The sequence below is a fragment of the Streptomyces sp. NPDC001796 genome, assembly GCF_042892355.1.
In the GTDB taxonomy this organism is placed as follows: Bacteria; Actinomycetota; Actinomycetes; order Streptomycetales; family Streptomycetaceae; genus Streptomyces.
On the sequence record NZ_JBIAUC010000020.1, the window covers coordinates 1 to 110971 of the forward strand.

112 protein-coding genes, 1 pseudogene and 1 riboswitch (1 of these 114 cut by a window edge) are annotated in these 110971 nt (G+C 71.9%); of the genes and pseudogenes, 63 read left to right on the forward strand and 50 right to left on the reverse strand.

The genetic code is table 11. The features are described from left to right. Positions 1-219 precede the first annotated feature (219 nt). The 10 genes from ACFYZE_RS29440 (at position 220) to ACFYZE_RS29485 (ending at position 10380) form a co-directional block, all read left to right on the forward strand. Positions 220-837 (forward strand): CDP-alcohol phosphatidyltransferase family protein, encoded by a 618-nt coding sequence (locus ACFYZE_RS29440; RefSeq protein WP_389000459.1) that lies wholly within the window; start codon positions 220-222, stop codon positions 835-837. Positions 838-942: 105 nt separating this feature from the next. Further along, positions 943-3438: a sugar phosphate nucleotidyltransferase gene (locus tag ACFYZE_RS29445; RefSeq protein WP_389000462.1), complete on the forward strand. Its 2496-nt coding sequence runs from the start codon at positions 943-945 to the stop codon at positions 3436-3438. 168 nt (positions 3439-3606) lie between these two features. Next, on the forward strand, positions 3607-4443 hold the full coding sequence (locus tag ACFYZE_RS29450) for a DUF881 domain-containing protein (protein WP_389000465.1): 837 nt from the start codon (positions 3607-3609) through the stop codon (positions 4441-4443). Further along, the gene (locus ACFYZE_RS29455; protein WP_019708255.1) at positions 4440-4772 is read left to right on the forward strand and encodes a small basic family protein; all 333 of its coding nucleotides are present in this window, start codon (positions 4440-4442) and stop codon (positions 4770-4772) included. The genes ACFYZE_RS29450 and ACFYZE_RS29455 overlap by 4 nt, the downstream gene beginning before the upstream one ends. A 5-nt stretch (positions 4773-4777) precedes the next feature. Next, complete coding sequence (locus ACFYZE_RS29460; RefSeq protein WP_389000468.1) at positions 4778-5632, forward strand: DUF881 domain-containing protein; 855 nt, start codon at positions 4778-4780, stop codon at positions 5630-5632. 61 nt (positions 5633-5693) lie between these two features. Next, the gene (locus tag ACFYZE_RS29465) at positions 5694-6566 is read left to right on the forward strand and encodes an FHA domain-containing protein (protein ID WP_389000471.1); all 873 of its coding nucleotides are present in this window, start codon (positions 5694-5696) and stop codon (positions 6564-6566) included. A 19-nt stretch (positions 6567-6585) separates the two neighbouring features. Next, positions 6586-7341 (forward strand): MerR family transcriptional regulator, encoded by a 756-nt coding sequence (locus ACFYZE_RS29470; protein ID WP_389000474.1) that lies wholly within the window; start codon positions 6586-6588, stop codon positions 7339-7341. Positions 7342-7424: 83 nt separating this feature from the next. Further along, complete coding sequence (locus ACFYZE_RS29475; RefSeq protein ID WP_004002801.1) at positions 7425-7898, forward strand: bifunctional nuclease family protein; 474 nt, start codon at positions 7425-7427, stop codon at positions 7896-7898. Between the two features lie 406 nt (positions 7899-8304). Next, on the forward strand, positions 8305-8940 hold the full coding sequence (locus ACFYZE_RS29480) for a MerR family transcriptional regulator (RefSeq protein ID WP_389000477.1): 636 nt from the start codon (positions 8305-8307) through the stop codon (positions 8938-8940). 54 nt (positions 8941-8994) lie between these two features. Then, the gene (locus ACFYZE_RS29485) at positions 8995-10380 is read left to right on the forward strand and encodes a DNA polymerase IV (RefSeq protein WP_389000480.1); all 1386 of its coding nucleotides are present in this window, start codon (positions 8995-8997) and stop codon (positions 10378-10380) included. 37 nt (positions 10381-10417) lie between these two features. Here the strand turns inward: ACFYZE_RS29485 and ACFYZE_RS29490 are convergent, their stop codons facing one another. Then, positions 10418-10789 carry a PRC-barrel domain-containing protein gene (locus ACFYZE_RS29490; RefSeq protein WP_389000483.1) on the reverse strand — a complete coding sequence of 124 codons (372 nt, stop codon included), beginning with the start codon at positions 10787-10789 and terminating at the stop codon, positions 10418-10420. A gap of 126 nt (positions 10790-10915) precedes the next feature. After that, positions 10916-11011, forward strand: a riboswitch (glycine riboswitch). Positions 11012-11188: 177 nt separating this feature from the next. Between ACFYZE_RS29490 and gcvP the strand changes: the two genes are divergently transcribed. Continuing rightward, the gene (gene gcvP / locus ACFYZE_RS29495) at positions 11189-14074 is read left to right on the forward strand and encodes an aminomethyl-transferring glycine dehydrogenase (RefSeq protein ID WP_389000486.1); all 2886 of its coding nucleotides are present in this window, start codon (positions 11189-11191) and stop codon (positions 14072-14074) included. Positions 14075-14162: 88 nt separating this feature from the next. Here the strand turns inward: gcvP and ACFYZE_RS29500 are convergent, their stop codons facing one another. Both ACFYZE_RS29500 and ACFYZE_RS29505 read right to left on the reverse strand, forming a co-directional pair. Beyond that, the gene (locus ACFYZE_RS29500) at positions 14163-14369 is read right to left on the reverse strand and encodes a DUF5999 family protein (protein ID WP_200423537.1); all 207 of its coding nucleotides are present in this window, start codon (positions 14367-14369) and stop codon (positions 14163-14165) included. Positions 14370-14769: 400 nt separating this feature from the next. After that, the gene (locus ACFYZE_RS29505) at positions 14770-15357 is read right to left on the reverse strand and encodes a hypothetical protein (protein WP_389000489.1); all 588 of its coding nucleotides are present in this window, start codon (positions 15355-15357) and stop codon (positions 14770-14772) included. A gap of 532 nt (positions 15358-15889) precedes the next feature. On the opposite strand from ACFYZE_RS29505, the gene ACFYZE_RS29510 reads away from it, so the two are divergent. Both ACFYZE_RS29510 and ACFYZE_RS29515 read left to right on the forward strand, forming a co-directional pair. Further along, complete coding sequence (locus ACFYZE_RS29510) at positions 15890-17407, forward strand: glutamate-cysteine ligase family protein (protein ID WP_389000492.1); 1518 nt, start codon at positions 15890-15892, stop codon at positions 17405-17407. Positions 17408-17555: 148 nt separating this feature from the next. After that, positions 17556-18356, forward strand: coding sequence for a CPBP family intramembrane glutamic endopeptidase (locus ACFYZE_RS29515; RefSeq protein ID WP_389000495.1), 801 nt, complete (start codon positions 17556-17558; stop codon positions 18354-18356). Between the two features lie 48 nt (positions 18357-18404). On the opposite strand, the gene ACFYZE_RS29520 is transcribed toward ACFYZE_RS29515, so the two are convergent. Then, positions 18405-19214: a PhzF family phenazine biosynthesis protein gene (locus tag ACFYZE_RS29520; RefSeq protein ID WP_389000498.1), complete on the reverse strand. Its 810-nt coding sequence runs from the start codon at positions 19212-19214 to the stop codon at positions 18405-18407. Between the two features lie 556 nt (positions 19215-19770). Here ACFYZE_RS29520 and ACFYZE_RS29525 point away from each other — a divergent pair. Continuing rightward, entirely contained in the window at positions 19771-20418 is a 648-nt protein-coding gene (locus ACFYZE_RS29525; protein ID WP_389000501.1) for a PadR family transcriptional regulator, read from the forward strand. A 70-nt stretch (positions 20419-20488) separates the two neighbouring features. Here ACFYZE_RS29525 and ACFYZE_RS29530 read toward each other — a convergent pair whose 3' ends face one another. Beyond that, entirely contained in the window at positions 20489-20917 is a 429-nt protein-coding gene (locus ACFYZE_RS29530) for an SRPBCC family protein (RefSeq protein WP_389000504.1), read from the reverse strand. Positions 20918-21189: 272 nt separating this feature from the next. Between ACFYZE_RS29530 and ACFYZE_RS29535 the strand changes: the two genes are divergently transcribed. From ACFYZE_RS29535 to ACFYZE_RS29545, 3 genes are all read left to right on the forward strand, one after another. Then, entirely contained in the window at positions 21190-21732 is a 543-nt protein-coding gene (locus ACFYZE_RS29535; protein WP_389000507.1) for a Clp protease N-terminal domain-containing protein, read from the forward strand. A gap of 46 nt (positions 21733-21778) precedes the next feature. After that, positions 21779-22789 (forward strand): DMT family transporter, encoded by a 1011-nt coding sequence (locus ACFYZE_RS29540; RefSeq protein WP_389000510.1) that lies wholly within the window; start codon positions 21779-21781, stop codon positions 22787-22789. 180 nt (positions 22790-22969) lie between these two features. After that, positions 22970-23923: a DMT family transporter gene (locus ACFYZE_RS29545; RefSeq protein ID WP_389000512.1), complete on the forward strand. Its 954-nt coding sequence runs from the start codon at positions 22970-22972 to the stop codon at positions 23921-23923. Positions 23924-23977: 54 nt separating this feature from the next. Here the strand turns inward: ACFYZE_RS29545 and ACFYZE_RS29550 are convergent, their stop codons facing one another. Both ACFYZE_RS29550 and ACFYZE_RS29555 read right to left on the reverse strand, forming a co-directional pair. Then, complete coding sequence (locus ACFYZE_RS29550; RefSeq protein ID WP_389000515.1) at positions 23978-24625, reverse strand: FMN-binding negative transcriptional regulator; 648 nt, start codon at positions 24623-24625, stop codon at positions 23978-23980. Next, the gene (locus ACFYZE_RS29555; protein ID WP_389000518.1) at positions 24625-25305 is read right to left on the reverse strand and encodes a pyridoxamine 5'-phosphate oxidase family protein; all 681 of its coding nucleotides are present in this window, start codon (positions 25303-25305) and stop codon (positions 24625-24627) included. The genes ACFYZE_RS29550 and ACFYZE_RS29555 overlap by 1 nt, the downstream gene beginning before the upstream one ends. Before the next feature lie 51 nt (positions 25306-25356). Between ACFYZE_RS29555 and ACFYZE_RS29560 the strand changes: the two genes are divergently transcribed. After that, positions 25357-26688, forward strand: coding sequence for an aminotransferase class I/II-fold pyridoxal phosphate-dependent enzyme (locus ACFYZE_RS29560; protein ID WP_389000521.1), 1332 nt, complete (start codon positions 25357-25359; stop codon positions 26686-26688). On the opposite strand, the gene ACFYZE_RS29565 is transcribed toward ACFYZE_RS29560, so the two are convergent. Then, on the reverse strand, positions 26685-27623 hold the full coding sequence (locus tag ACFYZE_RS29565) for a DMT family transporter (RefSeq protein ID WP_389000524.1): 939 nt from the start codon (positions 27621-27623) through the stop codon (positions 26685-26687). The two genes, ACFYZE_RS29560 and ACFYZE_RS29565, sit on opposite strands and share 4 nt — an antisense overlap. Before the next feature lie 74 nt (positions 27624-27697). Here ACFYZE_RS29565 and ACFYZE_RS29570 point away from each other — a divergent pair, with 74 nt between their 5' ends. Beyond that, complete coding sequence (locus tag ACFYZE_RS29570) at positions 27698-28615, forward strand: LysR substrate-binding domain-containing protein (RefSeq protein ID WP_389000527.1); 918 nt, start codon at positions 27698-27700, stop codon at positions 28613-28615. A gap of 5 nt (positions 28616-28620) precedes the next feature. Here the strand turns inward: ACFYZE_RS29570 and ACFYZE_RS29575 are convergent, their stop codons facing one another. Then, positions 28621-29088 carry a pyridoxamine 5'-phosphate oxidase family protein gene (locus ACFYZE_RS29575; protein WP_200423521.1) on the reverse strand — a complete coding sequence of 156 codons (468 nt, stop codon included), beginning with the start codon at positions 29086-29088 and terminating at the stop codon, positions 28621-28623. A 135-nt stretch (positions 29089-29223) separates the two neighbouring features. Here ACFYZE_RS29575 and ACFYZE_RS29580 point away from each other — a divergent pair, with 135 nt between their 5' ends. Further along, complete coding sequence (locus ACFYZE_RS29580) at positions 29224-29874, forward strand: cysteine hydrolase (protein ID WP_389000530.1); 651 nt, start codon at positions 29224-29226, stop codon at positions 29872-29874. Between the two features lie 6 nt (positions 29875-29880). Here ACFYZE_RS29580 and ACFYZE_RS29585 read toward each other — a convergent pair whose 3' ends face one another. Further along, a complete protein-coding gene (locus tag ACFYZE_RS29585) occupies positions 29881-30381 on the reverse strand; it encodes a Rieske (2Fe-2S) protein (protein ID WP_389000533.1) in 501 nt (166 codons plus the stop codon). 351 nt (positions 30382-30732) lie between these two features. On the opposite strand from ACFYZE_RS29585, the gene ACFYZE_RS29590 reads away from it, so the two are divergent. The 7 genes from ACFYZE_RS29590 to ACFYZE_RS29620 all read left to right on the forward strand — a co-directional run bounded on the left by ACFYZE_RS29590 (position 30733) and on the right by ACFYZE_RS29620 (position 36925). Then, entirely contained in the window at positions 30733-31506 is a 774-nt protein-coding gene (locus ACFYZE_RS29590) for a HipA family kinase (protein WP_389000536.1), read from the forward strand. Beyond that, positions 31503-31886, forward strand: coding sequence for a DUF3037 domain-containing protein (locus tag ACFYZE_RS29595; RefSeq protein ID WP_389000539.1), 384 nt, complete (start codon positions 31503-31505; stop codon positions 31884-31886). The genes ACFYZE_RS29590 and ACFYZE_RS29595 overlap by 4 nt, the downstream gene beginning before the upstream one ends. 172 nt (positions 31887-32058) lie before the next feature. Further along, on the forward strand, positions 32059-32820 hold the full coding sequence (gene fabG / locus ACFYZE_RS29600; protein WP_389000542.1) for a 3-oxoacyl-ACP reductase FabG: 762 nt from the start codon (positions 32059-32061) through the stop codon (positions 32818-32820). Positions 32821-32839: 19 nt separating this feature from the next. After that, the gene (locus ACFYZE_RS29605) at positions 32840-33598 is read left to right on the forward strand and encodes an SDR family oxidoreductase (protein ID WP_389000545.1); all 759 of its coding nucleotides are present in this window, start codon (positions 32840-32842) and stop codon (positions 33596-33598) included. 201 nt (positions 33599-33799) lie between these two features. Further along, complete coding sequence (locus ACFYZE_RS29610; protein ID WP_389000548.1) at positions 33800-35383, forward strand: ABC transporter substrate-binding protein; 1584 nt, start codon at positions 33800-33802, stop codon at positions 35381-35383. A 92-nt stretch (positions 35384-35475) separates the two neighbouring features. Next, a complete protein-coding gene (gene ung / locus ACFYZE_RS29615) occupies positions 35476-36159 on the forward strand; it encodes a uracil-DNA glycosylase (protein ID WP_103840227.1) in 684 nt (227 codons plus the stop codon). Positions 36160-36361: 202 nt separating this feature from the next. Next, the gene (locus ACFYZE_RS29620; RefSeq protein WP_389000551.1) at positions 36362-36925 is read left to right on the forward strand and encodes a hypothetical protein; all 564 of its coding nucleotides are present in this window, start codon (positions 36362-36364) and stop codon (positions 36923-36925) included. 198 nt (positions 36926-37123) lie between these two features. Here the strand turns inward: ACFYZE_RS29620 and ACFYZE_RS29625 are convergent, their stop codons facing one another. The 3 genes from ACFYZE_RS29625 to ACFYZE_RS29635 form a co-directional block, all read right to left on the reverse strand. Continuing rightward, complete coding sequence (locus tag ACFYZE_RS29625; protein WP_389000554.1) at positions 37124-37564, reverse strand: hypothetical protein; 441 nt, start codon at positions 37562-37564, stop codon at positions 37124-37126. Positions 37565-37675: 111 nt separating this feature from the next. After that, positions 37676-38188 carry a DinB family protein gene (locus ACFYZE_RS29630; RefSeq protein WP_389000556.1) on the reverse strand — a complete coding sequence of 171 codons (513 nt, stop codon included), beginning with the start codon at positions 38186-38188 and terminating at the stop codon, positions 37676-37678. Between the two features lie 60 nt (positions 38189-38248). Beyond that, positions 38249-38839 carry a TetR/AcrR family transcriptional regulator gene (locus tag ACFYZE_RS29635; RefSeq protein WP_389000559.1) on the reverse strand — a complete coding sequence of 197 codons (591 nt, stop codon included), beginning with the start codon at positions 38837-38839 and terminating at the stop codon, positions 38249-38251. A 102-nt stretch (positions 38840-38941) separates the two neighbouring features. On the opposite strand from ACFYZE_RS29635, the gene ACFYZE_RS29640 reads away from it, so the two are divergent. Both ACFYZE_RS29640 and ACFYZE_RS29645 read left to right on the forward strand, forming a co-directional pair. Next, on the forward strand, positions 38942-40126 hold the full coding sequence (locus ACFYZE_RS29640) for an FAD-dependent monooxygenase (protein WP_389000562.1): 1185 nt from the start codon (positions 38942-38944) through the stop codon (positions 40124-40126). A gap of 9 nt (positions 40127-40135) precedes the next feature. After that, positions 40136-41047, forward strand: a complete 912-nt coding sequence (locus tag ACFYZE_RS29645; protein WP_389000565.1) for a Gfo/Idh/MocA family protein — start codon at positions 40136-40138, stop codon at positions 41045-41047. Here ACFYZE_RS29645 and lnt read toward each other — a convergent pair. The 3 genes from lnt to ACFYZE_RS29660 form a co-directional block, all read right to left on the reverse strand. Next, positions 40965-42563 carry an apolipoprotein N-acyltransferase gene (gene lnt, locus ACFYZE_RS29650; protein WP_389000568.1) on the reverse strand — a complete coding sequence of 533 codons (1599 nt, stop codon included), beginning with the start codon at positions 42561-42563 and terminating at the stop codon, positions 40965-40967. The two genes, ACFYZE_RS29645 and lnt, sit on opposite strands and share 83 nt — an antisense overlap. 103 nt (positions 42564-42666) lie before the next feature. Beyond that, complete coding sequence (locus ACFYZE_RS29655; RefSeq protein WP_389000571.1) at positions 42667-43143, reverse strand: nuclear transport factor 2 family protein; 477 nt, start codon at positions 43141-43143, stop codon at positions 42667-42669. Positions 43144-43237: 94 nt separating this feature from the next. Continuing rightward, positions 43238-43888, reverse strand: a complete 651-nt coding sequence (locus ACFYZE_RS29660; protein ID WP_389000574.1) for a hypothetical protein — start codon at positions 43886-43888, stop codon at positions 43238-43240. 283 nt (positions 43889-44171) lie between these two features. On the opposite strand from ACFYZE_RS29660, the gene ACFYZE_RS29665 reads away from it, so the two are divergent. After that, positions 44172-44912 carry an SDR family oxidoreductase gene (locus ACFYZE_RS29665; protein WP_389000577.1) on the forward strand — a complete coding sequence of 247 codons (741 nt, stop codon included), beginning with the start codon at positions 44172-44174 and terminating at the stop codon, positions 44910-44912. A 42-nt stretch (positions 44913-44954) separates the two neighbouring features. Here the strand turns inward: ACFYZE_RS29665 and ACFYZE_RS29670 are convergent, their stop codons facing one another. The 3 genes from ACFYZE_RS29670 to ACFYZE_RS29680 all read right to left on the reverse strand — a co-directional run bounded on the left by ACFYZE_RS29670 (position 44955) and on the right by ACFYZE_RS29680 (position 46952). After that, a complete protein-coding gene (locus tag ACFYZE_RS29670) occupies positions 44955-45134 on the reverse strand; it encodes a hypothetical protein (RefSeq protein ID WP_103840235.1) in 180 nt (59 codons plus the stop codon). Positions 45135-45276: 142 nt separating this feature from the next. Further along, positions 45277-45981 (reverse strand): hypothetical protein, encoded by a 705-nt coding sequence (locus tag ACFYZE_RS29675; protein ID WP_389000580.1) that lies wholly within the window; start codon positions 45979-45981, stop codon positions 45277-45279. A gap of 95 nt (positions 45982-46076) precedes the next feature. Then, entirely contained in the window at positions 46077-46952 is an 876-nt protein-coding gene (locus tag ACFYZE_RS29680) for an undecaprenyl-diphosphate phosphatase (RefSeq protein WP_389000583.1), read from the reverse strand. Positions 46953-47385: 433 nt separating this feature from the next. On the opposite strand from ACFYZE_RS29680, the gene ACFYZE_RS29685 reads away from it, so the two are divergent. The 3 genes from ACFYZE_RS29685 to ACFYZE_RS29695 are packed head-to-tail and all read left to right on the forward strand — an operon-like array spanning position 47386 to position 50215. After that, a complete protein-coding gene (locus ACFYZE_RS29685) occupies positions 47386-48573 on the forward strand; it encodes a Gfo/Idh/MocA family protein (RefSeq protein WP_389000586.1) in 1188 nt (395 codons plus the stop codon). Next, the gene (locus tag ACFYZE_RS29690; RefSeq protein WP_389000589.1) at positions 48570-49499 is read left to right on the forward strand and encodes a PmoA family protein; all 930 of its coding nucleotides are present in this window, start codon (positions 48570-48572) and stop codon (positions 49497-49499) included. The genes ACFYZE_RS29685 and ACFYZE_RS29690 overlap by 4 nt, the downstream gene beginning before the upstream one ends. Beyond that, a complete protein-coding gene (locus ACFYZE_RS29695; RefSeq protein WP_389000592.1) occupies positions 49493-50215 on the forward strand; it encodes a cupin domain-containing protein in 723 nt (240 codons plus the stop codon). Before ACFYZE_RS29690 ends, ACFYZE_RS29695 begins: the two co-directional genes overlap by 7 nt. A 6-nt stretch (positions 50216-50221) precedes the next feature. Here ACFYZE_RS29695 and ACFYZE_RS29700 read toward each other — a convergent pair whose 3' ends face one another. Next, positions 50222-50692 carry a winged helix-turn-helix transcriptional regulator gene (locus tag ACFYZE_RS29700; protein ID WP_389000595.1) on the reverse strand — a complete coding sequence of 157 codons (471 nt, stop codon included), beginning with the start codon at positions 50690-50692 and terminating at the stop codon, positions 50222-50224. Between the two features lie 115 nt (positions 50693-50807). Here ACFYZE_RS29700 and ACFYZE_RS29705 point away from each other — a divergent pair, with 115 nt between their 5' ends. After that, a complete protein-coding gene (locus tag ACFYZE_RS29705; RefSeq protein WP_389000598.1) occupies positions 50808-51977 on the forward strand; it encodes a thiolase family protein in 1170 nt (389 codons plus the stop codon). Here the strand turns inward: ACFYZE_RS29705 and ACFYZE_RS29710 are convergent. After that, a complete protein-coding gene (locus tag ACFYZE_RS29710; protein ID WP_389000601.1) occupies positions 51974-52777 on the reverse strand; it encodes a TVP38/TMEM64 family protein in 804 nt (267 codons plus the stop codon). The genes ACFYZE_RS29705 and ACFYZE_RS29710 overlap by 4 nt on opposite strands. Positions 52778-53143: 366 nt before the next feature. Between ACFYZE_RS29710 and tuf the strand changes: the two genes are divergently transcribed. The 3 genes from tuf (at position 53144) to ACFYZE_RS29725 (ending at position 55763) form a co-directional block, all read left to right on the forward strand. Next, positions 53144-54313, forward strand: coding sequence for an elongation factor Tu (gene tuf / locus ACFYZE_RS29715; protein WP_389000604.1), 1170 nt, complete (start codon positions 53144-53146; stop codon positions 54311-54313). A gap of 61 nt (positions 54314-54374) precedes the next feature. Beyond that, positions 54375-55220: a spermidine synthase gene (locus ACFYZE_RS29720; protein ID WP_389000607.1), complete on the forward strand. Its 846-nt coding sequence runs from the start codon at positions 54375-54377 to the stop codon at positions 55218-55220. Between the two features lie 105 nt (positions 55221-55325). After that, positions 55326-55763: a DUF4442 domain-containing protein gene (locus tag ACFYZE_RS29725; RefSeq protein WP_389000800.1), complete on the forward strand. Its 438-nt coding sequence runs from the start codon at positions 55326-55328 to the stop codon at positions 55761-55763. A gap of 101 nt (positions 55764-55864) precedes the next feature. Here ACFYZE_RS29725 and ACFYZE_RS29730 read toward each other — a convergent pair whose 3' ends face one another. After that, the gene (locus ACFYZE_RS29730) at positions 55865-57475 is read right to left on the reverse strand and encodes a cation acetate symporter (RefSeq protein WP_389000610.1); all 1611 of its coding nucleotides are present in this window, start codon (positions 57473-57475) and stop codon (positions 55865-55867) included. After that, positions 57469-57870, reverse strand: coding sequence for a DUF485 domain-containing protein (locus ACFYZE_RS29735; protein ID WP_389000613.1), 402 nt, complete (start codon positions 57868-57870; stop codon positions 57469-57471). The genes ACFYZE_RS29730 and ACFYZE_RS29735 overlap by 7 nt, the downstream gene beginning before the upstream one ends. Positions 57871-58450: 580 nt before the next feature. Between ACFYZE_RS29735 and ACFYZE_RS29740 the strand changes: the two genes are divergently transcribed. The 3 genes from ACFYZE_RS29740 (at position 58451) to ACFYZE_RS29750 (ending at position 63220) form a co-directional block, all read left to right on the forward strand. Then, positions 58451-60925, forward strand: coding sequence for a beta-glucosidase (locus ACFYZE_RS29740; RefSeq protein WP_389000616.1), 2475 nt, complete (start codon positions 58451-58453; stop codon positions 60923-60925). Next, complete coding sequence (locus ACFYZE_RS29745; protein WP_389000619.1) at positions 60922-62475, forward strand: carboxylesterase/lipase family protein; 1554 nt, start codon at positions 60922-60924, stop codon at positions 62473-62475. The genes ACFYZE_RS29740 and ACFYZE_RS29745 overlap by 4 nt, the downstream gene beginning before the upstream one ends. 85 nt (positions 62476-62560) lie before the next feature. Next, positions 62561-63220 carry a DedA family protein gene (locus ACFYZE_RS29750; protein ID WP_389000622.1) on the forward strand — a complete coding sequence of 220 codons (660 nt, stop codon included), beginning with the start codon at positions 62561-62563 and terminating at the stop codon, positions 63218-63220. Positions 63221-63223: 3 nt separating this feature from the next. Here ACFYZE_RS29750 and ACFYZE_RS29755 read toward each other — a convergent pair whose 3' ends face one another. After that, a complete protein-coding gene (locus ACFYZE_RS29755) occupies positions 63224-63757 on the reverse strand; it encodes a gamma carbonic anhydrase family protein (protein WP_389000625.1) in 534 nt (177 codons plus the stop codon). 106 nt (positions 63758-63863) lie between these two features. Here ACFYZE_RS29755 and ACFYZE_RS29760 point away from each other — a divergent pair, with 106 nt between their 5' ends. Beyond that, a complete protein-coding gene (locus ACFYZE_RS29760; RefSeq protein ID WP_389000628.1) occupies positions 63864-64628 on the forward strand; it encodes an acyltransferase in 765 nt (254 codons plus the stop codon). 2 nt (positions 64629-64630) lie between these two features. Here ACFYZE_RS29760 and ACFYZE_RS29765 read toward each other — a convergent pair whose 3' ends face one another. Next, positions 64631-65488 carry an EamA family transporter gene (locus tag ACFYZE_RS29765; RefSeq protein WP_389000631.1) on the reverse strand — a complete coding sequence of 286 codons (858 nt, stop codon included), beginning with the start codon at positions 65486-65488 and terminating at the stop codon, positions 64631-64633. A 93-nt stretch (positions 65489-65581) separates the two neighbouring features. On the opposite strand from ACFYZE_RS29765, the gene ACFYZE_RS29770 reads away from it, so the two are divergent. Continuing rightward, positions 65582-66154: a helix-turn-helix domain-containing protein gene (locus ACFYZE_RS29770; RefSeq protein WP_389000634.1), complete on the forward strand. Its 573-nt coding sequence runs from the start codon at positions 65582-65584 to the stop codon at positions 66152-66154. A gap of 43 nt (positions 66155-66197) precedes the next feature. After that, complete coding sequence (locus ACFYZE_RS29775) at positions 66198-66752, forward strand: YbaK/EbsC family protein (protein ID WP_389000637.1); 555 nt, start codon at positions 66198-66200, stop codon at positions 66750-66752. Positions 66753-66945: 193 nt separating this feature from the next. Here the strand turns inward: ACFYZE_RS29775 and ACFYZE_RS29780 are convergent, their stop codons facing one another. After that, the gene (locus ACFYZE_RS29780; RefSeq protein WP_389000640.1) at positions 66946-68121 is read right to left on the reverse strand and encodes a cation diffusion facilitator family transporter; all 1176 of its coding nucleotides are present in this window, start codon (positions 68119-68121) and stop codon (positions 66946-66948) included. 62 nt (positions 68122-68183) lie between these two features. Between ACFYZE_RS29780 and ACFYZE_RS29785 the strand changes: the two genes are divergently transcribed. Continuing rightward, the gene (locus tag ACFYZE_RS29785) at positions 68184-68573 is read left to right on the forward strand and encodes an ArsR/SmtB family transcription factor (RefSeq protein ID WP_389000643.1); all 390 of its coding nucleotides are present in this window, start codon (positions 68184-68186) and stop codon (positions 68571-68573) included. Between the two features lie 9 nt (positions 68574-68582). Here the strand turns inward: ACFYZE_RS29785 and ppk2 are convergent, their stop codons facing one another. From ppk2 to ACFYZE_RS29800, 3 genes and pseudogenes are all read right to left on the reverse strand, one after another. After that, the gene (gene ppk2 / locus ACFYZE_RS29790; protein WP_389000803.1) at positions 68583-69446 is read right to left on the reverse strand and encodes a polyphosphate kinase 2; all 864 of its coding nucleotides are present in this window, start codon (positions 69444-69446) and stop codon (positions 68583-68585) included. 4 nt (positions 69447-69450) lie between these two features. Further along, positions 69451-69711 (reverse strand): annotated as a pseudogene (locus tag ACFYZE_RS29795) (inorganic phosphate transporter); the annotation flags it as partial. A gap of 195 nt (positions 69712-69906) precedes the next feature. Next, positions 69907-70464: an NAD(P)H-dependent oxidoreductase gene (locus ACFYZE_RS29800; RefSeq protein WP_389000646.1), complete on the reverse strand. Its 558-nt coding sequence runs from the start codon at positions 70462-70464 to the stop codon at positions 69907-69909. 150 nt (positions 70465-70614) lie between these two features. Here ACFYZE_RS29800 and ACFYZE_RS29805 point away from each other — a divergent pair, with 150 nt between their 5' ends. The 6 genes from ACFYZE_RS29805 (at position 70615) to ACFYZE_RS29830 (ending at position 75248) form a co-directional block, all read left to right on the forward strand. Beyond that, a complete protein-coding gene (locus tag ACFYZE_RS29805) occupies positions 70615-71286 on the forward strand; it encodes a TetR/AcrR family transcriptional regulator (RefSeq protein ID WP_389000652.1) in 672 nt (223 codons plus the stop codon). 32 nt (positions 71287-71318) lie between these two features. Continuing rightward, positions 71319-71870, forward strand: coding sequence for a DinB family protein (locus ACFYZE_RS29810; protein ID WP_389000655.1), 552 nt, complete (start codon positions 71319-71321; stop codon positions 71868-71870). Between the two features lie 157 nt (positions 71871-72027). Then, positions 72028-73038 carry a cation diffusion facilitator family transporter gene (locus ACFYZE_RS29815; protein WP_389000658.1) on the forward strand — a complete coding sequence of 337 codons (1011 nt, stop codon included), beginning with the start codon at positions 72028-72030 and terminating at the stop codon, positions 73036-73038. An 83-nt stretch (positions 73039-73121) separates the two neighbouring features. Continuing rightward, positions 73122-73577: a MarR family winged helix-turn-helix transcriptional regulator gene (locus ACFYZE_RS29820; protein WP_389000660.1), complete on the forward strand. Its 456-nt coding sequence runs from the start codon at positions 73122-73124 to the stop codon at positions 73575-73577. After that, the gene (locus ACFYZE_RS29825) at positions 73574-74428 is read left to right on the forward strand and encodes an ABC transporter ATP-binding protein (RefSeq protein WP_389000662.1); all 855 of its coding nucleotides are present in this window, start codon (positions 73574-73576) and stop codon (positions 74426-74428) included. Before ACFYZE_RS29820 ends, ACFYZE_RS29825 begins: the two co-directional genes overlap by 4 nt. Further along, entirely contained in the window at positions 74388-75248 is an 861-nt protein-coding gene (locus tag ACFYZE_RS29830) for an ABC transporter permease (RefSeq protein WP_389000664.1), read from the forward strand. The genes ACFYZE_RS29825 and ACFYZE_RS29830 overlap by 41 nt, the downstream gene beginning before the upstream one ends. A gap of 17 nt (positions 75249-75265) precedes the next feature. On the opposite strand, the gene ACFYZE_RS29835 is transcribed toward ACFYZE_RS29830, so the two are convergent. Beyond that, positions 75266-75448 carry a hypothetical protein gene (locus ACFYZE_RS29835; protein ID WP_389000667.1) on the reverse strand — a complete coding sequence of 61 codons (183 nt, stop codon included), beginning with the start codon at positions 75446-75448 and terminating at the stop codon, positions 75266-75268. Positions 75449-75805: 357 nt separating this feature from the next. Further along, entirely contained in the window at positions 75806-76213 is a 408-nt protein-coding gene (locus ACFYZE_RS29840; RefSeq protein ID WP_389000669.1) for a CoA-binding protein, read from the reverse strand. A gap of 167 nt (positions 76214-76380) precedes the next feature. Here ACFYZE_RS29840 and ACFYZE_RS29845 point away from each other — a divergent pair, with 167 nt between their 5' ends. After that, positions 76381-77064: a hypothetical protein gene (locus ACFYZE_RS29845; RefSeq protein ID WP_389000672.1), complete on the forward strand. Its 684-nt coding sequence runs from the start codon at positions 76381-76383 to the stop codon at positions 77062-77064. Next, the gene (locus tag ACFYZE_RS29850; RefSeq protein WP_389000675.1) at positions 77061-77606 is read left to right on the forward strand and encodes a SixA phosphatase family protein; all 546 of its coding nucleotides are present in this window, start codon (positions 77061-77063) and stop codon (positions 77604-77606) included. The genes ACFYZE_RS29845 and ACFYZE_RS29850 overlap by 4 nt, the downstream gene beginning before the upstream one ends. Before the next feature lie 7 nt (positions 77607-77613). Here the strand turns inward: ACFYZE_RS29850 and ACFYZE_RS29855 are convergent, their stop codons facing one another. Beyond that, positions 77614-79605, reverse strand: a complete 1992-nt coding sequence (locus ACFYZE_RS29855; protein WP_389000678.1) for an amino acid transporter — start codon at positions 79603-79605, stop codon at positions 77614-77616. A 349-nt stretch (positions 79606-79954) separates the two neighbouring features. Here ACFYZE_RS29855 and ACFYZE_RS29860 point away from each other — a divergent pair, with 349 nt between their 5' ends. The 3 genes from ACFYZE_RS29860 (at position 79955) to ACFYZE_RS29870 (ending at position 84884) form a co-directional block, all read left to right on the forward strand. Then, on the forward strand, positions 79955-80581 hold the full coding sequence (locus ACFYZE_RS29860) for a YigZ family protein (RefSeq protein ID WP_389000681.1): 627 nt from the start codon (positions 79955-79957) through the stop codon (positions 80579-80581). A gap of 114 nt (positions 80582-80695) precedes the next feature. Continuing rightward, a complete protein-coding gene (locus ACFYZE_RS29865) occupies positions 80696-81859 on the forward strand; it encodes an exonuclease SbcCD subunit D (protein WP_389000684.1) in 1164 nt (387 codons plus the stop codon). Positions 81860-81890: 31 nt separating this feature from the next. After that, on the forward strand, positions 81891-84884 hold the full coding sequence (locus ACFYZE_RS29870; RefSeq protein WP_389000687.1) for an AAA family ATPase: 2994 nt from the start codon (positions 81891-81893) through the stop codon (positions 84882-84884). A gap of 7 nt (positions 84885-84891) precedes the next feature. On the opposite strand, the gene ACFYZE_RS29875 is transcribed toward ACFYZE_RS29870, so the two are convergent. After that, positions 84892-85338: an Lrp/AsnC family transcriptional regulator gene (locus ACFYZE_RS29875; protein WP_389000690.1), complete on the reverse strand. Its 447-nt coding sequence runs from the start codon at positions 85336-85338 to the stop codon at positions 84892-84894. 136 nt (positions 85339-85474) lie between these two features. Between ACFYZE_RS29875 and ACFYZE_RS29880 the strand changes: the two genes are divergently transcribed. Continuing rightward, the gene (locus tag ACFYZE_RS29880; protein WP_389000693.1) at positions 85475-85945 is read left to right on the forward strand and encodes a rhodanese-like domain-containing protein; all 471 of its coding nucleotides are present in this window, start codon (positions 85475-85477) and stop codon (positions 85943-85945) included. Positions 85946-86019: 74 nt separating this feature from the next. Beyond that, complete coding sequence (locus tag ACFYZE_RS29885) at positions 86020-86865, forward strand: SDR family oxidoreductase (RefSeq protein ID WP_389000696.1); 846 nt, start codon at positions 86020-86022, stop codon at positions 86863-86865. A gap of 38 nt (positions 86866-86903) precedes the next feature. Here ACFYZE_RS29885 and ACFYZE_RS29890 read toward each other — a convergent pair whose 3' ends face one another. Together ACFYZE_RS29890 and ACFYZE_RS29895 are read right to left on the reverse strand one after the other, a co-directional pair. Further along, positions 86904-88598, reverse strand: a complete 1695-nt coding sequence (locus ACFYZE_RS29890; protein ID WP_389000699.1) for a DUF885 domain-containing protein — start codon at positions 88596-88598, stop codon at positions 86904-86906. An 85-nt stretch (positions 88599-88683) separates the two neighbouring features. Then, positions 88684-89169, reverse strand: a complete 486-nt coding sequence (locus tag ACFYZE_RS29895; protein ID WP_103844475.1) for an Lrp/AsnC family transcriptional regulator — start codon at positions 89167-89169, stop codon at positions 88684-88686. Positions 89170-89229: 60 nt separating this feature from the next. Between ACFYZE_RS29895 and ACFYZE_RS29900 the strand changes: the two genes are divergently transcribed. Further along, positions 89230-90447: a trans-sulfuration enzyme family protein gene (locus ACFYZE_RS29900; protein ID WP_389000702.1), complete on the forward strand. Its 1218-nt coding sequence runs from the start codon at positions 89230-89232 to the stop codon at positions 90445-90447. Positions 90448-90525: 78 nt separating this feature from the next. Here the strand turns inward: ACFYZE_RS29900 and ACFYZE_RS29905 are convergent, their stop codons facing one another. From ACFYZE_RS29905 to ACFYZE_RS29915, 3 genes are all read right to left on the reverse strand, one after another. After that, positions 90526-91938 carry a GNAT family N-acetyltransferase gene (locus ACFYZE_RS29905; protein WP_389000705.1) on the reverse strand — a complete coding sequence of 471 codons (1413 nt, stop codon included), beginning with the start codon at positions 91936-91938 and terminating at the stop codon, positions 90526-90528. A 200-nt stretch (positions 91939-92138) separates the two neighbouring features. Continuing rightward, positions 92139-93725 (reverse strand): alkaline phosphatase D family protein, encoded by a 1587-nt coding sequence (locus tag ACFYZE_RS29910; protein ID WP_389000708.1) that lies wholly within the window; start codon positions 93723-93725, stop codon positions 92139-92141. 295 nt (positions 93726-94020) lie between these two features. After that, a complete protein-coding gene (locus ACFYZE_RS29915) occupies positions 94021-94851 on the reverse strand; it encodes an alpha/beta fold hydrolase (RefSeq protein WP_389000711.1) in 831 nt (276 codons plus the stop codon). A gap of 176 nt (positions 94852-95027) precedes the next feature. On the opposite strand from ACFYZE_RS29915, the gene ACFYZE_RS29920 reads away from it, so the two are divergent. Together ACFYZE_RS29920 and ACFYZE_RS29925 are read left to right on the forward strand one after the other, a co-directional pair. Next, entirely contained in the window at positions 95028-95927 is a 900-nt protein-coding gene (locus ACFYZE_RS29920; RefSeq protein WP_389000714.1) for an RNA polymerase sigma-70 factor, read from the forward strand. Between the two features lie 277 nt (positions 95928-96204). After that, the gene (locus ACFYZE_RS29925; protein WP_389000717.1) at positions 96205-96960 is read left to right on the forward strand and encodes a GntR family transcriptional regulator; all 756 of its coding nucleotides are present in this window, start codon (positions 96205-96207) and stop codon (positions 96958-96960) included. Between the two features lie 138 nt (positions 96961-97098). On the opposite strand, the gene ACFYZE_RS29930 is transcribed toward ACFYZE_RS29925, so the two are convergent. Beyond that, positions 97099-98253 (reverse strand): ROK family transcriptional regulator, encoded by a 1155-nt coding sequence (locus ACFYZE_RS29930; RefSeq protein WP_389000720.1) that lies wholly within the window; start codon positions 98251-98253, stop codon positions 97099-97101. Between the two features lie 294 nt (positions 98254-98547). Here ACFYZE_RS29930 and ACFYZE_RS29935 point away from each other — a divergent pair, with 294 nt between their 5' ends. Beyond that, on the forward strand, positions 98548-98991 hold the full coding sequence (locus ACFYZE_RS29935; RefSeq protein WP_389000723.1) for a hypothetical protein: 444 nt from the start codon (positions 98548-98550) through the stop codon (positions 98989-98991). Positions 98992-98996: 5 nt separating this feature from the next. On the opposite strand, the gene mug is transcribed toward ACFYZE_RS29935, so the two are convergent. From mug to ACFYZE_RS29985, 10 genes are all read right to left on the reverse strand, one after another. Continuing rightward, positions 98997-99542: a G/U mismatch-specific DNA glycosylase gene (gene mug / locus ACFYZE_RS29940; protein WP_389000806.1), complete on the reverse strand. Its 546-nt coding sequence runs from the start codon at positions 99540-99542 to the stop codon at positions 98997-98999. Then, positions 99539-100981, reverse strand: a complete 1443-nt coding sequence (gene purB, locus ACFYZE_RS29945; RefSeq protein ID WP_389000726.1) for an adenylosuccinate lyase — start codon at positions 100979-100981, stop codon at positions 99539-99541. Before purB ends, mug begins: the two co-directional genes overlap by 4 nt. 84 nt (positions 100982-101065) lie before the next feature. Beyond that, complete coding sequence (locus tag ACFYZE_RS29950) at positions 101066-101407, reverse strand: DUF4326 domain-containing protein (protein WP_389000728.1); 342 nt, start codon at positions 101405-101407, stop codon at positions 101066-101068. Positions 101408-101435: 28 nt separating this feature from the next. After that, on the reverse strand, positions 101436-102218 hold the full coding sequence (locus tag ACFYZE_RS29955) for an SGNH/GDSL hydrolase family protein (protein WP_389000731.1): 783 nt from the start codon (positions 102216-102218) through the stop codon (positions 101436-101438). 247 nt (positions 102219-102465) lie between these two features. Then, complete coding sequence (locus tag ACFYZE_RS29960; RefSeq protein ID WP_389000734.1) at positions 102466-103479, reverse strand: hemolysin family protein; 1014 nt, start codon at positions 103477-103479, stop codon at positions 102466-102468. Beyond that, positions 103476-104801 carry a hemolysin family protein gene (locus ACFYZE_RS29965; protein ID WP_389000737.1) on the reverse strand — a complete coding sequence of 442 codons (1326 nt, stop codon included), beginning with the start codon at positions 104799-104801 and terminating at the stop codon, positions 103476-103478. The genes ACFYZE_RS29960 and ACFYZE_RS29965 overlap by 4 nt, the downstream gene beginning before the upstream one ends. A 174-nt stretch (positions 104802-104975) precedes the next feature. Further along, positions 104976-105401: a GNAT family N-acetyltransferase gene (locus ACFYZE_RS29970; RefSeq protein ID WP_389000740.1), complete on the reverse strand. Its 426-nt coding sequence runs from the start codon at positions 105399-105401 to the stop codon at positions 104976-104978. A gap of 97 nt (positions 105402-105498) precedes the next feature. Continuing rightward, entirely contained in the window at positions 105499-106389 is an 891-nt protein-coding gene (locus ACFYZE_RS29975) for an LLM class F420-dependent oxidoreductase (RefSeq protein WP_389000743.1), read from the reverse strand. A 46-nt stretch (positions 106390-106435) separates the two neighbouring features. Continuing rightward, on the reverse strand, positions 106436-109009 hold the full coding sequence (locus ACFYZE_RS29980) for an ABC transporter permease (RefSeq protein ID WP_389000746.1): 2574 nt from the start codon (positions 109007-109009) through the stop codon (positions 106436-106438). A 21-nt stretch (positions 109010-109030) separates the two neighbouring features. Beyond that, entirely contained in the window at positions 109031-109840 is an 810-nt protein-coding gene (locus tag ACFYZE_RS29985; RefSeq protein ID WP_389000749.1) for an ABC transporter ATP-binding protein, read from the reverse strand. A 154-nt stretch (positions 109841-109994) separates the two neighbouring features. Here ACFYZE_RS29985 and ACFYZE_RS29990 point away from each other — a divergent pair, with 154 nt between their 5' ends. Both ACFYZE_RS29990 and ACFYZE_RS29995 read left to right on the forward strand, forming a co-directional pair. Beyond that, the gene (locus tag ACFYZE_RS29990; protein ID WP_389000752.1) at positions 109995-110246 is read left to right on the forward strand and encodes a toxin-antitoxin system HicB family antitoxin; all 252 of its coding nucleotides are present in this window, start codon (positions 109995-109997) and stop codon (positions 110244-110246) included. A 3-nt stretch (positions 110247-110249) separates the two neighbouring features. Further along, positions 110250-110624: a fic family toxin-antitoxin system, toxin component gene (locus tag ACFYZE_RS29995; protein ID WP_389000755.1), complete on the forward strand. Its 375-nt coding sequence runs from the start codon at positions 110250-110252 to the stop codon at positions 110622-110624. 3 nt (positions 110625-110627) lie between these two features. Here ACFYZE_RS29995 and ACFYZE_RS30000 read toward each other — a convergent pair whose 3' ends face one another. Continuing rightward, positions 110628-110971 carry the 3' portion of a class I SAM-dependent methyltransferase gene (locus tag ACFYZE_RS30000; RefSeq protein WP_389000758.1) on the reverse strand. The gene runs 343 nt beyond the window's last position, so the window shows 344 of its 687 coding nt (coding positions 344-687); the start codon falls outside the window, past its right edge; it ends in the stop codon at positions 110628-110630.

Below are 110971 nucleotides of genomic sequence, written 5' to 3' on the forward strand. Positions count from 1 at the left end.
TAAGCCTTACAGCGCCGATGGTACTGCAGGGGGGACCCTGTGGGAGAGTAGGACACCGCCGAACAATTTGTGAGAAAACCCCCGTGCTATTCAGCACGGGGGTTTCTGCGTTCCAGGCTCGGAGTCGGGGGGCGCAAGCGAACCCCTCCGTATCCCGGCGTGAAACCGCCGGGTAAGGTCAGGGAGCATCGTTGGTTCGTTCCCGCAGGAGGCCCCCGGGTGGAGGTCCAGGAGACCAGTGTCCAGACGGACCGCGTCCTCACCATCCCGAACATCCTCAGCATGGCGCGGCTGGTCGGCGTGCCCGTCTTCCTGTGGCTGATCCTCAGGCCCGAGTTCGGCGGGCCGAAGAGCGACGGCTGGGCGCTGCTGGTGCTGGTGCTGAGTGGTGTCAGCGACTATCTCGACGGCAAGCTCGCCCGCCGCTGGAACCAGATCAGCAGCCTCGGCCGGCTCCTCGACCCCGCCGCCGACCGGCTCTACATCGCCTCGACCCTGCTCGGTCTCACCTGGCGCGGCATTCTGCCTCTTTGGCTGACCGGGGTGCTGGTGGCGCGAGAGCTGGTTCTGCTGGTGATGGTGGGCATCCTCAGGCGTCACGGCTATCCGCCGCCTCAGGTGAACTTCCTCGGGAAGGCCGCCACCTTCAACCTGATGTACGCCTTCCCGCTGCTGCTCCTCAGTGACGGAACTGGTTGGATCGCGTCACTCGCTGCTATTTTCGGATGGGCGTTCGCCGGATGGGGTACAACGCTCTATTGGTGGGCAGGAGTCCTCTACGTGGTCCAAGTCCGCCGACTTGTCAGGGCGGACGCTGTGGCCGATTCAGCCCACTGATTGCCCGCCGCGCGCGGCTCGATGGCCCGCCCAGGGAAACTGCGGGACAATCTAGACGGGTGAAGTCGGCTGGACCGTCGTCTCTTGGAGGAGGACGCTTCCGACATGAAGGCCGTCGTGATGGCCGGAGGCGAGGGCACGCGCCTTCGCCCCATGACCTCGAGCATGCCCAAGCCGCTCCTGCCGGTGGCCAACCGGCCGATCATGGAGCACGTGCTGCGGCTGCTCAAAAGGCATGGGCTCAACGAGACCGTCGTAACCGTGCAGTTCCTGGCCTCACTCGTCAAGAACTACTTCGGTGACGGCGAAGAGCTCGGTATGGAGCTCACATATGCCAACGAGGAGAAGCCACTCGGTACCGCCGGGAGCGTCAAGAACGCCGAGGAAGCACTCAAGGACGACGCGTTCCTCGTGATCTCCGGCGATGCCCTGACCGACTTCGACCTCACCGATCTGATCAATTTCCACAAGGAAAAGGGCGCCCTGGTCACCGTCTGTCTGACGCGTGTGCCCAACCCGCTGGAATTCGGCATCACCATCGTCGACGACGAGGGAAAGGTCGAGCGCTTCCTGGAGAAGCCGACCTGGGGCCAGGTCTTCTCCGACACCGTGAACACGGGCATCTACGTGATGGAGCCCGAGGTCTTCGAGTACGTCGAACCCGACGTTCCGGTCGACTGGTCCGGCGATGTCTTCCCGCAGCTGATGAAGGAGGGCAAGCCGATCTACGGCTATGTCGCCGAGGGCTACTGGGAGGATGTCGGCACCCACGAGAGCTATGTGAAGGCCCAGGCCGACGTCCTGGAGGGCAAGGTCGACGTCGATATCGACGGCTTCGAGATCTCCCCGGGCGTCTGGGTCGCGGAGGGCGCGGAAGTACACCCCGACGCCGTGCTGCGGGGGCCGCTGTACATCGGTGACTACGCCAAGGTGGAGGCCGGCGCCGAAATACGGGAACACACCGTCGTCGGCTCGAACGTGGTCGTGAAGAGCGGGGCGTTTCTGCACAAGGCCGTCGTCCACGACAACGTGTACATCGGCCAGCACAGCAATCTGCGTGGGTGTGTGGTCGGCAAGAACACCGACATCATGCGCGCGGCCCGGATCGAGGACGGCGCGGTGATCGGCGATGAGTGCCTCATCGGCGAGGAATCCATCGTCCAGGGCAACGTACGGGTGTACCCGTTCAAGACCATCGAGGCCGGTGCCTTCGTCAACACCTCGGTCATCTGGGAGTCCCGCGGACAGGCACACCTCTTCGGTGCCCGTGGTGTGTCCGGCATTCTGAACGTGGAGATCACACCGGAGCTGGCCGTACGGCTGGCCGGCGCGTATGCCACCACCCTCAAGAAGGGCTCGACGGTCACCACGGCACGTGACCACTCCCGTGGTGCGCGTGCGCTGAAGCGAGCGGTCATCTCCGCGCTCCAGGCCAGCGCCATCGACGTACGGGACCTGGAGAACGTACCGCTGCCCGTGGCGCGGCAGCAGACCGCGCGAGGCAGCGCCGGCGGCATCATGATCCGGACATCGCCCGGTGTACCGGACTCCGTCGACATCATGTTCTTCGACGGGCAGGGCGCCGACCTGTCCCAGGCCGGTCAGCGCAAGCTGGACCGGGTGTTCGCGCGGCAGGAGTACCGGCGGGCCTTCCCGGGTGAGATCGGGGACCTGTACTTCCCGTCCAGCGTCTTCGACTCGTACACCGGTTCGCTGCTGCGGAGCGTCGACACCACGGGGATCGCCGAGTCGGGCCTCAAGGTCGTCGTGGATGCCTCGAACGGCAGTGCGGGACTGGTTCTCCCCAGTCTGCTCGGCAAGCTCGGCGTGGACTCCCTGACGATCAACCCCGGACTGGACGAGTCCCGGCCGACCGAGTCCGCGGAAGCACGGCGGGCGGGGCTGGTGCGGCTCGGCGAGATCGTCGCCTCGTCGGGGGCCGCGTTCGGCGTCAGGTTCGACCCCGTCGGTGAGCGGCTGTCGCTCGTCGACGAGAAGGGGCGCATCGTCGAGGACGACCGGGCGCTGCTGGTGATGCTCGATCTCGTGGCCGCCGAGCGGCGCAGCGGGCGGGTGGCGCTGCCGGTGACGACGACGAGGATCGCCGAGCAGGTGGCGGCGTACCACGGGACGCAGGTCGAGTGGACGACCACATCGCCCGACGACCTCACCCGCGTGGGCCGCGACGAGTCGACGATCTTCGGCGGCGACGGCCGTGGCGGGTTCATCGTGCCGGAGTTCAGCAGCGTCTTCGACGGTACGGCGGCGTTCGTACGGCTGATCGGGCTGGTGGCGCGGACCCAGCTCACCCTCAGCCAGATCGACGCGCGGATTCCGCGGGCGCACGTCCTCAAGCGCGATCTGGCGACTCCGTGGGCTGTCAAGGGACTCGTGATGCGCCGGGTCGTGGAGGCCGCAGGGGACCGGTTCGTGGACACGACCGACGGCGTAAGGGTCGTGGAGACCGACGGTCGCTGGGTACTGGTGCTGCCCGACCCGGCCGAGGCCGTCACCCACCTGTGGGCGGAAGGGCCGGACGACGCCTCCGCGCAGGCCCTGCTGGACGAGTGGTCGACCGTCGTGGACAGCGCCGGACGGTAGAACACGGGCCGCGCCCGCGTGCCGGAAACGCGTCCCCCAAAGGGGCCTGTCCGGCACGCGGGTGGGGCCATTCGGAGGTAGCGCGCGCGACGTGCGACGATGTGCGGCATGCCGCAGCCGCCCCCCGTTCGGAGCACACCGACGCGCCCCTCGCGCCCGGATGCCTCCATGTCGTTGCTCACCAACGTCATGGATCACAGCCTCGACGACGGATACGCCGAGGCCGCCGCCCGGAAGAGGTCCGAGGGCGCTGCGGGCATGCCCAGGACGGTGCGGGCCAAGCTCGGTCTCGCGGCAGGCCTCGTGCTCGCCGCTCTGGTGGTGACCGTGGGCGCCGCGCAGGCGCGGATCGCCGCGCCCACGGTCGCCAAGGAGCGTCAGGAACTCATCGACCGCATCCAGCGCGAGACCGCCGCCGCGGACAAGCTCGAGGGCACGGTCGACAAGCTGCGCGACGACGTGAGCGCACGGCAGCGCGCGGCGTTGCGGCAGGACGGGGGCGGCTCCCCGGCCGACCTGGTGGGGATCCTCTCGGGCGCCGTCGCGGTGCGCGGTCCTGGGGTGAAGCTCGTCGTCGACGACGCCAAGGAAGCCACCACGGGTGGCGGCGGCAACCCGCGTGAGACCTCGGGTTTCTCCGACACGGGGCGCGTACGCGACCGGGACATGCAGCGCGTCGTCAACGGGCTGTGGGAGTCGGGTGCCGAGGCGATCGCGATCAACGGGCAGCGGCTGACCGCCCTGTCGGCGATCAGGGCCGCGGGTGACGCGATACTGGTGGACAACAGGCCGCTGGTACCGCCGTACACGGTGCTTGCGGTGGGGGACGGGGGCAGGCTCAGCACGCGGTTCCAGAACAGCGCCGACGGGCTCTACCTGCACGCGCTCCAGGAGAACTACGGGATCCGGACGGGCATCTCCACCGAGGGTGACCTCCGGCTGCCCGCCGCACCCAGTGTGATCGTACGAACAGCACAACCGAGTACAGAGAAGGGCACATCGTGATCGCGGTACTGGGCCTCGTCGTCGGAGTGGTGGTCGGCCTGTTGGTCCGGCCCGAGGTCCCGGCGGTCGTCGAGCCTTACCTTCCGATCGCCGTCGTGGCGGCGCTCGACGCCGTGTTCGGTGGCCTGCGGGCCATGCTCGACGGCATCTTCGACGACAAGGTCTTCGTGGTGTCGTTCCTGTCCAATGTGGTGGTGGCGGCACTGATCGTGTTCCTGGGCGACAAGTTGGGTGTCGGCGCGCAGCTGTCCACCGGTGTGGTGGTCGTCCTCGGCATCCGCATCTTCTCCAATGCGGCGGCGATCCGCCGGCACGTGTTCCGGGCGTGAGGCCGATGAGCAACGAGGACGAGAAGACCGAGCAGCCGCAGACCTCCGAGCACCGGCTGCGCAGGGAGCTGCCCGAGGAGGTTCCGGCCGCGGCGCCCGAGACGTCGGGGACGACGGACGACGAGCAGGCCACCGGACTGACCGGCCGTCAGCGCCTGGTGCAGGGACTGTGGCCGCCGCGCGTCACCCGCGCCCAACTCATCGTGGCCGTCCTGCTGTTCGGCCTGGGCTTCGGGCTGGCCATCCAGGTCGCCTCCAACAGCGACGGCAGCAGTGCCCTGCGCGGCGCGCGTCAAGAGGATCTTGTGCGCATCCTCGATGAACTCGACGACCGTACGCAGCGTCTTCAGGACGAGAAGCAGGGTCTCGAGGATCAGCGGGCCGAGTTGGAGAACAGCTCGAACCGGGCCGAGGAGGCCCGCAAGCAGACCGCCGAGAAGGAGAAGCAACTCGGCATCCTTGCGGGCACGGTGGCCGCCGAAGGGCCCGGGATCACGATGACGGTCCAGGATTCGAAGGGGACGGTCCAGGCGGACATGCTGCTCGACGCGATCCAGGAGCTGCGCGCGGCCGGGGCGGAGGCGATAGAGGTCAACGGCGTACGGGTCGTCGCCGGCACCTATCTGTCGGACGCCGGGAAAGATGTCGGCGTCGACGGGAACAAGATCACCCAGCCCTACCGTTTCAAGGTCATCGGCAAACCGCAGGACCTCGAGCCGGCGCTCAACATCCCAGGAGGTGTGGTGCAGACTCTTGAGAAGGAGCAGGCCACGGTCACCGTGGAGCGTTCCACGAAGATCGTCGTGGACGCCTTGCGAGCGGTGAAGCGGCCTGACTACGCTCGGTCGTCCTCCCAGTGAACCGGGGGTGCATGACAGCAGTCCGGCAGGGGCATGAGGTTGCGGGGGGTCGGCGCACCGATTGGGTGGTGCGTGGTGGAAACTGTCTGGTGGAAACGGACGTTGTGAGGATGTCCGGGTCGGCCGGTGTATGCAGTCAGGGTTCGTCCTGCCCCACGGGCGGGTCTGTTTCGGTCAAGGGGAATCGCCCGTGAAGTTGTTTGCGAAGTTGTTCGGCAAGAGCGCGCGAGAGGGCAGCGACAACGCGACTGCCCGCCATCGTGCACAGCCGGGAGACGCGGAGGGCCAGCGGCCGCTGTTCCGCGATCAGGTCAGTGGTCCGGGCGGTCACATTTCCGGAGGTCAGGGCGCGCCGTCTGTTGACCCTGCCGCGTCCGGCGGCATAGGTTTCGGGGACATGTCGGCCCTGGTGTGCACGCGGTGCGGTCACCGCAACGCGGAGAACAGCCGCTTCTGCTCCAACTGCGGTGCGCCGCTGCGGGCCGGGGCGGTTCCGGAGCGTGCGTCGGAGACGACGTCCACGATCTCCATCTCGGGTTTGGAGGCCTACGACGCGGAGGCCACCGGTCAGACGCCCGTGCCGACGCTGTCTCCCGAGGCGCAGGCGGCCGTGGAGGCGCTGCCGTTCGGCTCGGCGCTCCTGGTGGTGCGCCGGGGCCCGAACTCGGGCAGTCGCTTCCTGCTGGACAGCGACCTGACCACGGCGGGGCGCCATCCGCAGAGCGACATCTTCCTGGACGACGTGACGGTCTCGCGCCGCCACGTCGAGTTCCGCCGGGGCCCCGACGGCATGTTCACGGTCGCCGACGTCGGCAGCCTCAACGGCACGTACGTCAACCGGGAGCGCATCGACCAGGTGGCGCTCCACAACGGCGACGAGGTGCAGATCGGCAAGTACAGGCTGGTCTTCTACGCGAGCCAGCGGGGCATCTGACCCGCACGGGGAAGGGTCCATGCTTCACACACCGAGCGGCGGTGCCGACAGCGGCACCGCCGCGGCGGACGGCCGGCTGATGAGCATCGGCACGGTGCTGAACGTGCTGCGCGAGGAGTTCCCCGAAGTCACCATTTCCAAGATCCGTTTCCTGGAGTCGGAGGGGCTCATCGAGCCGCAGCGGACCCCTTCGGGGTACCGCAAGTTCAGTGCGCGTGACGTCGAGCGGCTCGGCCAGGTGCTGAGGATGCAGCGGGACCACTATCTGCCGCTGAAGGTGATCCGCGAGCACCTGGACGCCCTGGAACGGGGCGAGGAGGTGCGCCTGCCGTCCCTGAGCCGACCCGGGGAGACCGGCGAGGGCGAGCTGCTGGGAGACCTCCTGGGCGAGCCGGAGAGCCCCACGCCCGCCCGGATCGGCCGCGAGGAGCTGCTGACGGCCGCCGGGATCCGTGCCGAGCAGCTTCAGGAGTGGGAGTCGTACGGGCTGCTCACACCGCTGCCGGACGGCACGTACGACGCCGAGGCGATCACCGTGGCCACTCTCGTGGTGGAACTGGGCCGGCACGGCATCGAGCCACGCCATCTGCGCGCGGTGAAGGCCGCCGCGGACCGCGAGGCCGGCTTGGTGGACCAGGTGGTGGCCCCGCTGCGCCGCCACCGCAATCCACAGACCAGGGCGCACGCCGAGGCCCGTACGAAGGAGCTCGCGGGGCTCGCGGTGAAACTGCACGCGGCGCTGGTGCAGTCCGCGCTGGGCGTGCGGCTGCCCTGATCCGGGCGTTCGCCGTGGGCGGATCGGCCAGGCGTTCTGTGCCCGACTACCCAAACATCCCGAGCACGGCCTAGGGTTGCTGTGTGAACGAGCTCGATGTCGTAGGTGTCCGGGTCGAGATGCCCTCCAACCAGCCGATCGTGCTCCTGCGTGAAGTGGGGGGCGACCGCTACCTCCCCATCTGGATCGGCCCCGGGGAGGCGACGGCCATCGCGTTCGCCCAGCAGGGCATGGCCCCCGCGCGACCTCTGACGCACGACCTGTTCAAGGACGTGCTGGAGGCCGTCGGGCAGGAGCTCACGGAAGTGCGCATCACGGATCTGCGTGAAGGCGTCTTCTACGCGGAGCTGGTATTCGCCAGCGGCGTCGAGGTGAGCGCCCGCCCGTCCGACGCCATAGCTCTCGCGCTGCGCACCGGCACGCCGATCTACGGCAGTGACGGGGTGCTGGACGACGCGGGGATCGCCATCCCGGACGAGCAGGAGGACGAGGTCGAGAAGTTCCGCGAGTTCCTCGACCAGATCTCACCGGAGGACTTCGGCACCAGCAGCCAGTGAGGGTCCCCGCGAGGGTTGGGCCGACGGGCGACGCGGCGCCCGCGGCTTGCCCGTCGTGTGTCTGCGGCGTCCCTTTACCGGGTATGGGCACGGGCCCGAGCGCGCCGGCCTCGGTGTGGGCTTGCGCACTGCGTTGAAGGGGATGGCCCGGAACGCGGGGCCGTGTCCCGGGGCCGGACAGCTCCCGCCGCCGTGGGCGGCCGTCGGGCGGTGTGGCAGAGGGGCAGGCGGCCGGGCCGCGGCCCTCGAGGGCCCGCGGGGAGCATTCGGCTAGCCTTTCCCCGCGGGAGGGCACGGGAAACCACTCCTAGGGTGATTATCACTCGGCGTGCCGAGTGTGGCGATCGTTGACGCACCCGTGGTGACTGCCTACCGTCGAGAAGGCAGGTCAAGGACGGAGGTCGGCGTGAGAAGCAGCGGCGGCGGTACGGCTGGGGGTGCCCCTGGACACAGTCTGGGGGAGAGCGGTCCGTACCGGCTTCACGGCAACGCGACCGGCTCCGCCCCTCAGCGGCCGACGCCCGTGCCGGGCGGCGGAGGGGCGGCTTCCGAGGACATCGGCTATCGCGGCCCCACGGCGTGCGCCGCCGCGGGCATCACCTACCGGCAGCTGGACTACTGGGCCAGGACCGGTCTGGTCGAACCCAGCGTGCGCCCCGCCTACGGGTCGGGGACACAGCGGCTGTACAGCTTCCGCGACGTCGTCGTCCTGAAGATCGTCAAGCGTTTCCTCGACACCGGAGTGTCCCTGCAGAACATCCGTACCGCGGTCCAGCACCTCAGGGAGCGAGGTTTTCGCGACCTGGAGCGGATGACGCTGATGAGCGACGGCGCGACGGTCTACGAGTGCACGTCCCCGGACGAGGTCCACGCCCTGCTCCAGGGCGGGCAGGGCATCTTCGGCATCGCCGTGGGGGTCGTGTGGCGGGACGTGGAGAACGCGCTGTCGCAGTTGCACGGCGAACGTGTCGACACGGGTGAGACCATCGTGGGCCACAACCCGGCGGACGAGCTGGCGCGGCGGCGCAACCGGGCCGTCTGAGAGGCAGGCCGCGGCAGAGCCGCATTGTCAGTGGCGTAGGGCAGCATCGGAGATGTGAGAACCGCGCCGACCATCCTGCACCTCGACATGGATGCCTTCTACGCCTCGGTGGAGCAGGCGGCCAAGCCGAGCCTGCGCGGGAAGGCCGTGATCGTGGGCGGGCTGGGGCCGCGCGGAGTGGTGGCCACGGCGTCCTACGAGGCGCGGGTCTTGGGGGTGCACTCGGCGATGCCCATGGCCCAGGCACGCCGGCTCGCGCCCAACGCCGCGTACCTGGTGCCGCGCTTCGGGATCTACCGCAGGATCAGCGAGCAGGTGATGTCCCTGCTGCGTGGCCTGTCTCCGCTGGTTGAGCCGTTGAGCCTGGACGAGGCGTTCGTGGACCTGGAGGCCGGGGAAGCGGCCTGGGACGAGGAGTCGGCGCGGCTGACAGGCGTGCAGCTGCGTGCGGACATCCGGGCCGTCACCGGGCTGACGGGTTCCGTGGGGCTCGCCGCCTCCAAGATGCTCGCCAAGATCGCCTCGGAGCAGGCCAAGCCGGACGGTCTGGTGCTGATACGGCCGGGTACCGAGCGCGCGCTGCTCGGCCCGATGCCGGTGCGCACCCTGCCGGGGGTCGGCCCGGCGACCGGTGACCACCTGCGGCGGGCCGGGATCACCACGATCGACGAGATCGCCGAGGCGGGCGAGGACGAGCTCGTACGGCTGCTCGGCAAGGCGCACGGGCAGGCTCTGTACGCGATGGCGCTGGCGCACGACGAGCGGCCGGTGGTCGCCGAGCGGGAGGCCAAGTCGGTGTCCGTCGAGGACACGTACGACGTCGACATCCACGACCGGCTGCGGATCGGCCTGGAGGTTCAGCGGCTGGCGGACCGGTGTGTGCGCAGGCTCCGGGACGCCGGATTGTCGGGGCGGACCATCGTGCTGAAGGTGCGGAGATACGACTTCTCCACCCTGACCCGGTCCGAGACCCTGAGGGGGCCCACGGACGATCCCGCGGTGGTGCGCGAGGCGGCGGCGCGGCTGCTGGAGCCCGTGGACACGACCGGCGGGGTACGGCTGCTGGGGGTGGGCGTCAGCGGACTTGCCGACTACACACAGGAGGACCTGTTCGCCCAGGCCCACCTGGCGGCGGGGGAGGCCACGACGGACGAGCGACCGGAGGCGGAGGAGCCCCTCGCCGAAGAGCCGGCGGCGTCACCGGAGCGGGTCTGGCTGGCGGGGCACGACGTCCGTCATGCCGAGTACGGGCCGGGATGGGTGCAGGGCAGCGGGCTGGGGAGGGTGACCGTACGGTTCGAGACACCGCAGTCGGAGCCGGGCCGGGTCCGCACGTTCAGCGTCGACGACCCTCAGTTGGAGCCTGCGGACCCGCTGCCCCTGGTGCCCGACGTCCCCGGGATCGCGGGGCGCCCGGCCCCCGCGGGCACGGGCACCTGACAGCGGTGAGCAGGCCCGGACGTCCGCCCTCGACCCGTCACGTCTCGTCCGACCCCGCCAAACGGCCGAAGTCACGGTCCGGTGGCGGCGGAGGTGCCGAGACGTCCAGGCCGTAGTGGTGGTAGAGCTGCAGTTCCTGTTCGGGTGACAGGTGGCGGCCGACGCCGAAGTCGGGGGCCTCCTTGATCAGGGCGCGCTCGAAGGGGACGTACAGCGCACCCTCGACCAGCTCGCTGGGCTCCAGGGGGACGAACGCGTCCCTGCCGAACAGGCCGGTCCGTATGGCCGCCCACTCCGGTACACCCGTGGCGTCGTCGAGGTACACCTCGTCGATCGTGCCGATCTTGTGGCCATTGCGGTCGAACGCCTTGCGGCCGATCAGATTCCGCGGATCGATGTCGGTCTGCACGGTCCCTCCAACTGGTCGCAACCCATCCGTAAGCACTACGAAAGAGCACATTCGGGAAGGCGGCCACTTGAAGATTCCCGCGCAGGCTGCCGACTCGTTCTCGCTGGTAGTCTGGCAAGCGGCCGTTGACCCCGTGCGGGAGAGTCCTCCGGAGCGATCCGGAGGCGCCGAAGGAGCAAATCCTCCCCGGAATCTCTCAGGCCCAGGTACCGCACGGACGAGGTCACTCTGGAAAGCAGGGCGGGTGTCGACGGCTTCCGCTCTCACCGACGGTGAAAGCCGGCGAGCCTGCGGGCGGACCGGTGAAGCTCTCAGGTCGAGATGACAGAGGGGGAGGCCGTCGGGGTACCCGCGCCGTGGTGCCCCTCGAAGGTCGCGTCAGACCAGGAGGCCTCCGCAATGACCGCCCAGCGCATCCCGCTCTCCGAGCTCGAACAGGGCACTCCGTTCGAGCACCGCCACATCGGGCCCGACCAGGAGGCGCGGGCCAAGATGCTCGCGCACGTCGGCTACGGCTCGCTCGACGAGCTCACCGCCGCCGCGGTACCCGATGTGATCAAGAACGCCGACGCGCTCGACCTGCCGGGCGCGCGCACCGAGGCCGAGGTGCTGGCCGAGCTGCGCTCCCTCGCCGACCGCAACCAGGTGCTGGACTCCATGATCGGGCTCGGCTACTACGGGACCTTCACGCCCCCGGTGATCCTGCGGAACGTGATGGAGAACCCCGCCTGGTACACCGCGTACACGCCCTACCAGCCGGAGATCTCCCAGGGTCGGCTGGAGGCCCTGCTGAACTTCCAGACCATGGTCGCCGACCTCACCGGCCTGCCGACCTCCGGCGCCTCCCTGCTCGACGAGGGCACCGCCGCCGCCGAGGCCATGGCGCTGTCCCGGCGCATGGGCAAGAACAAGAAGGGCCTGTTCCTGGTCGACGCGGACGCGCTGCCGCAGACCATCGCCGTGATCCAGACCCGCGCCGAGCCCACCGGCGTCGAGGTCGTCGTCGCAGACCTCAGCGCCGGCATCCCGGCCGAGGTCGCCGAGCGGGAGATCAACGGCGTACTGGTCCAGTACCCGGGCGCCTCCGGCGCCGTACGCGACATCAAGCCCCTCATCGACCAGGCCCACCAGCTGGGCGCCCTGGTCACCGTCGCCGCCGACCTGCTCGCGCTGACCCTGCTGAAGTCGCCCGGCGAGCTCGGCGCCGACATCGCCGTCGGGACCACCCAGCGCTTCGGCGTCCCGATGGGCTTCGGCGGGCCGCACGCGGGCTACATGGCGGTGCAGGAGAAGTTCGCCCGCAGCCTGCCCGGCCGGCTCGTGGGAGTCTCCGTGGACGCCGACGGCCACAAGGCCTACCGGCTCGCCCTGCAGACGCGCGAACAGCACATCCGCCGCGAGAAGGCGACCAGCAACATCTGCACCGCCCAGGTGCTGCTCGCCGTGATGGCCGGGATGTACGCCGTCTACCACGGGCCCGAGGGGCTGCGGAACATCGCGCGGCGCACCCACCGGTACGCCGCGGTCCTCGCCGCGGGCCTGACGGCCGGCGGGGTCGAGGTCGTCCACGGCACCTACTTCGACACGGTCACCGCCCGGGTCCCGGGGCGGGCCGCCGACGTCGTCGCCGCAGCCCGGGAGAGCGGCGTCAACCTGCGCCTCGTCGACGCCGACCACGTCTCGGCCGCCTGCGACGAGACCACCGGCCGGGCCCAGCTGCGCGCGGTGTGGACCGCGTTCGGCGTCGGGGGCGACATCGACGCGTTGGACGCCACCATCGAGGACGCGCTCCCGCAGGCCCTGCTGCGCGGCGACGACTACCTCGCCCACCCGGTCTTCCATCAGCACCGCTCCGAGACCGCGATGCTGCGCTACCTGCGCAGGCTGGCCGATCGTGACTACGCGCTCGACCGCGGCATGATCCCGCTGGGCTCCTGCACCATGAAGCTCAACGCGACCACCGAGATGGAGCCGGTCACCTGGCCCGAGTTCGGTCAGCTGCACCCGTTCGCGCCCGCCGAGCAGGCCCAGGGCTACCTCGCCCTCATCCACGAGCTGGAGGAGCGTCTCGCCGAGGTCACCGGCTACGACAAGGTCTCCCTCCAGCCCAACGCCGGCTCCCAGGGCGAGCTGGCGGGTCTGCTGGCCGTGCGCGGCTACCACCGCGCCAACGGCGACGAGCAGCGCACCGTCTGCCTCATCCCGTCCTCCGCGCACGGCACCAACGCCGCCAGCGCCGTGATGGCCGGGATGAAGGTCGTCGTGGTGAAGACCGCCGAGGACGGCGAGATCGACGTCGAGGACCTGCGGGCCAAGATCGAGCAGTACCGCGACGAGCTGTCGGTGCTGATGATCACGTACCCGTCCACGCACGGCGTGTTCGAGGAGCACGTCGCCGACATCTGCGCGGCGGTGCACGAGGCGGGCGGGCAGGTCTACGTCGACGGCGCCAACCTCAACGCGCTGGTCGGCCTCGCCAAGCCGGGCCACTTCGGCGGCGACGTCTCGCACCTGAACCTGCACAAGACGTTCTGCATCCCGCACGGCGGAGGTGGTCCGGGTGTCGGCCCGGTGGCGGTCCGCGAGCACCTGGCGCCGTATCTGCCGAACCACCCGATGCAGCCCGAGGCCGGTCCGCAGACGGGCGTGGGCCCGATCTCGGCCGCCCCCTGGGGCTCCGCGGGCATTCTGCCGATCTCCTGGGCGTACGTCCGGCTCATGGGCGGCGAGGGCCTCAAGCGCGCCACGCAGGTGGCCGTGCTGTCCGCCAACTACATCGCCAGGCGTCTGGAGCCGCACTACCCGGTCCTCTACACCGGCCCCGGCGGCCTGGTCGCGCACGAGTGCATCATCGACCTGCGGCCGCTGACCAAGGCGACCGGAGTGACCGTGGACGACGTGGCCAAGCGGCTCATCGACTACGGCTTCCACGCGCCGACGATGTCGTTCCCGGTGGCCGGCACGCTGATGATCGAGCCCACGGAGTCGGAGGACCTCGCCGAGCTGGACCGGTTCTGCGACGCGATGATCGCCATCCGCGCGGAGATCGAGAAGGTCGGCTCGGGCGAGTGGCCGGCGGAGGACAACCCGCTGAGCAACGCGCCCCACACGGCGGCGGCGCTGGGCGGGGAGTGGAAGCACGCCTACACGCGTGAGGAGGCCGTCTTCCCGGCCGGTGTCTCGGCAGCGGACAAGTACTGGCCGCCGGTGCGCCGCATCGACCAGGCCTTCGGCGACCGGAACCTGGTCTGCTCCTGCCCGCCGCTGGACGCCTACGAGGAGTGATCACCCTCGGACATGCGTCGGGGCCGGTGCGGAGCGTGTCTCCGGCCGGCCCCTGGTGTGTCAGGGCAGCGGATGCCCTGGTGCGCGCTCAGGCGGCTGTCATCACCTGGTCGATGCCCAGCGGGCGGTGCGGGGCGATGATCTGGCCGTCCGGCAGAAGCTCACCGGTGTCCTCGAACAGGAGCACGCCGTTGCACAGCAGGCTCCATCCCTGCTCCGGGTGGTGCGCCACGAGGCGGGCGGACTCCCGGTCGGCGGATTCGGCGGTCGGGCACGGTGGCTGGTGCTGGCACATGGTGGTGGGGATCTTTCGCTCTGTCGGTATGTGTGAGATGGCTGTCGTGTCTGTCCTGCGGCTCGTCGTGTCGCTCATCGCCGCCCCCCGTCGGATACGTCGGTCAGGAACCCAGTGTTGCCCCACGGGCGTCGATCCGCAGGGATTTCGCAGCACCGCTCCTCACAGGTTCATGACGCGTCCCCCGCCCGGACGGTTCAGCCCTACCGCACGGTCACTTCGGATGGTTCGCGGTGGCCGGGAGGGGCTAGTCCATATGGACTGACCCGCACGTCACCCCTCGTACGAGCGTGATGGGACACGAATGAGCGAAGGCGTCCGGAGGCGTTCGATGGCCCGGACATGGGCGTGCCCCGCGGCCGTCTCCGGCGGCGGGGCACGGTGAGAGGAGACCCGCAGGCTAAGCGGGCTGGCCGAGCAGCGGGGTGCGGGTGACCCGGTGGGTCAGGACCGGCAGGAGGTCGGCGACGCGGTGCGGGCGGTGCGCCGCGATGCCGGGCGGCGCAGGGGCGAGCGGCACCAGGAGGTCGTTCGCCGCCGGGTGGCCCGTCGCGCCGTCGGCGGTGCAGTCGCCGTGCAGCCACAGTGTGAGCATGTACAGCTCCGGCACGGACAGCAGCCGGGCCTGGTAGGGCTCGGTCAGCGTGGTTTCCGCCTGGAGCACGGCGCGCTCGGTCGCGGCGACGTACGGGCCCTCGAAGAAGTGCGAGAAGGCCCAGCCGTCGGGCGTCAGCATGGTCTCGGCGGCGGCCACGGCGCGGCCCCCGGAACGGATGAGGAATCGCCATCCGGCGAGCCGGGTGGCCGACGCGCCGGCCGGGGTGATCCGGTCCAGGACATGGACGGGCAGCGGAAGTTCCGGGGTCACGGGTCCCTGGGCCGTACGCAGGGAGGGAGTGGGAGCCTCCCGGACCGCGGTCGGGGAACCGAGTGCCGTGAGGACGGAGCGGAGAGCGGGCGCGGGAGCCGGAGGGACATGCAGCTGCATGGTGGGTCGCCTCTCATTCGACAGGCAAGGGGGCGCGAGGGCGTGGTAGGGCGGGCGGACGGCGCTGTCAGCTCTCGGGGTCAGAGGGAGGGAAGGGGGTAACCGAGCCCGGACGAACGGCGGCGCTTTGACGACAGGGCCCGAACCGTGAGCGCCAACTCTCTGCCCCGTGCGCAAAGTTTATACGACGCGTGTTCATACGCTGTTTCGTCGGAACGACGCGCTTATGTCGGCAAGGTGATATCCGGTCGGCGATAAGCGAGGTTCGTCCCGGTCCTGCGTAGGCGTCAGGGCGGTGACCTCGGAATACTTGTCCGTAGCGGTCGGCCGATTCTCGTCGGCGTTTTTCACGACACGGTTGCATCGTGAAACTGCGTCCTGCTCCATGCCTCGTGAATGTGCCCGGCGACAGCGTAGCGGGTGACGGTCGCCACCGGGACGTTATCGATCGCGTTGCCTGGGCATTATCCCCCGTGACCCGGGACAGCAGCGGCCGTAACGTCGGCCTGCCCATCTCAGGAGGGACGCTTCGATGGGAGAGAAGGTCGTGGCAGGGCCGTTCGACCTGTCCGATCGCCAGCACTACCGCGACAAGCTCAGGCAGTGCCTGACGGGACTGGCGCGACTGCTGGAGGAGAAGCGGTTCGATCGCCCCAAGAACCTGATGGGCCTGGAGATCGAGTTGAATCTCGTCGGGCAGGACGGGACGCCGAGAATGATGAACGCACAGGTTCTGGAAAGGATTGCGAGCCGGGATTTCCAAACAGAACTCGCCATGTTCAACCTCGAGGTCAACATAGCTCCACACAGGCTGGACGGCCGGGTTTTCGACCGGCTCGCCGAGGAGTTGCGGATCTCGCTCGCCTATGCCGACCGGAAAGCGAACGAGCTGGATGCCTCGATCCTGATGATCGGCATCCTTCCGACGCTCGACCGCGACGACCTGGTCTCCTCCAACCTCTCCGCGGTCGACCGTTACACCCTGCTGAACGACCAGATCGTGGCCGCGCGGGGCGAGGATTTCCGGCTCGACATCGAGGGTGTCGAACGGCTCGAGTGCAGCGCGCGGTCCATCACGCCCGAGGCCGCCTGCACCTCGGTCCAGCTGCACCTCCAGGTCACCCCGAACCGCTTCGCGGACCTCTGGAACGCGGCTCAGGCGGTCGCGGCGGTGCAGGTCGCACTCGGCGCCAACTCTCCGTTCCTGTTCGGACGTGAGCTGTGGCGCGAGTCCCGGCCGCCGCTGTTCCAGCAGTCCACCGACACCCGGCCGCCGGAACTCCAGGCGCAGGGTGTGCGGCCGCGCACCTGGTTCGGGGAGCGCTGGATCACCTCGGCACAGGACCTCTTCGAGGAGAACCTTCGCTATTTCCCGGCACTGCTGCCGATCTGCGACGAAGAGGAACCCCTGCGCGTCCTGGACGAGGGAGGCGTCCCGAAGCTCTCCGAACTGGTCCTGCACAACGGCACCATCTACCGCTGGAACCGGCCCGTCTACGGCATCGCGGACGGCGTCCCGCATCTGCGGGTGGAGAACCGGGTGCTGCCCGCGGGACCCACCGTCACCGATGTGATCGCCAACGCGGCCTTCTACTACGGCGTGGTCCGCGCCCTCGCCGAGGAAACGCGGCCGGTGTGGACCAGGCTGCCGTTCGAGGCCGCCGCCGCCAACTTCGACGCGGCCTGCCGGTACGGCATCGAGGCCCGTCTGCAGTGGCCGAAACGCGGCCGGTACGGCGGGACCACCGAGATCGCGGCCGTGGACCTGGTGCGCGACGAACTGCTGCCGCTCGCCGAGGCGGGGCTGCACGCATGGGGAGTGGAACCCGCCGACCGGGACTTCTACCTCGGAGTGATCGAGGAGCGGTGCCGGCGGCGGGTCAACGGCGCGAGCTGGCAGGCCGCCACGTTCCACCGGGCCCTGGAGCGGGGCCTCGACCGGGACGCCGCGCTGGCCGCGACGACCGTGCGGTACCGCGAGCTGATGCACGCCGGAGACCCGGTCCACACCTGGCCGGTCGGGTTACCGGAACCGGCGGGCGTGAGGTGAGTGATCCCGTGCGGCCGGGCTGACCGGCCGCACGGTCACCTCGGTCCGTCTCCGCCGACGAGCACCCCCTCCCTGTTGAGCCCCGTGCCCGTACACAGCCGTATGGCAGAAGATGGGGACGAGGCGGGATCGCTCAACTGGAGGCGGAGTGCGGGTGGAGGCAGGGTCGGTGGCCGATTCCTTTACGGCGGAAGGACCGACACGGCGGATTTTCCGTGCCGAGACGCTGCTGGTGCTGGGGCTCTCGCTCGGGGCGAGCGGGGTCTCCGCGCTGATCAGCTTTGTCGGGTCGGTCACCAAACCCGGCGGGCTCAAGGACCAGGCGGCCACCATGAACGCCTCGGCAGCGCCCGGCCGCCCCTGGCTCGATCTCGCCTGGCAGCTCTTCGGGATCGCCACCGCGCTGATCCCGGTCGCGCTGGTCGCGCACTTCCTGCTGCGTGAGGGCGCGTCGCTGCGCACGCTCGGCTTCGACCGGAGGAGGCCCTGGCCGGACCTCGGGCGCGGGGCGGCGATCGCAGCGGTGATCGGCTCCACGGGCATCGCCTTCTACCTGGTCGCCCGAGGGCTGGGCGCCAATCTGACGGTGGTGCCCGAGGCGCTGCCGAACGTGTGGTGGAAGTTCCCCGTACTGATCCTGTCGGCGATGCAGAACGCCGTCCTCGAAGAGGTCATCGTCGTCGGTTATCTGCTGCGCCGGCTTGGCCAGTTGGGCTGGACCCCCGGTACCGCCCTGGTGGCCAGCTCGGTGCTGCGCGGCTCCTACCACCTCTACCAGGGCATCGGCGGCTTCTTCGGCAACATGGTCATGGGTGTGGTCTTCGTCTACCTGTACCGGCGCTGGGGGCGGGTCGGCCCCCTGGTGGTGGCCCACTCACTGCTCGACATCGGGGCGTTCGTGGGGTACGCGCTGCTGGCGGGGAAGGTGGGCTGGCTGCCGACCGCGTGAACGGGCCGGCAAGGGCGCACGAGGGCGTCGTGCGCGCCTGGTGTGCCGTTAGGCGAGCAGTTCGCCCTCGATGACGGTGACCGCGTGGCCGGTGAGCAGGGTGCGGTCGCCGCGGAGCTCGGTGCGGACGCGGCCGGAGCGCGGGGAGGCCTGCAGCCCGGTGAGGTCGGGGCGGCCGAGGCGCTCGGACCAGTAGGGGGCGAGGGCGGTGTGGGCGCTGCCGGTGACCGGGTCCTCGTCGATGCCCACGTTCGGGAAGAAGCAGCGCGAGACGAAGTCGTACCCGCGGGAGGGATCCTCGGCGCGGGCGGTGGCGATGATGCCGCGCTCTGAGTGGCGGGCGAGCGCCCGTAGATCCGGGGCAAGGCCGAGGACCGTCTTCTGGTCGGCGAGCTCGAGGACCAGGTCACCGACGCCCGGCCCGGTGTCGACCGCGGTGCGGGGCTGGGCACCGAGGGCCTCGGCCACGCCGTCGGGGATTTCGACTGGGGTGAGCGGCGCGGTGGGGAAGTCCAGTGTGATCGAGCCGTCGTCGCGCGGCGCGGCGCTGAGGACACCGCTGCGGGTGGCGAACCGGACGGGGCCCTCGTGGGCGCCCGTGGTGTGCAGGACGTGGGCGGTGGCCAGGGTCGCGTGGCCGCACAGGGCGACCTCGGTGGTCGGGGTGAACCAGCGCAGCGCCCAGTCGGCCTCGCTTCCGTTGTGCAGAGGGTGTGCGAAGGCGGTCTCGGCGTGGTTGACCTCGCGGGCCACGTTCTGGAGCCAGTCGTCGTCCGGGAACGAGTCGAGGAGCAGGACACCGGCCGGGTTGCCGGCGAAGGGGCGGTCGGTGAAGGCGTCGACGATACGAATCCGCATGGGCCGACGCTAGAGGCCCTCGGTCGGGGCGGGCCAAGGCCAATTCGGGGCGGCTGGACTGGTGTCGACGGCCGGCGGCCGGCGGTCGGCCGCCGGGGGCCGGGTTTCCGTACGTGTCCTGTCTCACCGTCTCACCGTCTCAACGAACCAAGTCCAAGCCATTTTTTCGGCCACCCAGGTGTCTCAACCGTTCTGGTCGCGCGAGGTCACAGCCGCGGCTTCGGACCAGATCAACTGGGGCGGGAGGGAAGTCCCGTGCGCCTCCAGCGGTTGGCGAGCGGGTCGAACAGATCCGGCGGGATGACATCAGCGAACTCGGTGTCCGACTCGTCGTCACGTTCGGGCTCGGTGACCGGCGGAGCGGGGACAGGATGGTCGGTCGAGGTGGCCCGTGTACGAGCGGCGACGCGGCGGTCGCGCCGCGAACGCTTGGCCGGAGGGTTTTCTCGATCGGCCCTTGTCGCTCGGCGAGCTTCGGCAGGGCCTTGTCACGCGAACAGTCCCGATATATCGTTGAAGCATCGCGACAGATCAACGATGGAATGGAGGGGTTGGGATGCGTTCCCATGGACAGGACTTCGGATACGAGCGACACGGCCACCACGGCGGCCCCGGGCACCACATGAGGGGCGGCTTCGACGGCCGACGCGGAGCCTTCGGGCCCTTCGGGCCGGGTGGACCCGGTGGCCCCGGCTTCGGCGGGCCGGGCTTCTTCGGTCCGGGCGGCCCCTGGGGCGGGCGCGGCCGGGGCGGACCGAGGGGCAGGGCGCGGCGCGGCGACGTACGCGCGTCGATCCTGGCGCTTCTCAAGGACCGGCCCATGCACGGCTACGAGATGATCCAGGAGATCGCCGAGCGCAGCGGCGGGGCGTGGAAGCCCAGCCCGGGTTCGGTCTACCCGACCCTCCAACTGCTGGAGGACGAGGGTCTGATCACCAGTGAGAGCGAGGGGGGCAAGAAGCTCTTCTCGCTCACCGAGCCGGGTCGCGCCGCGGCCGACGAGGGCCCCGAGGCCCCGTGGGAGGAGGCCTCGCGCGGTGTCGACTGGGAGGCGCTGCACGAGATCCGGCAGGCCGGCGTCGGTCTGATGGAGGCGTTCGGCCAGGTCTGGAAGACCGGCGACAAGGACCAGCGCGACAAGGCCCTCGCGGTCATCAACGAGGCCCGCAAGAAGCTGTACCTGATCCTCGCCGACGAGCACTGACGGCGCGGTGAGGTGAGGGCGCCCCGCGGCACCGCGTCCGCGGGGCGCCTCGGCGTCGGCGCACGTGTCGTCAGGACACCAGTGCGCCCAGCCTGCGCAGCGACTCGTTCAGCGCGGCCGTCGCCGAATCCTTCAGCTTGCCCGCCATGAGGGACACCGCCGCGCCGGTGAACTCCCCGTCGATCCGCACCGAGGTGGCCTCGCCGTCGGGCGTCAGCGTGTAACGGGTGGCGAGGTCCACGGCCATCGGGCCCTTGCCGCGGATGGACAGCACGCGCCCCGGGCGCAGTTCGTCGATGGTCCAGGTGACCTCGGCCGGGAAGCCCATCAGCTTCATGTTCTCCTCGAAGGTCCCGCCCAGCGCGAGGGTTTCGGGACCGCCCTTCGGAAAGCCGGTGTGGGTCGCGTTCCACTCGCCGTACGCCGACCAGTCCGTGAGCGCGGCCCACACCTTCTCGGCGGGGGCCTCGATGCGAGCTTCCGCGCTGACTTCGGCCATGCGACCACCCCTTCGCGTCGGCTGCTGCGCCGGGCGCAGCTGTGCTGTCGCGGAACGTAGCCGCAGGGTCTGCAACATTCAATACTGATGAACAGTCAGGAACGATGGGGCGCCCGTCCCGCACCGGCCGAGGCACGGAGAACGCGCGGTTCCCGAGCGGAAAGGGCGCGATGTCATCCGTAAGGAGGAGAGCCGGGTCAGCCATGCCCAACCTGTGTCGGACGCGCAAATGCTGCCCGCCGAGGATGACTCGGACCGCTGCGGCTGATGGGGTGGAGGACGTGCCACCCCGTCATGTCCAGCGGCCGGCCGCCGAACGCGGCACGCACCATTCCCACCTCGATGCCAGGGTCACCTCGGAGCTGGCCGCGGTGCTTTCCGGCGCCCGCAGGAGGGCGCTGCGTGACGGGGACCGGGGGATCGACACCGCACACCTGCTGCACACGCTGCTGGAGTCCGACCCCGAGGTGCGCGCCGTCTTCGACGGGCCGCAGGTCGCGCGGCTGCTCGGCTACCTCGTCCAGCGCGCCATCGGCTACGGCCTGCGCTGGCAGACCACCGTCGAGGACTCGGGCGCGGTGCCGGTGCTGAAGGAACCGGACGGCTGGTCGCCCGCCGCGGCCACCGCCCTGGGAGCGGCGTACGGGCGCGCTGCCGGTCGCGGCGACGCATCCGCACGCGGGCTGGACCTGCTCGCGGCGATGGTCGCGGACCCCGAGTCGCGCGCCGTCGAGGTCCTCGGCCGCGCGGGCGTCGACGTGCGGGGGCTGGCGGACCGGATCGAGGCGGCGGGCTCGGTTCCGTCCAGTCGCTGAGACAGGAGCTATTGATGGTGACGCTCATGTCGTCTCCTGCCATCATGTGCCGGTGCATACGTCTCAGGGCAGTCAGAGCAACCGTGGCAGAGGCGTCGGGCTGGGGCTCGCGCTCGCGTCGGCGGTCGCCTTCGGTGGATCGGGTGTCGCGGCCAAGCCGCTGATCCAGGCGGGGCTCGACCCTCTGCACGTGGTCTGGCTGCGGGTCACGGGCGCGGCGCTCGTGATGCTGCCGCTCGCCGTACGCCACCGCGCCCTGCTGCGCCGCCGCCCCGCCCTGCTTGCCGGGTTCGGACTGCTCGCCGTCGCCGGCGTCCAGGCCTGTTACTTCGCCGCGCTGTCGCGGATACCCGTCGGTGTCGCCCTGCTCATCGAGTACCTGGCGCCCGCGCTCGTCCTCGGCTGGGTGCGCTTGGTGCAGCGGCGGCCGGTGGCGCGTGCCGCGGCGGTCGGTGTGGTCATCGCGGTCGGCGGGCTCGCCTGCGTCGTCGAGGTGTGGTCCGGGCTGGGCTTCGACCCGCTCGGGATACTGCTCGCGCTCGGCGCCGCCTGCTGCCAGGTCGGCTACTTCGTCCTGTCCGACCAGGGCAGCGAGGCGGGCGACCAGGCCCCCGACCCGCTCGGCGTCATCGCGTACGGACTGCTCGTCGGGGCCGCCGTGCTCACCGTCGTCGCCCGTCCCTGGACCATGGACTGGCCGGTGCTCACCGGAACCGCGGACATGAACGGCACGCGTGTACCGGCCGTCCTCCTCCTGGCCTGGATCGTGCTGATCGCCACGGTCCTCGCCTACGTCACCGGCGTGCTGTCCGTGCGCCGGCTCTCGCCCCAGGTGGCGGGCGTGGTGGCCTGCCTCGAAGCGGTCATCGCCACCGTGCTGGCCTGGGTGCTGCTCGGCGAGCACCTCTCGGCGCCGCAGATCATCGGCGGTGCGGTGGTCCTGGTGGGCGCGTTCATCGCCCAGTCCTCGGCGCCCGTGCAGGGCTCCGTGGAGCCCGTCGCGAGCGCCGGCCCGGAAGAGGAAAGTGAGTTGTCGGCCCGCGAAGCCGCCGCCTAGGGTACGGATCATGCATTCGGACGCACTCGTTCTTCCGCCTCCGGCCGCCTGAGGCGGGCCCTCCGGAAACCGCGCCCGGCCCACCGCCGGGCGCAGTGGTGTGCTGCCCGCAGAAGAAGTCCACGGACCCGCGCATGACGGGTCCCCCGCCGAACTTCTGCACCTTTGCGGAGACAACTCGTGTCGAATGCTGCCTCCGGCCTGCCCGTCGGGCGAGGCCTTCTCTACCTGATCGTCGCCGGTACCGCCTGGGGTACCGCGGGCGCGGCCGCGTCCCTGGTCTACCGTGCCAGTGACATGGGCCCTGTCGCCCTGTCCTTCTGGCGCTGCGCGGCCGGGCTCGTGCTGCTGGTCGCCGTCCGCCTGCTGCGCCCGGGTGCGGCCCGGACCGCCGCACCCGGGCCGCTCGGCCGCCGGGCGTTGCGGGCCTGTGCCACCGGGCTGGGGCTCGCCGTCTTCCAGACCGCCTACTTCGCGGCCGTCTCCGCCACCGGGCTCGCGGTGGCGACCGTCGTCACCCTCGGCGCCGGGCCCGTCCTGATCGCCCTCGGCGCCCGCCTCACCCTGGGGGAGCGGCTCGGAGGCGGCGGGGTGGCCGCCGTCGCCGGGGCGCTCGCCGGGCTCGGGGTGCTCGTGCTCGGCGGTGGCGGCGCGACCGTGCGTCCGTGGGGTGTGCTGCTCGCGGTCGTGTCGGCGGCCGGCTACAGCGTCATGACACTGCTCACCCGATGGTGGGGGCGCGGCGGCGCGGCCGACGGGTCCGCCACGACCGTGTCGGCGTTCGCGGTCACCAGTCTGTGCCTGCTGCCGTTCGCACTGGACGAGGGGCTGCTCCCGCACGCCGCCCACCCCGCCGTGCTGGTGGGGCTGTTGGCGTACATCGCCGCGGTGCCCACGGCCCTGGCCTACGCCCTCTACTTCGCGGGCGCGGCTGTCGTACGGTCCGCCACCGTGTCCGTGATCATGCTGCTCGAGCCGGTCGGCGCGGCGGTCCTGGCCATCGCCCTGCTCGGTGAGCGGCTCACGACGGCGACGCTCGCCGGCACGGCACTGATGCTCGGCTCGGTCGCGGGGCTGGCGCTCGCGGAGACGCGGCAGGCGCGGGCGGCGGAGGAGGAAGCAGTCCCGGTGTGACGGGACCGAGGGGCGCGGGCTCCACAAAGCCGTGCAGGAGCCCGCACCGGCGCCTCACCGGTCCGGGGACCACACTCCCCGCCTGCGCAACTGGTGCTCCCGGGCCACCCCGTCCCGCACGCCGCCCCGCGCCCCGAGGCCCGCCACGATCCGGTCCTGCACCTCTTCCGCCTTGTGGCTCGCGTACTTGAACTTCGCCCGGACGTCGGTCACTTCGAGACGCAGACCGCGGATCCCGGACAGCATGCGCCCGTACGGCGCCTCGCCCGCCGCCGCCCGTGCGGAGCCGCCCTCCGGCTGGAAGTGGCCCATCTGGCGGTTCAGCAGCTCCGCCTTGCCGGCCGCGTCGTCCACCACATGGGCGATGCACCGGAGCTGGACGGCCGCGTAGAAACTCGTCGGCACGCCGTGCTCGGACGGGGTGCCGACCGGGGCCTGCCAAGGGCCGGGCACATAGACATAGTCGTCGACCACGCTGAGCAGTACCCGGGGGTTCGCCTCCAGAGAGGTCCAGAGCGGGTTGGGGCGGGCGAGGTGGGTGACGGCCTCGCCGCGCCCGGCGTCGTACGCGAAGTGCAGCGGCTGCACGTACGGCGGCTCGCCCGGCGGTCCGTTCACGGCGAGCTGCCCGAAGTCATGGGCGGCCAGCCAGCCTTGCCACTCCGTGTCGTCGCGGGGCGCGTCCCAGGGATGGATCAGCATCACAGGGCCGCCAGGTAGTCCGGCACGCCGGTGCCGGGTGCCAGGCCGGCGTCCGGGAGCGGGGTGCCGTACTCCCTGCGGACCGGGACCACGCCGGCCCAGTGGGGGAGTGAGAGGTCCTCGGGCTCGTCGTTCACGCCACCGGTGCGGAGCTTGGCGGAGACCTCCTCCAGGTCGAGGCGGATCACGGCGGTGGCGGCCAGCTCCTTCTTGTTGGCGGGCCGGGAGTCGTGTGAGCGGCCCGCCACCACATGGTCGATCATCGCGTCCAGGGCCGTCCGCTTCTCCTCCGGGTCCGTGACCTGGTGGGCGATGCCGTGCACCACCACGGAGCGGTAGTTGATCGAGTGGTGGAAGGCCGAGCGGGCCAGGACCAGGCCGTCGACGTGCGTCACCGTCAGGCAGACCGGAAGCCCCGGGTCGGCCTCGCCGGTCATCCGCAGCGGGCGCGAGCCGGTCGAACCGTGGACGTACAGCCGCTCGCCGACCCGGCCGTACAGCGTGGGAAGCACGACCGGCGCGCCGTCGCGGACGTAGCCGAGATGGCAGACGTAGCCCTCGTCGAGTATCGCGTGCACCAGTTCCCTGTCGTACGAGGCACGGTCCGCGGAGCGCGTGGGGACGGTGCGGTCGGTCGAGGTGTAGGCGGGCCGCGGTGTCGGCTGTCGGTTTCCCTGCATGTGCGCCCCTTGCATGTGCGCCCTCCATTGCACTAGTGCATAATTTGTTTTGTGCTAGGAGAATATAGGTTCACAGGGCGGCGTGCGACGGAGATTGCGGCCGACGTCGAGCGGGCGGTGAGTGCCGGGGAGCTGGAGCCGGGTCAACTTCTGCCACCCCAGAGGGAGTTGGCCCTCGAGTTGGGTGTCAATCCGAACACCGTGGCGGCCGCGTACCGCATCCTGCGTGAGCGCGGAGTCATCGAGACCGCCGGACGCCGCGGGAGCCGGGTACGGCCCGCGCCGGCCACGACGGGCCGGGACCACATCCGTGTGGACGTGCCCGAGGGCGTACGCGACGTGTCGAGCGGCAACCCGGATCCGGCGCTGCTGCCCCCGCTGGCGGAGGCGTTCGCGTCGGCCGCCGCCGAGGGCGACCGCGCACCGGTGCTGTACGGCGACGTCGCCGTGGAACCGGAGCTTGCGCGGCTCGCGCGGGCCGCCCTGGACTCCGACGGGGTGCCGGACGGCCCGCTCGCCGTCGTCTCCGGATCCCTCGACGCCGTCGAGCGGGTGCTCGCCGCCCATCTGAAGACCGGGGACGCCGTCGCCGTCGAGGACCCCGGCTGGGGCAGGACCCTGGACCTCGTGCCGGCACTCGGGCTGCGCACGGTTCCGGTCGGCGTCGACGACGAGGGGCCGCTGCCCGGCGCCGTACGCGTGGCCCTGGAGGCCGGCGCGCGCGCCCTCATCGTCACGGACCGGGCGCAGAACCCGACCGGCGCCGCGGTGAGCGCCTCCCGCGCGCGTGCCCTGTGTTCCGTGCTGCGGGACCATCCGGGAACCCTGCTCATCGAGGACGACCACGGGCACGGGATCGTCGACGTGCCCCTCCACCCCCTCGCCGGAGCCACCCGGCACTGGTCCCTCGTCCGCTCGGTCGCCAAGGCGTACGGCCCCGATCTGCGGCTCGCGGTGCTCACCGGGGACACCGTCACCATGGACCGGGTGCGCGGGAGGCAGCGGCTCGGGCCCGGCTGGGTGAGCCTGCTCGTGCAGCGGGCGGTGGTCCGTCTGTGGACGGAGGACGCGGTGGACGCGCGAGCGGTCGCCGCGGAGTACGGGCGGCGCCGCGGCGCGCTGATCGACGCGCTGGCCGAGCGCGGTGTCGCGGCCCACGGCGTCACAGGCATGAACGTGTGGGTGCCGGTGCCCGACGAGACCGGAGCGGTCGCCCGGCTGCTGCACGCCGGCTGGGCCGTCGCGCCGGGCGCCCGCTTCCGGTTGAGCGCGCCGCCCGGCATCCGGATCACCGTCTCGACCCTGACCGCGGACGACACCGGGCCCCTGGCGGACGCGATCGCCTCCGCCGTGGGCCCGGCCCCTGCCCGTGGTTACGTCTAGCGCTCGGCCTTGGGACGGGACTGGGTCAGCGCCGCGCCCGCCAGGACGATCAGCGCACCGACCGGCGTCGACCAGGTCAGCGGCTCGTCCAGGACCGCCACGCCCGCCGCGATGGCGACGACCGGGACGAAGTAGGTGACCATCTGCGCCGTCGTGGGGCCGACCTCGGCGACCAGGCCGTACTGGACCAGCATCGCCACACCCGTGCCGAGCGCGCCCAGCGCGGCGATGGCCAGCAGGGGCAGGACCGCGACGTGCGCGGGCAGGGTGGTGAAGACCGGCGTGACGACGGCCAGTTGCAGCATGGCCAGCAGCAACTGACCGCCCGTCAGCGAAAGATGGGAGTGGGTGGAACCGGCCAGGGTGCGGCGGACGTAGATCCAGCCCACCGGGTAGCTCAGCGAGGCGAGCAGGGCCAGCGCCGTGCCCGTCAGGTCCAGGCCGTGGAAGCCCTGCCAGGCGCCGAGCACCGTCAGCACGCCGAGGAAGCCGATGCCGAGCCCTGCCACCCGGCGCCGCGTCGGCCGGTCCTCCGAGAGCGCCACCAGGGACAGGGCCATGCCCCACAGCGGCGAGGTCGCGTTGCAGATCCCGGCGAGCGTCGACGGGATCGTCAGCTCGGCGTAGGCGAAGAGAGAGAACGGCAGCGCGTTGAGGAGGAACCCCGCGACCGCCAGATGTCCCCAGGTGCGGGCGGAGCGCGGCAGGCGCTCGCGCTTGACCGCCATGGCGACGGCGAGCACCGCCGTGCCGAAGACCAGGCGACCGAGCGTGACCTGGAAGGGTGCGTACGCCTCGGTGCCGACCTTGATGAACAGGAAGCTGAAACCCCAGATCAGCGAGAGGACACCGAAGCGGATCCGCCAGTCGAGGGCGGCCCGGCGGCGCGGGGTGGTGGGGGCGGTGACGGTTCGCGGAGTGGAGACGGTGCTCATGGCCCCCACGATGACCCAGCCGATCTCGTAGCACAATCGAGATTTCGCACCCGGTATCTCGTAGTATCACTTATATGTTGAACCTCGAGCGTCTGCGCACCCTCGACGCCCTCGCCCGGCACGGCTCGGTCAGCGGCGCCGCCGAGGGGCTGCACGTGACCACCTCGGCCGTCTCCCAGCAGATGGCCAAGCTGGAGCGCGAGGTGGGGCAGCAGCTGCTGGCCAGGAACGGGCGCGGGGTGCGGCTCACGGACGCGGGCCGGCTGCTCGCCGAGCACGCGGCGCGGATCCTGTCGCAGGTCGAACTCGCCCAGGCCGACCTGGAGGCACAGCGCGGGCAGGTGGCCGGCGAACTGCGCCTGTCGGCCTTCCCCACCGCCGCCCGCGGACTGTTCCCCACCGCGCTGGCCGCGCTGCGCGCCGACCATCCCGCGCTGCGGCTGCGTTCGAGCGAGCTGGAACCCGAGGAGGCGGTGGCCGGCGTGGTGCGCGGCGACCTGGACCTCGCGGTCGTCCTCGACTGGTACAACAAGCCGATGCCGCTGCCGGACGGCCTGGTGAAGGCGGCGATCCTGGACGATCCGGCGGACGTGGCGATGCCGGCCCGGCACCGGCTCGCCGACCGGGCGGAGGTCGGCCTGGAGGAGTTCGCCGAGGACGAGTGGATCACGTGGGGCGACGGCGAGTTCTGCCATGAGTGGCTCATGTTCACCCTGCGCTCCAAGGGCATCGAGCCGTGCGTCGGGCACCGCGCCGGGGAGACGCACACCCAGCTGGGCCTGGTCGCCGCCGGGCTCGGGGTGTGCATCGCACCGCGCCTCGGACGCGACCCGGTGCCGGCGGGGGTGGTGACCGTGCCCGTGCGGCAGCAGATGCGACGGCACGTCTACGTGGTGTGGCGGGCCGACGCCGACCGCCGCCCCTCGATCAGGGCGGCGGTGGAGGCGTTGCGCGCGGCAGGCGAGGCCGTCACGGCCCGGGTGAGCGGATAGGGGGCCTACCCGCCCAGCTTGCGGAAGTCCCAGGAGACGATCTTCGTCGGGGTCAGCCGGATCCAGGCGTGTCGGCCGTCGTGCGGCATCTCCTCCAGGCCGAAGTTCTTGCGGGCGAACAGCATCTCCGGCACGTCGAGTTCCGCGCACAGCTCCCCGGTGCGCGGTGTCTCGCCGACGAACTCCGCCGTGCCGGACAGCTCGGCGCCCCGCAGCTGGTCGTACTCCTCACCCGTGTCCACCACGACGGCGATCCGCCGATCGCGGCGCAGATCCGCCCACCGCTTGCTGCGCACGACCGAGTAGAGCCACAGCGAGGTCCCGTCCCAGACGTACCACAGGGCGCTGACGTGCGGAGCGCCGTCGGCGGACACGGTCGCCACGCGGCAGGTGCGCTGGCCGGCGAGGAACTCGTCCAGCTCACCCGGTGTCATCATGATCTTCCGGCCCCGGCGCTGCGTGGTGACGGTCATGCGGCCCCCTCTTCTTCTCCCACGTCGTGTCAGAGAGATCCTCTGACATCACGTCAGAAAAGAATGGGTCCTCTTCCGTCCGTCCGCAATGGTCGTTAGCCTCGCCGCCTCGGAACGTCGACGACAGGGGGAGCCATGCCGTCGCGCGAACGCCTCAGGGACCTCCTGGACCTTCCGGCCACGGTGCTGCTCACCGTCGAGTGCCAGCAGGGTGTCCTGGGCCCGGACGGCGCGCTGCCCGAACTGGCCCGCGAGGCCCGCTCCTCGGGGGCGCTCGCCAACGTCGCCCGGCTGGTCGCCGCCGCCCACGAGGGCGGGGTGCAGGTGATCCACGCGATCGCCGAACGCCGCCCGGACGGGCGCGGCGCCAGCCGCAACGCCCGTCTCTTCCGCGCGGCCGAACGGCTGCCGGTCCAGCAGCTGACCGGGACCAGGGCGGTGCGGGTCGCGGCGCCCATCGAGGTGCGGGAAGAGGACCTCGTCGTCCGCCGTCTGCACGGACTGTCGCCCCTCGCGGGCACCGAGGTCGACGCGCTGCTGCGCAACCTGGGCTGTCGCACCCTGATAGTGACCGGTGTCTCGGCCAACGTCGCGATCCCCAACACGGTGTTCGACGCCGTCAACCGCGGCTACACCGCGGTGGTGGCCGCGGACGCCATCGCGGGGCTGCCCACCGACTACACCCCCGCGATGATCCGCCACACCCTCGCCCTGGTCGCCACCATCACGACCACCGACGAGCTGCTGACCTGCCTGGCACCACCGCGTCGAGCGGCCGGCCACTAGCGGACGTCAGGCCAGCTTGATCTCGTCGCCGGAGACGGAGATCTTCGCGGCGGACAGGGGCTGGGTCGCCGGGCCCTTCTTCACGCTGCCGTCGGTCGCCGAGAACTGGCTGCCGTGACACGGGCAGCTGATCACGCCGTTCGAGATGTCCTTCACCGCGCAGCCCGCGTGGGTGCACTTGGAGGAGAAGGCCTTGAACGTGCCCGCCGACGGCTGGGTCACCACCACGCCCTGGTCGGCGAAGACCTTGCCGCCGCCCTCGGGGATGTCCGAGGTCTTGGCCAGGGCGGTGCCGCCGGAACCGGCCGCGGCGCCGTCACCCCCGCCCGTGGTGGCGGTGCTCGCGCTGCTGTTGCCGTTGCCCTGTGAACCGGCCGGACTCGACGACGACTTGTCGTCCGAGCCTCCGCACGCGGTCAGCGCGACGGCGAGCCCCGTCACGCCGGCCGCCGCCACGACGGTGCGGCGGGCAGGCGCCGAGACGGGCTGAAGCGATTCGCTGGTCATGCTGACGTTCCCTTCCACGGACGTTCCTAAATCTGTACGGAGGTACGGTCTGCGGGCACCGACCGTTCAGACCCCGTCGAGATCCTGACCTGTCCGGGATGAGCTAGGCGTAAAACACGCCTGTCGTTCCGCTGTCAGATGGACACACGACCCCCTCGGGCCGCTCCGGCCGGCGCCGGTGCGGCCTCTTGGGGGGGCGGGGTCGAGCGGGTTGTTTCGTTCGTGCGTCAGCACTGCGGGCACGCCTGGGAGGGCGAGTACGAGATCCGGCACGTCCGGGACGCCGATGGACGCCCGTGCGCCCGGCACCACGTCACAAGCGGTCCGGGGGTATCCCGATAGCCTGGGAAAATGCTTACCGAACTGACAGTGACCCGCTACGTCACGCCCCTGCGTGAGGGCGGTTCGCTGCCGGGGCTCGTCGAGGCCGATGATCTCGGAACCTACGTCATGAAGTTCACCGGCGCCGGACAGGGCCGCAAGACGCTCGTCGCCGAGGTCGTCTGTGGCGAACTCGCCCGCCGGCTCGGCCTGCGCGTACCCGGTCTGGTGACCCTCGGCCTCGACCCGGTGCTGGGGCTCGGCGAACCCGACCAGGAGGTGCAGGAGCTGCTCAAGGCGAGCGGCGGACTGAATCTCGGCATGGGCTTCCTGAGCGGCGCGATCGGCTTCGACCCGCTCGCGTTCGGGGTCGAGCCGAAGGAGGCCGGGAGGATCGTGTGGTTCGACGCGCTGGTGGGCAACGTGGACCGCTCCTGGCGCAACCCCAACCTGCTGATGTGGCAGGGCGACCTGTGGCTCATCGACCACGGCGCGACCATGATCTGGCACCACAACTGGCCCGGCGCCGAGGCCTCCGCCGCGCGCCCCTACGACGCCTCCGACCACGCCCTCGCCCCGTTCGCGCCGGACGTCGAGGCTGCCGCCGCCGACCTCGCGCCCCTCGTCACCGAGGAACTGCTGGCCGAGGTGACGGCTCACGTCCCGGACGAGTGGCTGACCGGCGAGCCCGGCTTCGACACCCCGGAGGAACTGCGCCGGGCCTACGCACGGCCGCTGCTCGCCCGTGCCGCCGTCATCCACGAACGCATCCAGGGCCTTCGGACCCGTCAGGGGGACAAGTGAGCGAGCGGGACGTCTTCGAGTACGCGCTGCTGCGGGTCGTACCGCGGATCGAGCGCGGCGAGTGCATCAACGCGGGGGTACTGGTGTACTGCCGCGCCAAGTCGTTCGTCGCCGCCCGCACGCACCTCGACGAGCGGAAACTGCTGGCCCTGGACCCGGACGCGGACGTCGCGGGCGTGCGGGCCGCGCTCAGTGCCGTCGAGGGCGTGTGCACGGGCGGCGCCGCGGCCGGGCAGGCGGCGCGCGACGACGCCGGGCGGCGTTTCCGCTGGCTGATCGCGCCGCGTTCCACGGTCGTGCAGCCCGGGCCCGTGCACACCGGGTTGACCGCCGACCCGGCGGCCGAGGCCGAGCGGTTGCTGGGCCTCCTGGTGAGGTAATGGATCACACGCGCCGGGTGTGCCGTTGACACCGGGTGCCAGGGCTTCTAGCGTCACGTCTACTGAAGGTACTAAGCGGTCGCTCACCGAGGGCGCACCGTCAGCCGCAGACGCTTTTCAGCAGACGTTCCGAAGGTGTTCCAGGCTTTCCAAGGGCGAGGAGAACCAAGCAATGTCCACCACCGATCAGCGGGTCGCCGTCGTCACCGGCGCCGCACGCGGCATCGGCGCCGCCACCGCCGTACGACTGGCCGCCGAGGGCCGTGCCGTCGCGGTGATCGACCTCGACGAGGCCGCGTGCAAGGACACCGTCGAGAAGATCACCGCCGCCGGCGGCAAGGCCATCGCCGTCGGCTGCGACGTCTCGGACGAGTCCCAGGTCGAGGCGGCCGTCGCGCGGATCGCCGAGGAGCTGGGTGCGCCGACGATCCTCGTCAACAACGCGGGGGTGCTGCGCGACAACCTGCTGTTCAAGATGAGCGTCTCCGACTGGGACACCGTCATGAACGTCCACCTGCGCGGCGCCTTCCTGATGTCCCGGACCTGCCAGAAGCACATGGTCGACGCCGGTTTCGGCCGGATCGTCAACCTCTCCTCCTCCTCCGCGCTCGGCAACCGCGGCCAGGTGAACTACTCCGCCGCCAAGGCCGGTCTGCAGGGCTTCACCAAGACCCTGGCCAAGGAGCTCGGAAAGTTCGGCATCACCGCCAACGCCGTCGCTCCGGGCTTCATCGCCACCGAGATGACGAAGGCCACCGCCGAGCGCGTCGGGATGGGCTTCGAGGACTTCAAGGCGGCGGCCGCCACCCAGATCCCCGTGGCGCGGGTGGGTGAGCCCGAGGACATCGCGAACGCGATCGCCTTCTTCACGGGCGAGGCGGCCGGGTTCGTCTCCGGCCAGGTGCTGTACATCGCCGGCGGACCGCTCGACTAGGGCCGGGGGAGACGCGCACATGACTGAACTGCCCGCACTCTCCGGCAGGGTCGCCCTCATCACGGGCGGCAGCCGCGGCATCGGCTACGGCATCGCCGAGGCGTTCGTCGCCCGCGGCGACCGCGTCTGCATAACGGGACGCACCGAGGAGGCCCTGAAGGAGGCCGCCGAGAAGCTCGGCGCCGACCGCGTCATCGCAGTCGCCGGAAAGGCGCACGACGAGGACCACCAGGCCATCGCCGTGGAACGCACCATGGAGGCCTTCGGCCGGGTCGACTTCCTGGTCAACAACGCCGGGACCAACCCCGTGTTCGGCCCCATCGCCGACCTCGACCTGAACGTGGCCCGCAAGGTGTTCGAGACCAACGTCGTCTCGGCGCTCGGCTTCGCCCAGAGGACCTGGCACGCCTGGCAGAAGGACAACGGTGGCGCCATCGTCAACATCGCGTCCGTGGCGGGCCTGAACGCCTCGCCGTTCATCGGCGCGTACGGCATCAGCAAGGCCGCGATGATCAACCTGACCCTGCAGCTCGCGCACGAGTTCGCACCGAAGGTGCGGGTCAACGCCATCGCGCCGGCCGTGGTGAAGACCAAGTTCGCGCAGGCCCTGTACGAGGGCCGCGAGGAGGAGGCCGCCGCGTCCTATCCGCTGGGCCGGCTCGGCGTGCCCTCCGACATCGGCGGCGCCGCCGCGTTCCTGACCTCGGACCAGTCCGACTGGATCACCGGTCAGACGCTCGTCCTCGACGGCGGTCACTACCTGAACGCCGCGGTCTGACGGCCGGGCCCGTGACACGGGCCCGGCGGCACGGGCGCCCGTTGACACAACGGGTGCCCGTGCCGCTGTTCACGAGACATCCGGACAGATGACAACGTCGTCATGGAACGCGCTGGTCACAGCCCTTGCCCGACCCGGTCCGGTCGGCCGGGTGCTGCGGTAGGGTCTGCCGCCGACCCCTGGTACGGCAGATCGAGGAGTGTGCGCGTGTTCAACGGGAACCGTCTGCGTCGGCTGGCGGCGATCACGTCCCTGTCCCTGGTGGCCGGCTGCGGTGCGCTCTCCTCGGCGTCCTCCGACGACAAGGGGCCGATCGTCGTGGGCACCACCAGCGCGCCGAGCACCCTTGATCCCGCCGCGTCCTGGGACAGCTCCTGGGAGCTGTTCCGGAACGTCTACCAGACCCTGCTGAACTACCCCGACGGCGCGGTTCTGCCGGGGCCCGACGCCGCCGAGAGCTGCGGATTCACCGACCGGACGAACCTTGTCTACCGCTGTGTCCTGCGCAAGGGGCTGACGTTCTCCAACGGGGACAAGCTCGACGCCCGGTCCGTGAAGTACTCGATCGACCGGATCAAGCGGATCAATGTGTCCGGCGGCCCGGCGGGCCTGCTCGGCAGCCTCCAGCGGGTGGAGGTGAGAGGCGACCGGGAGGTCGTCTTCCACCTGAACGAACCGGACGCCACCTTCCCGTTCGTCCTCGCCACCCCGGCCATGTCGATCGTCGACCCGGCCGACTACCCCGCCACGCGGGTGCGCGACGACGGCGGGATCACCGGGTCGGGGCCGTACACGCTGCGGTCCTACGAGGACGGCAAGGAGGCCCGGCTCGTCCGGAACAGCCGCTACGAGGGTTACGCCGACCGCAAGAACGACGCCGTGACCATCCGGTACTTCCAGGACTCCGCCGGCATGGTCGACGCCCTGAAGAACCACAAGATCGACATCACCTACCGCGGTCTCGCCTCCTCCGACATCGTGGCCCTCCAGCGCCACGAGTCCTCGGGCGGCATCCAGCTCGTCGAGAACCCCGGCATCGAGATCAGCTACCTGGTGTTCAACCCGAAGGACCCGTGGGTCGGCAAGCTCGCCGTCCGCAAGGCCGTCGCCCAGGTGGTGGACCGGGCCGCGATCGCCCACAACGTCTACAAGGACACCGTCGAACCCCTCTACTCCATGGTCCCGGCGGGCCTGACCGGGCACACCACGCCCTTCTTCGACGACTACGGCGACCCCAGCGCCTCGAAGGCCCGCAAGATCCTCTCCGCGGCGGGCATCACCCAGCGGGTCCCGCTGACCCTGTGGTACACCACCGACCGGTACGGCTCCGAGACGGGCCCGGAGTTCCAGGCACTCAAGCAGCAACTCGAGAATTCCGGCCTCTTCCAGGTCATCCTCGAGAGCCGACCCTGGAAGACGTACGTGGACGGCTACCAGAAGGGCGAGTACCCGGTGTTCGGCCGGGGGTGGTTCCCCGACTTCCCGGACCCCGACAACTACATCGCGCCGTTCGTCGGCGAGCAGAACGCGCTGGGCACGCCCTATCCGTCGCCGGAGATCAGCAAGGTGCTGCTGCCTCAGTCGCGGCGCGAGAGCGACCGTGCCAACGTGGTCAAGGAGTTCCAGCAGGCCCAGCAGATCCTGGTCGACGACGCCCGGCTGCTGCCGCTGTGGCAGGGCAAGCAGTTCCTGGCCGCGAGCGAGGACATCTCCGGCGGGGAGCGGGCGCTGGACCCGTCGACGATCATGATGATGTGGGAGCTGTCCCGGAAGACCAGCTGGTAGCTGGACCCCAGGAGCGGGGGCCGCAAGCCGGTTGTCAGTGGTCGCCTGTAGGTTCCGTACCTGGAAGTGACCGCACATCGGAGGAAGTTGACGTGACCGACATCGCCATGCTGCCGGAGTCCTGGCGGGGCGTTCTGGGCGACGAACTGCAGCAGCCCTACTTCAAGGAGCTCGTGGAGTTCGTCGAGGACGAGCGTGCCAAGGGTCCCGTCTACCCTCCGCGCGAGGAGGTCTTCGCCGCGCTCGACGCCACGCCGTACGAGAAGGTGAAGGTGCTCGTCCTCGGCCAGGACCCGTACCACGGCGAGGGCCAGGGTCACGGCCTGTGCTTCTCCGTCCGCCCCGGGGTGAAGATCCCGCCCTCGCTGCGCAACATCTACAAGGAGATGCACGAGGAGCTGGGCACGCCGATCCCGGACAACGGCTACCTGATGCCGTGGGCCGAGCAGGGCGTGCTGCTGCTGAACGCGGTGCTGACCGTGCGCGGCGGCGAGGCGAACTCGCACAAGGGCAGGGGCTGGGAGAAGTTCACCGACGCGGTGATCCGTGCCGTGGCCGGACGGCCGGACCCGGCGGTGTTCGTGCTGTGGGGCAACTACGCGCAGAAGAAGCTGCCGCTGATCGACGAGACGCGGCATGCGGTGGTCAAGGGCGCGCACCCCTCGCCGCTGTCGGCGAAGAAGTTCTTCGGCTCCCGTCCGTTCACGCAGATCAACGAGGCGGTGGCCCGGCAGGGACACGAGCCGATCGACTGGACGATCCCGAACCTGGGCTGACGCCCGGGCAGACGAGGAGGCGAGGCCGGACGGCCGCGCGTAGGCGGAGGGCACGGCGGGGGTCCTCCGCGTGCGGCCGGTGGCCTTCGCCGGCCGGACCTGTCGTCACCGGCTTGGCCCAGTCCCGTACGGAGCTGCCTGAGCCTCATTGGCCGTGGCGACGGTTAGCGTCGTGATGACGGTGACGAGCATGGAGGGCGCGGTGGCGAAGCGACAGGAGCAGGCGGTGCCGGACGCCGTCATGACCCGCATCGGGCAGGTCGTCATGCTGCACCACGCCGGCGACCGCGAGGAGGCCCGGGACCGCTTCCTGGGGCTGTGGGCGGAGATCGGCGAGGACGGCGACCCGTTGCACCGCTGCACTCTGGCGCACTACATGGCGGACACCCAGGACGACCCGGCCGACGAACTCGCCTGGGATCTCAGAGCGCTGTCCGCCGCCGAGGAGCTCACCGGCGAGCGCCTCGCCGACCACGAGGGCGCTCTCGCGGCACACGCGTTGTACCCCTCGCTCCAGCTGAACCTGGCCGCCGACTATGTCAAGCTCGGCCGCCGTGAGGCGGCCCGCGCCCATCTGCGCCTGGCCCGGGCCGCGGTCGGCGCGCTCGGCGACGACGGCTACGGCGAGGGCATCAGAGCGGCGATCGGGCGTCTCGAGTGGCGGCTCGCGGCGCAGGAGGCGGAGGAACCGCCGTCCGGCAGACCCGGACCCGGTCCCGGGGACGGCCCGGGAGACGGGACTCCGGGGCCGCCGAGACGGCCGTAGGCGCTGTCGTCACATTCCCGTCGTCCGTTCGGAGGGCGGGCCGCGCGGCGGCGACGGGGTGCCCTCGGGAGCACGTCCGAGCGTGGGGGAGTCGGCGACCGACGACAGCGCGGCCGGGGCCCCCACGCCCTTGGGACAGCGGGGGAGCGCGTACCGGGCCCACACGGCGGGCGGGAATCCGGCGGCAGGGCTTGGGGCTCAGCGCCCGTATGTGTCCCGGCAGATGGTCGCCTCTGGGCTGTCCGGCTTCCATCCCCCGTACCTGCGGCCGAGCGCGCACACGCCCGTGTCCTTGGGGAACGCGTCGGAGATGGCCGGCGGTACCTCGACTTGGGGAGCCGGGCGGGTCTGCTTCGGCGGCGGGGCCGCCGCGGTGCGGTGCGGCTCGGGCCGCACCGCGCGGTCCGGGGTGGCCGGGGGCGGCGACGGGCGGGGGGAGGGGCCGACCATCTCCAGCGCCTCCCGCGCCGGCGCCTGGACGACGCGTGGTTCACCGCTGCCGTCGGGGCGCGGCGATGAGGGACGCGAGGACGCAGGCGGCGGGCCGGGATTCGGCGGTCGCTGGACGGTCACACAGCCGGCGAGGGCCGAGACGGCCACGGAGACCAGGAGCGTTGCGGTCGTCGTCGTTCGGTGCACGCGCGCAACTCTGCTGCGTCCGCGCCGCTTTGGGGAGCAGACGGGCGCAGGATGCCCCGCACGGGTGATCCGTGGCCCCGTACGGAGTGCCCGCGCCCGCCTGGGGTGACGTCAGTCGCCGGTGGCGCCGTCGATCCGCTCGCGGATCAGGTCGGCGTGGCCGTTGTGGCGGGCGTACTCCTCGATCATGTGCGTGTAGATCCAGCGCAGGCTGAAGCGTTCCTCGGTGAACCTGCTGGTGCCCCGCGAGAGGTCGTCCAGGCCGAAGCCGGCCGCGTTGCTCCGGGCGATCCCGACCTCGGTCTGCCAGGTGGTGTACGCCTCCTGCCAGGTGTCGGCCTCGGTGAGGTGGAACTCGCCGTCCTTGTCCTCGTCGCTGAAGTAGATCGGCCCCGGATCGTCACCCACCAGGACCTTGCGGAACCAGCCCCGCTCCACCTCCGCCATGTGCCGCACGAGCCCCATCAAAGAGAGCTCGGACGGTTCCACCGAGGCGGTCCTGAGCTGGGCGTCGGTCAGGCCTTCGCACTTCCATGCGAGCGTGTGGCGGTGGTAGTCGAGCCAGCCTTCCAGCATGGTGCGTTCGTCGGCGTTCAGGGCGGGTTCACGGCGTTCGGCAGTCATGGCCCATCCTCACCCGGCCCGAGCGCTCCCCACCATCGCATTTCCGCAGGACGGGCCGGGTCAGCGGCCGAGCATGCCGTCGAGCAGTTCCCGCAGCCCGGCGCGGACCTCGTCCAGGGTGGGCACCTCGGCGGTGAAGGTACCGGCCACGCACGAGAACATCAGCCCGTCCAGCCAGGCCACCAGCGACAGCATGTGCCGGGCCGGGTCGGCCGAGCCCAGAGCCGTCAGCAGTGCGGCGAGCTGGTCGCGGAAGCGGGCCCCGGCCGCGTCGAAGTACCGCCGCAACTCGGGCCGCCGGGTGGCCTCCAGGGCCAGTTCGTACCGGGCGAGCGTGAGATCCCGGTTGCGGGTCAGGGAACGGTGGGCCGCCAGGGCCAGGCCGGTCACCAGCGCACCGAGCTCGTCCTCGGGGTCGGGCATCTCCTCCGGGGCGAGCACCCGGGCCTCCCGCTCCGCCAGGCGGCGCACCGTGAGCTCCAGAAGCGCCAGACGGGTCCGGGCGAGGTTCGAGGTCGACCCCTGGGGCAGCTCCGCCGCCTCGTCGACGGCGCGGTGGGTCAGTCCCCGCATCCCGCGCTCGGCGAGCAGGGCGAGCGCGGTGTCGGCGACGAGGTCGGCGCGGGAGGCGCCCGTGGTGCGTGCGGACATGAAGGTCAACCTACCGGTCGCACTACTCCTGTAGTACGCTCGACACGCCGAGGACTACGTCTGTAGTGCCGAGACGGGGCATCGTGGACTTGAGGAGCAGCCATGGCACAGCAGTCGCGTGCGATCGTGATCGGCGGCGGCATCGGTGGCCTCACCGCGGCCGCAGCCCTGCACCTGCGCGGGCTCCGGGTCACCGTGCTGGAGCGTGCTGCCTCCCTCGAGCCGGTCGGCGCCGCCATCTCGCTCGCCCCGAACGCCCTGCGCGCCCTCGACGTCATCGGCATCGGCGACGAGCTCCGCGGCCTCGCCGCCTGGCAGGGGGACGGCGGGCTGCGCACCCCCGGCGGACGCTGGCTCACCCGGACCAGCGCCGCTGCCGCGGCCGAGCGCTTCGGCGGACCGCTCGTCCTGCTGCCCCGCGCCACCCTCATCGACAGCCTGGCCGCCCTGCTGCCGCCGGACGCCGTCCGCACGGCCGCCGCCGCTCGCCTCGCCGACCCCGGCGACACCGACCGCCCGGCCCGGGTCACCACCTCCGAAGCAGACCTGGAGGCAGAACTGGTCGTGGCCGCCGACGGCATCCACTCCGACGTACGCCGGACGCTGTTCCCGCACCACCCGGGGCCCGTCTACTCCGGATTCACCACCTGGCGCGTCATGATCGCGGTGCCCGGACCCGCGTTCGCCTCCCACGAGACCTGGGGCCGAGGCCGCATCTGGGGCACCCATCCGCTCAAGGACGGCCGGGTCTACGCCTACGCCGCGGCCGTCGTGCCCGCCGGGCAGCGCGCGTGCGACGACGAGAAGGCCGAACTCCTGCGGCGGTTCGGCGACTGGCACGACCCGATCCCCGCCGTGCTCGCTGCCGCCCGCCCCGAGGACGTGCTGCGCCACGACGTCCACCACCTCGCCGAGCCGCTGCCCGCCCATCACCGCGGCAGGGTCGCCCTCCTCGGCGACGCCGCGCACGCCATGCCACCGACGCTGGGGCAGGGCGGCAACCAGGCCATCGAGGACGCGATCGTGCTCGCCCACCACTGCGACGACCTCGCCGCGTACACGGCCGCCCGGCTGCCCCGGACGACCGCCCTCACCCGCCAAGCCGTCCGGGCCGCCCGCCTGAACATGATGAGCGGTCGCGCCGGGATCGCCGTACGCGACGCCGCGATCGCCGCGCTGTCGAAGGCATCGCCCTCGCTGCTCCTGCGCGGTTTCGAAGGCATCGCCGACTGGCGGCCACCGCAGCCGCCGTATGCTTCGGACCAGGCATCCGTCGGCAATTCCTAGGAGCACCCCGTGAAGGTCGGCTGCATCGGACTCGGCGACATCGCGCAGAAGGCCTACCTGCCTGTACTCGCCCTGCAGCCCGGGGTCGACCTCCACCTCCAGACACGCACCCCCGCCACCCTCCACCGCGTCGGCGAGAGCCTCCACCTTCCGCACGGGCAGAGGCATGCCGATCTGGACGCGCTGCTCGCACAGGAGCTCGACGCCGCGTTCGTGCACGCACCCACCACCGCCCACCCCGAGATCGTCACCCGGCTCCTTCAGGCGGGGATACCGACGTACGTCGACAAGCCGCTCGCCTACGAACTCGCCGACTCCGAGCGGCTGGTACGCCTCGCGGAGGAGCGCAACGTCAGCCTCGCGGTCGGCTTCAACCGGCGCCACGCGCCCGGATACGTGCAGTGCGCCGACCACCCGCGTGACCTCATCCTGATGCAGAAGAACCGCGTCGGACTGCCCGAGGAACCGCGCACGATGATCCTCGACGACTTCATCCACGTCGTCGACACGCTGCGGTTCCTGGTCCCCGGCACGGTCGACGACGTGACCGTGCGGGGCCGCCTCGAGGGCGGGCTGCTGCACCACGTGGTGCTCCAGCTGTCCGGTGACGGATTCACCGCGCTCGGCGTGATGAACCGGCTGAGCGGTTCCGCCGAGGAGATCCTGGAGGTCTCCGGGCAGGACTCCAAGCGGCAGGTGCTCAACCTCGCCGAGATCGTCGACCACAAGGGCCAGCCGACCGTGCGCCGGCGCGGCGACTGGGTGCCGGTGGCCCGGCAGCGCGGCATCGAGCAGGCCGCGCTGGCCTTCCTCGACGCCGTCCGCGCCGGCAAGGTGCTCAGCGCCAGGGACGCACTGTCGACACACGAACTGTGCGAGCGGGTCGTGACCGCGGTGCGGGAGCGCGCCGTCGCGCTCTGAGCGCCCGGAGCCCCTCGGCCGCACCCAGCCCGGCGATCACCAGCAGGGCGCCGTGCACCGGCCAGTCGCCGAAGCGGACGTACGGGGTGACACCGTGGGCGGTCGGCACCTCGTAGACCGCCGACGTGCTCCGGTCGGTGCCGAGCCAGGAGCCGATCCGCTCGCCGCTCGGACCGTAGACGGCGGAAACCCCGGTCAGCGTGGCGTGCACCATCGGACGACCGGTCTCCGCGGCGCGCAGCGCGGCCAGCGAGGCGTGCTGCTCCGGCGCCCAGCTGTGCTGGAACGTCGACGTCGACGACTGGGCGAGCAGCACATCGGCGCCGTCCTCGGCGAGATGGCGGCTCATGTCCGGGAAAGCGGACTCGAAGCACACCATCGGGCCGACACGCAGGCCGTTCCCCACGTTCATCACCACCTGCTCGGTGCCGCGCCTGCGGTCCTCACCGGCCGCCTTGCCGACCGAGGTGGCCCAGCCGAGAACCGACCGCGCCGGTATGTACTCGCCGAACGGGACGAGCCGCATCTTGTCGTAGCGGTCGCCGGTCGGGCCGTCCGGGCCGATGAGCACGGAACTCTTGTAGATGCCGGGGTGGTCGGAGCGGCGGGCGTCGACGTTGACGAGGACGTCGGCCTTCACCTGCCGGGACAGCGCCGCGACCCGGCGGGCCAGATCGGGCCGCTGCCCGAGGTCGTAGCCGACGCTGCTCTCCCCCCAGACGACCAGGTCCACATCCTGCCCGGCGAGTTCGCGGGTCAGCCGCTCCTCCAGGTCGAAGCGCTTCATGCCGCTCTCGGTTCCGTCCACGATCCCGGGTTGCACGACCGCGATCCGCACCCGTCCGTCGACCTCGGGCCGCGGCGACCAGGCCCAGGCCGCCGAGGTCACGGCGGCCGTCGCGACGAGCCCGGCCAGGGCCGGCACGCGCGACGCGCGCACGGATATCAGCAGCGCCAGGGCGACGTTGACGGCCACGACCAGGAAGCTCAGCAGCCACACCCCACCGACCGAGGCGAGCCGCAGCGCGGGCTCCACCTGCCACTGGCTCGACCCGAGCAGCCCCCAGGGGCCGCCGAGCCCCTGCCAGGAGCGGACGAGTTCCACCATGAGCCAGCCCGACGGCAGGACGACAAGGGCGGCGCAGACCCGCCCCGGCGAGGGCACCCCGGCCAGGAACCGCCGCACCAGCCGGCCCCAGGGCGCCCACAGGGCTCCCAGCAGCGCCGCGATGACGAACGTGAACACGTTCAGGCTCGGCAGCAGCCAGTGGTGCACGGCCGTCATGAAGCCGAAGCCGCCGAGCCAGCCGTCGTACGCGGCCCGCTTGCCGGTCGGCGCCGTACGCAGGAGCAGGATCCACGGGACCAGGCAGACATATGCGAACCACCACAAGGACGGCGCCGGAAAGGCGAGCATCGGCAGCGCACCGGCGAGCACGGCCGCGGCACCGCGCCACCACCGGGAGGCGAGCCGGTCGTCGAGCCTCCGGATGTGGCGCTTCCCTCCCCAGATCATGTCTCCAGTGTGCGCGCGCTGAAGGAATCTTCGACAGGGGGCCTCGGTGTGCGGCGGGTGGGGTCTGCCCGCGGGCGTGCGCGGTACTCCTCAGCGGTACGGCTCAGGTGGACGGACGCGGGGCGCGGCGCCACTTCTCCTGGACGACCACCGCGCGCAGCCGCCAGCCGTCGTCCGTGCGCAGGAACGTGAACGCGTACCGTCCGCCGCAGACGAAGTCCGGTTCGGGCGTCCCGCCGGCGCCGTCCTCGCCCGCCAACCGCATCGGATTGACATAGTCGGCCCACACCCCGGCCGTGTCGCCGATGTCCCGCTCCAACACGTCGAACCGGATGCGCCGGTTGACGATCAGGTGCTGGCGCACGGGGAACAGCCGCATGGTCTCCTCGAGCCACCCGGCGACCTGCCGGGCATCACCCTCGATCCCGCCGGCCGAGCGGTAGTCGGCGCGTCCGTCGCCGGTGAACAACCCCCGGTACGCCTCCCAGTCCCCGTCGTCCACGGCCGCCGCGTACTCGGTGACGAGTCCGTCGACGGCCAGCCGGTCCATCACGGTCGCGAGCTCCACGCGCTGGGTCATCGGCTCAGTTTTGGGGACGGGGGAGGCGTAGCCAAGGGGTGTGCAGGGGCGGGTTCGGGCGTGGGCCCGGAAACGGGTATTCCGTGGCGCGCTGTCACCACTCGTCGTCGTCGTGGCCGATCACCCGGAAGCTGCCCGCGACACCGTCGTCCGGGAACAGGCCCCCGAAGCCTCCAAAGCCCCCGTAGCCGTCGGAGCCCTCGTGGTCCCCCTGGTCCCCGTACCCCTCGTGAACGGTGCGGGGCACCACCCCGAAGGTGTCGCCGTGGGGGCCGACGACGGCGACCGGGGCTCCGTTGTCACACGTGAACCCGCGGAAGACCTCGACGGTCTTGTCGCTGTCGTTGAAGATGCTGAAGCTGCTGGAGCCCAACCCGCTCGCGGCGACGATGCAGCCGTCCTCGACGGCGGGGTACGTCCGCTCGTTGAACTGGATCCTGCCCTCGTGCCGGCGTTCGTGGCCGTGGCCCTCCCCGCGGCCGTGGTCCTCTCCGCGCCCGTGTCCGCCGCCGCGGCCCTCGTCACGCTTCTCGCCCGTCTTGCGCTGAGGGGCCGGAGCGGCGGGGGCGGGACGCTGGGCGGGCGGCGCCGCCCTGTGGACGTGCGCGACGGCCGGTTTGGCGGCCGGCTTGGCGGCCGGGGCGGGCTGGTCGGGTCCGGCGGCCGATGCATAGGTGATGCCGGTGGTGGCGAGGGCGGTCGCGCCTACTAGGGCGGCGGCCACGGCGAAGGTACGCGTGGGCATGTCATTTCCTTCTGTCGCAGAGACGCCGGCCGGGCAGCCGAACTGCGACGAACGTATAGACACCGCACATAACTGTCATATCGGACAAGCGCAAGGTGTGATCCGACGGGGCCGGTCGGGTGTAAACGCGGCACCACGCGCATAACGATGGCCCCTCAGCCTGTCTCTCCGTCAAAGGCGAGGCGACTGCGCAGAACTGACCGCCAGACAGGCGAGGCTGGGGCGCACGGGTGCGGGCGTAGGATGATCCACTCCGTTACGGCTCGGGAGGGGGAGGCTGCAGATGACGCGTCCGGTGACGGTGGTCACGGGCGGCAGCCGCGGGATCGGTGCCGCCACCTGTGTGCGGCTCGCGGCGGACGGGCACGACGTGGCGCTCGGCTACCTGCGCGACGCCGAGGCCGCGGAGCGGACCGCCGAGGCCGTACGGGCGGCGGCGGCGCGGTGTGTCACCGTGCGCGTGGACACGTCCGACGAGGCCGCTGTCGACCGGCTCTTCGACACGGCCGCCGACGCCCTGGGACCGGTGACGGGTCTGGTGAACAACGCCGGGGTGACAGGGCCGCTGGGCCGGCTCGCGGACACGGACACCGACGTTCTGCGCCGGGTGGTGGAGGTCAACGTCCTCGGCACGCTGCTGTGTTCGCGCCGCGCCGCGCGGGAGATGGCGCCACGCGGGAGCGGTGTCATCGTCAACGTGTCATCGGGGGCGGCGACGCTGGGAAGCCCCGGTGAGTACGTCCACTACGCGGCGTCCAAGGCCGCGGTGGACACCCTGACGCTGGGCCTCTCCAAGGAACTGGGACCGGACGGCATCCGCGTCAACGCCGTGGCACCGGGGCTGGTCGACACCGCGATCCACGCGGCGATGGGCGACCCGGACCGGCCCCGGCGCATGGCGGCGACGATCCCGCTGGGCCGGGCCGGCCACGCCGAGGAGATCGCCGCGGCGATCGCCTGGCTGATGTCCCCGCAGTCCTCGTACACGACGGGCGCCGTGCTGAGAGTGGCCGGCGGGCGGTGACGTGCCGACCGCCGTTCCCTCTCCGTGTGGCGGTGGCTCGCCTCAGGCCGCCTCTATGACCTCGCCGCGTATCGCCGCCGCCCACTCGACGACCAACAGCTCGTACTCCGCGCGCTCCTCGGCCGACAGGGAACCGCCCGCACGCATCCACAGCGCGCGGATCCGCTCGTTCAAGTCCTCGGCAGAGCGCGTGGAACCAGGGCTCATGGATTCGGGGGACATGCGGACAAGCCTAGGGGCAGGGACTGACAGCGCGCTACCGCACGGCTACGCGCGCGGTATGTGGTTGGTCACGGTCCTTTCCGTGCTGGGGAATTGGGGGATTCTGTCGCCTTGGGCCGGCGTCGGTGGCCGTTGGGCCGGCTCAGTGGGCGAAGGGCGGCTCGAAGCATCCGGTCTCCAGGTAGGGGCCGTTGGTGCTCACCTGGTAGTTGGTCTTCTGCACGAAGGCCGTGACGCAGGCGTCTTCATGGACGCGAAGGCCGACCAGCGCCCCTTCGGGCGTGACGTAGTGGCCGTCCCTGTAGCGCGAGTCCATCGCCCGGACGGTCAGCGTCCCGCCGAGGCGCTCCCCCTTCGGTCCCGTCCGTTCCTCCTTGTAGCCGAGCCGGAGGAGTGCCGCGCGCACCGTCGCGGGGTCCCACTTCTTCTCCTCCCACAGCCGCTTGAGCACCGGCTCGATGCGATCGGCCTCCCGCTGCGCGTCCTTCGCGTCCGCGGGAGACATGGCGCGCGGCCGGCGGTAGCCGTTGTTCTCGTTGTAGTGCGGAGCGCCGTCGCCGGCCCCCGGCTCCACGTACGCCGGGGCTCCCCCCGTGGCGGAGACGGCAGTTGGCGGGAGGGTCGTGGCGTCCGGTGCGGAACTCCCCGGCGTACTCGTGGCGTCCGGCGGGGAACTCCGAGGCGTGCTCACGGCGCCTGGTGCGGAAATACGGGACGTGCTCGGGGCGGCTCCGGCCGTCGAGCTCGTGGCTCGCTGCTGACCGCAGGCCTCGAGGGACGGGGCGGCGAGCAGGAGCAGTGCCGTGACGGCCACCATGCCGCGTCGGCCGGACATCGAGGAGAACATGGCATGACTCTGCCATGCCGGGCCACCGGGGATCACCCACGAACGAACAGTGGCGTGAACTGCTCCGTGCACCGCCAGGCTGTGCACGGGCCTCTTTAGCCCGCGGACTCCGCAGCATGCGGGCTCAGGACCCCCGCGGCCACCAGCGCGATGATCGCGATGCCCAGCGCGATGCGGTACCAGACGAACGGCATGAACGACTTCGACGAGATGAACTTCATGAACCACGCGATGACCGCGTACCCCGACACGAAGGCGATCACCGTCGCGAACAGCGTCGGCCCCCAGCTCGCATGCCCGGCCTCCGCCGCGTCCTTGAGCTCGAACGCCCCCGAGGCCAGCACGGCCGGAACGGCGAGCAGGAAGGAGTAGCGGGCGGCGGCCTCGCGCCGGTAACCGAGGAAGAGGCCGCCGCTGATCGTGGCGCCGGAGCGGGAGACGCCGGGGATCAGGGCCATCGCCTGGCAGACGCCGTACGTCAGGCCGTCCCTGATGCTGAGGTCCTGGAGCGTCTTGCGCTGCTTCGGCGCCCGGTGCCGGCCGCCGGTCTCGTCGCGTGCCGCCAGGCGGTCCGCGATGCCGAGGATGACGCCCATGACGATCAGCATCGTCGCCGTCACGCGAAGATCGCGGAACGGGCCCTCGATCTGGTCCTTGAGGGTCACGCCCAGCACACCGATGGGTATGGAACCCACGATCACCAGCCAGCCCATCCGTGCGTCCGGGTGCTGCCGCATCTCCTTGTCGAACAGGGACCGGAACCAGGCGGAGAGGATGTTCGCGATGTCCTTGCGGAAGTAGATCAGCACCGCGGACTCCGTGCCGATCTGCGTGATGGCGGTGAAGGCGGCCCCCGGGTCCTCCCAGCCCGCGAAGGCCGCGGTCAGCCGCAGATGCGCGCTGGAGGAGACGGGAAGGAACTCGGTCAGCCCCTGGACGAGTCCGAGGATGAGTGATTCGAGCCAAGACATGACGTGATGTGGTCCAAGAGCTGATCGTGGGGGTGGTGACGGGCACACCGGGCCGGGGCGTCCCCAGGCCCTGGGCGCAGCCGGTGATCGAGTGTGGTGGGTGGCAGCGTAGCGTCCCGGCATGACGGTGCCTTCACCGGGGCTTTGCCTGCGCTTGGGACAGTCCGGCGGGCCGCCTGCGCCCGGACCTCGTCCCCTGGCCCAACGTCACACGTCCGTGGTGTTGACCGGCCACTTGGGCGCCGCTTACGTTCAACCGGAGGGAAAGCGCTTGCTGCCCCCCGTGTCCTCGGGAGTCAACACGCGTTGGCCAACGTCAGACGTCACGTCCGATGGAGCGCTGATCACGTTCATGCCCACAGACCACAACGCGTCCGCAGCCGACGATGCCACAAGTCCTCGAAGCACGTCCGATCCGGAGCCTCACCGAGCGGTGATCCCGAAGCCGCGCACGGACCGCCCGGCGCCGCCGTACGCAGGCCGCCGCATCAAGGCCGCGATCGTGGGCGCGGGCGGCATCGCGCGTTCCCATGTCTCCGCGCTGGCCCAGCTCGCCGAGGAGGGCGAGACCGAGATCGTCGCAGCCGTCGACATCGACGCCGACGCGGCCGAGCGCTTCTGTGCCGAGGGCGGTGTCCCGCACGCGTACACCGACCTCCACCGCATGCTGGAGGAACAGCGTCCCGACCTGGTCAGCATCTGCACGCCGCCCACCCTGCACCGGGAGCAGACCGTCGCCGCGCTGCGGGCCGGCGCCTGGGTGTGGTGCGAGAAGCCGCCGGTGCCCACGCTGGCCGACTTCGACGCCGTCGAGGCGGAGGAGGGTACGGACGGCGGCCCGTACGCGGCGATCGTCTTCCAGCACCGCTTCGGCTCCGGCTCCCGGCACGTCCGGCGGCTGCTCGCCGAGCAGGCCCTGGGCCGCCCGCTGGTCGCGCACTGCCAGACCACCTGGTACCGCAACGCCGCCTACTACGCCGTGCCGTGGCGCGGCCGCTGGCACACCGAGGGCGGCGGACCCGCGATGGGCCACGGCATCCACCAGATGGACCTTCTGCTCGACCTGCTCGGACCGTGGAGCGAGGTGCGGGCCATGGCCGGGCGGCTGGTGCACGACGTGGAGACGGAGGACGTCTCGACGGCGCTCGTACGGTTCGAGAACGGCGCCCTCGCCACCATCGTGAACAGCGTGCTCAGCCCGGACGAGGTCAGCCGCATCCGCATCGACTGCGAGCGCGCCACCGTGGAACTCAAGCACCTGTACGGACACAGCAACGACAACTGGCGCATCACGCCGGCCCCCGACGTGCCCGAGGAGGAGGCCGCGGCCTGGCGCGACTTCGGTGAGGACGTGCCGAGCTCGCACCTGGGGCAGCTGCGCGAGCTGGTCGCGAGCATGCGCGCGGGCGAGCGGCCGCGCAGCAGCGGCGCCGACGGGCGGACCAGCCTGGAGCTGATCACCGCGCTGTACAAGTCCGCGTTCACCGACACGACCGTCCGCGCCGGGGAGATCGGCCCCGGCGACCCGTACTACACGGCCCTGCACGGAGGTGCGCCCGGCTGGGCGCCCGTGGTGGCTCAGGCGTTCTCGGCGACGCCGAGCGAGGAGGTGTCCGCATGACCGCGACCCTGCGCATCCTGCACGCGCACGGCGACCGCATCACCCTCACGGAACCGACCACCGGCGTCGAACTCTTCTCCTATGTGTACGGCCCCGAGGCGGCCTGGGAGGCGCCCAAGCCGTATCTGCACCCCATCCGGACACTGGCGGGCGACGTCGTCACCGACTACCGGCCCAACGACCACCGCTGGCACAAGGGCCTGCAACTGACCGCCTCGCATCTGTCCGGGCAGAACCTGTGGGGCGGCAACACCTACGTGCACGGCGAGGGCTACCTGGAGCTGCCGGAACGCGTCGGCTCCATGGCGCACGTCGGCTTCGACGAGGTGGGCGCGGACGGCGACCGCGCGGTCATCGCCGAGCGGCTCACCTGGCACCCGTACACCGGCGAGCTGTGGGCCGAGGAGGAGCGCCGCATCGAGGTGCACGACGTCGACGTCGTCTCCCGGAGCTGGGCGCTGACCTGGACGTCCGCGATCACCAACCGCCGCGAGGAGCCGCTGCTGTTCGGCAGCCCGACGACCGCCGGCCGGGAGATGGCCGGCTACACGGGCCTCTTCTGGCGTGGTCCGCGTGCCTTCCGCGACGGACGGGTCATCGCGCCCGACGCGGAAGGCCCCGGTCTGATGGGGCAGCAGGCCCCCTGGCTGGCGTACTCGGGTGAGCACGACGGCACCGACGGGCACGCCACCCTCGTCTTCGCGCACGCCCCCGAGAACGACCACCTGGGTGAGCGGGGGGCCCATCCCGCCCACTGGTTCGTCCGCAACGACCCCTTCGCCGCCGTCGCTCCCTCCTGGGCGTTCCACGACGAGCTGGAGCTGGCCCCGGGCGACACCCTGCGCCGCCGCTACCGGGTCGTGGTCGTGGACGGCGCGTGGGAGCGTGAAGAGGTGACCAAGTACCTCGAGGAGCATCCGTGGTGAGCACAGCGCAGTTCACGGGGCTGCCGGGCGCCGTCGCCGTCTCCCACCTGTCCGTCTACGACTGGCCGGCGACCGACGGCGTGTGCGGCGGCACCCCGCACATGCATCTGACCTGCTCGGAGGCGTATGTCGTCACCGGCGGGCGCGGCGCGGTGCAGACGCTGACGACGTCCGGGTACGAGGTCGCACCGCTCCAGCCCGGCACGGTCGCCTGGTTCACGCCCGGCACCATCCACCGACTGGTCAACGAGGACGACCTGCGCATCACCGTCCTCATGCAGAACGACGGGCTGCCCGAGGCGGGCGACGCCGTCCTGACCCTGCCCCCGCAGTACCTGACCGACCCGGAGACGTACGCCGCCGCCACCGCGATCCCGGCCGACGCCCCCGAGGAGGAGCAGGAGAGGATCGCCCGAGCGCGCCGCGACCTGGCCCTGGAGGGCTACCGGGCGCTGCGCGACGCGGACGGCCCCGAGCCGCTCGCCGCCTTCCACCGGGCCGCCGCCGTGCTGGTGCGGCCGCGACTGACCGAGTGGCGTGAGCGGTGGGAGCGCGGCGCCCGGGCCGCCGCGGCGGCGACCGGCGACCAGCTCGACCGCCTGGAGAGCGGCGACGCCTCCCACCTCGCCGACGCGGTCGTACGGGCCGAGCAGCCGTCCGCGTACGGGAAGTTCGGGATGTGCGGACGGCTCGACGTCTACAAGGGGACCGTGTAGGCGGGCCTACGCGGCGGCCGGTCCGGACACCGTCCAGCCCGGCGCCTGCGGGTGCGCCGTCAGGTCCTCGTGGCGGATCTCCTCGCCGCAGGCGGAGCAGGTGACGACCGGGACGAGTTCGTTGCCGCAGATGTGTTCGATCACCATGGGGCGATCGCCGTCTTTCCTGAGATGGCGGTCGCCCCATTCCTTGAGGGTCATCAGGACCGGCTCCAGTTCCAGACCCGCCGGTGTGGCCCGGTACTCGTAGCGCTGCGGGCGCTCGCTGTAGAGCCTCTTCGTCAGGATCCCCGCCTCCACCAGGCGCTTGAGCCGTGCGGCCAGGATGTCGCGCGGGGCGCCGATGTTGCGCACGAGCTGGTCGAACCGCCCGTTGCCGAGGCACACCTCGCGCAGGACGAGCAGGGAGTACTTCTCGCCGACCAGGGCCAGGGCGTCGGCGATGGAGCAGGGGCGCGGGTCTTTGGTGGCGGCCATGAGCCCAGTCTAGGCGAGGGTTTGCTTTTCCAACCCTACGCGTTATGGTGGGTCCAGATTTCCTACTCACCGGTAACCGCCGCACCGGCACCCGCCGGGCAAGGAGGCCCGCACCATGCGTGACGCCGTCATCGTCGAAGCCGTACGCACCCCGGTGGGCAAGGGAAAGCCCAACGGCGCCCTCGCCCACGTCCACCCCGTGGAACTCCTCGCGCACACCCTGCGCACCCTCGTCGAGCGCTCCGGCATCGACCCGGTGCTCATCGACGACGTCATCGGCGGCACCGTCGACCAGGTCGGCGAGCAGGCCATGAACACCACCCGTTACGCCGTCCTGTCCGCGGGCTTCCCGGAGACGGTGCCCGCGACCACCGTCGACCGCCAGTGCGGCTCCTCCCAGCAGGCCGTGCACTTCGCGGCGCAGGGCGTGATGTCGGGCGCGTACGACATCGTCGTGGCCTGCGGTGTGGAGTCCATGAGCCGCGTACCGATGTGGTCCAACGTGCCCGCCGGCAAGGATCCCTTCGGGCCCGGTGTCGCCGAGCGCTACCCGGAAGGCCTGGTTCCGCAGGGCATCAGCGCCGAGCTGATCGCCGCCAAGTGGTCGATCGACCGTGAGCAGATGGACGCCTTCGCCGTCTCCTCGCACCGGAAGGCGGCAGCGGCCTGGGACGCAGGCCTGTTCGACGCGGAGACGGCTCCCCTGGAGGGCCTCGCGCGCGACGAGTGCATACGCCCCGGCAGCACGTCCGAGATCCTCGCCGGCCTCAAGCCCGCCTACTACGACCCCACGTTCGCCGAGCGGTTCCCGCAGATCGAGTGGAACGTCACCGCAGGCAACGCGAGCCCCGTCAACGACGGCGCCTCCGCCGTGCTGATCACCTCCAGCGAGACCGCGGCCCGCCTCGGCCTGCGCCCGCTCGCCCGGCTGCACAGCTTCGCGGTCACCGGTTCCGACCCGCTCCTGATGCTCACCGGGGTCATCCCGGCCACCGAGAAGGTGCTGCGCAGGGCGGGGCTGACGGTCGACGACATCGACCTGTTCGAGGTGAACGAGGCATTCTCCTCCGTCGTCCTGGCCTGGCAGCAGGAGACGGGCGCCGACCTCGCCAAGGTCAATGTGCACGGCGGGGCCATCGCGATCGGCCACCCGCTGGGCGCGAGCGGCACCCGCCTGACGACGACGCTCGTGCACGCACTCCGCACGCGCGGAGCGCGCTTCGGCCTGCAGACGATGTGCGAGGCGGGCGGTCTCGCGAACGCGATGATCCTCGAGGCGGTCTAGCGGCCCCGCAGGTGGTGGCGCTTGCGCCAGGCCACCACCGCTCCGGCGAGCGCGGGAACCGCGATGAACGCCAGCGCGATGAGGAAGGCCGGCGAGGTCGGCTTCGCGGCGCGGGCGCCGGCGACCACGTACGCGGCGGTGTTCGGGACCGAGCCGAGTGCCGTCGCGACAAGGAACGGCGCCCAGCGCATCCGGGAGACGGCGGCGCAGTAGTTGGCCGCCCAGAACGGCACCCCGGGGAACAGCCGCGCCGCCATCATCGAGCGGAAGCCGTGCCGGCTGAGCTGCCCGTCCGCCGCCTTCAGCCAGCGCCCGCGCAGCAGCGGACGTAGCGCATCCTGCCCGAGCACCCGGCCGAGCCCGAACGCGATCCCGGCCCCGAGCACCGTGCCCGCGAGGGCCGCGCCCGTGCCGAGTTGCGAGCCGAACAGGGCACCCGCCGCGAGGTTCAGCAGCGGGCGCGGCACGAACGCGACCGTGCACAACCCGTACGCCACCGCGAAGACGGCGGCCGCCGCGGCACCCCCGAGCTGCGGGGGCCAGCCGTGCGCCAGCAGTCTCTGCGGCTCGAACGCCAGCACACAGGACGCCGCCGCCGCGAGCAGCGCGACGAGCAGGGCGAGACGCGACCAGGGCGACAGCAGCGCTCTGGTGCAACGGGCGGCGAAACCGGGCGACAGGGCGACGGCGGCGACCGGTGCCGCTGTGAGCTCCGTCGCGGCGGCCCGGGGAGAGGCCGTGGTGACGGCCCGGGGAGAGGCCGTGGCGGTGCCGCCAGAGCGGGTGGTGGCATCGAGCATTCGGTGACACTAACCGACGGGTGTGTGTGATCGCCGTATGGTCCGCCTCATGGGCATGAGAGGCATCTCTCGCCGAACTCGCCCGGCGCGAAAAACCATTCGACGCCGACGGACGAGTCGGCGATGCTCTACGGCATGTTCCGGTACGCCTTCGTCCTCGCAGCATCCGCCGCCGCGGATGCCCCGAAGGCTGCCGTCCCGCTCCTCGTGGCCGCAGTCGACGGCGCCCGAAGCTGACCCTTCCCGGATCGTCCGGCGGACCCCGCAGGGGGAGGGTCGGCAAGACCTTGGGGTCCCCGTCCCGGCCGCAATTCCAGACGCCGGGGCCGTCACTCAGCACCACCCAAGAGGCTACGAGGTACAGCCATGCCCAAGACGGCATACGTGCGCACCAAACCGCACCTGAACATCGGCACGATGGGCCACGTCGACCACGGCAAGACCACCCTGACCGCCGCCATCACCAAGGTCCTCGCCGAGCGCGGCACCGGCACCTTCGTGCCGTTCGACCGGATCGACCGGGCCCCGGAGGAGGCGGCGCGCGGCATCACCATCAACATCGCGCACGTCGAGTACGAGACGGACACCCGGCACTACGCGCACGTGGACATGCCGGGCCATGCCGACTACGTCAAGAACATGGTCACCGGGGCCGCGCAGCTCGACGGGGCGATCCTCGTCGTCTCCGCGCTCGACGGAATCATGCCGCAGACCGCCGAACACGTGTTGCTCGCCCGACAGGTGGGCGTCGACCACATCGTCGTCGCGCTCAACAAGGCCGACGCGGGCGACGAGGAACTGACCGACCTGGTCGAGTTGGAAGTCCGCGACCTGCTCACCGCTCAGGGCTATCCGGGGGACTCCGTACCGGTCGTACGCGTCTCCGGGCTCAAGGCCCTGGAGGGGGACCCGCGTTGGACCGCGGCGATCGACGCGCTGCTCGACGCGGTGGACACGTATGTGCCCATGCCCGAGCGGTACGTGGACGCGCCGTTCCTCCTGCCGGTGGAGAACGTGCTCACCATCACCGGCCGCGGCACGGTCGTCACAGGCGCGGTCGAGCGCGGCAGAATCCGGGTGGGCGACCGGGTCGAGGTGCTCGGCGCGGAAGTGGAGACGGTGGTCACCGGTCTGGAGACCTTCGGCAAGCCGATGGAGGAGGCGCAGGCGGGGGACAACGTGGCACTGCTGCTGCGCGGGGTGCCGCGTGACGCGGTCCGCCGCGGGCACGTCGTCGCGGCGCCCGGCAGCGTGGCGCCGAGCAGGCGCTTCACGGCGCGGGTGTACGTGCTGTCGGCCCGTGAGGGCGGGCGTACGACGCCGGTGTCGACCGGTTACCGGCCGCAGTTCTACATCCGTACGGCGGATGTCGTCGGGGACGTCGACCTCGGGGAGACGGCGGCCGCCCGCCCCGGCGAGACGGTCACGATGGCGGTGGAACTGGGCCGTGAGGTCCCGCTGGAGCCGGGGCTGGGGTTCGCGATCCGTGAGGGCGGCCGTACGGTCGGCGCCGGCACGGTGACGTCCGTCGCCTGAGGGTGCCGTTGCGAGCGGGTGCGGGGAGGCCGCGGTCTTCCCGCCCCCGCACAATGGAGCCGTGAGCGAGCCCATACCCGTCACCCGTACCACCGACTACGGCACCGCCAAGCTGATGCCCGATGTCGACCGTGAGCGGGCCTGGCTCCTCACGGTCGACGGGGCGCCGCAGTCGTACGTCGATCTGGACGCCCCGACGCATCTGGAGTTCGAGTACGCGCGACGGCTCGGCCATGTGTTGGACACGGCCGCGGAGCCGGGACGGGCGCTGGACGTGGTGCACCTCGGCGGGGGCGCGCTCTCCCTGCCGCGCTATGTCGCCGCGACCAGACCCGGCTCACGGCAGGACGTGGTCGAAGCCGACCGGGGCCTGCTGGACCTCGTCGTGGAGCACCTGCCGCTGCCTGTCGGCTCCGGCATCACCCTGCACGCGGCCGACGCCCGCGCCTGGCTGGAGACCGCCCCGCCGTCCTCGGCCGACATCGTGATCGCGGACGTCTTCGGCGGTTCCCGTGTCCCCGCCCACCTGACGACGGTGGCCTACGCGCGTGCCGCCGAGCGGGTGCTGCGTCCGGGCGGCGTCTATCTGGCGAACCTCGCCGACGCCGCGCCCTTCGCCTTCCTGCGCTCCCAACTCGCCACATTTGCCGCGGTGTTCGAGGAGCTTGTGCTGATCGCCGAGCCGGCCGTGCTGCGCGGCCGCCGCTTCGGCAACGCCGTGCTCATCGCCGCGCACCGCCCCCTGGACACGGCACCGCTCGCCCGCCGATCCGCCGCGGACGCGTTCCCGGCCCGCGTCGAACACGGCGCGGCGCTACAGGACCTCATCGGTGGCGCCGAGCCGGTGCACGACGAGAACGCCGTCCCGTCGCCGGAACCTCCCGACGGCGCCTTCAGCATCGGCTGACCGGGTGCCGGGCCTGGCGGTTCGGCGTCTGGCAAATGCACGGAGCAGCCCCCCTTCCAGCCATAGCTACTGACGGGTAACGTGTGGCTCATGAGCGCAGACCAGATGTCGATCGGCGAGATGCTCGCCGCCACGGTGCCGATGGCCAGGACCCTCAACCTGGAGTTCCTCGAGACCACGCCGGAGAAGGCCGTGGTGGCCCTGCCGGACCAGGGCGACTTCCACAACCACGTCGGCGGTCCGCACGCCGGAGCGATGTTCACGCTCGGCGAGTCGGCGAGTGGCGCGATCGTACTGGCCGCGTTCGGGGAGCAGCTGTCGCGGGCCGTACCGCTCGCCGTCAGCGCCGAGATCGCCTACAAGAAGCTGGCGATGGGCCCGGTCACCGCGACCGCCACGCTCGGGCGCCCCGCCGTCGAGGTCGTCGCCGAGCTGGACGCCGGCCGGCGCCCCGAGTTCCCCGTCTCCATCGCCATCCAGCGCGAAGACGGCGCCGTCACCGGCGAGATGACGGTCGTCTGGACCCTGCGCCCCAACGGCTGACGCCACCACGGGCCGCCGTACGGCGAAGGGCCCCGACCGGGCGCGTCTGCCCCGGCCGGGGCCCTTTCGCGGCGGGCGGCGCCGGGACGATGGGGGAGCGATCAGTCCCGGGCCGCGCGAGCCGCCGTGCCCACCAGCGTGCGGATCTGGAACTCCTCGTACTCCGACGGCTCCCGCTGCGGTCGCAGCACGCTCCCCAGCCACCCCAGCAGGAAGCCCGCCGGGATCGAGACGAGGCCCGGGTTCTGCAGCGGGAACCAGGCGAAGTCGATATGTGGATACACCGATGTGGGAGAGCCGGAGAGCACCGGGGAGAACACCACCAGGAGCACCGAGCAGGCCAGCCCGCCGTACAGGCTGAGCAGCGCCCCGTGCGCGGAGAAGCGGCGCCAGAACAGGCTGTAGACCAGGGCCGGCAGGATCGCCGACGCCGCGATGGCGAAGGCGAGGAAGGCCAGACTGGCCGTGCTGATCTCCCACGGCAGCAGGGCCAGCAGCATGCCGAGGACGCCGATGACGGCCGCCGCCATCCGCGCCACGCCCAGCTCCTCGGTCTGGGTCGCCCGCCCCTTGCGGATGACCTCGCCGTAGAGGTCGTGGGCGAGCGAGGACGCGGCGGCCAGAGTGAGTCCGGCCGCGACCGCGAGCAGGGTCACGAAGGCCAGGCAGGAGATCAGTGCGGTGAGCAGGCCGCCGCCGAGGGACTGGGCGAGCAGCAGGACGGTCGCATCCCCCCTGGGGTCGATCTTCGCGATGTTGTCCCGTCCCAGGATCGCGGTCGCGCCCAGGCCGAGGATGCCGGCGGCGAGGCAGACGAAGCCGACGAGCCCCATGGCCCAGACGACCGAGGTGCGCAGCACACGGTTGGTGCGGGGAGCGAGCAGGCGCATCACCACATGGGGGAGCGCGGCAAGACCCAGCACGATGGCCAGCTCAAGACTGAAGAAGTCGAGCTTGCTGATGGTCCCGGCGCCGTAGCGCAGCCCGGACTCCAGGAAGCGCTGCCCGAGGCCGCTGCCCCGGGCGGCGGCCGACAGCAGCGCGTCGACGTTCCAGTGGAAGCGGGTCAGCACCAGGACCGCCATGATCGCCACGCCGGACACCAGCATCACGGCCTTGACGACCTGGATGAAGGTCGCACCGGGCATGCCGCCGAGAGCGGCGTAGACGATGACGATGGTGCCGATGGCGATCACGCACAGGGTGCGCACGGCCTGGCTCGGCGCGCCCACGAACTGGGTCAGCAGGGCCACGCTGCCGACGAGTTGGGCGACCAGGTAGAGGGTGGTGATGACCAGCGTGCAGATGGCGAGGGCCAGGCGCACGGGCCGCTGGAGACGGGGCAGGCGCAGCGCCAGGGTGTCGCCCAGGGTGAACCTGCCGGAGTTGTGCAGGGGTTCGGCGATGACCAGAAGCACCGCCATCCAGGCGACCGTGGTCCCGCCCAGGTACAGCAGTCCGTCGTAACCGGTGAGCGCGACCAGGCCCGTACTGCCGAGGAGGGTCGCCGCCGACAGGTAGTCGCCGCACATCGCCAGGCCGTTGCGCAGCGGCGACATGTTCCGGTTGCCGAGGTAGAACTCGCTGATCTCGTCGCGCTGAGGAGCCGTCAGCAGCGCCGTGAAAAGGGTCACCACGACGACGGACAGGAAGAGGACGAACGTCAGTTGCAGGCTGAACCGGTTCACGACGCTCGCGGAGACCGTCACCACGCGCCGAACCCCCTGGGCTGCGGGGCGCTCGCCCGACGGGCTTCGGCGCGCTCCAGCTCGGTGCGCAACCGGCGCACCGCCGGGTCTACGCGCCGGCGCATGTGCACGGTGTGGCGCCACACCGCGAGGGCCATCACGGCGAACTGGGCGAGGCCCAGCGCCAGCCCCACCGTGAGATGGCCGGCCAGAGGCTGGTTCATCACGCGCGGTGCGAAACTCGACAACAACACGTAGAGCAGAAAACCGCCCACGACAAGCGTCACGGTGACGGCTGGGAAGGTGCGGAACGCGCCGCGTATCGACTGGAAATCGGGATGCTCGTACAGGGACGGAACTCTCGTGGAATCCGCTGCCGGAGGAGACCAGTCGGCGGGTGGCGGTGGATATCCGTTCATGACGCACCTTCTTCGCTGCGTGTGCCGCGCTGCCGTCTTCGGAGCAGGCCAGAGGGGTAACCAGGGATGGGTCGGCCCCGGAGGAATGGCCCATCGAGAACTCTGGGGGTATCGAAGTCGGACTTGTGTGCGGACTTTGTGGGGGGTTTGTGGCGCCCTCGGTCCTCGGATTCACGGCAAGGTCGGGGCGGCCCTGTCCGGGGTGGTGACGGGCCGGATGCGGAGTATCGCAGCGGGGCCATTGACCTATCAACTGCCTGCGCGACGTGGATATTTGAACAGACTCGATTCCGCATTCCCGGCGGATCGAACGCGTCACGCGGGACGCTCGGCGACCTACCCGATGACCACCCTCGCCGGGGCGCGTGGCTTCGGTTCTTGTCGGCGGACGCGGGAGTTCTTGTTCACTTCATTGACACGAGTCACCGCCGGACATAGTTTTCCACGCCGTACCCGTGGCTGCTGACGGCGGCTCAAGACCCTTGTCCTGCTGGAGCGTTCAAGCGGCGAACGCGCCGCCGTTGACACGTGTACATGCGGTCCACAACGACGTGCCCGTGCACAAAAGGAGTGACGGCCCATGTCCCACGCCCCCACCCGGCGGTCCGCCCTGCGCCTGCTCGGCGGATCCATCGCAGTCGCCGCGGCGGCCACCACGACCGGTTCCTTCGCCCCCGCGCCCGCCCTGGCCGAGGAGAGATCCGCTCCCGGTGCCGGCCCGCGCGTCGAGGCGCTCGTCGCCCGGCTGACCCTCGACGAGAAGATTTTCCTCCTGCACGGCACCACCGACCCGAAGTCGCTCGGCCAGGCCGGATACGTCCCCGGCGTACCGCGCCTGAACATCCCGCCTCTCCGCCTCACCGACGGACCCGCAGGCGTCCGCGTCACCCGGCACGCCACCGCCCTGCCCGCGCCCGTCCTGCTCGCCTCCGCCTTCGATCCGGACCTCGCCCGACGCTACGGCCAGGTCGTCGGCCGCGAGGGCCGCGCCCTCGGCCAGGACGTGCTGCTGTCCCCGATGGTCAACACCATCCGCACCCCCTACGCGGGACGCAACTTCGAGACGCTCAGCGAGGACCCGCTGCTCGCCTCGGACCTGGTCGCCGCCGAGATCAAGGGCATCCAGGACGAGGGCCTGATAGCGACGGTCAAGCACTTCGCGATGAACAACCAGGAGCAGGACCGCATGTCCATCGACGTACGGGTCGACGAACAGACCCTGCGCGAGGTGGAACTGCGCGGTTTCGAGGCGGCGATCGCGGCGGGCGCCGGCGCGGTCATGGGCGCCTACAACAAGGTCAACGGCACGTTCGCCTGCGAGAACAAGACCCTGCTCACCGACATCCTGCGCGACGAGTGGAACTTCGACGGCTGGGTGATGACCGACTGGTTCGCCGCCCACAGCACGGTCGCCGCGATCACCGCGGGCCTCGACATGGAGATGCCGGACGACACCTACTTCGGCGCGGCCCTGAAGACCGCCGTCCGAGACGGCAGCGTGCCCGAGCGCTGCGTGGACCGCTCCGTGCGCCGCATCCTCTCCGTGATGGACCGCTTCGGGCTGCTCGACGGCAGCATCCCACCCCGCCCCGACCGCGACGCCGGGGCGGGAGCCGAGGTCGCCCTGGAGGTCGCCAAGGCAGGCGCGACCCTGCTCCGCAACGAACGCCGCACCCTTCCCCTCACCGGCGGAAGCATCGCCGTCATCGGCCCCACCGGCTCCCTCCCCTTCGTCAGCGGCGGCGGCAGCGCCCACGTCGTCCCCGACCACGCCGACAGTCCCCTGGACGCCATCAGGGCACGCGCGGGCCGCGGTACGCGGGTGACGTACGCGCTCGGCGAGGACCTCTACGGCAAGGCCATCCCGGCGAGCTCGCTCACGCCGGGCTTCGACCCCGAGGGGCAGCGGGTCACCGCCGGGCGGACCTGGACGTACAGCGGCACCCTCACCGTCGAGGACCCCGACGAGTGGACCTTCGTCATCCACTACTCGGGCGCCACCCGCCCCACCGTCCGCCTCGACGGGGTGGAGCTGTTCCCGGTGCTGCCCGGCTTCGGCGAGTACTTCTCGGGCGGTCTGGTGTCCACCGCGCCCGACGGCCTCGCCGTCCGCCGCAAGACGCTCGACCTCGCCGAGGGCGCCCACAAGCTGGAGATCACCGCCAAGGGCGGCGACGCGGGTCAGCTCTTCCGGCTGCGCCGCATCACGGGCGCGACCCGCGCGCAGGACGTCGCCGAGGCGGTCCGTGCGGCGCGCACGGCGCACACCGCGGTGCTGTTCGCCTACGAGGACGCCACCGAGGGCATGGACCGCTCGACCCTCGCCCTGCCGGGCCACCAGGCCGCACTGATCCAGGCGGTCGCGGCGGTGAACCCGCGCACGGTCGTCGTCCTCAACACCTCGTCGTCGACGTCGATGCCGTGGCTCCGGCACACCGCCGCCGTCCTGCAGATGTACTACCCGGGCCAGGAGGGCGCCACCGCCACCGCAGCGGTCCTCTTCGGCGACGTCGACCCCGGCGGCCGGCTCACCCAGACCTTCCCGGTCGACGACCACCACCACCCGGTCGCCGACGACCCGCGCCGCTACCCCGGAGTGAACGGCACCGAGGAGTACACGGAGGGCATCCACGTCGGCTACCGCTGGTACGACGCAACGGGCGTACGCCCGCTGTTCCCTTTCGGGTACGGACTGTCGTACACCACGTTCTCCTACGGCGACCTGAGGGTCCGCAGAACCCCCGGCGGCCTGGACGTGAGCTTCACGGTCCGCAACACCGGGCGGCGCGACGGGATCGAGGTCGCGCAGGTCTACGTCGGGGCCTCGCCGGACCTCCGGCTCGACCAGGCGGTCCGCGTGCTCGGCGGCTACCGGCGCCTCGCGCTGCGGGCGGGGGAGCGCCGACGGGTCACCGTCCGGGTGGCCGACCGCACGCTGTCCTCCTGGGACGCCGCACACCACCGCTGGGCGCTGGGCACCGGCCGACGCACCGTCTGGGCGGGCGCCTCCTCACGGGACCTGCGGCTGCGCACGACGGTGGAGGTGGCGCGGTGATACGACGTCTGGTCATCGGCCTGGCCGCCCTCGCCGCGGCGTTCGCCGTACCCCTTCCCGCCCGGGCCGCCCCGCACGACGACCCCGTCGTCCGCACGACCGCGGGCTGGGTGCGCGGCCAGACCACCGCCGAGGGACGGCAGTTCCTCGGCATCCCCTACGCCCAGCCGCCCGTCGGCGACCTCCGCTGGAAGGCTCCGCGGCCGGTCGAACCCTGGCACGGAGTGCGCACCGCTCGGGACTTCGGCGACAGGTGTGCGCAGGGCTCCAGCTGGGATCCCGGGTACGACGAACCGACCTACACCGAGGACTGCCTCGACCTCAACGTGTACGTCCCCGAGGGGTCCGGGCGCCGCCCGGTCATGGTCTGGTTCCACGGCGGCGGACTGACCGCGGGCGCGGGCCAGGACATCGTGCCCGACGCCTTCGCCCGGCAGACCGGCACGGTCGTCGTCACGATCAACTACCGGCTCGGCGCGATGGGCTTCCTCGCCACGGCGGGGCTCGACAAGGAGGCCCGCGACGGCGTCTCCGGCAACTTCGGCATGCTCGACCAGCAGGCCGCGCTGCGCTGGGTGCGCGCCGACATCGGCCGCTTCGGCGGCGATCCGGCCCGTGTCACGATCGCGGGCGAGTCGGCCGGCGGACGTTCGGTCTGCACGCAGTTGGCCTCGCCGACGGCGAAGGGACTGTTCCGGGCGGGCATCATCGAGAGCGGCGCCTACGGCGACTGCGCGGCCCGTACGCACGACACGGCCGTGGCACAGGGGGCCGCCTTCGCCGAGAAGCTCGGATGCGGCACCCTGGCGTGCCTGCGCGGCAAGTCCGCCGCGGAGATCCTCGCCGCCCAGGCAGGCTTCGACTGGGGTCCGGTGGCCGGTGGCGCCTTCCTGCCCGTGCAGCCCGCCACGGCCTTCGCTCAGGGAGCCGCCGCCCGGGTGCCGGTCCTCAACGGGGCGAACACGGACGAGGGGCGGCTCTTCGCCTTCTCCTCGTTCGACCTGACCGGCAATCCGCTCACCGCCGAGCAGTACCCGCAGGTCATGCGCTCAGCCTTCGGTGACCGCGCCCTGCGGCGCTACCCGCTGCCGGCCTACGCCTCCCCGACGATCGCATACGCCACCGCCCTCGGTGACACGCTCTTCGCCTGCCCTGCGCTGCGGCTGGACGGCGTGCTCGCCGGGCGCGGACCCGTCTACTCGTATGAGTTCGCCGACCGCACCTCACCGCCGTTCGCCTCGTTGCGCGACCTGCACACCGACTTCGACTTCGGCGCGACCCATGTGAACGAGGTGCAGTACCTCTTCAAGCACTTCGGCCTGGAGTCACCGCTGAACGCGGAGCAGAGGGCGTTGGCGCGGCAGATGGTCCAGTACTGGGGCTCGTTCGTCCGGGACGGGGTGCCGCGCGCCGCGGGGCAGCCCGCCATGCCCGGCCGGCCGGGGCTCGTCCTCTCCCTGAAGACGGGCTCCGAGGGCGGGAACACCCTGAGCGCCGCCGTCGGGCGCGACCACCAGTGCGATCTCTGGGACGGCGGTGGGTCCGGCTGAGCCGGTAGGCTTCATGGCGTGCGTGGTGCCGGCCGGGCCCGCGCACGCCATGAAGGCAGGGCCGCGAATCGGGGAGGAACCGGCGGTGCACGTCCAGGAGTGGCTCGACACGGTCCCAGCGGCCGCCGTCTACGCCGTGGTGGCGCTGGTCATCGGTCTGGAGAGCCTGGGCATCCCGCTGCCGGGCGAGATCGTCCTGGTGTCGGCGGCCCTGCTGTCCTCCCAGCACAGCGACATCAACCCGGTGGTCCTCGGGGCCTGCGCGAGCGCCGGCGCCGTCGTCGGCGACTCGATCGGCTACGCGATCGGCCGCAAGGGCGGGCGGCCACTGCTGGCCTGGCTCGGGAAGAAGTTCCCCAAGCACTTCGGCGAGGGCCATGTCGCGACCGCCGAGCGGTCCTTCGAGAAGTGGGGCATGTGGGCGGTCTTCTTCGGCCGTTTCGTCGCCCTGCTGCGGATCTTCGCCGGGCCGCTCGCCGGGGTGCTCAGGATGCCGTACTGGAAGTTCCTGATCGCGAACTTCCTGGGGGGCGTCGTCTGGGCGGGCGGCACCACCGCGGTCATCTACTACGTGGGTGTCGTCGCAGAGTCCTGGCTGAAGAAGTTCTCCTACCTCGGGCTGGTGGCGGCGGCCCTGATCGGCCTCGCCTCGATGCTGATCGTGAAGCGCAAGGCCGGCAAGGCGAGCAGGGCGGCGGCCGGTGAGCAGGAGCCGGAACCGGAGACCGTACCGGCCTCCGAGTGAGCCTCACTTCTCCTCGTGCACCTCGCGGTGCGCCCGCGCCAGGTCCGCGTACATCGTGCCGTTCAGCGTGATGACCTCCCGCTCCTCGGCCGTCAGCTCCCGCTTGACCTTCGCGGGGACGCCGGCCACCAGTGAGCCCGGGGGCACCCGCATGCCCTGCGGGACCAGGGCCTGGGCGGCGACCAGGGAGCCCGCGCCGATCACCGCGCCGTTGAGGACGGTGGCGCCCATGCCGATCAGGCAGTCGTCCTCCACGGTCGCGCCGTGGACGACCGCGTTGTGCCCGACGGAGACCCTTTCGCCGATGGTGACCGGGAAGCCCGGGTCGGCGTGCAGCGTGCAGTTGTCCTGGACGTTGCTGCTCGCGCCGACGCTGATCCGCTCGACGTCGCCGCGCAGTACCGCGCCGTACCAGACGCTCGCCCCCGCGTGCAGCGTCACGTCCCCGATCACCACCGACGTGGGGGACACGAACGCCTCCTGATCCACCTTGGGATCCCTTCCGCCGATCCCCGTTATCAGCGCCCTCTGCGTCATGGCCGTCTCCTCGTGGTCGGTACACCGGCACCGTACGCCATCGGTGGGGCGAAGATCACAGGCGCCCGGACGCCCGGGCCCAGGCCCGGCCGATTACGGTAAGCGGGTGCTCAGGAGCAGGAACACGTTCTCATCATGGCGCCGTGGCCTCGCGCAGCGCGCCGTCCACGCGGGCTGGGCCTGGGTGCAGCGCAGGGGGTCGGTGACCGCGGAGCACCCCGGGCGCTTCCGCTTCGGCGCCATGGGAACAGGTACCAGACTCGCCTTCCCGCTGGGGACGGTCTTCGGCGAGCCCTGGATCCACCTCGGCGCCCACTGCATCATCGGCGAGCAGGTCACGCTGACCGCGGGGCTGATGCCCGACCTCGACCTCGGCCCGGACCCGATCCTGCGCATCGGAGACGGTGTGGTCCTCGGCCGGGGCAGCCATGTCATCGCCGACACCTCGGTCACGATCGGCAGCGACTGCTACTTCGGGCCGTACGTCTACGTGACCTCCACCAACCACTCCTACGACGACCCCCATGAACCGATCGGCAAGCAGTGGCCCCGGATGGACCCGGTGGAGATCGGGCCGGGCTGCTGGATCGGCACCGGCGCGGTGATCCTGCCGGGGGCGCGGATCGGGCGGAACGTGGTGGTGGCGGCGGGAGCGGTGGTACGGGGTGCCGTACCGGACCACGCGGTGGTGGCGGGGGCCCCGGCACGGGTCGTAAGGCGCTGGACGCCCGAGGCCGGCTGGCAGCCGCCGCTGAGGACCCCGGCCCCGGTCCCGATCCCGGACGGCGTCACGCCGGACCAGCTGCTGGCGCTGGCCGAACTGGACGAGGAGGACGTCGCCCGGCTCGCCGAGCTGGAGGCGGAATCCTGAAGTCAGCCGGTGGCGAGCAGCACCGTGCCCACCAGGGCCAGGCCCGCGCCCGCCGCCTGCACGGCGCGCAGCCGTTCGCTGAGGAAGCCGCGCGCGGCGAGCGCCGTGACCACCGGGTAGAGGGAGGCGAGCACCGCCGCCACGGTGACCGGGCCGTGCTGGGCGGCGATCGCGTAGGTGCCGTTGGCCGCCACGTCGGCCAGACCGACGAAGGCGAGCGTGGGCAGGGAACGCCAGGGGAGGCCCTCGGCAGGAAGCGCCGGGGCGCCCCTGCGCAGGGCGACGTACAGGGCGGCTCCGCCTCCGGCGACGTTCGCGGCGCGCTGCACGAAGAGCGCCAGGAACAGTCCGGTGACCGTGGTCGACGCCTCCGCGATCAGCGCGAACACCGTGCCGAAGCCGAGCGCGGCCACGAGTGTCAGCAGGATCGCCTTGCGCTGCACCGGGGCGCCCCTGAGCTGGGGGCCGCCCGCGAGCGCGACGCCGGCGACGGCGACCAGGATGCCCGCCACCTGCACCAGCCCGGGCCGTTCGCCCAGGAACAGCCCGACGCCGACGGGGACCGCCACGCTCAGGGTGGCCAGCGGGGAGACCACGCCCATCGGGCCGAGGGCGAGCGCCTGGTAGAAGGAGAGCAGCGCTACCGGGCCGATCAGGCCCGCCGCGAGCGCGAACCACAGCCGTGGCCCCGCCTCGCTCCAGCCTCCCGTGGCCACCACGATCGCGCCCAGCACGGCCGCGGCGATCGTCTGGGAGACGACGACCACGCTCAGCGCCGGCATGCGCCGGGTCAGCAGTCCGCCGCCGAAGTCGGCCAGGCCCCACAGAAGGCTGGTGGCCAGGGCGAAGAATGCTGTCATGGACCGCCTCGCAGTACAGTTCAGTGAACGATCGGGTGCACCCCACCCTAGTTCAATCGAGTCAACTCTGTCATACACAATATTGGACGGAATGTGTCGGACCTCGACCTGCTGACCCAGTCCCTGGCGCGCAACGTCAAGCGGTGGCGCACCGAGCGGGGTTTCACCCTGGATGCGCTGGCCGCCCGCGCCGGAGTCAGCCGCGGCATGCTCATCCAGATCGAGCAGGCCCGCACCAACCCGAGCATCGGCACGGTCGTCAAGATCGGCGACGCCCTCGGCGTCAGCGTCACCACGCTGCTCGACTACGAGCAGGGCCCCAAGGTCCGCATCGTCCCCGCCGAGCAGGCCGTGCGCCTGTGGCACACCGACGCCGGCAGCTACAACCGCCTCCTCGCCGGCACCGAGGCGCCCGGCCCGCTGGAGATGTGGGACTGGCGGCTGATGCCCGGGGACCGCAGTCCCTCGGACCCGCACCCCGTCGGCACGGTCGAACTCGTCCACGTCACCGCCGGCGAGCTGACCCTCACCGTCGACGGCGTCGAGCACCGCGTTCCCACCGGCGCCAGCGCCTCCTTCGAGGCCAGCACCCCGCACACGTACGCCAACGACGGTGGCGTCCCGATGGAGATGGTGATGGCGGTCTCGGTGCCGCCCGTGCGCTGAGACGCCGGCGGGCCGGGGGGAGCGCGGCTGTTAGCGTGCCGTCATGCGCGCACCCATCGGAGACTTCGACCACGCCGTCCCGGCCCCCGACTGCCTCGAGGAACTCACCGCCCCCGTCGCCGGCGCCCTGCGCCAATGGAGCGGCAGCGTGCCCGCCGAGCAGATCGTGTACGTCGACACCGAGCCCGACTGGGCCGACACGGCGACCTTCCTGGAGCACTACGGCAAGGAACTGCTCGATCGGTCCGCCAACTGCGTCGTGGTCGCGGGCAAGCGCGGCGGCGACACGACGCTGGCCGCCTGTGTGGTCCTGTCGGCCACCCGGGTCGACGTCAACGGTGCGGTCCGGCGCCAGCTCGGCGCCCGGAAGGCCTCGTTCGCGCCCATGGAGGTGGCGACGGGGGAGACCGGCATGGAGTACGGCGGCGTCACCCCGATCGGACTGCCGGACGGCTGGCCGGTGTTGGTCGACTCCAGGGTCGTCGACCTGCCGTACGTCCTGGTGGGCAGCGGCCGGCGCCGCGGCAAGCTGCTGGTGCCGGGCAAGGCGTTCGCGGAACTGCCGAACGCGGTGGTGCTGGAGGGCCTGGGCGTCTGAGGGTCTCGGCGTCCTAGGGGTCCTCGCACTGTGAGCGCCCGATGAGGTCGCGTGGTCTGGTGCCGTGCGTCGCGAGGCGGAGGGGCGCCCGCGTACTGGGCGTACGCGGGTGACGCGACAACGCGGCGAGGTGCGGTGCCGGGCCGAGCCACCCGGGCGGGCCCAGTGCAAGGACCCCTCAGAGGCGCTGCGGTCAACTCCGGGCGTGGTGGGCCAGGGCCAGGTGCGGGTCCGCCTCGCCCGGGGCGGGCGCCGGGTCCGCATGCACCAGGGCGGCCGTGAGCCTCGGTACCGCGTGCAGCAGGGCGTGTTCGGCCTCGACCGCGATGGCGTGCGCCCGCCGTACGCTCACCTCGCCGTCGACCACGACCGCCACCTCGGCGCGCAGCCGGTGCCCGATCCAGCGCAGCCGCAGCTCGCCCACCGCACGCACGCCCGGCACCTGAGCGACCGCCCGCTCCGCCCGGTCCACCAGGGCCGGGTCGACGGCGTCCAGCACCCGACGGAAGACCTCGCGCGCCGCGTCCCGCAGCACCAGCGCGATCGCGGCCGTGATCGCCAGCCCCACCACCGGGTCGGCGAGCTGCCACCCGAGCGCCGCCCCGCCCGCGCCCACCAGAACCGCCAGCGAGGTGAAGCCGTCCGTACGCGCGTGGAGTCCGTCCGCGACCAGCGCGGCCGAGCCGATGGCGCGGCCCACCCGGATGCGGTGACGGGCGACCCACTCGTTGCCCGCGAAACCGATGACGGCCGCGACGGCGACGACCGGGACGTGCTGCACGGGCCGCGGGTCCAGCAGTCGCTCCACCGCCGTCCAGGCGGCGAAGGCGGCGGAGGCGGCGATCGTCAGCACGACCACGATCCCGGCGAGATCCTCCGCGCGGCCGTACCCGTAGGTGAAGCGGCGCGTGGCCGCACGCCGGCCGAGGACGAACGCGATGCCGAGCGGTACGGCGGTCAGCGCGTCGGCCGCGTTGTGCACGGTGTCGCCGAGCAGGGCCACGGAACCGGACAGCACGACCACCACCGCCTGCGCCAGCGCCGTGGCCCCGAGCACGGCCAGCGAGGCCCACAGCGCCCGCAGGCCGCGCGTTGAGGACTCCAGCGCCGCATCGAGCTTGTCGGCGGTCTCGTGGGAGTGGGGGGTGAGGAGGTGACGCAGGCGGGAGAGCGGGCCGTGCGCGGGCTTCTGGCGGTGCCCGTGGGAGTGCGGATGCGGGTGGTCGTGGGGATGGGTGTGGCGGCTGTGCGTATGCACCCGGCCGTGCTCATGTCGGACGTGTCCGTCTGCGCCGTGCTGGTGCGCCGTGTGCCGGTCCCCGGTGTGCTCGTGCCCCGCCTGTTCGCGCCCCGCGTGCTCGTCTCTCATCCCAGGCCCCTTCCGCCGTGCGGCAGTGGACGGGTACCCGTCCAGGGAGCCATTATGTGCGTATGAGCGCACGCATGCACCTATCATCTGCGCAGAATGCGCAGCCGCGCATGGACGGCACGGACGGCGGCCATACCCGCACGCCGGGGGAGGAGCAGTTCGCGCTGGCGGCCGAACTGCTGGCGCTGCTGGGCGACCGCACCCGCCTCGCCCTGCTGCACGCCCTGAGCGGCGGCGAGGCCGACGTCTCGACGCTCACGGAGGCGTGCGGCGCGGCCCGGCCCGCCGTCAGCCAGCACCTGGCGCGGCTTCGCCTGGCCGGCCTGGTCGACACCCGCAAGGAAGGCCGCCGCGTGATCTACTCACTGCGCGACGGCCATCTGCGCCGGGTCGTGGACGAGGCGCTCAGCCTGGCCGACCACCGGCTCACCGACAGCCCGGCGCACGACTGAGCCGCCGGATCAGCGGCCGGTGTCGTCCTCGCCGGCCTCCAGCAGGTTGGCCGCCGCGCCCACGATGCGGGGATCGGGGATGCCGACGACCTCCCGGTCCTTGTCGGTGTAGTCGAAGCGGGCGAGCACGCTGCGCATCGCCTCGACTCGGGCCCGCTTCTTGTCGTTGCTCTTCACCACGGTCCACGGCGCGTGGTCGGTGTCCGTCTCGCGGAACATGGCGACCTTGGCCGCGGTGTACTCGTCCCAGCGGTCCAGTGAGGCCAGGTCCATCGGGCTCAGCTTCCACTGCCGCACCGGGTCGACCTGACGGATCGTGAAGCGGGTCCGCTGCTCGCTCTGGGAGACCGAGAACCAGAACTTCACCAGGTCCACGCCGTCGTCCACGAGCATCCGCTCGAACAGCGGGGCCTGCCGCATGAAGCGGCGGTACTCGTCGTCCGTGCAGAAGCCCATCACGCGCTCCACCCCCGCCCGGTTGTACCAGGACCGGTCGAACAGCACGATCTCGCCCGCGGTGGGCAGGTGCTGGACGTACCGCTGGAAGTACCACTGCCCGCGCTCGCGCTCGGTCGGCTTCTCCAGGGCCACCACCCGGGCGCCGCGCGGGTTCAGGTGCTCGGTGAAGCGCTTGATCGTGCCGCCCTTGCCGGCCGCGTCACGTCCCTCGAAGACGATGACGAGTCGACGCCCGGTCTCCTTGATCCAGCTCTGCAGCTTCAGCAGTTCGATCTGCTGGAGCCGCTTGTGCCACTCGTACTCCTTGCGCTCCATCCGGTGGTCGTACGGGTAGTTCTCCCGCCAGGTCTCCACCGGGCTGCCGTCCGGCCGGATCAGCACGGGGTCGTCGTGGTCGGTGTAGTCGACCCGCAGGCCGCACCAGCCCGGCGAAGATCATGCCCGGGCTCACGAGGGTGTCGTCCACGATGCCGCCGGAGATCGTCTTGGCGACCTCGGTGGACAGGAAGGCGCCGACGACGTTCAGGACGCCGCTGATCAGGACCGCTGTTCGTGGTTTGAGGGCGCCTGTGGCGATGGAGGTGGCCATCGCGTTGGCGGTGTCATGGAATCCGTTCGTGAAGTCGAAGGCCAATGCCGTGACGATGACGACGGCCACAAGGAACGTGATGTGGTCCATTCCTCGATGCAAGCAACCGAAGGCGTACGCCCGGCGACGTCCAGGCAAAGCAGGAGCATGCGTCTGATGGGCGAACCAACAGATCCGCACAGCTCGCAACAGGCCCCTGCACAACTGTGGGCCAGGACCTACTCGGTCCTGGCCCACGGCCGTGTCACCGTGCGCGGGCCGGTGTGCGGCCCGGAGCGCGGGAGATCAGGCGGCGACCGGCTGCGCCTGGGAGAGCTGCTCGACGACCTTGGTCAGGCCCTCGACGACCTCGGCGTCGTCCGCCGGGTGGGTCTCGGCGAAGCGGGTCACGGAGCCGGGGATGGACAGCTTGGCGTCCTCGACGACGTGGGCGCCGGCGATGCCCACGGCCTTGCGGGTCTCGTCCTGCGCCCACACGCCGCCGTACTGGCCGAAGGCGGTGCCCACGACGGCGACCGGCTTGCCGGTCAGGGCGCCGGCACCGTACGGACGGGACAGCCAGTCGATCGCGTTCTTCAGGACGGCGGGGATGGTGCCGTTGTACTCGGGCGAGAAGAGCAGCAGCGCGTCGGCCTGGGCGGCGGCGCTGCGCAGCGCGGTCGCGGCCTCGGGGACGGTGCCCTCGACGTCGATGTCCTCGTTGTAGAAGGGCACCTGGCCCAGGCCCTCGTGCAGCACCACCTCGACGCCCTCGGGGGCGTGCTTCGCGGCGGCCTCGGCGAGCTGACGGTTGTGGGATCCGGCACGAAGGCTGCCGACCAGAGCGAGGATACGTACAGACATGGCAAAACTCCCGGAGAGGTGCGATCAGTAGAAGCGGACCGGGGAAGTCCGTTGAATGTTGTACCACTTCAACCGGACCGCGGTCCACTTCTCATCCACCATAAGCGGACCGGGGTCCGATTGTCTTCCCTCGGCGCTAGTCTGGGTCTCATGACCGAGCCGCTCCCGCCCCTTCTGCCGTCGCCGGCCGACGTCGACACGCCGACCGACCTCGCCCTCATGCCCACCGGCGAGACGGCCCGGCTGCGCGCCGACGCCGCGCGCAACCGCACGCGTCTGCTGGAGGTCGCGGCCCGCCTGGCCGCGGAGCGCGGCATCGCGAACGTGACCATGGAGGACATCGCCTGTGGCGCGGGTGTCGGCAAGGGCACCGTCTTCCGGCGGTTCGGCGATCGCATGGGCCTGATGGTGGAGCTGCTCAGCCACCACGAGGAGAAGCTCCAGGCCGCCTTCCTCTCAGGACCGCCGCCGCTCGGCCCGGGCGCCCCCGCCCGGGAGAGGCTGCGTGCGTTCGGTGCGGCCGTCATTCGCCACGAGCACGCCAACCGTGACCTGTATCTCGCCGCCCATATGGACCCGACCCGCCGGCGCGCGACTCCCCCGTACCAGCTCCGGCTGGTCCACGTGTGCATGCTGCTGCGCGAGGCACGGGCGGACGGCGACACCGAGCTCGTCGCGCACACGTTGCTCGGCTATCTGGAGACGACGCTCGTCGACCACCTGCTGACCCGCCGCGGGATGTCCCCGGAGCGGGTCGAGGCCGGCTGGTGCGACCTGGTGGACCGGTACACGGGCCGATGTACCGGCCGATGTACGGGCTGACCCGCGCCGTGCAACGTCCCATCATGGTGGCCATGACGACCATGAGCAGAAGAGCCGAGATGTTCGTCCCCGCCGACCGCGATCCCCGGGTGCTCGGCCCCGCCACCGGCGACGAACGCACCCTCCTCGTCGATTTCCTCGCCGGCCAGCGCGCCACACTGGAGCTCAAGTGCTCCGGTCTGGACAGCGAGTTGTCGCAGCGCTCGGTCGCGCCGTCCGCTCTCTCGCTGCTCGGCCTGGTGCGACACCTGGCCGACGTCGAACGCCGCTGGTTCCGTCGGGTCCTGGCCGGTCAGGACGCCCCGCCCCTGTTCTCCTCGCCCTCCGAACCCGACGGTGACTTCACCGGCGCCGTCCCGGACCCGAAGGTCGTGACCCTGGCCTGGGAGGCCTGGCGTGCGGAGACCGCCTTCGCCGACGCCTTCGTCGCCGCCGCGCCCCACCTGGACATCGAGGGGCACGACTCCTGGCGCGGCACCGTGTCGCTGCGCTGGGTACTCCTCCACATGGTCGAGGAGTACGCCCGCCACAACGGCCACGCGGACCTCCTCCGCGAGCGCATCGACGGGGCGATCGGGATGTGACACCACTTGGCCCGTCCCTTGGCGCCGTAACGTTTGCGCAGGTCAGCGGCTTATTATCGGACATGACAACGGTCACCGGTGCAGCCTTTGCCCCGGGGCGGTGCCATGGGTTTCACTGCGGTCGGGACACCCGATTGCGAGGGGGAAGGCGGACCACATGAGCGGTCACGGTCATGAGCACGGCGCGGGGGACCATTCCGGGCACTCCCACGGTGTGTCGGCGGACGCCGACCGCCGCTGGCTGGGCCTCGCGCTCGGCCTGATCGCCGTGTTCATGGCGGCCGAGGTGGCCGTCGGCATCGTCGCAGCGTCCCTGGCGCTGATCTCCGACGCGGCCCACATGCTCACCGACGCCGCGTCCATCGTGCTCGCCCTCGTCGCGATGCGGCTGGCCGCCCGCCCGGCCCGCGGCGGCTTCACCTACGGCCTCAAACGCGCGGAGATCCTCTCCGCCCAGGCGAACGGCCTGACCCTGCTCCTGCTGGGCGCCTGGCTGGCGTACGAGGCCGTACGGCGCCTGATCTCCCCGCCCCAGGTGGAAGGCGGCCTCATGCTGGCCACCGCGCTCACCGGGATCGTCGTGAACGTCGCCGCGACCTTCTGCATCTCGAAGGCCAACCGCACCTCACTGAACGTCGAGGGCGCCTATCAGCATGTGCTGAACGACCTGTTCGCCTTCATCGGCACCGCGATCGCCGCGCTCGTCGTCGTCCTGACCGGCTTCGAACGTGCCGACCCGATCGCCACGCTGGTGGTCGTCGCACTGATGGTGAAGGCCGCGTACGGGCTGCTGCGCGACTCCGGCCGCATCTTCCTGGAGGCCGCGCCCGTCGACGTCGACCCGGACGCGCTGGGCGACCGGCTCGTCGCCAGGCCGGACGTCGTCGAGGTGCACGACCTGCACGTCTGGCAGATCACCTCGGGCCAGGCCGCGCTGTCCGCGCACGTCCTGGTCGAACCGGGCGGTGACTGCCACGCCGTGCGCCGTGACCTGGAGGAGGTGCTGCGCCACGACTACCGCATCACCCACACCACCCTCCAGGTCGACCACGCCCCCGAACAGGTCCTGCAGGTGGCCCTGCCCGGCGACCGGAGCACCGCGGACGAGGCCGCGCACTGTGACGCCCCGCACGGTCCTGTGCACCGCGAGGAACCTCACCGCCACTGACGGCGACCGCGTTCGACCGTTCTTGACGCTCCTTGACCGTCTCTTTCCCCGAATACCTCTGAAGCAGAGCTAATATCATCAGTGTGGAACCGGACAGGCTCGCCGACGACCTGGTGGCCGCGCTGATCGGAGTGCAGCGGCTGATCCGCCGCCGCGTGCGCGGCGGGATGGCCGCGCCGCCGCTGCGCGGAGCCGAGGTGGAACTGCTGCGCCTGGTGGTGGAACGGCCGGGCGTCGGGGTGTCGGACGCAGCCAAGGAGCTCTACCTGGCGGGCAACTCGGTCTCCACGCTCGTCAAGCACCTGGTCCGCGACGGCTACCTGATCCGTGAGACGGACCCGGCCGACCGGCGGGCCGCGCGCCTGCTGCCCACCGGCGCGGCCAGGGCACGGCTGCACGACTGGCGCGAGCGCCGCGCGGCACTCGTACGCGGCCAGGTGGCCCGCCTCGACGAGGAGGACCGCAAGGCGCTCGAGGCGGCCCTTCCGGCCCTGCGCAAGCTGGCGGAGAACCTGCACGAGGAGGCCGAGGAGACATGACGCTGAACGCGACGGACGGCAACGCTCCGGCAGTCGACGCCGTCACCTGTGCCGGACTGCGTTACTCCTTCGGAGAGACCAACGCGGTCGACGGACTCGACCTCTCCGTCCGTGACGGCGAGGTCTTCGGACTGCTCGGTCCCAACGGAGCGGGCAAGACCACCGCCATCCGCTGCATGACCACGCTCCTCCCCGTCCCGGCGGGCATGGTGCGCGTCTTCGGCCGCGACGCGACGCGCGAGCGCATGGCCGTGCGGCGCCTGCTGGGCTACGTACCGCAGCAGCTCTCCGCCGACGCCGGGCTCACCGGCCGGGAGAACGTGGCCCTGTTCGCCCGTGTCTTCGACGTCTCCCGCAGCGAGCGGGCCCGCCGCGTGGACCAGGCCCTCGCCGCCGTCGACCTGACCGCCGCGGCCGACCGGCTCGCGAAGACGTACTCCGGCGGCATGGTCCGCCGGCTGGAACTCGCCCAGGCGCTGGTCAGCGCGCCGCGGTTGCTGATCCTCGACGAGCCCACCATCGGCCTCGACCCCATCGCCCGGACCAACGTGTGGGAGCACATCAACGCCGTACGCGCCGCCACCGGCATGACCGTCCTCGTCACCACCCACTACATGGACGAGGCCGACCAGTACTGCGACCGCGTCGCCCTGATGCACCGCGGCCGTGTTCGCGCGCTCGGCACCCCCGTGGAGCTGCGGAGCGGCCTCGCGCAGCGGCTCGGCACCGAAGGCCCGCTGCCGACGCTGGAGGACGTCTTCCGCGACGTCGCCGGCAGCGGACTCGACGACCAGTCAGGAGACTTCCGCGATGTCCGAAGCACCCGCCGCACCGCGTCCCGCGTCGGCTGACCGCGCCCACCCGGCGGACCTCGACCTGCTGGTGGCCCCGCCACGGGCCCGTACCGGCTGGAAGGTACTGCCCGCCCGGGTCGTCGCCATGTGCGCCGTCGAGCTGCAGAAGCTGCGCCACGACCGCACCGAGCTGTACACCCGGGCGGTCCAGCCGGCGCTGTGGCTGCTGATCTTCGGGGAGACGTTCACCCGGATCAGGGCGATCCCCACCGGGGGCATCCCCTACCTCGACTACCTCGCGCCCGGGATCATCGCCCAGTCCGCGATGTTCATCGCGATCTTCTACGGCATCATGATCATCTGGGAGCGGGACTCCGGGATCCTCACCAAGCTGCTGGTCACTCCGACCCCACGGGCCGCGCTGATCGCCGGAAAGGCCTTCGCCGCCGGGGTGAAGGCGCTGGTCCAGGCGGTCGTGGTGGTCCTGATCGCGGCGCTGCTCGGGGTCGCGCTGACCTGGAACCCGCTGCGGCTGCTGGGTGTCGCGGCGGCCGTCGTCCTCGGCTCGGCCTTCTTCTCCTGCCTGTCCATGACGATCGCGGGCATCGTCCTGACCCGGGACCGCCTCATGGGCATCGGCCAGGCGATCACGATGCCGCTGTTCTTCGGCTCCAACGCCCTCTACCCGGTGCACGTCATGCCCGGCTGGCTCCAGGCCATCAGCAAGGTGAACCCCCTGAGCTACCAGGTCGACGCCTTGCGCGGCCTGCTCCTCGGAACGCCCTCCCACCTGCTCACCGACTTCCTGGTGCTGCTGGTGGCGGCGGCCGTGGGCATCACGTCGGCGTCGTCGCTGCTGGGACGTCTGGCCCGCTGACGCGGGGGAGGGGCGGCTCACCTCTTCTTCCAGAACGCCATCAGATCCGCGAGCGCCCTGATGATCTCCGGGCGCTGCGACGCCTCGGCCTGCCGCAGACTGATGGCGAGCGCCAGAAGGATCATGGCGACGAAGAGGCCGACGGCGTAGACGAAGAGCTGAGGGGCGGCCACGGCCACCTGCTCCAGTACGGACCACATAGCGCCTCCCGGACATTTCCAGCCGCTGCGTCCGAGAGACTCCGGCAGGGCGCGAAGCCCCTCGACGAAGGCAGGTCGATCGATCTCCGTGGTGCTTTGTGTAGGGTCGGCGGCGCCGGCTGCTGCAGCCCGTGCGTCGGTCCCGGTCGAAGGTGAGGGGCCCGTACGTCGAGCGGCTCGGCACCCTGAGCGGTTCGGTCTCGTCGACGTCGGCGGAGGCGGGGCGGAACTCCTCGCCGCCGCCCGACCAGTTACTTCGTCGTATCAAGGTATCGGAGAGGGCGGCCCGAACGCGGGTGACGCGCGCGCCGGTTCACTCTCGCGGCCCCCTCGGCCCGCCGGCCGGCTGTCGCGACCTCAGCGCAGGGAGGGGATCTCGATGGCCGGGCAGCGGTCCATGACCATCTCCAGGCCGGCCCCGCGGGTCCGCTCGTACGCCTGCTCGTCGACGACGCCCAGCTGGAACCAGACCGCCCTGGCGCCGATCGCGACCGCTTCGTCGGCGACCGGACCCGCCAGGTCGGAGTTGACGAAGACGTCGACGACGTCGACCGGGAAGGGGATCGCGTCCAGCGACGGGTAGCCCTTCTCCCCGTGGACCGTCTCGGCCTTGGGGTGGACCGGCACGATGCGCTTGCCGAAGCGCTGCAGGACGGCGGCGACCCCGTAGGCCGGCCGGCGCTGGTTGGTGGACAGCCCCACGACCGCCCAGGTGTCGCCCAGCTCGGTGAGGATCTTGCGGATCGTTGCTGAGTCGCCGTACACGCCCGGTTCCCTTCGACGTCCCGCGGCCCGGCAGTCCCGCGCCGCCTGCTGTGGGCGGCAACAGCCGGTGCTGGGCGCTGATTCCCGAGGAGCGGCCGGGACGCCGGTCCGTCCGGAACGCAGTCCGCTCGGCTGCGCCGGGGGCCTCGCCCGCCTACGCTCGCCTCGTGCTCCGAATCACCGACGCCCGCAGCGGCGAGCCCACCGACGTCCGTCCGGGCCTGGTCCGGGTCCACGCGCACCCGGCCGGGGCCGACGACTCCGCGCTGCGGGTGCTGCTGCTGGCCGACGTGCTGGCCAGGGCCCTGGAACTCGGCGGAACACCCGTCGTCACGGTGGGCGCACCACCCGCCGCGCTCCGGGCACGCGCCGACGACCTCGGCATCCGCCCCGCGGAACCGGACACACCGGGCATCGGACAGGTACTGCACGTGGTCGGAGTGCCGGGCGCAGCGCCCGACGGGGTATGCGTCGAGGTGGCCCCTGTGACCGGTCCCGCCGACCCCGCCGCCCCGCCGTCGGCGCTACGCCTCGCCCTGCTCGCCCGACCGCGGCGGCAGCCCGCCGACCTCGACACGGCCACCCTCACCGAGGCGCGGGACACCCTGCTCCGCTGGCGCAAGGCCGTCGCCGCCTGGGCGACCCGCCCCTCCAAGCCGATCCCCGAGCAGGTGCGGCAGGAGCTGCGCACCGCCTGGGAGGACGATCTCGATGTCCCCGCCGTCCTGGACGTCCTGCGGTGCGTGGAGAGCGCCGACGACGTGCCGGACGGGGCGCGCTTCGAGACGTACGCCTACGCCGACCGGCTGCTCGGGCTCGACCTCACCCGCGAGATCGGTAGCTGGACATGAGCACCCCGGCCGGGCAGGGTCCGCTGCGCAGGCTCGTCGTGCTGCGGCACGCCAAGTCCGCCTGGCCCGAGGGCGTCCCCGACCACGAACGGCCGCTCGCGGCGCGCGGCCGCCGGGACGCCCCGGCCGCCGGGCGCGCGCTCGCCGAGGCCGACTTGCTGCCCGACCTGGCCCTGTGCTCGACCGCGGTCCGCGCCCGCCAGACCTGGGAGCTGGCCTCGGCCCAGTGGGGCACACCGCCGCCGGTACGGCTCCAGCGACGTCTGTACGCCGCCGACGTACCCGATCTGCTGGGCGCCGTGCACGAAGTGCCCGCCCCCGTGCGGACGTTGCTGCTGATCGGGCACAACCCCGGGCTCGCCGAGCTGGTGCTGGAACTCGCCGGGGACGGCCTGAACGACACGCTCGACCGGGTCCGCACCAAGTTCCCCACCGCGGCCGTCGCCGTCCTCGCCTGGCACGGCCCCGCCTGGGAGGCGCTGGCACCCGGCGCGGCGCTGCTCACGGACGTGGTCGTGGCGCGCGGGAGGAAGCCGAAGTAGGGCCGGCTCAGCCGACGTGGATCCGGGGGCGCCGCTCCGGGTCCTGCTCCGCACGGCGCAGCACCTCCCGCGTGACCGGGGCCACCTCGCCGTCCCCGAACACCAGGAAACGCAGCAGGTGGCTGAACGGGGCGCCCTCGGTCCAGTTGAAGTAGGCGTGCGGCACCTGGCCGGTGCGGTCGCGCAGCTCCATCAGGACCGCCGCGATGGTGTTGGGCACGGTCGCGCCCTGGACGCGCAGCCGGCGCACCCCGTGCTTCTCGTCGCCGTGGACGGTCAGATCGGCGGTGAAGTCCGAGGAGTCGGTGACGAAGACCTCCAGGAAGAGCACCGGTCGCCCGTCCGGGATGTGCGTCTGCTCCCGCTGGCTCGACTCCTTGGCGCGGTACTCCCCGGTGGTGTGCTCCTGCGGCTCGTTGGCGATGAGCAACAGCGGCCCGCTCGCCGCGGCCTCGTCGATCAGCCGGGCGGCCGCCTCGTCGAAGGTGACCGTCGCCGCCCGCAGTTCGAAGGCGCGGTGCACACGCGAGGCGAACGAGGTGACGAGGATCGCCACGATGAAGATCAGCGCGATCTTGATGCCGTCGGGGCGCTCGATCACGTTGGTGACCAGGGTGTACGCGAGGACGGCGGTGATCGTACCGAAGCCGAGTGCGGCGGCCCGGTGGCCGTGCCGGTGCACGGCGACCGTCGAGGCGAACGCCGCGGAGAGCATCAGGACGAGCACCCCCGTGGCATACGCGCCGCTCTGGGCGTCGACGTCCGCGTGGAACCACAGCGTGATGAGGACCGCGGCCGCCATGAAGACCAGCACCAGGGGCCTGACGGCGCGGGTCCACTCCGGGGCCATGCCGTAGCGCGGCAGATAGCGCGGCACCAGGTTGAGCAGGCCGGCCATCGCGGACGCTCCCGCGAACCACAGGATCGCGATGGTCGAGATGTCGTAGACCGTGCCGAAGGCCCCGCCCAGGTGCTCGTGCGCGAGATACGCGAGCGCGCGGCCGTTGGCCGGGCCGCCGCTCTTGAAGGCGTCCTGCGGGATCAGGATCGTCGTCGCCAGGCTGGACAGCAGCAGCAGGCAGCTCATGATCACGGCGGCCGTGGTGAGCAGTTTGCGCGTGTCCCGTACCCGGCCGGCCGGATCCGCGTAGGTGTCCGTCGGGTCGCCCTTGACCTGCGGCATCACCGCCACGCCCGTCTCGAAGCCGGACATGCCGAGCGCCAGCTTCGGGAAGACGAGCAGCGCCACCGCGATCATCGCGAGCGGCGAGGAGTGCTCGGCGGTCATCGCGTGCGTCCAGTCGCCGATCCGCACCGGGTGACTGAGCACCTCCCAGGCCGAGACCGCGATGACGACGACGTTGAGCGCGAGATACGTGGCCACGAGCGTGACCGCGATACCGATGGCCTCCTTGAAGCCCTTGAGGAACACGGCGCCGAGCGCGGCGACCAGGAGCAGGGTGATCCAGGTGTTGCCGCCGTCCATCCAGTGCGGAGCGAAGGGGTTCTCCACGACGTGGGCGGCGGCGTCCGCGGCCGACAGCGTCATCGTGATCAGGAAGTCGGTGGCCGCGAAGCCGAGGAGCACGAGGACGAGGAGCTTCCCCGCCCACCACGGCAGCAGCCGCTCCAGCATGGCGATCGAGCCCTCGCCGTGCGGGCTCTCGTGGGCCACCCGGCGGTACACCGGGAGCGCGCCGAACAGGGTCAGCGCGATGAGCACGAGCGTGGCGAGCGGCGACAGGAGCCCGGCCGCGAGCGCGGCGATCCCGGGCTGGTAGCCGAGGGTGGAGAAGTAGTCCACGCCGGTCAGGCACATCACCCGCCACCAGGGGTGGCCCTCGTGACCGTCGTCCCGGGTGGCGTGCGGGCCCGGGTGGCGGGCCGCGCGCTCGCTCAGGCCGTCCAGGAGCCAGGCCCGGCAGCGGGCCGCGGCGGTGGAGGGCCGGGAACGGCCGGGCTCGGCGGCGTCCGGGCTCTCCACCTGGGTGCCGGTCATGCGGTGCTCTCCCTGTGATCGTCGGGCGGTCGGACAACGACGAGCGAGTATCCACTACGGGGTGGTGTGCCCGGATGCCGGGGGCGAACGCCTGGGAGCCGCCCGGGCGGGTGACCGGGAGGCGGCCACGCGGGGTGGGGCGTTCGCCGGTGACGAGCGCCACGCGCGCGGGGCTTTCTGACGGCCGTGACGAGCGCCACGCGCGCGGGGCTTTCTGACGGCCGTGACGAGCGCCACGCGCGCGCGGGTTTCCTCTGCCGCTGACCGGCGCCACGCGCGCGTTGCGCCGGTCGGCGGCAGGCACAGGCCCGCCTGCGGAACTCGGACGGGTGCCGCATACGCTGGCGTGATGCAGGACGAGTACCGCACAGTCGCCCGCGTGGGCGTGCACGAGACCGAGGTCAACCGATCCCGTTTCCTGTGCGCGCTCGCCCCCGCCGCCACCGAGGAGGAGGCGCAGGACTTCATCGCGGGCGTCCGCAAGGAGCACGCCGACGCCACCCACAACTGCTACGCGTACGTCATCGGCGCCGACGCCGCGATCCAGAAGGCGAGCGACGACGGTGAACCGGGCGGCACCGCGGGCGTCCCCATGCTCCAGATGCTGCTGCGCCGCGACATGCGGTACGTCGTCGCCGTCGTCACCCGCTACTACGGCGGCGTGAAGCTGGGGGCGGGCGGGCTCATCAGGGCGTACGGAGGAGCGGTCGGCGAGGCGCTGGACGCGCTCGGCACCCTCACCCGCCGCCGCTTCCGGCTCGCCACGGTGACGGTCGACCACCAGCGCGCGGGCAAGGTGCAGAACGACCTGCGCGCGACCGGCCGTGAGGTACGGGACGTGCGCTACGGCGAGAACGTCACCATCGAGGTCGGGCTGCCGGACGCCGATGTCGAGGCGTTCCGCGCGTGGCTCGCCGATGTGACGGCGGGCACGGCCCGGTTGGAGCTGGGCGGAGAGGCGTACGGGGACGCTTGACGGACGCACCGGACGTCTGACGGGCCGTCGGGCCGTCGGGCCGCTTCCGTCCCGGGCGGCCGGTACGGGAGTAACCGCCCGTGATGTCGGACCCGGCCGTTAGTCTCGGGGATCATGAGGCTGTTGCACACTTCCGACTGGCATCTGGGCCGGGCGTTCCACCGCGTGAACATGCTCGACGCCCAGGCCGCGTTCATCGCCCACCTCGTCACCACCGTGCGCGAGCGCGGTGTGGACGCGGTCGTGGTGTCGGGAGACGTGTACGACCGGGCGGTACCGCCGCTCGCCGCGGTCGAGCTGTTCGACGACGCCCTGCACCGCCTCGCCGACCTCGGCGTGCCCACGGTGATGATCTCCGGGAACCACGACTCGGCGCGCCGCCTGGGCGTCGGCGCCGGCCTCATCGGCCGCGCGGGCATCCACCTGCGGACCGAGCCCGCGGCCTGCGGAACCCCGGTCGTGCTGAGCGACGCGCACGGGGACGTGGCGTTCTACGGCCTGCCGTATCTCGAACCGGCCCTGGTCAAGGACGAGTTCGGAGTCGAGAAGGCGGGCCACGAGACGGTGCTCGCGGCCGCCATGGACCGGGTCCGCGCCGACCTGGCCGCGCGCGCCCCGGGCACCCGCTCCGTCGTCCTCGCCCACGCCTTCGTCACCGGGGGCGAACCCAGCGACAGCGAGCGGGACATCACGGTCGGCGGGGTCGCCGCTGTGCCGGCCGGCGTCTTCGACGGCGTGGACTACGTGGCACTGGGCCATCTGCACGGCAGCCAGACCATCACCGAGCGCGTGCGCTACTCGGGCTCCCCGCTGCCGTACTCCTTCTCGGAGGCCGGCCACCGCAAGAGCATGTGGCTCGTCGACCTCGGCGCCGACGGCTCGGTCGCGGCGGAGCGCGTCGACTGCCCGGTGCCGCGGCCCCTCGCCAGGCTCCGCGGGCATCTGGAGGACCTGCTCGCCGACCCGGAGCTGGCGCGACACGCGGAGGCGTGGGTGGAGGCCACGCTCACCGACCCGGTGCGGCCCACCGAGCCCATGGCCCGGCTCACCGAGCGCTTCCCGCACACCCTCAGCCTCGTCTTCGACCCCGAGCGCGCCCCCGAGGATCCCGGCGTGTCCTACGCGCGCAGGCTGGCGGGCCGCTCCGACCAGCAGATCGCGGAGGACTTCGTGGCCCATGTGCGCGGGACGGGACCCGACGAGCGCGAACGGGCCGTGCTGCGGGAGGCGTTCGACGCGGTGCGCGCCGACCAGGCGGTCCGGGAGGGCGCCCGGTGACCTCACGCACACGTGGAACGGAGGGGGACCGGTGAGGCTGCACCGACTCGACATCACCGCCTTCGGCCCGTTCGGCGGCACCCAGAAGGTCGACTTCGACGCCCTGTCGGCGGCCGGACTCTTCCTGCTGCACGGGCCGACCGGCGCCGGCAAGACATCCGTCCTGGACGCCGTGTGCTACGCGCTCTACGGTGCCGTGCCCGGCGCCCGGCAGAGCGGCCAGGGCATGACCCTGCGCAGCGACCACGCCCAGCCGGGGACGCGCACCGAGATCCGACTCGAACTCACCGTCGCCGGCCGGCGGCTGGAGATCACCCGGCAGCCGCCCTGGGAGCGTCCGAAGAAGCGCGGCAGCGGCACGACGACCGACAAGGCCCAGACCTGGCTGCGCGAGTACGACAGCGCTGCCCGCGCCTGGAAGGACCTCAGCCGCTCCCACCAGGAGATCGGCGAGGAGATCACCCAGCTTCTCGGCATGAGCCGCGAGCAGTTCTGCCAGGTCGTCCTGCTGCCCCAGGGCGACTTCGCCCGCTTCCTCCGCGCCGACGCCGAGGCCCGCGGCAAGCTGCTCGGCCGACTCTTCGACACCCATCGCTTCGCCGAGGCCGAAAAGCGCCTCGCGGAGCGTCGCCGGACCACGGAGGCCGAAGTACGCGACGGGGACGCCGCGTTGCTCGCCGACGCCCACCGCATGCAGCAGGCGGCCGGTGACCCCGTGCCCCTGCCGGACCTGGCCCCCGGTGACCCGGGGCTCGCCGACACCGTCCTGAGCTGGGCCGCCGTCGCCCGCAGCACGGCCCGTGAGCGCCTGGCCATCGCCCAGTGCGCGCGTACGGCCGCCGAGTCGGCGCGGGCCGCCGCCGAGCACGCCCTTGACGACGCACGCGAACGGGCCCGGTTGCAGCGCAGGTTCGCCGAGGCCCGGGAGCGTGCGGCCATCCTGGAGCAGCGCGCCGACGCCCACCGGGAGGCGCAGCAGCGCATGGAACGCGCCCGCAAGGCCGAGGCCGTGGCGCCCGCCCTGGATCTGCGGGACTCCGCGGAGGCCGAGCACCGGCGCGCCGCCGACGCCGAGGCACGCGCGCGTGCCCGGCTCCCGGAGACCGACGCGGCCGCCGGGGCCGCAGGCCTCGCGGCCGCCGCGCGCCGGGCGGCGGAGGAGCTGGGCGCTCTGGAATCGGCCCGCCGCGCCGAGCGGCGACTGGGTGAACTCGCCGCCGAGCGGACGGAGATGGACCGCCAGGAGCGTGCCGACGAAGAGGTCCTGCAGGATGCCGAGGGCTGGCTGGCCGAGTGGGAGCGGACCCGAGCCGCCCTGCAGGAACGGATCGACTCCGCCCAGGAGGCCGCCACTCGGGCCGAGCAGCTCGCCGTGCAGCGTGAACCGGCCCGGAACCGGCTGCGGGCGGCCCGTGAGCGCGACCGGCTCGCCCAGGAGACCGATGCGGCCCGGGCCCGTGCCCTCGCCTCCCGGGAGCGCGCTCTCGCGGCCCACGAACACTGGCTCGACCTCAAGGAGCAGCGGCTGAAGGGCATCGCCGCGGAACTGGCCGCCGGGCTCGTCGACGGCGAACCCTGCGCCGTCTGCGGCGCCACCGACCACCCCGCGCCCGCTCGCAAGGTGGCCGGACACGTCGACCGGGAAGCGGAGGAGCGGGCGCTCGCCGCCCATCGGCACGCCGAGGAGGAACACGCCGAGGACGAACGGCGACTCGCCGCCGTGCGGGAGGCGCTGGCCGCCGCGACCGCCGAGGCGGGAGACACGCCGACCGGCGAACTCGCCGCGCAGGCGGACGAACTGGAGCGGCTCCACGGCGCCGCACGCGCGGGCGCCTCGCAGCTGCACCCCGCGCAGGAGGAGCTGCGGCGGGCCGAGCAGGAGCGCGAGCGGCGCAGTGCCGCCCGGCAGGAAGCCGCCCTGCGGGTGGCGGCGCGCGTCTCCCGCCGGGACGCGCTGGAGCGTGAAGGGGCCGCGCTCGTGGAGGAGCTGGGCCGGGCCCGGGGCGACGCCGTGAGCGTGGCCGCGCGCGCGGCGCAGCTGGAGCGCCGGGCCGCCCTCCTCACCGAGGCCGCCGACGCCGCCCGCGCCGCCGAGGACTGCGCGCAGCGCCTCAAGGAGGCCGACGCACGCCTGGCCGACGCGGCCTTCCGCGCCGGCTTCGACACCCCGCAGGCCGCGGCCGCCGCCCTTCTCGACGACACCGCCCATCGCGAACTGCAACGACGCCTGGACGCCTGGCAACAGGAGGAGGCCGCCGTCCGCGCGATGCTCGCCGAGGCCGACACCGCGGCGGCGGCCCAGCAGCCGCCGGCCGACCTCCCCACCGCCGAACAGGCCGCCGAGGCCGCGGCCCGCCGGCTGCAGGCCGCCGTCTCCGCCCAGGACGAGGCGGCCCGCCGCTGCGCCGAACTCGACCGGCTGTCCGCGCGCGCGACCGCGTCCGTACGGCGCCTCGCGCCGCTGCGCGACGAGTACGACCGGGTGGCCCGGCTGGCGTCCCTCGCCGCCGGCACCTCCGCCGAGAACGAACGCAGGATGCGCCTGGAGTCGTACGTGCTGGCCGCCCGCCTCGAACAGGTGGCGGCCGCCGCGACCGTACGGCTGCAGCGCATGTCCTCGGGCCGTTACACCCTCGTCCACTCCGACGACCGGTCCGGGCGTGGCCGCAGCGGCCTCGGGCTGCATGTCGTCGACGCCTGGACCGGGCGGGAGCGCGACACCGCGACCCTGTCCGGCGGGGAGACGTTCTTCGCCTCCCTGGCCCTCGCCCTCGGCCTCGCGGACGTCGTCACCGACGAGGCGGGCGGCGTGCGTCTGGACACCCTCTTCATCGACGAGGGGTTCGGCAGCCTGGACGACCAGACCCTCGACGAGGTCCTCGACGTGCTCGACTCGCTGCGGGAGCGGGACCGCAGCGTGGGCATCGTCAGCCATGTCGCCGACCTGCGACGCCGTATCCACGCGCAGCTGGAGGTCGTGAAGGGCCGGACGGGTTCCGTCGTACGTCAGCGGGGAGTCGGCTGAGCGGCGGTCAACGGCCGAGAGAACGGCGGGGGAGCGGCGAGGAGTACACGACGCTCGTCGTCACCGAGCCCAGCGTGCCGATCCTGCCCGACACCTCCTCCAGATGGCGCATGGAGCGTGCCGCGACCTTGATGACGAAGCAGTCGTCGCCGGTGACGTGGTGCGCTTCCAGGATCTCGGGGGTCGCGGCCACGAGGTCGTGGAACGGCTTGTAGTTGCCGTTCGGGTAGCGCAGCCGCACGAACGCCAGGATCGGCAGGCCCAGCCGCTCCGGGTCGACGACCGCCGCATACCCCTGGATGACACCGGCCTCTTCCAGCCGCCGCACCCGTTCGGTGACCGCGCTCGCGGACATGGAGACGGCACGCGCCAGCTCGGCGTAGGCGGCGCGGCCGTCGCGCTGGAGGACATCGAGTATGCGCCAGTCGGTGGCGTCCGGGGAATAGGCGGTCATTCCCGAGGGATAGCAGGGGAATCCCCGGCTGATCAAGATGCAAGCCGTTGATCGTCCGTTCAGAGAGGCGATCGATCGCCATAGGTTTCTGGTCAGCGAACTCCACCAGCGAAAGGCCGGCCCGTTGAGCATCAGCATGACCGCCGAGAACCCCGTCCTGCGCGTTCCCCCGGCCGCACCGGCCACCGCCGCCGCCCACTTCCGGGCGAGCCTCGCCTTCCACGCCGACGTGTCCGACGTCGCCGCCGCGCTCGCGGCCGGCGGCGACCCCGGCTTCGTCCTCCTCGACTCGCGCTCCACCGCGGCCTGGGACCAGGGCCACATCCCCGGTGCCGTGCACCTGCCCACCGCCCTCATCCCGGAACAGGCCGGGCAACTCCTCGACAGGGCGGTGCCGGTGGTCACCTACTGCTGGGGCCCGGGATGCAACGGCGCGACGCGCGCGGCCCTCGCCCTGGCCGAACTGGGCTTCCAGGTCAAGGAGATGCTGGGCGGCTTCGAGTACTGGGTACGCGAGGGCTTCGCGTACGAGACCTGGCAGGGCCCCGGGCAGCGCGCCGCCGACCCTCTGACGGCACCTGCTCGGGACGCGGACTGCGGCTGCTGACCGACCGCCCACCGCACCCAGGGGCGTGGGAAAACCGGGTGCGGGCGGCGCCCGCCGTCCGCATCATGGCGACCGTGCCCCGACTCCCGCATCCCACGCCCGAAGAGCTCCGACGCGATCCGCTGCCCCTGCGCGGCCGCACCGCCCTCGTCACCGGCGCGAGCCGGCGCGCCGGCATCGGGTACGCGGTGGCCCGGCGGCTGGCCGCGTACGGCGCCGGCGTCTATCTGCACCACCATGTGCCGCACGACGCGGACATGCCCTGGGGCGCCGACCGCGTCGAGGACGTGGTCGCCGGAGTGCGTGCGGCACTGGCCGACCCGGGGGCGCCCGTGGCGGACGGCCCCGCGGACCTGTCCGACCCGGCGGCTCCGGCCGAGCTGATCGCTCGGGCCGCCGAGGCGCTGGGCGGACGCGTCGACATCCTCGTGGCCAACCACGCGCTCAGCGGCAGCGACGGCACCCTCGACACCGTCGACGCCGCCATGCTGGACGCGCACTGGGCCGTGGACACCCGCTCGGTGCTCCTCCTGGTGCAGGCGTACACCCGGCTGCGCGCCGGGCTGCCGTCGGGCACGGAGGGCGGGCGGGTGGTGATGATGACCTCGGGGCAGGACCTCGGGGACGGCATGCCGGGCGAGATCGCGTACGCGCTCCAGAAGGGCGCCCTCGCCTCGATCACGCGCTCGCTGTCCACGGCCCTCGCCGAGCACGCGGTCACCGTCAACACGGTCAACCCCGGCCCCGTCGACACCGGTTACCTGACCGGTGACGCCTACGAGGCCGTCGCCGCGCGCTTCCCGGCCGGGCGCTGGGGCGTGCCCGATGATCCCTCCCGGCTCGTCGCCTGGCTCGCCACGGACGAGGCGGCCTGGATCACAGGTCAGGTCATCGGCTCGGAGGGCGGCTTCCGCCGCTGACGGCCGGACCCGGCGCAGGCCCGGCCGTCCACGCGCGATCAGAGGCGGGACAGTTCGTCCACCAGGTCGTCCAGGCCCAGTGAGCCCTGCGAGAGCGCCGCCATGTGCCAGGCCTTCGCGTCGAACGCGTCGCCGTGGCGCTCCCGGGCCTTCTCGCGGCCCAGCAGCCAGGCCCGCTCGCCCAGCTTGTAGCCGATCGCCTGGCCCGGCATCGACAGGTAGCGGATCAGCTCGCTCTCCACGAAGTCCGCCGGGCGGCTGCTGTGGGAGCCGAAGAACTCGTGCGCCAGCCGGGGCGTCCAGCGCTCGCCCGGGTGGAACGGCGAGTCCGCCGGGATCTGCAGTTCCAGGTGCATGCCGATGTCGACGATGACCCGCAGCGCCCGCATCATCTGGGCGTCCAGGTAGCCGAGGCGCCGCTCCGGGTCGGTGAGGAAGCCCAGTTCGTCCATCAGGCGCTCGGCGTACAGCGCCCAGCCCTCCGCGTTGGCGCTGACGATGCCCACCGTCGCCTGGTAGCGGGAGAGGTCGTCGGCCACGTGCGCCCACTGTGCGAGCTGGAGGTGGTGGCCGGGGACGCCCTCGTGGTACCAGGTCGAGACGAGGTCGTAGACCGGGAAGCGGTTCTGCCCCATCGTCGGCAGCCAGGTGCGGCCCGGGCGGGAGAAGTCCGCGGAGGGAGCCGTGTAGTAGGGCGCCGCGGCGCTGCCGGGCGGCGCGATGCACGACTCGACCTTCCGCACCCGCTCGGCCAGTTCGAAATGCGTGCCGTCCAGTGCGTCGATCGCCTCGTCCATCAGCCCCTGCAGCCAGGCGCGGACCTCTTCGACACCCTCGATGTGGGTGCCGCGCTCGTCCAGGTGAGCGAGTGCCACCCACGGGGTCGCGGCGCCGGGCAGGACCTTCTCGGCCTCCTTCTTCATCTCGCCGAGGATGCGGTGGTACTCCGACCAGCCGTACGCGTACGCCTCGTCGAGGTCCAGGTCCGTCCCGTTGAAGTAGCGCGCGAAACGGGCGTAACGCTCACGGCCGACCGTGTCCGGCGCGCCCTCGATCGTCGGCGCGTACACGTCGCGCATCCAGTCCCGCAGCTCCGTGACGGCGGCGGTCGCCGCGCGGGCGGCCTCGTCCAGCTCCGCGCGCAGCGCGTCGGGGCCCTGTGAGGCGAAGCCCTCGAACCAGCCGCGGCCCTGGCCGTCCTTGTCCGACCATTCGGTGAGCTGTTCGATGAAGGTCGCGGTCGGGCGCGGACCGGCATGGAGCTTGCGCTCCAGGCCGAGGGCCAGGGACTCGCGGTAGCCCCGCAGAGCGGCCGGCACGGCGCGCAGACGCTCGGCGACCGCCGCCCAGTCCTCCTCGGTCGCCACGGGGGTGATGGTGAAGACGTTGCGCACGGAGTGCACCGGGGACGAGAGGTTGCTCACCGCCCTCAGGCCCTCGTCGGCCTCGTGCACGGCGAGTTCGGCGGTGAGCCGCTCACGCAGCAGGCGCGCGCACCGGCGCTCGATGTCACTGTCCGCGCCCGGCCGGAGCTCCGCCTCGTCGAGCCGCGCGAGGGTCTCGCGCGCCAAATCGGCGAGCGCCTCCTGGCCCGCGGGTGAGGTGTCGGGCAGCTTGCTCGAACTCTCCTTCACACCGAGGTACGTGCCGGTGACCGGGTCGAGGGCGACGAGGGCGTCGACGTAGGCGTCGGCGACCTCCCGGGGCAGAGGGCTTCTGGTCGTGTCAGACATGCGGACAATCCTCATACGCCACGTGGTGCGCGTCACGCGGATTCAGCGCTCGGCTTACCCCCTGTCCAGCGGGTTTCGGCACGGCTCACGCAGTGGCCTGTCCCGGGGGGAGCAGCGGGCCGCAGTCCCACTGCTGGAAGATCAACCGGGTCTCCACCCGCGCCACCTCCCGTCGTGCCGTGAACTCGTCGAGCACCAGTCGCTGAAGGTCCGCCATGTCCGCGACAGCGACATGCACCAGGTAGTCGTCCGGGCCGGTGAGGTGGAAGACGGTACGGGACTCGGGCAGCGCCCGGATGCGCTCCACGAACGGACCGACCAACTCCCGCCGGTGCGGCCTGACCTGCACCGACAGCAGCGCTTCCAGGCCGCGCCCCAGCTTCGCCGGGTCCAGCCGCAGCTGATGACCGAGGATCACGCCCGAGCGGCGCAGCCGGGTCACCCGGTCCAGGCAGGTGGAGGGCGCGACCCCGACCTGTGCGGCGAGGTCGCGGTAGGTGGCCCGGGCGTCGTTCTGCAAAAGCCGCAGCAGATGCAGATCCACCGGGTCCAGTACGACGGATTCGGCCATACGCCGAACGTAACACGGGTTTCGCCGCCATGACTCCGGCCGGTGTTCAGTCTGCCGTCCATGGATTCCCGTACTCATGACACGCGGAACGGATTCCCCGCGGGCGGTCCGTCCGGGCGCCGGGCGCTCGCCACCGAGGCCGTGCACGCCGGGCGCGAGGACCTCGTCGCCCTGGGGCTGCACGCCCCGCCCCTGGACCTGTCCACCACCTACCCCTCCCCGGACAGCAGGGGCGAGGCCGCCCGCCTCGACGCCTTCGCGGCCGACGGCGCCGAGCTGGAGGGGCCGCCCGTCTACGCACGGCTCGGCAACCCGACCGTCGCCCGTTTCGAGACCGCGCTCGCCCGTCTGGAGGGCACCGAGAGCGCGGTCGCGTTCGCCAGCGGCATGGCCGCCCTGAGCGCCGTGCTGCTCGCCCGGGGCGCATTGGGCCTGCGGCATGTCGTCGCCGTACGACCGCTGTACGGCTGCAGCGACCACCTTCTGACCGCCGGGCTGCTGGGCTCCGAGGTGACCTGGACCGACCCGGCGGGCATCGAGGAGGCACTGCGCCCGGACACCGGCCTGGTCATGGTCGAGTCCCCGGCCAACCCGACGCTCGCGGAGGTCGACCTGCGGGCGGTCGCGCACGCGTGCGGCACGGTTCCGCTGCTGGTGGACAACACCTTCGCCACACCCGTGCTGCAGCGGCCCGTCGAGCAGGGGGCGCGCCTGGTGCTGCACAGTGCCACCAAGTACCTCGGCGGGCACGGCGACGTGATGGGCGGCGTCGTGGCCTGCGACGGGGAACTGGCACGCCGGCTGCGGCAGGTGCGCTTCGCGACGGGTGGGGTGCTGCATCCGCTCGCCGGCTATCTGCTGCTGCGCGGCCTCGCGACGCTGCCGGTACGGGTACGGGCGGCGTCCGCCACCGCCGCCGAACTGGCCCGCCGTCTCGCGGCCGACCCGCGGATCGCCCGTGTCCACTACCCCCGCATCGGGGGCGCGATGGTCGCCTTCGAGGTGCACGGGGATCCGCACGCGGTGATCGCCGGGGTGCGTCTGATCACGCCCGCGGTGAGCCTCGGCAGCGTCGACACCCTCATCCAGCATCCGGCGTCCATCAGCCACCGCATCGTCGACGCCGAGGACCGCCGGGGCGCCGGGGTCAGCGACCGGTTGCTGCGACTGTCGGTGGGCCTCGAGGACGTCGAGGACCTGTGGGCCGACCTGGAGCGGGCTCTGGGAGCGGAACAGGGCGGAGGCGACCGGCGCCGGGAGGAGATGGCCGGCCGGTAGCGGGCCCGGTCCCGGCATGCGGAACGGCCCGGCGCAGTGCGCCGGGCCGTTCCCCGTCCGTCGTGCGTGGGCGCGCCGTCAGTCGCGCGTGCCCCTCGAGCCGGGCCGCTCGTACGCGTCGCCGTACGGCAGACGGGACGCAACCGGCGTCGCGTCCAGGCGGGCCGTGATGACGAGGGTGCCCTCCTCGATCTGGTAGTCGAGTGGCAGCCCGAGGCCGCGCATCGCGGCGACCATGCCCGTGTTGGACGCCTGCGTGACCGCGTAGACGTTCTCGCAGCCCGCCTCGACCGCCATGGACACCAGACGGCGCAGGAGCTCGCTGCCGATGCCGCGCCGCTGCCACTCGTCCTCGACGAGCAGCGCGACCTCCGTCTCGTCGCCGTCCCACAGCAGGTGCCCGAGGCCGACGATGCGGCCCGATCCCGTCTGCACGGCCAGGGTGCGGCCGAAGCGCGGGCTGAGCAGGTGGCCCAGATAGCGACCCGCGTCGTGGACCGGCCCGTGGTAGCGCATGCCCAGCGTGCGCGCCGAGCACCGGGCGTGCATCTCCTTCGCCGCCTTCAGGTCGGAGGTGTCGGCGCGCCGCACGGTGATCGCGTTGCCTGCCGGCAGCGTCAGCACGTCCTGGCTGCGCGGGATGCGCGGACCGAGCCGCGTGTCCAGCTCCACCAGCGCGCGGGCCCGCGCGAACTCCGTGGGGGTGAACGGCAGGTACGGCCGCTCCACCGTGATCACCCCGCCTTCCGGCGCCCGCAGCCGCATGACCGTGTCCTCCAGAGCGCCCTCGACGGGGGCCTCCTCCCGGGCCCTGCCGGAGCCGGGGGAGACGGCGGGCAGGGAGCGGATGGTGCACCGGCCGAGCAACTGCCGCAGGGTCAGGGGGAGTTCGGCCGCGTCCAGCGCGGTGCGCGCGGCGAGTCCGAGTACCCGGGTCGGGACGTCCACCAGGTCGTGTGCGTCGGCCCGCTCGATCCAGGTCCCGTCGCCGCCGGCCTGTGACACCGCCCGGGTGACCTCGCCCGCCTCCACGCCTGCGGGCGCCCGCAGCAGGAACTCGTCGACCGTGCCGTGCGCCAGCGGGTGTGTCTGCAGGCTGAGGATGTCGACGCGCAGCCTCGCCAGCGCCGTGCACAGCGCGGCCAGCGAGCCCGGCTCGTCCTTCACCGTCGTCCGCATCCGCCACAGCGTGCTCGCCCCGTCGGTCCCGGACGGCCCGGCCTGCTCCGCCTCGGGGAGCGGCCGGGCGCCGGTATCGGCCGAGGGCGGTGCATGGCCGTGGCGGCGTGACCACCATGCGTGGAACGCGGCCGTCGCCACCAGCGCCACCGCCGAGATCACGAGGAGGGCGGGGCCGTCGGGCCCGTGTCCGACCAGGTTGGCCGTCACGTCCGCCACCGCGACCGCCGTGAACAGGGCAGCGAGTTCCACGAGGTCGCGTCGCCAGTGGTGCACCGGGCGGCCGTTCTTCGCGCGCCTCACATCAGACATGTCTGGAGTCATGCAAGTACTGTGCAGGAAGGGTGTTGCGTGATCACGAACGCTTTGTGACTGATCGGTTAAGTATAGATCTGTCCCTTTTATTGCTTCTTGTACGAGATGCGCAGGCGGCGACGACCGCGATGCCGCGCACCGGGGGATGACGCCGGTGCGCGGCGCGGTGAGTGAGGGTAGCCGAAGCGGCGGGCCCGTTACTGGCCCACGCGACCCGGCTGCAGCACCTGGGTGAACAGAACAGTACCGTCCTGCTCCCGCAGACGGACCGTCAACTCACCGCTGTCGCCGTCGACGTCGACCTCACCGAAGAACTGGTAACCGCCGGCGGGGGAGACGTTCGAGGCGGTCGGCGCCTTCACGAACACCCGCTCCGGGCCGAACGTGCCGTCGAGCGCGCTCGCCGGGAACGCGCCGGCGTTGAGCGGGCCCGAGACGAACTCCCAGAACGGCTCGAAGTCGGTGAAGGCCGCCCGGGAGGGGTGGTAGTGCTGCGCAGAGGTGTGGTGCACGTCGGCCGTCAGCCACAGCGTGCCCGTGATCCTCCGGTGCTTGATGAACCGCAGCAGCTCCGCGATCTGCAGCTCCCGCCCGAGCGGCGCGCCCGGGTCACCCTGCGCCACGGCCTCGAAGTTGGGCTTGTTCTCCATGGGGTCCGGCACGACCAGGCCGAGCGGCATGTCGGCCGCGATCACCTTCCAGACCGCGCGGGATGCCGCCAACTCCCGCTTCAGCCATTCCAGTTGCTCGGCACCGAGGATGCCCTGCGGGTCGACCGCCTGGTTGTCGGGCGAGTTGGGGTCTCGGTAGGTGCGCATGTCCAGCACGAACACGTCCAGCAGGGGACCGTGCCGCATGACCCGGTACACCCGGCCGTTCTTGTCGCCCGGCTGCAGCGTGGAGATCGGGAAGTACTCGCTGAACGCGCGCCGGGCGCGGGCGGCGAGCACGTCGATGCTCTTCTCGGTGTAGCGGGTGTCGGAGGAGGCGATCACCTCGCCCGGGTACCAGTTGTTGCGGACCTCGTGGTCGTCCCACTGGATGATCGACGGCACCTGGGCGTTGAACCGCCTGAGGTTCTCGTCGAGCAGGTTGTAGCGGAAGTTGCCGCGGTACTCGGCCAGGGTCTCGGCGACCTTGGACTTCTCCTCGGTGGTGATGTTCCGCCAGGTGCTGCCGTCGGGCAGGGCCTGGGTGGCCGAGATGGGGCCGTCGGCGTAGATGTTGTCACCGCTGCACAGGAAGAAGTCCGGGTCCAGCTTCGCCATCGCGTCGTAGATGCGGTATCCGCCGAGGTCGGGGTTGATGCCCCAGCCCTGCCCGGCCAGGTCGCCAGACCACAGGAACCGCACCCCGCGGCGCCGCTGGAGAGGCGTCGTACGGAAGGTGCCGGTCACCGGCTCGCCGGTGCGGCGCGGGTCGTCCGGGTCGGCCAGCAGCACCCGGTAGTGGATCTGCTCGCCGGCGGGCAGCCCGTGCAGCCGCGTGGTGCCGGTGAAGTCGGTGTCCGGGCCCAGAAGCGGCCCCTGCCATCTGCGCGGGTTGCGGAACGACTCGGTCGCGGCGGTCTCGACGATCATCCGGGCCGGGCGGTCCGAGCGCACCCAGACCAGACCGGAGTGGGCGGTCACGTCGCCGGCCTGGACGCCCCATCCCGCCTTCGGGCGTCCCGACAGGGAGAACGCCGGCGCCGCGCCGAGCGCGGTGGGCAGGGTCAGGGCCGCCGAAGCGGCCAGGGAGCCGCGCAGCACGCTGCGGCGGGCGGGGAAGGGACGGTGTGACATGGGATGCGCCTCCAGGGACGTATTCCGGCCAATGGGCACCGCAACACCTACTCGTGCGCCACGGCGCGCACGGAAACCGCAAGTGAACAACGGACCCCGGCCGCACGGTGAAGGACACCCGTCACGCGCGCGTGGCGTCGCCATCACCCGTACGCCTTCCCGGACACGTACGGCCGACAGGTGCGCGCAACCCGGTACCGGGCGAACGCCGTCGACGGGCCGCCGTGCCGTGCGCGGACAACGGACGTACCGCCGAACCGGCCGCGGCCGCCCGCCCCAGGACCGCCCGGCCGGGTCAGCGGCTGCCGTCCAGGATGACCCGGGCGACCAGCGCGGGGTCGTCGTTCATCGGGACGTGCCCGCAGCCGGGCAGTCGCACCAGCCGGGCCCCGGGGATGATCCGCTTGGCACGAACGCCCTGACGGTACAGCAGCAGCCGGTCCCTGGTGCCCCACGCCACGGTGACCGGCAGTCCGGGCACGTCCTCGGTGAACTGGACGGACGTGCCAGCCCGGAGGGTCTCGGCGAACCCCTCGGCGCGGGCGAGCGCCAGGGTCTCGGCGACGACGGCCTCGGGTGAACGGCGGGCGGGACGGGCGTAGATGGTGCTCGTCAGGACCGTCCGGCCGGCCGCGGTGCGCGACAGTCGCTCCACCACCGGCAGCGGCGTGTTCCGCGCGGCCTGCCGCATCGCGGAAAGGACCGTGAACGCGTACCGGCGCTCGACGGGGGTCCAGAAACCGGCGGGGGCGAGGGCGGTGACGGACCGTACGAGCTTCTCGCGGCCCAGCTCCAGGGCCAGCAGTCCGCCGAGGGAGTTGCCCGCCACGTGCGGACGCTCGATCCCCAGCGCCTCGCACAGCGAGCCGAGGGCGGGCACCACGGTCGCCAGGTCGTAGGCGAGCCCCTCCGGCAGGGCCGGGGACGCGCCGAAGCCCGGCAGGTCGACCGCGATCACGTCCCGCTCGGTCGCCAGGATGTCCACGACCGGGTCCCAGGCCTGCCGGTGGTGGCCGATGCCGTGCAGCAGCAGGAGCGGTTCGCCCTCGCCCACACGCGCGTAGGAGACGGTCACGGTCCGCGGGCCGTGCGGGGAGGGGACGCTGAAGGAGACCGTGGCCGACATCTGCTGCTCCTCGTCTGGGGGGCACGGACGATGTGGTAGACAGCTTGTCAGCAATTGCTACCCGCGGGTAGCCCCCGTCTCGACGCGGTTCGGCCACAGGCGGCCCGCGGCCATTGTGCTGCGTCAACCGCCTTGTCTCCTGGACATGGTCGGAGCGTGTCGGATGGGATGTGACGGTGACGACCGACACTACGACCGAGGTCTTCGAAGAGCACCGTCCCGTCCTGATGGGGGTGGCCTACCGCATGCTCGGCCGGGTCGCCGACGCCGAGGACGTCGTCCAGGAGGCCTGGCTGCGCTGGTCCCGCGCCGACCGCGACGCCGTGCGCGAACCGCGCGCCTACCTCGTCCGTGTCACCACCCGGCTGGCCGTCGACCGGCTGCGGCAGGCGCAGGCCCGCAAGGAGGCCTACGTCGGGCCCTGGCTGCCCGAGCCCTACGTCACCGACTTCGGCGACACGGCGCCGGACGCGGCGGACCGGGCCGTGCTCGCCGACTCCGTCTCGCTCGCCGTCCTCGTCGTCCTGGAGTCCCTGTCGCCGCTGGAGCGCGCGGTGTTCGTGCTCAGAGAGGCCTTCGGGTTCCCGTTCGGGGAGATCGCCGCCACCCTCGACCGCAGCGAGGCCGCGGTGCGCCAACTCGCCGCACGCGCGCGCAAGCACGTCGACGAACGTCGGCCGCGCTACGACGTCGACCCCGCCGAACGCCGCGACCTGACCGAGCGTTTTCTCGCCGCGGCCGTCGAGGGCGACCTCAAGGGGCTGATGGAACTGCTCGCCCCGGGCGCACGGCTGATCGGCGACAGCGGCGGCCGCGCCAAGGCACCGCTGCGCGTCCTGCAGACCGCGGACAAGGTCGGCCGGTTCCTCGCCGCCGTGGCCGGGCAGCCTCCGGCGGACATGTCGCTGCGATTCCTGGAGCTCAACGGCGGTCCCGCCCTGCTCGTCCTGTCCGGCGGCAAGCCCGACACCGTGTTCCAGGTGGACGTGGTGGACGGGCGCGTCCAGTGCGTCTACGCCATCCGCAACCCGGACAAGCTGGCCTCCCTGCCGGTGGACCGGCAGCCGGACGAGTGATCGGGAAGCCCCCGTACGACGGAGGCGGCGCGGACCTCGGCGAAGCCTCCGTAGCACGCAGTCCGTGAACGGAGGCTTCGCCGACATGTCGTGCGCGTCGCCCACTGCGAACGCACTGTGAACGCTTCGTGACAGACCGCACAGGGAATGGGCGACCGGTCGAGGATTGGTCTTGACCAAGGGTGGGGGCCGCCCTATGGTCGCAGAGAAGTGCAACAACCTTTAAAAAACAAGGGCGCTTAAAAGCCGCCGGGCCACGGCGATCGCGGAGGACAGGGTGGGGACCACGCAGCTGGAATCGGTGCCGGAGCCCAAGTACTGGCATCTCAAGACCGTGCTCACCGAAGCACTCGACTCCGAGTTCTCGGTGGGCGAGATCCTGCCCAACGAACGGGATCTCGCCGCCAGGTTCGGGGTCGCCCGCGCCACGCTCCGCCAGGCGCTGGAACAGCTCGAGCTGGAAGGCCGCCTGCAGCGCCGCCGCGGGGTCGGCACCACCGTCGCCCCGCCGCGCGTCGGGGTGGCCGTCAGTGCCGAGGGGCACACCTGGCCCGGGGCGGTCGGCGACGACTGGCAGCCCACGGACTGCATGGACGTGGTCCCGCCCGCCGCGGTGGCCGACCTCCTGGAGACCGACCAGGGCGAGCAGGTGCACACAGTACGCCGCTCCCGCGTGTCGCACGGCCGGCCCGTGGCCGCCGAACTGCTCTACATCCCGCACTCCTCGGTGCCCGACCTCTCTGCGATCGACGCCCCCTCCGGCGCGGCACGCGCGCGTGCCGTGCTGCGCGAGCTGCAGCACCTGGAGCTGGAGGGCCGGGACCAGGCGGTCGAGCTGGGCTCGGTCAGCGCCGAGGACGCCAAGGAACTCGACCGGCTGCCCGGTGCGCCCGTCCTCGTCGTCACCACCCGCTTCCACTCCGGCGGACGCACCGCGGCCGTCTCCGTCGCGACCTACCGCGCCGACACCTGCCGCCTGACCTTCGGTGGCGACATCGAGATCCACCACGGCCCGGAGCGCCGCGCCTCCTGACCGCGCCGCCGCACCCGGCAGCCGGCAGCGAAGGCCGCATCCGTCGCATTCGGCAGCGACCATCGAAGGCCGCATCCGTCGCGCCCCGGTCACCCGGGGCGCGGCGCCGTTGGGACACCTACGGGTTGCGAGCGGCATTCAGCGCCGTGCCGTGACCGTCCCCTCCACGGCGAACAGCTGTTCCTCCACGTGGTCCAACGCCAGCCGCAGCGCGCCCGTCGCCACCGCCGCCTCGCCCAGCTGCGACAGGGCCACCCTCGGGGGGCGCAGGCAGTAGCGGGCCAGCTCGTGGCGCAGCGGGTCCAGAACGCCGTCCAGGCCCGCCGCCCAGCCGCCGATCACGACCAGTTCGGGGTCGAGGGCCAGGACGAGGGCCGCCACGTCGTGCACCAGCCGCTGCAGGAAGCGGTCCACGGCGGCGCGGGCCCGCTGGTCGCCCTCACGGGCCAGCGCGAAGACATCGGCCACCTGCTGCTCGTCCAGCGGCTGCAGCGGCTCGTCCGTGGTCGACAACAACGTCTCCGGCTTCGCCTCGCGGCCCAGCAGATGCAGCGCGCCGATCTCCCCTGCCGCCCCACCGTAGCCGCGGTGCAGCCGACCGCCGATGAGCGAACCGGCGCCGGGGCTCAGCCCGACCAGGACGAACACCACGTCGTCGGACTCCGTGGCGGCGCCCTTCCAATGCTCCGCGACGGCCGCCGCGTTGGCGTCGTTCTCGACGAGGACAGGGCACTTGAAGGAGCGGCTCAGCCGTTCGCCCAGCGGCAGACCGGTCCACTCGGGCAGAGCCGTGCCCAGGCGCACCGTGCCGTCCGCCTCCACGATGCCGGGGGTGGCCACCCCGACCGCGCGCAGCGAACCACGGGACACGCCCGACCGGCGCAGCAGCTCGGCGACGGTGCCGCGCAGCCGCTCCAGCCGCTCGTCGGCCGGCGCGGACTCGTCGACCTCCTTGGAGAGGCTGCCGAGCTCACGGCCGTCGAGATCGGCGAGGAGCGCGGTCACCCGATGCGCGCCGACGTCCAGCCCCAGCAGATGGCCCGCCTCCGCCCGGAACCGGAACCTGCGTGCGGGCCGCCCCTGCCGCCGGGCCGCGCCCTCCTCGGCCGCCGCCTCCACCACGAGCCCGGCCTCGATCAGCCCCTCGACGACTCCCTCGACGGTCGGCCGGGACAGTCCGGTCACCCGGGTGATCTCGGTGAGCGTCGCACAGTCCGTCGCGCGCAGCGCGTGCAGCACCACGGCGGAGTTGATCCGTCGCAGCAGAGAGGGGTCCCCGCCGGTCAGCCCCACCCGTGTCCTCCCCAGGTCATGCGCGTGTTGGCCGGATCGTACTCGGCACCGCGCCGACCCGCGAGGGCCGGGCGCCCTCCGTGATCGGGAACGGCCACCGACCTCCTGCCCGACAACGCCGGACAGCCGTCCTGCGCGAGGCACCGAACCGAAGGGATGCCGGTGCCGTGGACAGGGCTCGTGGTGACGGCGGTGGTGCTGCTCGCAGGCGCCCGGAGCACGGCGCGAGGACGACTGATGGTCCGGACCTCTGACGCCACGCCAGTTGTCAGTGGTGACTGGTCTACTGGACGCATGACCATCGACCATCACCTGGCCACGATCGACCGGCTGTGTCTGCGCGAGTTCCCCGCGCGACCCGGCCGGTCGGACGTGGGCTTCGGGGGGCCCGGGTTCCACATCGCCGAGTTAACGGTGAGCGTCGGCCTCGGTACGGGTGACGGCGCGGCACGGGAGCGCACGGCGGAGGACTTCGACGCATGGAGGGAAGCGATCGCCCAGCGGCTGAACGACCGGTGGGGGCAGGGACAGCGCTGGGGGATGCTGACCCTCGGCGTGCGCAGGGCGCGCGGCGAGGAGATACCGCAGCCCTGGGCGTTGCTGGGCGACCTCGTGCATGAGGTGCATCTGTGGCAGGCGGACGGCACCGGCCGGTGGGTCGCCCTGGGAGTGGCCGAGCGCGACGAGACCGACGAGATACGACTCCTCGCGGTCGTCACGGCCATAGACCCGCCCTGACCGTCCTAGTCCTGCGCGGCGTGCCTCAGCCGTGCGAACTCCTCCGCCATCGTCGCCGCCGTCCAATGCGCGTTGAGCCCGCTGGGATTGGGCAGCACCCAGACGCGGCTGGAGCCGATCGTCCGCTCCTGCGGGCCGACACGGGCCATGCGGTCGTCGAAGGCCGCCCGGTACGCGGTCACCCCGACCACGGCCAGGAACTTCGGCCGCAGCCGCTCCACCTTGGCGCCGAGGATCCGTCCGCCCTCGCGGTACTCCTCGGCGGTCAGCTCGTCGGCCCGCGCCGTCGCCCGCGCCACCACGTTTGTGATCCCGAGCCCGTACGACAGCAACTCGGCCTGCTCGGACGGCTGGAGCAGCCGCGGGGTGAAGCCCGACAGATGCAGCACGGGCCAGAAGCGGTTGCCGGGGCGGGCGAAGTGATGGCCCGTCGCCGCGGTCATCAGCCCCGGGTTGATACCGCAGAAGAGGATGTCGAGGCCGTCCGCGACCACGTCCGGTACCAGACGGTCGCGGGCGGCCTCCAGGTCCGCCGGGGTGAACCGGGTCAGAGGATCGCCCCCGGGGTGTAGCCGGCGGCCTCCGGGTGCTGTTTCACGATCTCCTCGACGCGGGCGACGATCGAGGCGACCTGGTCGGCCGCGGCGCCCGTGAAGGACAGCTTGTCCGCCATCAGCGCGTCGAGCTCGGCGCGGTCCAGCGGGATGCGCTCGTCGGCGGCCAGGCGGTCGAGCAACTCGTTGCGCTCGGCACCCTGCTCACGCATCGCCAGGGCGCAGGCGACGGCGTTCTCCTTGATCGCCTCGTGCGCGACCTCCCTGCCCACGCCCGCGCGCACCGAGGCCATCAGCACCTTGGTGGTGGCGAGGAACGGCAGGTAGCGGTCCAGCTCCCGCGCGACGACCGCGGGGAAGGCGCCGAACTCGTCGAGCACCGTCAGGAACGTCTCCAGCAGCCCGTCCAGTGCGAAGAACGCGTCCGGCAGCGCGACCCGGCGCACCACCGAGCAGGACACGTCGCCCTCGTTCCACTGGTCGCCCGCCAGCTCGCCGGTCATCGAGGCGTAGCCGCGCAGGATCACCATCAGGCCGTTGACACGCTCGCAGGAGCGGGTGTTCATCTTGTGCGGCATCGCGGAGGAGCCGACCTGCCCCGGCTTGAAGCCCTCGGTCACCAGCTCGTGGCCGGCCATCAGCCGGATCGTCTTCGCCAGCGACGACGGCGCGGCCGCGAGCTGGACCAGCGCGGTGACGACCTCGTAGTCCAGGGAGCGCGGGTAGACCTGGCCGACGGAGGTGAAGGCCTGGGAGAAGCCCAGGTGCTCGGCGATCCGGTGCTCCAGCTCGGCGAGCTTGCCCGCGTCGCCGCCCAGCAGGTCCAGCATGTCCTGCGCCGTGCCGACGGGGCCCTTGATGCCGCGCAGCGGGTAGCGGCCGAGCAGCTCCTCGACGCGGCCGTACGCGACAAGCAGCTCGTCGGCGGCCGTGGCGAAACGCTTGCCGAGGGTGGTGGCCTGCGCGGCCACGTTGTGGGAGCGGCCGGCCATGACCAGCTCGCCGTACTCGCCCGCCAGCTTGGCGAGGCGCGCCAGGACGGCCACCGTGCGGTCGCGCATCAGCTCCAGGGAGAGCCGGATCTGCAGCTGCTCGACGTTCTCGGTCAGGTCGCGGGAGGTCATGCCCTTGTGCACCTGCTCGTGCCCGGCGAGTGCGTTGAACTCCTCGATCCGCGCCTTCACGTCGTGCCGGGTGACCTTCTCGCGATCCGCGATCGAGGTGAGGTCGACCTGGTCGAGGACGCGCTCGTAGTCGGCGATCGCCTGGTCCGGCACCTCGATCCCGAGGTCCTTCTGGGCCCGCAGCACGGCGAGCCAGAGCTGCCGCTCCAGCCTCACCTTCTGCTCGGGGGACCAGAGAGTGGCCAGCTCGACGGAGGCGTAGCGTCCGGCGAGGACGTTCGGGATACGGGGCTTTGCGGGCGCAGCAGTCACGTGTACGGATTCTACTGGCGATTCCTGCAGGCCAGATCCACGGGCCGGTTCGGCGGAACCTACGAGACGGCCGTCACGTAAGCGCTACCGCCTGCTGTCAGCGACCTCCGCCAGGATGTCCGCGTGGCACAGCTCCGGCGCACACCAGCACGCGAGGGTCTTGCCGCGCAGCTCGGGGACCCGGGCCAGCAGGTCGGGACGGCCCATGAGGTAGTCCCGGTACTTGGCCATCACCTCCTCCCGCGTCCCGTCGTGCTTCTTCTTGGACGTGTCGATCTGGAAGGGGTTGTACAGCGGGTGCTGGGCGAGGTCCCAGCCGCCCCGGGTGAGGCGGCGGCCGACGTAGACGACGTTCCTCGGCGCGTGTTCCAGCCGGGGGCCGTACTCCTGAAGGCGGCCCTTGAGGTTGATCACCTTGGTGGTCACGCGCTGCTCCCTCCGGTGGTCCCCACCCCTACACGGTCGGGCCCTCGTACGGCAGCAGTTCCGGACGCTTGGCAGGGCGGCCGTCGCCCGAGGAGCGGCCGGTCAGCCGCCGTCCTATCCACGGCAGCAGATGCTGCCGGGTGAAGCGGACGTCCGCGGTCCGGCGGGCGACCCAGCTCGGTGGCGCGGTCGGGGGCGGTGGTGTGCGCCACTCCGTATCCTCCGCCTCGTACCCGAGCGTCTGCCACACGGCTTCCGCCACCCGGCGGTGCCCGTCGGCCGTCAGGTGCAGCCGGTCCACGTCCCACAGGCGCGGGTCGGCGAGCGACGGTGCCCCGTACAGGTCGACGACGAGCGCGCCGTGCCGTGCGGCGAGGTCGTCGACACAGGCGAACAGCTCCTCCATACGGGGCCGGAAGCGCTCGAGGACCGGGCCCTGCCGGCCGGGGCTGCGCATCAGGACGAGCTGTTTGCACGACGGGGCGAGCCGCTCCACGGCTTCCGTCAGCAGCGCCCGTACGCGCCCCATGTCGCACTTGGGCCGCAGCGTGTCGTTGAGCCCGCCGACCAGGGTGATGACGTCGGCCCCCATCGCTGCGGCGAGGTCCACCTGCTCGTCGACGATCTGAGCGATCAGCTTGCCGCGCACAGCGAGGTTGGCATACCGGAATCCGGGGGTCCGTGCGGCCATCCGGCCCGCCAGGACATCGGCCCAGCCGCGGTAGGAGCCGTCGGGCAACAGGTCCGACATGCCCTCGGTGAAGGAGTCGCCGACGGCGACCAGGCTGGAGTAGGTGGGGTTCGTCTGCATGGCGCCGTAGATGCTATCCCGGCCGTCCCTACTCCATACCCACCGGTCGGTCAGTCTGCGCCGGGCCGCTCGTCGCATGCCCGCCCGCCGCCCCGCGCAGGGCGGCGGCGAAGCTCTTCACGGGGTCCGGGAGCCACCCCCGGTGTGGTTCCCGGGGGTGGCTCCCGGGCGATCGCGGCGGAGCCACGGCGTCAGGCGGGCCGACGGAGTGCACGAGCGTCAGGCAGGCCGAGGGAATCCCAGGGCATCAGGCCGGCTGGCCGAACAGCTGGCGCAGCACGTCTTCCATCGTCATCAGGCCCGCGAGGCGGCCGTCCGTGCCCAGGACCGCTGCCAGGTGGGTGCGGCTGCGGCGCATGGCCGTGAGGACGTCGTCCAGCGGGGTGGTCTCGCGCACCCGGGCGATGGGCCGCATGTCCCGCAGCCGGAACGGCACATCCCGTGGTGAGGCGTCCAGGGCGTCCTTGACGTGGAGATAGCCGACGATCCGCCGGCCCTCGTCCACCACCGGGAAGCGCGAGAAGCCGGACTGGGCCGACAACTGCTCCAGCTGTTCCGGAGTGACGCCCACCCGGGCGTAGACGACGTGCTCCAGCGGCACCACCACGTCCCGTACGGGCCGTCGGCCGAGGACCAGCGCGTCGTGCAGCCGCTCCTGCGCACGGTCGTCGATGAGCCCGGCCGCGCTGGAGTCCTTGACGAGCCGCACCAGTTCGTCGTCCGAGAACGTGGCCGCGACCTCGTCCCGAGTCTGCACCCGCAGCAGCCGGAGGAGCGCGCTCGCGAACGCGTTCACCGTGAAGATGACCGGGCGCAGCGCCCGGGACATGGCCACCAGTGGCGGGCCGAGCAGCAGGGCCAGCCGCACCGGCTCCGCGAGCGCGACGTTCTTCGGCACCATCTCGCCGAGCAGCATGTGCAGATACGTGGCCAGCGCCAGCGCGATGACGAACGACACGGCATGCCCCGCACTCTGGGGCACACCCACCGCGTGGAACACCGGCTCCAGCAGGTGCTCGATCGCCGGCTCGGCGACCACACCGAGGACCAGGGTGCACAGGGTGATGCCGAGCTGAGCCGCGGCCAGCAGCGCCGACACGTGCTCCAGCCCCCACAGCACGCTGCGCGCCCGGCGCTCGCCCGCCTCGGCGCGCGGCTCCACCTGGCTGCGCCGCACGGAGATCAACGCGAACTCGGCGCCCACGAAGAACGCGTTCGCGACCAGCGTCAACAGACCGATCAGCAACTGGACGACGGTCACCGTTCCCCCTCCTCAAGGGTGCGCGGCGCGTGCATCAGCACGCGCGCGGCCCTGCGTCCCGATGCGTCCACCACGTCCAGCCGCCAGCCCGCCACCTCGATGCGGTCACCCCTGACGGGTATGCGGCCCAGTTCCGTCGCGACGAGTCCGGCAAGCGTCTCGTACGGCCCCTCCGGCACCCGCAGCCCCACGCGCGCGAGCTGGTCGACGCGGGCCGAGCCGTCGGCCGAGTACAGCGCCCGGCCGACGGCGTCGATCCCGGCCGACGCCAGGTCGGGTGTCTCGTGCGGATCATGCTCGTCGCGCACCTCGCCGACGACCTCCTCGACGATGTCCTCCAGCGTGGCGACCCCGGCGGTGCCGCCGTATTCGTCGATGACCACGGCGATGGTGTTCTTGCCGGAGAGCCGGTCCAGCAGCCGGTCGACGGTGAGGGATTCGGGAACGAACAGCGGTTCGCGTATCAGCTGTGCTACGGACCGCAGCGGCCGCTCCTCGGCGGGCACGGTGAGGATGTCCTTGATATGGGCGGTGCCGATGACCGAGTCGAGGCTGCCGCGGTAGACGGGGAACCGCGACAGGCCCGTCGCGCGTGTCGCGTTCGCGACGTCCTCGCAGGTCGCCTGGGCGTCCAGGGCGACGACCTGGACGCGCGGGGTCATCACGTTCTCCGCGGTCAGATCGGCGAGGTTCAGGGTGCGGACGAACAGCTCGGCGGTGTCCGCCTCCAGTGCGCCCTGTCGCGCGGAGTGCCGGGCGAGCGCCACCAGTTCCTGGGGGCCGCGAGCGGAGGCCAGCTCCTCGGCCGGCTCGAGGCCGAAGCGGCGCACCACGCGGTTGGCGGTGTTGTTCAGATGCGTGATGAAGGGGCGGAACGCGCGGCTGAACCAGCGCTGCGGCCCGCCCACCCGCTTGGCCACGGCCAGCGGCGAGGAGATCGCCCAGTTCTTCGGCACCAGCTCGCCGACCACCATCAGGAACACCGTCGACAGAGCCGTGCCGATGACCAGGGCCACGGACGGGGCCGCCGAGCGGGGCACGCCCAGTGCCTCGAGGGGACCCGCGATCAGCTTCGCGATCGACGCCTCGGAGAGCATGCCGACCACCAGGTTGGTGACCGTGATCCCGAGCTGCGCACCGGAGAGCTGGAACGTCAGGTTCCGCACGGCCTTGAGAGCGCCTGCCGCGCCGCGCTCACCGCGCCGTGCGGCATGCTCCAGCTCGCTGCGCTCGACCGTGGTGAGGGAGAACTCCGCCGCGACGAAGACACCGCAGGCCACCGAGAGCAGAACCGCCACCAGCAGGAGGAGCACTTCGGTCATCGGGTCACCTCCGTCCCAGGATCGGCCAGGGGCGCGGGGACCGCGCGATCACGGGTACTGGGAGGCTCGCCCATGGACGGACGCTCACACCTTTCATGGTGGGACGGGTTGACCCCGACAGGGGGGCAGCTTGGCTCCTCCATGGTAAAGGATCGGCAAAGTGGCTCCTGTGGCTCAGTCGGTGAGCGGCTTGACCCACCTCCGCCAGTGCTCCTCGGGCGTGTACCCGGCCGCCCGCCACGCATGGTGCGCGGTCTCGTTGCGCTGCAGCACCATCGCGTCCCCGCGGCGCCCCCCGAGCCGCACGAACCGCTCCTCCGCCGCGGACAGCAGCGCAGAACCGATGCCCTGCCGCCGACTTTCCGGATGCACCGCGAGCCGGTACAGATGGCAGCGCCAGCCGTCGAAGCCCGCGATCACCGTGCCGACCAGCCGGCCGTCCCGCTCCGCGAGGATCAGGGCCTCCGGGTCGCGGTCGACGAGCCGCTGCACCCCGTCCCGGTCGTCGCTGATGCTCGTGCCCTCCGCGGCCACCTTCCAGAAGGCCAGCACGGTGTCCAGGTCCTCGGGCCCGGCGGCCCGTATCCGCAGATCACTCATGCGGTGATCCGATCACGCCGCCGACAGACAGATCCGGGAATTCCGGCATGCGGACGGAAGTGGACAGGGGATGCAAGCCGCGGGCGGCCCCCAACGGCTACGCGCCGCGCAGCGCCTCGATGACCGGTGCGAACGCCTCCATCGACGGCTCCAGGACGGTCAGGTACGTGAATCCGTACCGTTCGCGCTGCGCCCACACCTGCTCGACGATCTGCTCCAGCGTGCCGATCAGGAAGATGGGCAGTTCCAGGGCCTGTTCCGGCGTCAGGTTCGGCAGGTGCTCCAGCAGGGGGCGCACGGCGGCCTCGCGGTCCTCCGTGACGACGACCCTCTGGATCAGCACATTCAGCTCGGCGGGCTCGCCGCGGCCCGCCGCGAGCCTGCGGTACAGACCCACGCGCTCGTCGAGCTGCTCGGCCGTGATCGGCTCCAGCTGTCCCGTCGTGCTCCCCGGCACCGAGCGCGCCCCCGTGAACGCGGCGATGTCGGCGTGCTCGGCGGTGAGCTTCAGCATCCGGTCGCCGTTGGCGCCGATCAGCAGCGGCACCCGCGGTCGCTGCACGGGGCGCGGCCGGTGGTCCTCCGAGCCCAGCAGCCGGTCCAACTCCTCCACGGTGCGCCGCAGATGGTCCACGCGCTCACGCGGCGAGCCGTACGGCAGCCCCGCCTGCTCGTGCTCCGCCCGGACGTAGCCGGTGCCGAGCCCCAGCTCCAGCCGGCCACCGGTCAGCGCGTCCGTCGTCGCCACCTCGCGGGCCAGCAGCACCGGGTTCCAGAAGCCGGCGTTGAGCACGAACGTCCCCACCCGGGGATGCTCGGTCGCCTCCGCCGCCGCGACCAGCGCCGGGAACGGAGCCGGCCAGCCGATGTGGTCCGGGACGAGGATGACGTCGTAGCCGATCTCCTCCGCCCGCCGACACTTGGCGCGCCACTCGGCGGCCGGTGCGGGTTCGAGCATGTTGACGCCGAAACGGAACGGGCGTGGCATGAACTCTCCTCGTCTATAGGCGACTTGAGTACCCCACGCGATTCCATCACTCGTGCGCGATCGCCGCCAGCACATTCATGCGCGACGCACGCAACGCCGGCAGCAACGCCGCCACCACCCCCACGACCGCCGAACCCACCATGACGGCGACGACGGTGCCCCACGGGATTGCCAGCGCCTTCATGCCCTGCAGCGCCAGTACCCGCTGTGTGCACAGACCCCACACGATCCCCAGTGCCAGCCCGAGGACGGCGCCGAACACCGCGATCACCACCGACTCCAGCCGGATCATGCGCCGCAACTGCCTCCGGGCCAGTCCGATCGCGCGCAGCAGCCCGATCTCCCGTGTGCGCTCGACGACGGACAGGGCGAGGGTGTTGACGACCCCGAGCACCGCGATGACGATCGCGAGGCCCAGCAGCGCGTAGACCAGGTAGAGCAGCACCGCGATCTGGTTGTGCACCAGCTTCTTGTAGTCGGCCTGGTCGCGGGCCTGCACCTGCGGGTAGGGGGCGAGGGTCTTCTCCAGCCGAGTGCGCAACCGGTCCTTGGAGGTGCCGGGTGCCGCGTTCACGAAGAGCGCCGTGTCCTGCCCCTGCGGCACCTGCCTCTGGAGCGTCCCCATGCCGAAGAACAGCCCGCCCCGCGTACTGAAGTTGTTCGAGCCGGCCTGGTTGGTGAGCGCGCCGACCCTGAGATCGGTGCGGCGTTCGCCCGGGAACTGCACAGGGATCGTGGAGCCCAGGCGGACGCCGTGGTCCCTGGCGAACGCCGCGTCCACGGCGAGGGCGCCGTCCGCGAGCGCGGTGGCCGTGCCGCCCCGGACGTAGGTGAGGTGGGCGACCTCGTCGAGCCGCCGGTCGAAGGCCGTGGCCGTGGTCGCGATCCGCTCGCCGTCCGGCAGGACGATCGCCACGGGTGTGTACCGCTGCCGTACGACGAGCCCGGCACCCTCCGTGGCACGCACCCGGTCGGTGATCTCCTGGGGGAAGGGCTCGGGCGTTCCCGATCTGCTCTGCACCACGAAGTCCGCGCCCAGCGTCTTGTCGATCTGCTGGTCGAACGACCTGGACATGGACGTGCTCGCCACCGACATCCCGGCCACCAGCGCGAGCCCGACCATCAGGGCGGAGGCGGTTGCCCCGGTGCGGCGCGGATTGCGCAGGGCGTTGCGCTGGCTCATCCGGCCGATCGAGCCGAACAGGGCGGGGAAGGCCGCCCCCAGCACCCGGATCAGCGGACGCACCAGCAGGGGGCCCGCGATCACGGTCGCGACGAGCGTGAGCACGACACCGATGCCGAGCAGCGTGGTGGCGGGCGCGGTCCTCGTCGCCCGGGCGCAGCCCGCCAGCGCGGCCACGCCGAGCGCGCCGACGATCGCCCCCGCCACCGCGCGCAGCGTCAACGGCCGGCCGACACCGGCGACCTCGGCGTCAGCGAGAGCCGCCATGGGGGAGACGCGGGCCGCGCGCCGGGCCGGGAGGTAGGCGGCGACGAAGGTGACGCCGACCCCGACCGCGTAGGCGGCGACCGGAGTGACCCAGCCGATCACCATCTCGGTCGACCTGATGTTCATGCCGAACACGCTCATCAGCCGGATCAGCCCGGCCGCCAGCCCGACCCCCGCGGCCAGCCCCAGCGTCGAGCCGACCAGGCCGAGCAGCAGCGCCTCGGTCAGCACGGACCGGCGCACCTGCCGCCGCTCGGCGCCCAGGGCGCGCAGCAGCCCCAGCTCGCGGGTGCGCTGGGCGATCAGCATCGAGAACGTGTTGACGATGAGGAACACCCCCACGAGCACGGCGATACCGGCGAAGCCCACCATCACGTACTTGATCACGTCGAGGAACGCGCCGAGCCGGTCGGTGTCGGACTTGGCCTGTTCCGCCGCGGTCCTCAGGTCGTACGAGGTCGAGCCGATCGCGTCGGAGATCCGCTGTTTGAGCCGTGCGTCGCTCACGTCCGGTGCCGCGTCGACGGAGATGCTCGTGGCCACGTCCGTGCGGCCCAGCAGCCGGGTCTGCGCGGTCGGCGTGTCCAGGAAGACCAGGGCGGCGCCCGGGTTGGTGGTGGTGAAGGTGGCGATCCCGGCCACGCGCACCTTGAAGGACCCGGGACGGGCGACCACCGTCAGCGTGTCGCCGATCCGCACGTGCTTGTGCCGGGCGGTGTCCGCGTCCAGCAGCGCCTCGCCGGGACCCTGCGGGGCGTGCCCGGACGTGAGCCGGACCGGACTGTGCTTCGTGGCGGACCAGTTCCTGGCGATGGTGGGCGCGCCGGTGGTGGGACCCACCGGATCGTTCCTGCGGTCGACGACCGTGATGTCCTGGACGGCGACGTCGGCATGCGCGGCGGCGACGCCGTCCACCCGGGCCACCCGGGAGGCCAGCGAGGCCGGAAGGGTCGGCGTCGCCCCGGACGGGATCCGGGACGGCAGGTCCTGGCGGGGGCTCACGGTGACATCGGCCGCCGTGGAGGCGAACAGCCGGTCGAAGGTCCGGGAGACCGTGTCCGAGAAGATCAGGCTGCCCGCGACGAACGCCACCGACAGGAGCACGGCCAGCGCGGAGAGCGCGAGTCGTCCCTTGTGCGCGAGGAAGCTGCGCAGCGTCGCCTTCAGCATGGTCGCACCGGTCCGACGTCCTCAGTTCTCGCGGCCGGACGCGCCGTCGAAGACCGCCCGGACCGTGTCGAAACGCTTCATGCGCTCCAGCACGGCCTCGGCAGTCGGCCGCTCCATCTCGTCCACGATCCGCCCGTCCGCCAGGAACAGCACCAGATCGGAGTGGGCCGCCGCGCCCGGATCGTGGGTGACCATGACGACGGTCTGCCCCAGTTCGTCCACGGCCCTGCGCAGGAACCCCAGCACCTCGAGCCCCGCCCGGGAGTCCAGGTTGCCCGTCGGCTCGTCCGCGAAGATCAGCTCGGGGCGGGAGGCGAGCGCCCGGGCGCAGGCGACGCGCTGCTGCTGCCCGCCGGACAGCTGGGAGGGCCGGTGCCCGAGCCGGTCCCGCAGCCCCAGCGTGTCGATCACCTGGTCGAGCCATTCCGGGTCGGGTTTCCTGCCCGCGATGTCCATGGGCAGCGTGATGTTCTCGGCCGCGTTCAGCGTCGGGATCAGATTGAACGACTGGAACATAAAACCGATGCGGTCCCGGCGCAGCCGGGTCAGCTCGCGGTCCTTCAGGCCCGTGATCTCCGTGTCGCCGAGCCACACCTGCCCCGCCGACACGGTGTCGAGGCCCGCCAGGCAGTGCATCAGCGTGGACTTCCCGGAGCCGGAGGGGCCCATCACCGCGGTGAAGCGGCCGCGCGCGATGTCCACGTCGACCGAGTCCAGGGCGAGCACCGCCGTCTCTCCCGAGCCGTACGCCTTCGTCAGGCCCCGGGCGCGGGCGGCGATCCCGTCCGCCTCCGCGCGACCCGGGACGTGCTCAGCTGCAGCAGTGGACAAGACGGCCTCCTTCGTCGACGTCCCGACGCTTTGGTCTTCCCCGTCCCGGCCGAGCGTAATGTGATGCACCGCACACCGGATATCCCCCCAGGCCGGGCCGGTCTCCCCGGTCGCCCGCTTGCCGGTGCTAGCAATCCGGCGCTAGCGTCGAGGTATGGCGAAGACCCAGCTGAACGTGAGGGTGGACGAGGACACCGCCCGAGCCGCCCGCGAACGTGCCCTGGAGCGCGGTATGAGCGTCAACCGGTACATCGAAGAGCTGGTGCGACAGGACACCGGGGAAGCCGGCCACACGTTCGTCGAGGCCGCCGCCGACTTCATGAAGCAGTACGAGTCCGTCTTCGCCGAGGAGTTCGGCACCGGCCGCGAGGGCTCGCCCGAGCACACCGACGAAGGTCGCCGCTGACCGTTGAGCCACCTCAGAATCGACCTCGCCTGGCTGCTGATGGTCGCCGAACAGAAGACGCCCGGAGATCCCCAGGTCACGGACTGGGGCGCGCTCGTCGCCGCCGTCAGCCGGCACGACGCGGAGATATTCGGCGTCGCCGTCTACGACACTCCGCACGCCCGCGCGGCCGCCCTGCTCCAGCTGCTGCTGCACGTTCCGGCACTGGAACGCTCCAACGCGCTGTTCGCGTCCGCGGTCGCCTACGCCTATCTCGTCGCCAGCGGCGTCAAGGTCGTCACCTCACCGGAACAGGTGCGGGATCTGGCCCGGCTGGTCAAGAGCGGGGACGCCTCCGTGCACGACATCGCGCAGGAGCTGCGCCAGTGGAGCCTGTGACGGCTACTCCGGAAGGCCGGGCCGCCAGGCGGTGCCCAGCACGCAGTACGAGGTGGGCAGGGGCGGTCCCTTCTCCGGCATGAGCAGCCGCCGGTACGGGCCCAGTTCGAAGCCGGCGGCGCGCAGGGCAGCCACCGGGTCCCGGGAGAGGTGGCAGCCGCCGCTGAGCGGTGGCCACACCGTGCGGTCCAGGGCGCGCTGGGCGTACCGCATCACGGGCCCGCCGCCCGCGCCGTGCTCGTAGAACCGCAGGGTGCCGCCGGGCCGCAGCACCCTGCGCACCTCGCCGAGGGCCCGGGACACGTCCCGCACGCTGCACAGCACCAACGAAAGGACCGCCGCGTCGA

What these genes read in the sequence shown, in the direction of transcription:
- ACFYZE_RS29445 (WP_389000462.1), top strand. Translation starts at nt 943, where the DNA reads ATGAAGGCCGTCGTGATGGCCGGAGGCGAGGGCACGCGCCTTCGCCCC.
- ACFYZE_RS29450 (WP_389000465.1), top strand. Translation starts at nt 3,607, where the DNA reads ATGTCGTTGCTCACCAACGTCATGGATCACAGCCTCGACGACGGATAC.
- ACFYZE_RS29460 (WP_389000468.1), top strand. Translation starts at nt 4,778, where the DNA reads ATGAGCAACGAGGACGAGAAGACCGAGCAGCCGCAGACCTCCGAGCAC.
- ACFYZE_RS29470 (WP_389000474.1), top strand. Translation starts at nt 6,586, where the DNA reads ATGCTTCACACACCGAGCGGCGGTGCCGACAGCGGCACCGCCGCGGCG.
- gcvP (WP_389000486.1), top strand. Translation starts at nt 11,189, where the DNA reads ATGACCGCCCAGCGCATCCCGCTCTCCGAGCTCGAACAGGGCACTCCG.
- ACFYZE_RS29500 (WP_200423537.1), bottom strand. Translation starts at nt 14,369, where the DNA reads ATGTGCCAGCACCAGCCACCGTGCCCGACCGCCGAATCCGCCGACCGG.
- ACFYZE_RS29505 (WP_389000489.1), bottom strand. Translation starts at nt 15,357, where the DNA reads ATGCAGCTGCATGTCCCTCCGGCTCCCGCGCCCGCTCTCCGCTCCGTC.
- ACFYZE_RS29510 (WP_389000492.1), top strand. Translation starts at nt 15,890, where the DNA reads ATGGGAGAGAAGGTCGTGGCAGGGCCGTTCGACCTGTCCGATCGCCAG.
- ACFYZE_RS29520 (WP_389000498.1), bottom strand. Translation starts at nt 19,214, where the DNA reads ATGCGGATTCGTATCGTCGACGCCTTCACCGACCGCCCCTTCGCCGGC.
- ACFYZE_RS29525 (WP_389000501.1), top strand. Translation starts at nt 19,771, where the DNA reads ATGCGTTCCCATGGACAGGACTTCGGATACGAGCGACACGGCCACCAC.
- ACFYZE_RS29530 (WP_389000504.1), bottom strand. Translation starts at nt 20,917, where the DNA reads ATGGCCGAAGTCAGCGCGGAAGCTCGCATCGAGGCCCCCGCCGAGAAG.
- ACFYZE_RS29550 (WP_389000515.1), bottom strand. Translation starts at nt 24,625, where the DNA reads ATGCTGATCCATCCCTGGGACGCGCCCCGCGACGACACGGAGTGGCAA.
- ACFYZE_RS29555 (WP_389000518.1), bottom strand. Translation starts at nt 25,305, where the DNA reads ATGCAGGGAAACCGACAGCCGACACCGCGGCCCGCCTACACCTCGACC.
- ACFYZE_RS29565 (WP_389000524.1), bottom strand. Translation starts at nt 27,623, where the DNA reads ATGAGCACCGTCTCCACTCCGCGAACCGTCACCGCCCCCACCACCCCG.
- ACFYZE_RS29570 (WP_389000527.1), top strand. Translation starts at nt 27,698, where the DNA reads ATGTTGAACCTCGAGCGTCTGCGCACCCTCGACGCCCTCGCCCGGCAC.
- ACFYZE_RS29575 (WP_200423521.1), bottom strand. Translation starts at nt 29,088, where the DNA reads ATGACCGTCACCACGCAGCGCCGGGGCCGGAAGATCATGATGACACCG.
- ACFYZE_RS29580 (WP_389000530.1), top strand. Translation starts at nt 29,224, where the DNA reads ATGCCGTCGCGCGAACGCCTCAGGGACCTCCTGGACCTTCCGGCCACG.
- ACFYZE_RS29585 (WP_389000533.1), bottom strand. Translation starts at nt 30,381, where the DNA reads ATGACCAGCGAATCGCTTCAGCCCGTCTCGGCGCCTGCCCGCCGCACC.
- ACFYZE_RS29590 (WP_389000536.1), top strand. Translation starts at nt 30,733, where the DNA reads ATGCTTACCGAACTGACAGTGACCCGCTACGTCACGCCCCTGCGTGAG.
- fabG (WP_389000542.1), top strand. Translation starts at nt 32,059, where the DNA reads ATGTCCACCACCGATCAGCGGGTCGCCGTCGTCACCGGCGCCGCACGC.
- ACFYZE_RS29605 (WP_389000545.1), top strand. Translation starts at nt 32,840, where the DNA reads ATGACTGAACTGCCCGCACTCTCCGGCAGGGTCGCCCTCATCACGGGC.
- ACFYZE_RS29630 (WP_389000556.1), bottom strand. Translation starts at nt 38,188, where the DNA reads ATGACTGCCGAACGCCGTGAACCCGCCCTGAACGCCGACGAACGCACC.
- ACFYZE_RS29635 (WP_389000559.1), bottom strand. Translation starts at nt 38,839, where the DNA reads ATGTCCGCACGCACCACGGGCGCCTCCCGCGCCGACCTCGTCGCCGAC.
- ACFYZE_RS29640 (WP_389000562.1), top strand. Translation starts at nt 38,942, where the DNA reads ATGGCACAGCAGTCGCGTGCGATCGTGATCGGCGGCGGCATCGGTGGC.
- lnt (WP_389000568.1), bottom strand. Translation starts at nt 42,563, where the DNA reads ATGATCTGGGGAGGGAAGCGCCACATCCGGAGGCTCGACGACCGGCTC.
- ACFYZE_RS29655 (WP_389000571.1), bottom strand. Translation starts at nt 43,143, where the DNA reads ATGACCCAGCGCGTGGAGCTCGCGACCGTGATGGACCGGCTGGCCGTC.
- ACFYZE_RS29660 (WP_389000574.1), bottom strand. Translation starts at nt 43,888, where the DNA reads ATGCCCACGCGTACCTTCGCCGTGGCCGCCGCCCTAGTAGGCGCGACC.
- ACFYZE_RS29665 (WP_389000577.1), top strand. Translation starts at nt 44,172, where the DNA reads ATGACGCGTCCGGTGACGGTGGTCACGGGCGGCAGCCGCGGGATCGGT.
- ACFYZE_RS29670 (WP_103840235.1), bottom strand. Translation starts at nt 45,134, where the DNA reads ATGTCCCCCGAATCCATGAGCCCTGGTTCCACGCGCTCTGCCGAGGAC.
- ACFYZE_RS29675 (WP_389000580.1), bottom strand. Translation starts at nt 45,981, where the DNA reads ATGTTCTCCTCGATGTCCGGCCGACGCGGCATGGTGGCCGTCACGGCA.
- ACFYZE_RS29680 (WP_389000583.1), bottom strand. Translation starts at nt 46,952, where the DNA reads ATGTCTTGGCTCGAATCACTCATCCTCGGACTCGTCCAGGGGCTGACC.
- ACFYZE_RS29690 (WP_389000589.1), top strand. Translation starts at nt 48,570, where the DNA reads ATGACCGCGACCCTGCGCATCCTGCACGCGCACGGCGACCGCATCACC.
- ACFYZE_RS29700 (WP_389000595.1), bottom strand. Translation starts at nt 50,692, where the DNA reads ATGGCCGCCACCAAAGACCCGCGCCCCTGCTCCATCGCCGACGCCCTG.
- ACFYZE_RS29705 (WP_389000598.1), top strand. Translation starts at nt 50,808, where the DNA reads ATGCGTGACGCCGTCATCGTCGAAGCCGTACGCACCCCGGTGGGCAAG.
- ACFYZE_RS29710 (WP_389000601.1), bottom strand. Translation starts at nt 52,777, where the DNA reads ATGCTCGATGCCACCACCCGCTCTGGCGGCACCGCCACGGCCTCTCCC.
- tuf (WP_389000604.1), top strand. Translation starts at nt 53,144, where the DNA reads ATGCCCAAGACGGCATACGTGCGCACCAAACCGCACCTGAACATCGGC.
- ACFYZE_RS29725 (WP_389000800.1), top strand. Translation starts at nt 55,326, where the DNA reads ATGTCGATCGGCGAGATGCTCGCCGCCACGGTGCCGATGGCCAGGACC.
- ACFYZE_RS29735 (WP_389000613.1), bottom strand. Translation starts at nt 57,870, where the DNA reads ATGAACGGATATCCACCGCCACCCGCCGACTGGTCTCCTCCGGCAGCG.
- ACFYZE_RS29740 (WP_389000616.1), top strand. Translation starts at nt 58,451, where the DNA reads ATGTCCCACGCCCCCACCCGGCGGTCCGCCCTGCGCCTGCTCGGCGGA.
- ACFYZE_RS29755 (WP_389000625.1), bottom strand. Translation starts at nt 63,757, where the DNA reads ATGACGCAGAGGGCGCTGATAACGGGGATCGGCGGAAGGGATCCCAAG.
- ACFYZE_RS29765 (WP_389000631.1), bottom strand. Translation starts at nt 65,488, where the DNA reads ATGACAGCATTCTTCGCCCTGGCCACCAGCCTTCTGTGGGGCCTGGCC.
- ACFYZE_RS29775 (WP_389000637.1), top strand. Translation starts at nt 66,198, where the DNA reads ATGCGCGCACCCATCGGAGACTTCGACCACGCCGTCCCGGCCCCCGAC.
- ACFYZE_RS29780 (WP_389000640.1), bottom strand. Translation starts at nt 68,121, where the DNA reads ATGAGAGACGAGCACGCGGGGCGCGAACAGGCGGGGCACGAGCACACC.
- ACFYZE_RS29785 (WP_389000643.1), top strand. Translation starts at nt 68,184, where the DNA reads ATGAGCGCACGCATGCACCTATCATCTGCGCAGAATGCGCAGCCGCGC.
- ACFYZE_RS29800 (WP_389000646.1), bottom strand. Translation starts at nt 70,464, where the DNA reads ATGTCTGTACGTATCCTCGCTCTGGTCGGCAGCCTTCGTGCCGGATCC.
- ACFYZE_RS29805 (WP_389000652.1), top strand. Translation starts at nt 70,615, where the DNA reads ATGACCGAGCCGCTCCCGCCCCTTCTGCCGTCGCCGGCCGACGTCGAC.
- ACFYZE_RS29810 (WP_389000655.1), top strand. Translation starts at nt 71,319, where the DNA reads ATGACGACCATGAGCAGAAGAGCCGAGATGTTCGTCCCCGCCGACCGC.
- ACFYZE_RS29815 (WP_389000658.1), top strand. Translation starts at nt 72,028, where the DNA reads ATGAGCGGTCACGGTCATGAGCACGGCGCGGGGGACCATTCCGGGCAC.
- ACFYZE_RS29825 (WP_389000662.1), top strand. Translation starts at nt 73,574, where the DNA reads ATGACGCTGAACGCGACGGACGGCAACGCTCCGGCAGTCGACGCCGTC.
- ACFYZE_RS29830 (WP_389000664.1), top strand. Translation starts at nt 74,388, where the DNA reads ATGTCCGAAGCACCCGCCGCACCGCGTCCCGCGTCGGCTGACCGCGCC.
- ACFYZE_RS29835 (WP_389000667.1), bottom strand. Translation starts at nt 75,448, where the DNA reads ATGTGGTCCGTACTGGAGCAGGTGGCCGTGGCCGCCCCTCAGCTCTTC.
- ACFYZE_RS29850 (WP_389000675.1), top strand. Translation starts at nt 77,061, where the DNA reads ATGAGCACCCCGGCCGGGCAGGGTCCGCTGCGCAGGCTCGTCGTGCTG.
- ACFYZE_RS29855 (WP_389000678.1), bottom strand. Translation starts at nt 79,605, where the DNA reads ATGACCGGCACCCAGGTGGAGAGCCCGGACGCCGCCGAGCCCGGCCGT.
- ACFYZE_RS29860 (WP_389000681.1), top strand. Translation starts at nt 79,955, where the DNA reads ATGCAGGACGAGTACCGCACAGTCGCCCGCGTGGGCGTGCACGAGACC.
- ACFYZE_RS29865 (WP_389000684.1), top strand. Translation starts at nt 80,696, where the DNA reads ATGAGGCTGTTGCACACTTCCGACTGGCATCTGGGCCGGGCGTTCCAC.
- ACFYZE_RS29875 (WP_389000690.1), bottom strand. Translation starts at nt 85,338, where the DNA reads ATGACCGCCTATTCCCCGGACGCCACCGACTGGCGCATACTCGATGTC.
- ACFYZE_RS29880 (WP_389000693.1), top strand. Translation starts at nt 85,475, where the DNA reads ATGACCGCCGAGAACCCCGTCCTGCGCGTTCCCCCGGCCGCACCGGCC.
- ACFYZE_RS29890 (WP_389000699.1), bottom strand. Translation starts at nt 88,598, where the DNA reads ATGTCTGACACGACCAGAAGCCCTCTGCCCCGGGAGGTCGCCGACGCC.
- ACFYZE_RS29895 (WP_103844475.1), bottom strand. Translation starts at nt 89,169, where the DNA reads ATGGCCGAATCCGTCGTACTGGACCCGGTGGATCTGCATCTGCTGCGG.
- ACFYZE_RS29900 (WP_389000702.1), top strand. Translation starts at nt 89,230, where the DNA reads ATGGATTCCCGTACTCATGACACGCGGAACGGATTCCCCGCGGGCGGT.
- ACFYZE_RS29905 (WP_389000705.1), bottom strand. Translation starts at nt 91,938, where the DNA reads ATGTCTGATGTGAGGCGCGCGAAGAACGGCCGCCCGGTGCACCACTGG.
- ACFYZE_RS29910 (WP_389000708.1), bottom strand. Translation starts at nt 93,725, where the DNA reads ATGTCACACCGTCCCTTCCCCGCCCGCCGCAGCGTGCTGCGCGGCTCC.
- ACFYZE_RS29915 (WP_389000711.1), bottom strand. Translation starts at nt 94,851, where the DNA reads ATGTCGGCCACGGTCTCCTTCAGCGTCCCCTCCCCGCACGGCCCGCGG.
- ACFYZE_RS29935 (WP_389000723.1), top strand. Translation starts at nt 98,548, where the DNA reads ATGACCATCGACCATCACCTGGCCACGATCGACCGGCTGTGTCTGCGC.
- ACFYZE_RS29955 (WP_389000731.1), bottom strand. Translation starts at nt 102,218, where the DNA reads ATGCAGACGAACCCCACCTACTCCAGCCTGGTCGCCGTCGGCGACTCC.
- ACFYZE_RS29965 (WP_389000737.1), bottom strand. Translation starts at nt 104,801, where the DNA reads ATGACCGAAGTGCTCCTCCTGCTGGTGGCGGTTCTGCTCTCGGTGGCC.
- ACFYZE_RS29970 (WP_389000740.1), bottom strand. Translation starts at nt 105,401, where the DNA reads ATGAGTGATCTGCGGATACGGGCCGCCGGGCCCGAGGACCTGGACACC.
- ACFYZE_RS29975 (WP_389000743.1), bottom strand. Translation starts at nt 106,389, where the DNA reads ATGCCACGCCCGTTCCGTTTCGGCGTCAACATGCTCGAACCCGCACCG.
- ACFYZE_RS29980 (WP_389000746.1), bottom strand. Translation starts at nt 109,009, where the DNA reads ATGCTGAAGGCGACGCTGCGCAGCTTCCTCGCGCACAAGGGACGACTC.
- ACFYZE_RS29990 (WP_389000752.1), top strand. Translation starts at nt 109,995, where the DNA reads ATGGCGAAGACCCAGCTGAACGTGAGGGTGGACGAGGACACCGCCCGA.